Source organism: Nostoc sp. (assembly GCF_036919555.1).
GTDB lineage: Bacteria > Cyanobacteriota > Cyanobacteriia > Cyanobacteriales > Nostocaceae > Nostoc.
Genome location: NZ_JBALCS010000047.1, coordinates 1 through 115,343 on the forward strand (window position 1 = coordinate 1; position 115,343 = coordinate 115,343).

Consider the following 115,343-nt stretch of genomic DNA (forward strand, 5'->3'; position numbering starts at 1 on the left):
CAGATTTACCACTTGTTGCACCCGAATACAACGGCGTAGATCGCAATGCATTTCTGTTTGGTTTGACTCCCCAAGCCGAAATTTGGAATGGTCGCTTGGCAGCTATTGGCTTCCTTGCCTATTTACTTTGGGATTTGGCAGGTTATAGCGTCCTGCGCGACGTTTTACATCTGATTGGCTAGTAGAAACTAAACACCTCAAAAGCTACGCTACTAAATTTTGGAGAAAAAATGGCTACTAAAGAAACTCGTTCTTCTACAGATTTACCACTTGTTGCACCCGAATACAACGGCGTAGATCGCAATGCATTTCTGTTTGGTTTGACTCCCCAAGCCGAAATTTGGAATGGTCGCCTAGCAGCAGTTGGTTTTCTTGCCTATTTACTTTGGGATTTAGCTGGTTATAGCGTCCTGCGCGACGTTTTACATCTGATTGGCTACTAGTACTCTGCCACAAGTATTATGACAGCTTAAGCAAGTTAGTAGTAAGTACTTTAGTGCTTAGATAAAGGCTAAAGTACTTACTACTAACCTGACTTTTCACGGTATCTGGAAAACCTCTCGAAATCTTTCTCCTAAAAGGAGAGAGACTTTTAATTTTCCCCTTTCCCGTGTCGGGAAGGGGGCTAGGGGGTTTGGTTTTTCGTGGGTTTTTACACATCACGTGAAAAGTTAAACTACGAACTTATCAAAAAATCGAAAAACCTACTTCTAACTAGAGCAAAAAGTGAGCAAACACGTACAAAGCCGAAGCTACAAGTTGTAACAGCATCACTGGAATACCGTAGTGAAGGAAAGTTTTAAACCAGATTCGGCGAAAAAAGCCACCTAGTTTTTAAGCTATCTGAGGGATTTTTTAGACTTCAAATGATTGTCAATAATCTGACTTATTCAATTTTTTAAAACTTCAATATCCCTTATTTCTATTTTTCCTCTGCCTAGAGTGACAAAAGAGGGTTAAATTACTCAATCCCTGCATCCACGACAACTATCAACTTTTTTCTTCCCTTGCTCCCCTAGGCTTCTTTTTCGACCAGTGTCGAATTAATAAGTCCAGTTTTGTTTAGTCTGCAAGCTATAGGTTCCATCTTTCACATTCACCCGCTCAGGAATCAGATTTTGATCCCTAAACACATTCGCCTGATGCTGTAGAGCAGTAAGCGATTGATCGTCAATGGGGATGATGGCACGTTCGGCACTACGTTGCTGTAAAGTTTCTAGAATAGATGGATCGATTTCATGGTTTTGTGCCATTCGTCGAACCGCTTCCAATTCCTGTTTCTTAGCCCAAGCTCCAGCTTCGTTTACCTCTTCTAAAATCACCTTGATCAGGTCGGGATAGTTGCGTACCAGTTCTGGAATCGCGTAGTAATAGGTCGGAACTTCTATGGAGGCTTTGTCACCAAATATGCTCTCTAGATCGGCAATCGATCGCCCTGGGTAAGCGCTTCGGGTCTGAGTTGTTGTGTAGGGAACCCAAATCACCCAAGCATCGACCTCACTACGGCGGAATCGGGGTAGCGCCTCCGGCTGTGTCAGATAAACTGGCTCAATGTCGCTAAAATCGAGACCTACTTTTGCCAGCGATCGCACAAGTATATAATGTGCGCTTGAGCCTTTGTCAAAAGCTATCTTTTTACCCTTCAGGTCTGCTAGGGTCTGAATCGGTGAATCTTCCGGTACCAAAATCGCTTGACCTTTGGGAGCGGTATATTTTTCTTTTGCTACCCGCACAAAGACATGATCTGCTGCTTGAGAGAAGATGCTGGCCGTGCCGCCACCGCCGCAGAAGTCAATCGTCCCATTGCTTAGTGCTTCTATCAAAGAAGAGGCTGATAAAAAGCTTGTCCAGGTGACACTCAGCCCAAATGGTCGCAAACGCGTTTCGAGCAAGCCTTGAGTTCGGAGAACTTCCAGATTTGTCATTCCCTCTGGATAACCCATTTTGAGTTGCTTGAGCCGCCCCGCTTGTTCAGCTAAGGGGGTGTTGCTAGACCCAGCAGAACGGCTAGAAAACCAGCGATCCAAAACTATACAAAAAATTATACCACCCACAAATAGTCCCACGGTTTCTAGTAACCGAGTTGTCGAATTTTTGGGTATTTTGAACTGATTTAGTAGAGAGGAGAGTGTATTGAGAGATTCAGAAGCGGCAACAGCAAGACCGTCAAAAGCCAGAGTCAAGAACAAACTCGCAGCAAGTCCGATGGAAAATAGGACTGCAAACCTGTAGGTAGCCGATCTACGAATGGCTGCTCTGAGCGACTGTAAGATGTTTTGACCTGTGCCTCTAGGCAGAAGGTTAATCAAACGGCTAATCATATAAGTCCTTGGTTGAAATAAGCATCTATTTGGTTAGGCGGCTGATTTTTACCGATTTGGGCTGAAACCCTCCACTGATTGATACTGGGAATGAATGGCGCGTTACATACGAGAATGCAGCCAGAGTGTTATACTTTTTTGGGCTGTTTATATATTATTACTGAGGCTTACCTCATTTTTTTTTAAGTTAGAAAAATTGGTAAATAAATTAGGAATAAGGTTTTGGGAGAAATTAGATTTTTGGATGATGGCGAGTGGAACCAATATCCAAGATTAATTCCCTCTGCTAGCGATCGCTTACGGTGGGGCATAGCTGATCACAATTTGCGACAAACGCTATTTTTCGATATTGCGGGGCTGATTGCTCAGGTTGAGCGATCAGTAGTTTCGGTCATCAAACAGGTGTTGAGCGAGGGATAGTGATGGTTTGGTTAATTGCAACAATTAAGATCGGGCTAGCTACTGCTGTAGCAACAACCTTTGACGACAATATTTATCTAACTGCTTTTTTTAGCGCAGTTAATCGGACTTTTCGGCCTCAGCACGTTGTGGTTGGTGAGCTTCTAGGGTTCACGGCATTAGTAATAGTAAGTTTGGTTGGTTTCTTAGTGGGTCTAGTAATTCCGTCAACTTGGATTGGTCTATTGGGGGTTCTGCCGATACTCATTGGTTTGAACAATTTACGCAACCTTAATCAGGATGACTCAAATGAAGATAAGTCAGCCAATCTCAAAATCAACTCTAAATTTCGAGGATTTGATTCCAGAAAGCGATCGCTCTGGGAGGTAATCCGCGATCCACAAACCTATCGCGTGTCTGCGGTCACGCTTGCTAACGGTGGTAACAATCTAGGGATCTATATTCCCCTATTTGCCACTAGCTCAATCCAAAATCTGTCCGTAATCATACCAGTTTGCTATTTCATTATTTTATGTTGGCTGTTAATGTCCTATAACCTGACTCGCCTACCTGGTATTGCTTTAGTCCTCAGCCGCTATGCTAGTAAGATATTTCCTTTCGTACTAATGTGGCTGGGCTACAGAATTTTGATGGACAGCGAATCCTATCGTCTTTTTCTACCGAAGAATTGACATTGAAACTGTTAAAAGTCTCCGGCTCCGCTCCTGAATTCAGAATAGCTGAATTCTTCTTCAACATCTCTTTCTAAACTAGTAAATAAGTTCTAACTTAAGCATGACGTTTTTTGTCAATAGAGGCATTAGATTTAGCCAAAGGAGAAATATATGCAGATTTTCAAAATTGTTCTTGTCGCTCTTGTATTTATCGTTAATTTAATGATTGCTCAACCTTCTTGGGCAGGTAAGGATTTCACAAAAGGGGCTGACTATATTGAGGTAACTCAGGCACTCAATCAACTTCTAACTGCGAAGGATACACCAGAACAAGCTGGCTACACACCTGAGGAATTTCAGCAGCGACTAGCACAATTACAATTTCAAAAGAATATTATAGAAACTGCTAAGAAGCGGGCGCAATGTCTTAATGAAACTGAAAAGACATTGGCAGTCTATGCTAATAAACCGAAAAAATCTCCAACCCAACTCTATTACTTAGCAGCAGGACAAATCACGGATGATGATTGGGATTGTGATGGGATCTACTTACCCGCAGGTACTCAGGTAGTTCTCAGTCCAAATACTCCAGCACAAGAGCTAACTGAAGCAATTACCGTTAAGTTTGTTGATGGTACACAGTCGGTTGCTAGAGTTAATCCGGCAACTGGTGCGATCGAATTGAATGTTGAACCTGCTAAAGTCTTCAAGGCTGGTGCAAGCGAATGGTTACTTCCAGTATTATCTCAAGCAGAGATTGACACACAAGTTCCTACTCCACAACTCATTGACTAAAATTCTCTGGTTAAGAGGCAATAGGTAATAAAAAAATCCCCATTAAGATTAGGGGATTTTTCTTTGTCATTTCAAAGCATAGGCAGCAGGAAATGTTTTTGCTTGCTTCGTTTTTGCATAGACGTGCTGACCTTCTTATAGCTCAATACGCTTGGGTTAAAGTCAAAAACCAAAACCAGCGTAGGTTGGGTTGAGGGACGAAACCTAACATTTTCGGTACTTTGTTGGGTTTCACTACGTTCAACCTAACCGACAATTATCCTTAACCCAAGCGTATTGTCTTATAGCTGGAGTTGGCGGAACTGTTCTGTGGTAAGTAGGTAGGCGTAATTAAATATAAGATAAAACCTCACCCTCAATCCCTCTCCTTGAGTTCGGAGAGGGAAGCCGGAGGCAGGGTGAGGTTTTATTGGCTCAATTGATGACACGCCCTAAAATTCTTTCTGAACAGCGATTATTCATCAATACAACTGGGAATCCCCAAAACGGCACAGGGAAAATTAGAACCTAATGCCTCAATCATCGGATGATTGACAGAGTTGCAACCTAAAAACAAAATATCGGCAGCTTCTGATTCAACAACTTTATTAAGTTCTGTGGAAATGCAGCCAAAACGCAAATGAGATTTGAAGGAACCCTGCCATTCTTCAGCTAGACTTCGGGCTTGCCAGAGAATTATATCTGCTTGTTGCAGGGGAGTTACCACTGTCTGCAATTTGGGTTGAGTTAATACCAATGTCACAGACTTTGATACTTCACTGACTTGACATTCCAATGAAGGCTGTTGTTCTGGAAAGCTCAAGATGTTTGAATGCTGGCTGCTTTGATTATCTTCTACCACATAAACGGCTTGAACTGTGACTTGTGCATTAGTGGCTAAACGCGTTTGATGGGCAATCCAAAAGGCAATATCTAGTGCCGTATGACTGTTAGGAGATGCGTCATAGGCAACAATTAAATTAACTGCTTTTGAGCTTTGAGGTTTTTTAGAAAAAGGTTTTTTTGGCTCTGGTAGCAGTACCATTTGTTCAATTAAGTCATCTCGGCCTGTGGCACTTTGCAGACGTGCTAACATTGGCTTAATTTGCACAGCTTTACTTCTCCTAATGAAATGAATTAGCAATGAGAAGCAGGGGGACAGATTTTAGATTTTGGATTTTAGATTGAGTGACGATAAGCAAAATCTCAAATCTGAAATAAGTCAAGGAAACCCCAATAATAACTGTATTACAGCCAAAGTCTTGGGGGTTCCTTCCATTGCCTACGGAGTTAGCTGACGGGCTAAGACTGGAAGGTGTCTCTCTCTTAGGAGTGCTGAGTGGTGAGTTGTGAGTGCTGAGTTCAAGATTAATTATTCTTCACTTTTGACTCTTAAATTGCCGCTCTCTGCAAGATACGCCCCATAATATGGTTCCTCCGTTCCAAATTCAGCTTTCATGAATTTGAATTAGGCTACCCACTAAAAAAAATGATAATCTAATTTACTCGTCTTGGGCAAAATATCGATCAAGGAAATTTAGAGCGTGATTGCGAAGTTCAAAATATTCTTTTGAGTTTCGCATGGCGGCGCGATCGCGTGGATGTTCAAAAGGAACTTCTAATATCTCTCCTATACTAGCAGATGGTCCGTTGGTCATCAAGACGATGCGATCGGACATATAAATTGCTTCGTCTACATCGTGGGTAATCATCATCACTGCCTGACGATTATTTTCCCAAATATCCAATACCTGGCGCTGCAATTTACCACGAGTTAGTGCATCTAGCGCCCCAAAAGGTTCATCCATCAGTAACATTTTAGGACGAATTGCTAAAGCTCTGGCAATACCTACTCGTTGTTTCATACCTCCAGAGATTTCATCAGGATATTTGTCAGCCGCCGCCGTCAAGTTTACCATTGCCAAGTGTTGATTTACAATGCTAATTTTCTCGGCACGATTAGCATCTTTTAGCACTTCATCCACAGCTAAACGGATATTTTCTCGCACTGTTAACCAAGGTAACAGCGAATAGTTCTGAAATACCATCATCCTTTCGGCTCCTGGCTGACGAATTTCTTTTCCATCTAGCCGGACTGAGCCAGAAGTGGCTTTTTCTAAACCAGCTACTATCTTTAATAGGGTTGATTTACCACAACCAGAGTGGCCAATTACAGAAATATATTCATCTTCACCAATCGTCAGATTAACCCCATCTAAAACGACAAAGTTATCTTTATCAGGTGTCGGATAAGACTTGACTAAATTTTCAATTTCTAAAAATCCAGGGCGGGGCAGAACTTCGCTCTGGGTATTAATAGGTAATGAGGTATATTCCATCATCAAAATGCTCCGAAGATAATTTAATCAATCAATTTTGGATTTTGAATTTTAGATTGATTCTGACCAAAAGTATGCTGGGCTACTGAGGATTTTAGATTTATTCCACCCAAGAGGGGCAGGGGATAAACCAAAGAACCACAATCCAAAATTGGCAGGGATTTAAGACATGAAAAAGTTAGTGGGAGCGTTAGCCCTGATGGCAAAACTATTCAGATAACCTACAGGATCGCTAGGGTCGAAGCCTTTCTTATCTATAAATACTTCTGGTGGTTCGACCTTGTAATCATTCTTGGGACACTTGATGCCCATTTCAGATGCTATCTCCCGATATAAGTCTGTTCTCCAACCAAGTTCTGCTAGTTTCTCGGCATTTTTGGGGAATTCCTTAATTTGTCCCCACCGCGCTGCTTGTGTCATCAACCAGATACTTCTCGATCTCCATAAGAATGTCGAGTGTTCTGCTGGCTGTTTGGGAAGGTTGTCAGGAATATCGAAGAAAATCGTGGTGTCAGCTGCTTTGATGGTGCGGTCTTTGCCGTCAAAGCCGCCATAGTTGTAGTTGCCGAGAATTCCCGGACTTGTAAACTTGGCGATTGGGGCATTTTTCTTTTTAGGTCTAGCACCTGTAAAGGAACGGTCTGTTATCAGTTCGGCTACTTCTTGGCGGTTTTCTATTTTGCTGCAATACTGACAAGCTTCAATCATCGCCTTGACGAGAGAACGATAGGTTTTGGGATATTGGTCGATGAAAGATTCCATCACCCCCAAAAGTCGATCTGGGTGTCCTAGCCAGACTTCTTTACCTTGTGCGAAGGTAAAGCCGATGTTTTCGTTACCTGTTATTGCTCGCGTATTCCAGGGTTCTGCAACCATGTAAGCTTGCATTGCACCAATCCGCACATTTGTCAGCATTTGGGGGGGCGGAACGATGATGATCCGAAACTCTTTAAGCGGATCAACTCCGGCGGCGGCGGATATGTAGCGGACAAAGTATTCGTAAATGGCGGAACTTAATACTACCGCCCAAACTCTGTTTTCTGGTGGCTGCTTGTCAAAGTAACCTCGGAAATCGCGCCCAAAGGCTTCTAGCGCCCCATCGCCATATTTCTCTTGATACTCGTACCACGGACGCAGCCCAAAATCCCACATGGCTTTGTTCATAGTCATGGCGTTACCGTGACGATGGATAGTCATGGCTGCACACAATGGGGCGTGGCGTGCGCCTTCAGCACCAATTCTGGCGTTGGTAACAGCACCAGATACTACGGGTGAAGCATCCAGGCGACCAAAAATTAAACCGTCGCGGGAGGTAGCCCAACTGGCTTCGCGGTTGAGTGTGACGTTCAAACCATATTTGCGGAAGAAGCCTTTTTTCCAGGCGATCGCAAATGGCGCACAATCATTAACGGGAACGTAACCAACGGTGAGATCAGATTTTTCTAGGTCTTGGGATCTAATTACTGGTTGTACAGCTAAAGCTTCTTCAGTCAATCCTTTAGCTGATCTGTCTCCTGAAATTCCACAGGAGGACAGCGCTATTCCGGTTGTGGTTGCTCCTATTCCTTTGATAAAATCTCGTCGAGTCCAGTTTATATCACCCATTTTTGTAGCTCCATTGGTGATTAATTGCTCACGCTTCAGGTGCAGAGTCTCGTTACATCTTGCTGTTTTGATAGCAACCAAATTTTGTTAGTTGAAAGTTTTAGGGCGATGGGTTACTAATTCTTGAATTTTGCCCACGGCGTAATCTAGGATTAACCCAGTTAAGCCAATTATGAACACAGCTAAAAAGACTGAACTCAGGTTTAAGCGACTCCATTCATCCCAAACAAAAAAGCCGATACCAACACCGCCTGTGAGCATTTCCACGGCGACGATTACCAGCCAAGCTATTCCTAAACTAATTCGTAAACCTGTAAAAATGTACGGCAAACTTGCAGGCCAAATTATTTTTGTAATCCGTCGCCAACGCGGCATTTCCAGCACTCGTGCCACATCTAAATAATCTTGGGGAACACTAGAAACTCCTAATGCGGTATTAATAATTGTCGGCCACAAGGAGGTAATAAAGATGACAAAAATGGCGGAAGGTTCTGCTAAATTGAAAATTGCTAAGGCAATGGGTAGCCAAGCTAGGGGCGATACGGGTTTAAAAATTTGAATGATCGGATTGAGCGCTAACATTGCCGGTCTTGACATCCCTATTAGAAACCCCAGAGGAATCGCTACTACTGCACCTAACAAAAAGCCTAGTAATACCCGGCGCAGACTTGCGATCAACAACCAACTAATTCCCAAGTTGCCGGGGCCTCGTTGATAGAAGGGATTTAAGATGTAGTCTAGATTAGCGATTAGCGCTTCTGGTGGGGTGGGCATCAATTCATGGTTGGCAAGTGCAACAATCCACCACAGCACAATTATTCCCAAGAAGCCCAATACAGGTAGAATGAAGACATCTCTGAGGATGACAGGTTTTGTCTTTTTCCAAGCAGCTTGTCCAGCGATCGCAGCGATCGCAGCCAAATTTAGTTGAAATATCATTTACGACCTCAACAGATTTAAGTGCAGGTACAAAAAATCCGAGCAGTACCAGCCTTGGACACCGATGAGATCGGAACATTATAAAAATGCCGTCTCTTCAGTCTCCTCTCAATGCCTACGAAGTTAGCTGACGGGCTAGGGCTGAGAGATGCCCTTCTGAAGAAAGTTATGAGAGACGCGATTAATCACGTCTGTACAGGAGTTATGAGTTAAATATTAGTAACTTCTAACTCCTCACTCTCAACTCCTCACTTTCTCTGAGATACGCCCCACAATTTGGTTCCTCCGCTCCAACTTCACGTACTGTGATGTGATGGATTAGGCTGACTTACTCTAATGGATATTAATTATCGACAATATAACATCAATGCTCAGTAAAAGCCAACTGCATTATGATAAATGTTGTTTATTTCAATACCAAAATCAAGTTTGTCTCCTTGCTTTTCGGTAATTAACAAAATTTATAATTTTTTATAATTTTAGTTGTGTTGTGAGTGAACTCATTGGACAAACAGCTAAACAACAATAGTTGAATCAATCATCAAGTTTGTTACCTCCTTGATTAACATTTGTTAACAAGAATTAGATTATACTTCACAAATTTTATATACGTATAGTTAATCCAGCAAATAAAATAACATATAAAATCTATTTCTTTTGGTAGGTTAATTAAATCGCTAATTTTGGTACAAGACCACTGCACTAGCTAAACTGTTTGCATATGGAAGTTTACTCATCTATCTCCTAGCTGAATTTAACATAATGGATTTTAGTCAAGTACTGGCTGAAAAAAGGGAAAGCATCCTTGATAAATGGATAGTAGCAGTTCGCAAGGATAGACAAATTGAAAGTGCTGATGGCCTATCTTACACAGCGATCAAAAATCATATCCCTGATGTGTTGAAAGCTATGGTGACAGTACTTTCAAAATCCCAGGATAATAATATTCAGTCGATAGTTATTGCCAGTTTCGAGCATGGAGCTATTCGAGCTGAACAAGGCTTTGACCCAGCAGAAATTGCCAGAGAATATCATCTGCTGCGAACAATAATATTGGATGCCCTACAAGCAGACTTATTGAGTGGAACCCCGTCAGAAATAATTCGTTCCATGCGTTTGATAGACGCGATTGTAGATGAAGCGATCGCTCAGTGTTTCAAGAGTTATGTTGAGGAGAGGTTCCGAGAATTACAGCAGTTGCAGTCATCATTAACACTCCATAATGAGGAACTCACACGCTTAATTAGCGCTAATCAAGAGTATCTTTCCCAACTAGCCCACGAATTGAAACATCCTCTAACTTCCATTATTGGTTACTCGGATCTGTTTTTACGCCAACAACGACGAAAGACTAAGGTGAAAGACACTTCTGCCAATTTAGAACACATTGAGCGCGTGCTACGCAATGGTAGACAATTACTACACCTGATTAACAATATATTAGAACTTTCGCGGTATGATGCGGGGCAGATAAAACTCCAACTAGCGCCTACCGATGTGCGTGAATTAATTAATAATGTATGTGAAATGTTGGAACCTTTAGCAGCTGGGAAAAATTTAAAAATCGTAGTAGATTGCGATCGCGCTGCCAAAGAATTAATTACAGATTATTTTCAATTCCAACAGATTGTCACAAATCTTATTAGTAATGCAATTCGTTATACAGAGTCGGGGACTATTATGATAATGTGTCAGATGTTGGAGAACCAGAGATGGGCGATCGCAATTTCTGACACTGGAATTGGCATTGCACCCGAAAACCAAGCCCAGATATTTGAACCCTATTTTCGCGTCAGTTCTAGCGATCGTTCCTATCTCCCTGACAGTACTGGATTGGGGTTAGCGATCGTCTCGCGGTTAGTAAAACTACTACAAGGTCAAATTAACTTAGTTTCTGAGGTAGGCGTTGGTTCTACTTTTACGATAATTTTGCCCTTAGAAGCGAAGATTTGAGATAGTTTAAAGTATATTTTGAAACTTATAAAATAACATATCCCGTGTGTTACCTGACATTTTGCGGGTAAAATCGTCACGAATAACCAGTAAGCTGTCGCACATCTAAATTGTACTTTTTGGAGTCTGAAAGCCTTGCTGTAATGTTTTCAGGTTGAAAAATTAAATGTGTCTCAGCTTATCTGCTGCTTTGTCGATGTACCTCACTTACATCAACTTGTTCGTCTTTATTTTGCGGTTGCTAATTTCCATAAATGGTCGCAACTAATTGTCTGTAGGCAATAACAAAAGTAAAGTTTTATAAAGTAAAAACCGTGGTTAAATTTTCAGCAATCACGGTTTTTTCATGGTTTTAATAGTAAAATATGTAGACGTAAGTTATCAACCTCAAGTGAGCAAAACTATGCTGGAACTCTCAAATATCAAAATTGAAGTAGAAAAGTTGTCTAATATCTTGGGTAAGGCTGAGGACTGTCTTTGACCTCCAATATTTGACTGCAACAATTCAATACTTTTATCTAGTAATTGCTCAACCGGATTTTTGGAAGAATCCAACCCCTGCTTATGATACACTTCAAGAAATTGAATACTCGATATTCTACAGGCATCAGCAATATCAGCGTTGGTGTTCGATTCTAGAAGATATTAAGGCTGCACTGGAATTGTTGGAATTGTCGGCCGATGAGCAATTGTTGCAAGAAGCGCAAACCAACCTTACCCAACTCCAAAAAGAACTCGAAACAGCAGAAATACGACAGTTATTATCTGACCCCCACGACGAAAAGGGGGCATTCTTGACAATTAATGCTGAGGTAGGTGGCATAGATGCTGAAGATTGGTTATCTATGTTATTGCGGATGTACCATCGTTGGGCAGTAAATCATAATCATAAAGTATATTTAGTGGAAGAGTCACAGGGTGATTTAATAGGGTTAAGATATGCCACCTTAGAAATTATCGGTCGCTACGCCTATGGTTTTTTTAAATCAGAACAAGGAACGCATCGCGTAATAAGAATTTCTCCCTTTAGCAGCAACCGCCGCAAGCAGCACACTTGCTTTGCCAGTGTAGAAGTCAGCCCGATTTTAGATGAGTCTGTTGATTTTGAGATTCCAGAGAAGGATTTGGAAATTACCTCATTCAGATATTGTGGCTATGGTGGTCAAAACGCAAACAAAACAGAAACAGCAACACGGGTAGTTCATATTCCTACTGGAATTGCTGTGATTTCTAATAATGAACGCAGTCAGATGCAAAACAAAGAGAAAGCCTTAGCTATTCTCAAGAGTAAACTGTTTGCGATCGCACTAGCCCAAGGTGTCCAGCAAGTTGACGAAATTCAACCTCGGCTGATAAAATCTCTATCCAACAAGCTGATCCGAGAATATGTCTTGCATCCTGACACCAAGGTGAAAGATTTACGTACCAATGTAGAAATCCCTGCTGCGACAGAAGTCTTAGACGGTAAAATTGATTTGTTTATCAAAGCCTATCTGCAACAGCCAAATCAAACCACTTCAGTGACAAAAGAAGCGCTTGATAATTTCAAGTAATTTTTGTAACTAAATATGATTAGTGTAGAGAGAATTTGCCCAACTAAAGCTAAAATTAATAAATGTAAGTAGAATAAAGAGCAATTTCCCAATCAAAGCGCTCTATCTATCATTCAGCAAGCACTATGGAAGTCTTAGAACTCAAACGCGAAATCGAAACGTTGTCTGGCCGCCTGGGTAAAACCCAGGACTATCTTTGACGTACCTGCACTGACAGCTAAAATTCAAGACCTCGAAAAAATATCCGCACAGCCAGAATTTTGGAATGACCAAACCCAAGCCCAAGAAACGCTGCAAGAACTCAATGACCTGAAAGCTCACCTCCAGCAATACGATCAGTGGCACGCCAATCTGGAAGATACTAGAGCAGTTGTTGAGTTGTTGGAGTTAGAAACCGATGAGGCACTACTCCAAGAAGCGGAATCTACTATTACTAAACTCAATCGTGACCTGGATCAGTGGGAGTTACAACAATTACTTTCTGGCCCCTATGATGCTGAAGGTGCTGTACTGACAATTAGTGCTGGTGCTGGTGGCACAGATGCTCAAGACTGGGCATTTATGCTAATGCGGATGTACACCCGTTGGGGCGAAGCTCACGGCTATAAGGTAACTTTAGCTGAAGAGTCGGAGGGTGATGAAGCCGGAATTAAATCGGCAACCCTAGAAATTACTGGTCGCTATGCCTATGGTTACTTGCGTTCAGAAATGGGTACACACCGCTTAGTGCGGATTTCACCTTTTAATGCCAACGGCAAGCGACAAACCAGTTTTGCGGGGGTGGAAGTGATGCCACAGATAGATAACTCTGTGCAGTTGGACATTCCCGACAAGGATTTGGAAATCACCACAACTCGCTCTGGTGGGAAAGGTGGGCAGAACGTCAACAAAGTAGAAACGGCGGTACGGGTTGTTCACCTTCCCACGGGTCTTGCCGTGCGCTGTACAGAAGAGCGATCGCAGCTGCAAAATAAAGAAAAAGCCCTAAATCGCCTCAAAGCAAAGCTGTTGGTCATAGCCAAGGAGCAACGTGCCCAAGAAATTGCCGAAATTCGTGGCGATATGGTGGAAGCCTCCTGGGGAAACCAAATCCGTAACTATGTATTTCACCCTTACCAGATGGTGAAAGATTTACGTACAAATACTGAAACAACCGCGATTGGCGATGTGATGAATGGCGAACTTGATACATTTATCCAAGCTTATCTGCGCCAAGAAAATAAACTGGTAGAAAGCACTCTAGCATAATTGGGGATTAGTCAACTTAGAGCAATGGCGAAGGTCACGTCGCTTCTCTAACGAGACGCTGCGCGAACGCTCCGAATTCAAAATTCAAAATTCAAAATTAATAATCCCCATAAATAAATTTAGGGGCTTGTATCATCAGTCTTTGTCGGTCATTCGCGGCTACACAAACAAGAGCCACACCGACCTGGGTTTTGCCTCGTGTAGATGCGGTTTCTAACCGCCTTTTTACTATTATTTAGTACCGATGATTTATTTTCTCGCATTTGAGATGAGCGCGACGCCGAATAGCCCGTTGTAGACATCGCATCGCATCCCATATCATTGGTGCTTTTTTAAAGAAATTCCATAGCAACTACAGGCGATCGCAATTCTGTCCCAGACCAACTGTTACAGTTATAAAAGAGTCTGTGGACAAATAACTATGAGCAATTCTCCTTCAACAGAACCTCAACCTAGCTATGTAAAACTGGCCATGCGAAACATGGTGCGGAAGGGTGGAACTTCCCTTAAACATTTTGCGTTGACTGCCGTAGGGCTTCTAGCTCTCCTTGTTGGTCTTGCTTACCTAACTCACTAACGACAAACCGTAAACCTCAGACTAGGAGACTATGTGCCCCTGAGAGTTGAACTATATGTGGAGGAGTATTTTTACGAGTTGTCCCCGACAGCACCTGTAAAGATTGGGGACACTCATCCCCGAATTACTCCTGAAACTTGGGAAAAGTGGTTTAATCGCTGGTTGGAAATACTTCACCCTCAGATTCCGCCAGCGCCAAGTTATGAAATCGGGCTGCGTTTGACAGATGACTCGCAAATTCAAGAACTGAATGCCCAGTATCGTCAACAAAATAAGCCCACAGACGTTTTAGCCTTTGCTGCTTTGGAGGTAGATTTTCCTCAAAGCCAAGAAATGCTTGCTTCTGCACCATTATATTTAGGTGATATTATTGTGTCTGTAGATACAGCACAACGTCAAGCTCAACAACAAGAACATAGCTTACCAACTGAGCTAGCCTGGTTGGCTACTCACGGTTTATTACACCTATTGGGCTGGGATCATCCTGATGAAGAAAGTTTGGGGCGAATGTTAGAACAGCAAGTGAGATTGCTGAACGCAATAGGTATTGCTATTGACATGGAATAGCAGTATGTATATCTCTTAGTGCCAATTTTGAGCAATACTTTTATAATACTTTTGGGGAAAATTGCTTAAATATTGCCTCAAAGTTAATTCCGCTATTAAGATCGGCAATATTCCCACTGTAGCAACTCTGTTCTTGTGTTTTTAAGTCTATGTCCCAAAAAATTTCTCCATCACCAACGCCCACCTCGTTACAAACACTCGTGTCTAACGAACGCGAATTCTCTTGGAAAGTAGCCTCTAATTTATTTGTTAGTTTTAAATATGCCTGGGCTGGAATCAGCTATAGTTTTCAAACTCAACGTAATTTTCGCATTCACGTAAGTGTTTGCGCTTTAGCGATCGGTTTAAGCGTTTTTTTGCATTTGCAAGCGGTGGAAATAGCGGTAATTGGTGTAACTAGTGGTTTAGTTTTGGCATTAGAGTTACTAAATACAGCGATCGAGTCCCTTGTGGACTTAACCGTTAAGCAGACATACCATGATTTGGCAAAAATTGCTAAAGATTGTGCGGCTGGTGCAGTCCTTGTCTCTGCTTTGGTAGCAGTGTTAGTAGCTGGTACGCTATTACTCCCTCCTCTAGTAAAGTTAATTATATCGGCTTTATAGATGTGATTTGCGACGCCGAATAGCCCACCGCAGGCATCAACAAGTGACTCGGTAAGAGGATCACACTCTGTCCGATGCCTTTTGGAGAACACATTATCAGCAATTCCAAATTTAAGTAATGCGATCGCGCTAAGCATCCTGGCTAAAGTGTTACTTGGTAATCTTTAGGAAGTTGCTTATCGTAGAGTAGCCGCTTTATATTTACGCATCCACGTTAGTGTTATTTTTACCCTAGCGAACAAATAGCATAAGAGATTAGTCTATGCTCTTTGCAACTGATGAGTGGTAAAAACCAGGAGTGATGAGCTTTGATTATAGTTATCGACAATTACGACAGTTTTACATATAATTTAGTGCAGTATCTGGGAGAATTGGCAGCAGAATTCCCAGTGGCAGATGATATTAAAGTTTTTCGTAACGACAAGATATCCATAGATGAGATTCGGGCATTAAAGCCGGAAGCCGTGGTTATTTCTCCTGGGCCAGGTCGCCCGGAAGATGCTGGCATTTCTTTAGAATTGATTGAACAGCTAGGACAAGAGTTGCCAATCTTGGGTGTCTGTTTGGGACATCAAAGCATCGGTCAAGTATTCGGTGGTAAAATAATTCCGGCTCCAGAGTTGATGCATGGTAAAACCTCTCAGGTGTCTCACACTGGGGTGGGGGTGTTCCGGGGATTAGAAAATCCTCTAACCGCCACCAGATATCATAGTTTGGTGATCGAACGTGAGACTTGCCCAGATGTGTTAGAAATCACCGCTTGGGTTGAAGATAACACCATTATGGGAGTCCGACACCGGAACTATCCTCACATTCAGGGCGTCCAGTTTCACCCAGAGAGTGTCCTGACATCTTCAGGAAAACAGTTATTGCGAAATTTTCTGGAACAGTTACAGTCGAGAGCATAATTAATGAAACGACGACAGTTGATGGGCTATGCTGGGGCGGGGTTGGTAACAGCTTTAGTTACTAACTTGGGTTCTGAATCTCAAGCTGACGCACAATCTAGCGGTTTATCAGTTCAGTGGTTGGGTCATACTTGCTTTCTTTTTACTGGTGGCGGTGTGAAAATTCTCGTTAATCCATTTCGGGCGGTCGGTTGTACTGCTGGATATCGTGTACCAAAAGTTGCAGCAGATTTAGTACTGATTAGCAGCCAACTGCTAGATGAAGGTGCAGTGGACGTACTACCGGGAAATGCAAAACTCATCTACGAACCAGGAGTTTACGAGTTCAAAGGGATTAAGTTCCAAGGAATTGCCATAGACCACGATCGCAAAGGTGGTAGGCAGTTTGGCTCAAATACTGCTTGGAGTTGGAAGCAAGGCGGAATTAATATTTTACATTTAGGAGGAGCTGCTGCACCCATTTCCATTGAGCAAAAAATCCTGATGGGGCGTCCTGATGTGGCATTCATTCCAGTGGGAGGCAGTGCAAAAGCCTACAATGCTGAGGAAGCAAAGCAGGCTGTTCAAATATTAAATCCCAAGTTGGTGATCCCGACCCATTACCGGACACAGGCGGCTGATGCTGCTACATGCAATCTTTCGCCACTCGATGATTTTCTCACCTTGATGAAAGGTATGACCGTGCGGCGTAGCAATGGAGATAGTATTTCCATTAACTCTAAAGATTTACCGGAAAATAGCGTGATTCAGGTTTTGAGTTACAAATTTTAAGAATTGGTGTCAACTTAAGCTCAAACTCCTTTAAAACCTCGTTTCCAGCCAGAGGCTATTTGTCACAACTTAATGTTATGGTTCATTTATCAATAAGCAATCATACTTGAAATATTGCCCAAATCTGGGTAAAAAACATAATTTTTAGCTTGGCGATCGCTAGCCTTTAAACCTATCATGATGTTTTTGCGCTGAAAAGTCAGTATGGAAGTGAATTTAATACCTTATTTTCCACTACTGTTCAAGGATAATTACGAATTGACAAAAGAAATTATGTCTTAAGTTGTCACCAATGGCCAGAGGCTGGAAATGCTCCTCAAAAGCAGCTCTGCCGCAAGTCTTGAGGCGGCAGCCCCCCCATTAGGCATTCCCAGTCGGAGACTGGGAACGAGATTAACTCCTAACTCCTGTACAGATGCGATTAATCGCGTCTCTACTCCTAACTCCTCTACAGACGCGATTAATCGCGTCTCCAGCTTTTAGAACGTATACCACTCTGGGGTAAGCTTATCGGCATCGCTAATCGGATTCTGAGTAGCTGTCGTTCCATCTATAGTCCAAATGCTGTCTGCACCTGCTGTCTGATCGCGCCAGTAGATGTCGGTTTTACCATCGCCGTTGAAATCGCCAAGGGATGGTGTCAAGGCCGCATTATTAGTTGGTAAGAAAGCTTGAGTAGCAACTGTTGTACCATCCATCAACCAAGCGGTGTTCTCACCAGTTGTACTATTGTGCCAGAAAATATCGGTCTTGCCATCACCGTTGAAATCGCCAATTTTAGAAGTCCAGGCTGGGTCAAGTGTCCCCAGAGCACCCTCTGTGACTATGATCCCATTCATCGTCCAAACCTTGTTCTCACCTGTCTGAGCGTTTCTCCACAGAATGTCAGTCTTATAGTCGCCGTTGAAATCACCAAGGGTAGGAGTCCAGGCGGCATCTTGTGATTGCAGAGCTAATTCAGTCTTTTGCGTACCATCCATAAACCAAGCGGTGTTATCGCCAGTTGTCGCATTACGCCAGAAAATATCACTCTTGCCATTGCCATCGAAATCAACAATGGTAGGAGTTAGTGCTGGGTCTGTTTTATCCAAAACAGTTGCATTCAGGACTGTGGTGCCATCCATCTCCCAAATAGCGTTCTCCCCAGTTGTGGCGTTATGCCAGAAGATATCGGTTTTGCGATCGCCATTGAAATCGCCAATCTCAGGAGTCCAGGCTGGATCAACGGTGCTTAGAGCAGCCGTATTAGCAACTTTGGTTCCATCCATCAGCACAATGCTATTCTCACCGGTTTTCTTATTGCGTAATAAGAAGTCGGTTTTGCCATCAGCATTGAAGTCACCAATTTTGTAATCATAGGCGGATAGGTCGAATTTACCTAGAGAACCCTGTTCGAGAACTTTTGTTCCATCCATCAACCGAATGATAATCTCACCGGTTGTAGAATTGACCCAAACTTTGTCCGTTTTGCCATCACCATTAAAGTCAGGAGTAATCGCCGCACTAGTTAAGTAAGGATTAGGATTGGGATTTGCTGACGTTTTGACAGGCGTGGTCAACGGTTCATCTTGTAGTTTATATGAGGAACTCTTACTCCCAAGTCCAAAATCATAATTTAAATTCTCAAAAGAATTTGTCAAGATTTTTGATTTTGCAAAAGAGTCTGATGCCCATCCAGATGTATTCAAAGTTAAGGGTAAGGAATTTGTATTTACAGGCATGGGGTATTTTTATGATTGGTTGTTATATTTTTTTAACTTTTTTTGATAATCTCTTTCTGTAACTAAATAACATTTACTAGCTTTTCAACATTTCTTTATAAATATTTTTTCTTTCTTAATCTCATTATTTGAAGTTAAATATCTGTTTAGTTTAAACGATTATTATGAAATTTTCAAGTTCTATATAAGCAATTGTAAAATATTTCTTGTGCTTTATCTATGTGATAATTTAGAGATAAAAGCAGAAAAGTTGATTTCTCTTATTTGACATTTAAAATATTGAATTAAAACATACAGATTTATATAATTGTTACTCGGTTACAGAAAAATCTTTCCATTATGTAATTACATCAGGATTAGATAAAACATCTCCGAAAAAATCTAGAGATGTAAAATTTAGCATCTCTACAAGGATTTCAGGTATCGTATAATTAATTTATGGAGATGTCTAAGGGTTATGGATAATGCATATTTAATTTCACCAGATGTCTAATAATTTATGACTTGAGTTGAAACAAATATTAGATAGAATAACTTAGATTAGCAACTACGGAGAAGCATGATCTGTGCATCCTTTAGTTGTCAAAAGTGTAAAATAAGACAATACTTTCATATATACATCAGCTATGCAAGCAGAATATCGGCAGCGTCGTGAGCAGTTAATGGCAAAAATTGGTGATGGCACAGCCATTTTTCGCAGTGCGCCAATGGCAGTGATGCATAACGATGTCGAGCATGTTTATCGCCAAGATAGTGATTTCTTTTACCTGACTGGTTTTAATGAACCACAGGCAGTAGCAGTGTTAGCGCCGCATCATTCAGAACATCGGTTTGTGCTATTTGTCCAACCGAAGGATCGTGAAAAGGAAGTATGGACTGGTTATCTTTCTGGGGTAGATGCAGCCAAGGAAATTTATGGCGCTGATGAAGCATACCCGATTAGTGAGTTAGATCAAAAGTTGCCGCAGTATTTGGAAAAAGCTAGTCGGATTTACTATCACTTCGGACGCGATCGCACCTTCAATGACCAAATCCTCACACATTACCAAAGTTTGCTGCGGACTTATCCTAAGCGCGGTACAGGACCGATCGCCATTGAAGATAGTGGGACTGTCCTCAACAGCATGAGACTAATTAAAAGTGAAGCTGAGTTGGAATTGATGCGTCAAGCAGTTGCGATCGCAGTTGAAGCACACAATTACGCCCAAGAAATCGCCGCACCCGGACGTTATGAGTACGAAATACAGGCGGAGATGGAACGCATCTTTCGAGTACGAGGTGGGTTAGGCCCGGCTTATCCTTCGATTGTAGCTTCCGGCGTGAATGCTTGCGTACTCCACTACATTGAAAATAATCGTCAAATGCAGGATGGAGAATTACTGCTAATTGATGCCGGTTGTACTTACGGTTATTACAACTCCGATATTACCCGGACATTTCCTGTCGGGGGCAAATTTACACCAGAACAAAAGACACTGTATGAGATTGTTTTGGAGGCGCAAAAACAAGCGATCGCTCAAGTAAAACCAGGTAATCCTTTCAAATTAATTCATGATACAGCAGTGCGCGTCCTCACGGAAGGTTTAGTCGAACTTGGCATCCTCAAAGGCGAAATTGATAAGTTAATTGAAGAAGAAAAATACAAACCATATTATATGCACCGCACCAGTCATTGGTTAGGTTTGGATGTCCATGATGTGGGAGTTTACCAGCACGGTGAAGATAAACCGCAGATTTTACAACCAGGTCAGATTTTGACAGTAGAACCGGGACTATATATTGTACCTGATACCAAACTAGCAGAAGATCAACCAGAGACTGATCCTCGATGGATTGGTATTGGCATTCGTATTGAGGATGATCTGTTAGTTACACCTGATGGAAATGAGGTATTAACTGCGGGAGTTCCCAAAGCAGTAAATGAAGTGGAACGATAAAAAATAGGGCGCATCTCAGTTTTGCAAATATACCAGATGAGAAACAAGATTCTTGCTCCCTCTCCTTGGTAAGGAGAAGGTTGGGGTGAGGTTTTACAAGGCTTTTTACACTCATTGAGATGCTCCCAAAAATGGAGATGGTACACACGATCCCCAAACTAAAATTGCGGACAAGCCATCAGAGTTGTTGTCAAAATTCCTAAGATTTTATCTATTTCTTTAATAAAGTAATCGTTCTGATCGATAAAGATGGTATTGTCACAAAGTTTGAGAAATTTCCAACCTGTTCCTGTGGTGACTACACCATAAATTTCATTTATAATATTTCCTTGTTGCTGGTTAAACAATTGAGATGCAATCATTGTCGCAATGCATTGTCCTAAGCCAGATTTAATACTTTCATTTTTAGCTTCCACAATAGTTACGATAGGGCTAGTAATATCATATTGTTCTGGTGAACAACTGAGAATAAAATCACAGCGCCCTTCTAAGCCTTTAGAAGCATCTACATTAAACTCTGAACCAGAAAATATACTAATTTGGTATTTAAAGAAGCGTTTAACTTCAATTAAAACAGGCATAATAATTAGTTCAGAACGAGCTTTTTCTGTATTTATTGCTGTTACCAATGGTAGATGCTCAGAGAAAATCAAATTTAGATATTCACTAGGAGAAACTGTCTGTATATCCGCAAATAAATCTTGATTTTCAACAAAGATTAATTTAAAGTCTGTTTTGACTTTACTAAGATTAAAAGCGCTGTACGGCATTAGACCATCTTGGGAATAAAGTGCTGCGATCGCTATCCCACCCCACCCTACTAAGATTTGAGGGTGGGGACTCCCGCGTTCCGTTGATGATATCTCAGATCAAGAACAGCCCTCAACAAATTTAACTTCCGGTAATTTACCTGACCGAAACAGAGTAACACGCTTACCGTCAGTCTCGAAAACTATACGATAGTTCTGGTTAGATTTGTCTTTCGGGATAAATGTCAAATAGTGTCCGCCTTGGACGTATTTATGAGGTGTGACTTGAATTTGTCCTGGATAAAGAGACTTGATTTGCGCTTCTGTGTCGCCAATTTTTGCACCTTTGAGGGTAGTAATCTGCGTATTCTGCCGTACATCTACTCTAGAAATACGATCTTTTGTAACCATGAACAAAAGATTTTTGGGTTCGTTTTGTGGCTTAACGTAGTAGCAACTGTTATTCGGCGAATCGCCAATTAGCTTAATACCAGCAGCTTTTGCCGCTTGGGAAACAGTCATCCCAACTCGTACTCCGCCGATTCCATTGATAAACAGTTTTGACTGGTTTGTTAGTTTCGCCTGTGCTATGACTGTGCTGACAGTTAGAGAAGAAACTGCCAACGTTAAGGAAGCAAGAGTCAATAATTTGGCTTTAGTATTCATAATTTGTGCGAATAAAAGTAGGTAGATTTTTGTATACAGTACCATTCGCGATCGCCACTTTCCTTAATCAAAGCCAGTTCTTTTGGGTCTTGTGCAAAGGTTCTCGTGCTTGCAGCCATGTCGTGGGAATACCTTCCACACCTGTAGATATCACCACAATACCACCCGCGATCGCACAAGTAGTATCTCTATCTCCCAAGCCACTTACAGTTAACCACAGTGCTTCTTCGTAGTTATCAAGGTGCTGGCCAGCACACCAGAGTGCAAAGGGGACTGTACCTTGTGCTGAGATATGAGTACCATTTCCCAGCAGAGTAGCTGCTGATTGCACTGGTGTTGTCTCCGGCAAATCATAAGCACGGCGGATTTTTGAACTTACCTCACTTTCTGGAATATAAGGTAAGACAAGGTTAAGAAATTCTTGTTTACTGGGTATAGAAGCTTGTAATTTCGCCGCCCATGCAGCAACAACTGCTACGGCAACTGCACCAGCGATCGCTTCGCTTCTGGATGGCTGTGAGTTACTTCGGCACTAGAACGAGCTTGACTGACAACCAAATCCAGATCCTTAGCGAAGAACGCCCTTATGGGTGCAACCCGCATCGCCGCTCCATTCCCATAGGAACCCTGTCCGCCAAACAGACTACTGGCCACCTTCTGCCAAGGTTCGCCATCCCGTATCCGCGTTAGCAGCCCGTGCATTGCTGCACCATAACCCCGTTCGCGATCGTATAGTTTCGCAAAGCTTTCTGCCAGACCGTCTTGGTAAATTTCCCCATATTCTTGAAGAATTGTCATAATCGAAAGCGCCATTTGAGTGTCGTCGGTATAGTACCAAGGTGATGCTGGGATGGCACGGGCGACAATCAGACTTTTTGCCACATCTGGATGGAGAAAAAATCGCTCTCCAAAAGCATCACCCACCGATAGATCCTCAAGGGAGTGTTGAGCGCGAATTAGGCAAAGATCGTTAGTTGTTAACATAAGTTATTAATAAATCGTTTATCCAAATTAATGTATTACCAAGTGTAATTTATAAGATTTTATGACCTCCTAAGATTCTACGCAAAAAAAAAGGATGGTATGCACTATCCCCAAGTTACTGTGATATTGATAATAAGATTGACATTATACACAAGCCATCTTCATTCGTTGTCATTCAAAATTGATTCCCAAATCAATGCCTAATACCCCATTTGCATTTGTAATATCAAAGTCTGTTGTGTTAGTTTTTATCAACTATGATCTTCCTCATCCATAGCTTTAAAAAGAGTATTTCCAGTTTGTTCATCTGCGATCACTCCTTGATTATCTCCCAAATGACGACGAATTTAGTTACGCAATATATATGCTTCTGCTTCTTTAGGATTTAGCTGAATTACATAGTTAGCATCTGCGATCGCACCTTTGTAATCTTGGAGTTTTTGACGAGTATATCCACGAGAGATATAAGTGTAGGTATCTTTGGTATTCAATTTAATAATTTCGTTGTAATCAGCGATCGCTCCTTTATAGTCTTCCAGAAGATTAAGAACTTGCGCTCGCTGGTAATAGACACCACTGACATTTTTGGAGTTAAGGCGCAAAATCTCGTTATAATCTTGAATCTCGCCTTTATAATCTTTTAATCTATTACGAAAGTTGGCACGAGTCATACGAGATTCAATATCGTGAGGTTTTAAGCGCACAATTTGGTCATAATCTGCTAGTGCGCCTTTATAGTCATACAGTCCCAAACGCGCCCGCGATCGCTTTATATAAGCATTAACATCATTGGGATTTGTACGTAAAGCAGCAGTTGTAAACTCAATTTGTTGTTGTCTATTTTTTCTGCTCTGCTCAAGTATTTGCTGAGAATTTTTAGAATAGTTAGTTAATAACCTTACCCAACTAGGAGTAATAGCTTGCAGAGTACCTACCATTCCACCTAACAAAGTTACACAGTATATAACTAATAGAAAAACTCTAGTTTTCCATTTACTACGGGATTCGTACTGCTGTTGAATCAATCCCTTTACTAAGGCGTATCTTTTACTGAAAGGCAAGTTTCCATATCCGAGTTGCTTCAGATACTTGAATATGAAATGCAGAAGATTATCCTGATATATGGGTGGATTTAGTCGCAGTTCTTTTTGAAATTTCTGATTAATTTTAGCGCTGCGAAAGCTATTAGGTATTGCATAGGAATATCAAATTTTTAACTATGCTTAGTATTCCCTGACACTAAATAAAATAACTTAGTATTGCAAATACCTAAAATAAAAATGGGTATAGCCTTTTGACCATACCCATTTCAGTGATTTTAGAACAGTGGTTACAGTTGCGGTACGTACTGCTGCTTCTCAGGGAGTTCAGCGTATTCAGCTACAATCTGGCGGAATTCTTCGCCGTCAATGGTTTCTTTTTCGATCAGCAAATCGACTAAGCGATCGGTGACAGTGCGATGATCGCGGATCAGCTTCTTAGCATTGTCGTAGCACTCTTCAACAATTTCCCTGACTTGGCCATCAATGCGCGAGGCAATGGATTCGGAATACTCAGATCGGGTTGTCCAGTCACGACCCAAAAATACTTCTCCCTGTTGGCTTTCTAAGGAAAGTGGGCCTAAGTTTGACATCCCAAACCGCGTCACCATCTGCCGTGCCATTCCCGACAACTGTTGTAAGTCTCCACCTGCACCAGTTGTAACTTCCGCAGCCCCAAAAATTACCTCTTCAGCAGCGCGACCGCCTAAAGCACCAGTAATTCTGGCTTTGAGTTGAGAACGGGAAATTAACCCCTGTTCTTCGTTGGGAGTAAACCAAGTCAAACCCTGTGCTTGTCCTCGTGGAATGAGGGTAACTTTCTGCACTGGGTCATGGTCTTTCAACAAAGTCCCAACTAAGGCGTGTCCAATTTCGTGGTAGGCAATTAAGCGCTTGCTCTTGCTATCCACCAAAGGAGTACCTTCCATCCCTGCAACTACCCGATCCACCGCATCATCAATTTCGCGGAGGGTGATCGCTTCTTTGCGTCTTCTAGCAGTGAGAATTGCCGCTTCGTTGAGTAAATTGGCTAAATCAGCACCAGTGAATCCAGGAGTGCGCCGAGCGATCGCATCCAAAGATACGCTAGTGTCTAGTTTCTTGTTCCGTGCGTGGACTTGCAAGATTTCCAAACGCCCTTTGATATCGGGTGGATCGACTGTTACTTGGCGGTCAAAGCGACCCGGACGCAATAAGGCTGAGTCTAGTACGTCGGGACGGTTGGTGGCAGCAATAATAATGATGCCTGTGTTACCTTCAAACCCGTCCATTTCGGTGAGGAGTTGGTTGAGGGTTTGCTCTCTCTCATCGTTACCGCCACCGATACCAGCACCCCGTTGCCGTCCTACGGCGTCGATTTCATCGATGAAGATGATACAGGGGGCGTTATCTTTAGCTTTCTTGAACAAATCGCGGACGCGGGATGCACCCACACCAACGAACATTTCCACAAATTCCGAACCGGAAATACTGAAGAAAGGTACACCTGCCTCGCCAGCGATCGCTTTTGCTAGTAAAGTTTTACCAGTTCCAGGAGGTCCAACTAACAGAACTCCCTTGGGAATGCGTGCGCCTACTGCGGTAAATCTTTCTGGCTGTTTGAGGAAGGTGACGACTTCTTGCAATTCTTCCTTAGCTTCTTCGATCCCGGCTACGTCGTCAAATTTCACCCCAGTTTTCGCCTCCATTTGGAAACGCGCTTTGGATTTGCCGAAGTTCATCGCTTGACCTGGGCCGCCGGGGAGGTTACTAGAACGCCGGAACAAAAAGAACAGCCCAGTAATCAATAAAACTGGAAATATGAGATTACCCAACAATCCCCAAATTGCGCCATCATTCCGCATGGGGTGAGCATCAAAACTGATGTCTTTTTCTTTGAGCTTGCTGATTAACTCAGGAGCGTTAATAGGCAAATCCACCCGCCACCTTTGGACGCGGTTTTCGATGTCTGGATCGCGGGCTTCTATAATTGCTGTCCTACCGCCCTCGTACAGATCCACACTGCTAACGCGATCGCCGTCCAAGTATTCTAGAAAGCGGCCATAAGTCATGCGGGTATTGGCTGTATTCTTACTCATGTCAGCAGGAGCGCCTGCAAAGGCTCCTTGCCAGAAGAAAAAGCCAATTACCAAAGCAGGCAATGTCCAGAGTACTAGGACTTTCCAGGAGAATTTCATGTTAATTTGCCTCTAAGTGCCTATACAACTCATCTGCCTTAGCAACCGAATGTTGATCACTCTGTCACTTTCAGCTGTTAAACGGATGTTTATAAATCCATTTTTCCATTTTGTTTAATTTGATCTCTTATATGCATTCCCATAGAGCGATCGGCGCATTATGGCGATGGCAACAAGAATCTTAATCAAAGTTAACTTAATTTTAATACAATATCGCACGAGAAAAGGGAGAGCAATGGAATGCAAAGACACGGAGAATTTCTCCAGAATGCTCCTCGTATCGTTCAAGCCCCTGTCAATCATCATTCTGGGGGAGTGGAGAAGTGAGGGAGACAAGGTAGATGAGGAAGACAAGGGAATTTTGAGTGCTCAGTTGGGAATCTCACTTGTTTACTGGTAACTCAGAACTGTTTTACCCAATGCCCCATGCCCAATGCCCCATTCCCAATACCCTAGTTAACTTCTGTAATTTGTAGAGTGTAAGGAAGATATTTGCCTTTTTCGTAGGAACCAACCCAAATTTGGTAAGTTCCAGCCAGCCATTCACCAACCATACCGGCATTTTTGCCATTAAAATCGTCATTGCACCAAGTACCACCGGGTCCCTTGATAATCATGGTGGTGTCTTCAGGACTTTGCACTTGCAACTTCAGGTAGTCAAATTTACTTGTTAGCGCTAATGTGTGGTCTGGTGTTTCATCAACAAATCCGGTACAAGGACCAGTGGCTGTTTCGCTCCTGGCGGCTACTTGACTGCCAGATATTGAACCACCACTCATCCCGCGAACTGTTAGGGGGTCTGGCGAAAACTGGGGGTCAATGGTGACATCTCCAAATATCGTTGGCGCTTCCTGAGCATCAGTCACAGCATTAACTGTTGATGTGATGAAGACCGTAACTATCATGAACGATAATCTCATCCCTCTATTGAGCGCTTTTGTCGGCATTGTAATTACGTTCGCTTCTAAGTGTTTTTGAAGACATTAATTTTACACACCAAGTTCCCAACGTGAGGATAATTGACTACTAAGCAATTCAAAATTCACGCATTCAAAATTCAAAATTAAGAAATTCAATCACAGTAGGGTTTTTGTCCACTAGTTGTACGCAATTTAAATGCTCGTCAGCTTATTTTAGATTTGAAATTGGGGAGAATTCATTAGTAATTAGTCAATGGTTTCTTGTTCCTATAGTTGCTCTACCTTATGGATAGGGGCGCACGTTTGCGCGCCCCTAAAATCTAAAATATTTCTAAAATCTGGAAGTAATCACTAATTACCTTCCGTTAATGCCCGACTTAAGCGCGACTTATCTAAACCAATCTGATTTAGTAGTAACCAAGATTGAATTAGGTCGGGGCCATGAACATCTCCAGTTAAGGCTGCTCTGAGCGATCGCATGACTAAGCCTTTTTTGACTTTTTGCTCTTTCACCACTTGTTTAATAATATCTTGGGCGACGGCTTCCGACAGTTGCGGCTGGTTTTCCAAAGCTGTGACAATCCCCTCAAGGACAGCAGGAGAACCTTCTTGCTTCAGTTGTGTACTAGCTTCTTCGGTAAATTCAACTGTATCGCTAAAAAACAGTTGGCTTTGAGCTACTGCATCTACTAAACGAGTCAAACTCTGGCTAATTAAAGTTACTAGCTGTTCTAACCAGAGGCGTTCTCTTCCACCATCAAATTTATACCCAGCTGCTTGCCAATAGGGTATGAGTAAATCTGTAAGTTTATCTACTGGCGTATGGTGGATATACTGACTGTTCAACCAGTCCAGCTTGTCCCAGTCAAACTTTGCACCTGCTTTATTGACGCGCTCAAAGCCAAATTCTTTCGCTGCTGTATCCAAGGTAAATATCTCTTGCGTCGAGTCTGGTGGCGACCAACCCAGCAATGTCATGTAATTCACCAAGCCTTCAGCAGTAAAGCCCATTTGATGAAACTCAGAAATGGAAGTGACGCCATCTCGCTTAGAAAGCTTGCGCCCTTCAGTGTTCAAAATTAGCGGCGTGTGGGAAAACTCTGGAATTTTTGCCCCCAAAGCTTCATACAGTAAAATTTGCTTGGCGGTGTTGGCGATGTGGTCTTCTCCCCGGATGACATGGGTGATTTGCATATCAATGTCATCCACTACAACTACAAAGTTGTATAAAGGTTGACCACTACCCTCTTCTGAGGCGCGGGCGATGACCATATCACCACCTAAATCGCTACCTCGCCAAGACACCTTCCCTCTTACTAGGTCATTCCAGACAATTTCCCGCCCATCTTCGATTTTGAAGCGAATCACAGAGGAACGACCTTCTGCTTCAAATGCGGCGCGTTGTTCTGGCGTGAGGTTACGATGACGGTTGTCATAGCGAGGAGCTTCGCCTCTAGCTTTTTGGGCAACTCTTAGAGCCTCTAGTTCTTCGGAAGTGGTGTAACAGCGATAGGCTAATCCTTGATTTAGCAGTTTTTCTACTGCTTCTTTATAAAGATCCAGGCGTTGGGATTGGAAAAATGGCCCTTCATCCCAGTTAAGTCCTAGCCAGCGCAGTCCTTCAAGAATATTGTCGGTGTATTCGGGACGCGATCGCTCTAAATCTGTGTCTTCAATTCGCAGTATAAATTTACCGCCGTGGTGGCGGGCAAATAACCAGTTAAATACAGCCGTTCTAGCTGTACCAATATGTAAATTTCCGGTTGGACTCGGCGCAATTCGGACTCTAACAGTCACAGTTAATTCTCTCTTTCGCAAAGCATGATAAATGTAGCTTATATTCAAATCCTAAATTCTGAGTCAAGAGACCTCTTGCATAAATCAAAAATAAAGAACCCCACCCCGCATTTGAGTAAAGCAAACGCTCCACTCCCGAAGAGCGGGGAGGGTTTGGGGGTGGGGTGTTAGAGACTTTTGCAAGAGGTCTAAGGAAATGCAGACTGACAAGCTGCCAAAGAACCAATGCCCAATTCCGATATTATTTAAGACTCAGCTAGAAATTGGAAAGGCAGTTTCCGCAGTTAGCGTAGCAGTAGCGAGTGTCTCTGAATTTGTAGGACTGACTACTCATAAATTTAGAACGGGACTGACGGGGCTCGAACCCGCAACTTCCGCCGTGACAGGGCGGTGCTCTAACCAATTGAACTACAGTCCCTTGTTTGGCAACTTTGCTATTATCACTATTTTTTTTATCTTTGTCAAGTGTTTTGGAGTTGGGAATTAGAAATTATTTTTGTCCCGTCTACTCTAAGCTGAAGGTGCGAATTTTTCGTTAAATAGACTCTGATAATACAACTAGTGGCTTTGATTCCAGATGCTGCAATATCCGGGATTGCATTTGTTTATACTGCTGCTTTAATAGCTGTTTGCTCAACTGGAGTTGAGAAGCGGGTGGTAGACTCTGACTCTGTTGCACCCAAGTTTTCAACATTTGCCGTTGAGTTTGATCAATGTGACTGGTGAGAACGTTGGTGCAGGAATGTGGTGCTTCTAGGGTAAAAAAAATCAAAGGGTAGCGCTCATTTTCAGCTAGGGAACTTACCAGCCGAAGATTTTGGGGATTTTGCATATCCAAATAGCACGGTAGCCATTTAGGAGCCACTTGCCGGTTGTAGAGTACAGTCACCCACAACAGCATTGGGTGAGGGGATATCATGAAGATAAATTGGTTGTAACGAGTAGAAAGGGCATAGTTTTTGATTTCTTCTTTAGGCAACATCAACCATAGCGCTGTCATAGATCCTTCTGCGGTGTCTAGAAGCTGGGGAAAAACAATTTCTTGAATTGGTTTATTTGGAGGCCACAAAAGTTGCTGACAGCTTTGTTCTACTGTGATTGTTAATCCAGAATATAAGGGACTACTAAGGATGGAACTAGAGCCTAAAATTGTCGGTAAACTGGGAAAACTAGACTGTTCTAAACTGTTTAAAACTTCCAGAATTTGAGCGATATTTTGTGGGCGATCGCTTGCTTTTTTAGCAAGACAAGCCATGATTAGGTTATTTAGCTTCTGAGGTACTTGAAGAGTAGGGCTAACATCTGCGATCGCTTTTGGTTGTTCAAAGTGATGTGCCTTATACCAAGCACCAAAGTAATCAGTTTCTGGTTGCCAAGGTTTTTTGCCTGTGAGCATCTCAAACATCATCACACCCAGGCTATAAATATCAGAGCGACTATCTAATTTTTCCCCATCTAGCTGTTCTGGAGAACAGTAGGGTAAAGTGCCATTAAATCCCCTGCTTGTACTAGCTGTTGATGTGTAATTCAAAAATCTAGCAATACCAAAATCAAGAATTTTAACTAACTGACCTAATATCGGATCGGGAATAACTAATATATTGGCAGGCTTGATATCTCTATGAACTAACGGACAAATTTTGCCATCAATGTTAATGCCTTGATGAGCGCACTGTAAGCCCAAACAAATTTGGCGGGAGAGAGTCAAAAACATAGGCAAGGACAACGGAATTAAATCCTTTAAACTCTTGCCGCTTAGATATTCCATAACGTAGTATGGTTTTCCTTTCTCATTCACACCATAATCATACGCCCGCACTATATGTATGCTTTTTTGGCTCAAAGCTGCACTCATTAAAGCTTCACGAGCAAAGTCTTGTTGCATCTTAGTATCGACAACAGTCTGAGTCAAAAACTTGATAGCAACTGGTATACCTCCTAACAAAATATCATTTGCTAAAAAAACTTCACCCATACCACCACTACCAATTAATTGGTTGAGTTGATAACGATTGGCAAGCAAGCCCGTAGTACTTGGAGATGTAAATGGGCTTTGATTCACTTTGATCACCTTTACTGCTGAGTCGATTTAAAGTTAGTAATACACACATAAAAATATTATTAGGTAATGGTAGCAAGGTTTTGATTTTGAGCGCGGACTTTCAATGACGTGATAAAAGTTTAAAAAAAATCTCAAAAAATTTAGCCATCCAATTTTTCAAACCTTCTTTCTCAGCTTTTTTATCTGTGGCTAAGTTTAGTAAGATATCTAATTTTAGTTTTTCATACTCTGTTTTTAGAAGATTTTTGGCTTGATTAGGCAAAGTTATTTCATTTGACAGTTGACTTATATCTAAGCAATCTATAAGTTGCTGGCGCTGGTTAGCCGTGAGGTTTAAAGTCGTTACATGAGAGCAACGATTTGGATCTTCTAGGGCAAAAAGTAGTAGATGATAGTAGCCTACTTCTGCTAAACTACGTACTATTTTCTGCCCTTTATTATCTTTCAAATCCAAAAAATAAGGTAGCCACTTAGTCAGAGAAGGCTGGGCATTGTGTAGGACTGTAACCCATAATAGCATCGGGTATACATTCATTTGACTAATAAATTCAGTCCCATGTATTTTATCCAAAAAGTTTGTAATCTCTTGTTCGGGCAACATTGCCCAAAAAGTTGGTATAAGTCTTTGGGAAGTATGTAGTAAATGGGGAAATCCAATTGGCGCAATTGGTTTATTTTTAGGCCAACTTTTCTGTAAGCACTCTTGTTCTGATAATAATGTTGCAGGTACTAATTGGATGGGACATGAAAGATTAATAATATCACTGCTATTATTAGGACTAACTTCATTAAGCTGAATATTAACCTTTTCTAAATATTCTAATATTTGGTTGATATTTTGAGGGCGATCGCTTACTTCTTTAGCTAAACAACTCATCAACATTTTCTCTAATATCTGTGGGATTTTGACTTGCGGATTCACTTGCTCAACTGTAGGTGGCATTTGAAAGCGATGAGCTTGATACCAAGTACCAAAAGAGTTGCTTTTTGTCTGAAATGGATGCTTTCCTGTCAACATCTCAAACATTAGTACTCCCAAACTGTAAATATCAGAGCGGACATCTAGCAATTTCCGCCCTTCCATATGTTCTGGAGAACAGTAAGGCAAACTGCCAATAAAAGAATCTGTCAGGGTCATCCCACTGCGCTCTGTTAGAAATTTAGCAATACCAAAATCTAGGATTTTAACAATTTCTCCTTGTTTACTATCTTCACTAATGAATATATTTTCTGGTTTAATATCTCTGTGAACAATTGGATAAATTTCTCCTTTGAGGCTAATACCTTGGTGGGCACATTGTAAGCCTAAACAAATTTGATTACAAATCTCCAAAAACTTCGATAATGTTAAAGGCTGAATTTTGATAATTTGTTTGAGATTTTTTCCTTGGAGGTATTCCATGACATAAAATGGAGTTTTATCATCAGTAACTCCGTAACTTAAAATGCGAACAATATGTTTACTTTTGCGACCCAATTGAGCGCCAATAAAAATTTCTCTGGCAAAGCGTTGGGACATTTGCTGATTTACCAAACTGAGTGATAACATTTTAATTGCGATCGCCATACCACCTTTAGCAGTATCTTCTGCTAAATAAACTCTACCCATCCCTCCTTTACCAATCAAATCTTTGATTAAATAGCGATTATTTAAAAATTGTCCAATGTAATGGTCTACCTCTGCTTTTTGCCCTACCATATTATCAATTTTAGTTTGTGACATTAGAATGATTTATAAAAAATATTGTTGGTAAAATGCTTTAATAAGTCTAGCTAATTATTAAATGTAAATCTCAAAAATATCCTAAATTTTAGAAAATTAATTATATACTGTAATCATAGTTAATCTCTCTGCAAAATTTCCTAAACATTCTATAACATATTTATTAATGAATAAGGTTGAGAAATTACACGTAAACTACAAAAAGACTAGAAAAAGTTGTCTAGTAGATTCCGTGAATACACAGGAATAAGCTTCAAATAAGTAAGTAGCGGTAAAGGCGCGATGTCTACGACGGGCTACGCCTACGCGTCTTATTCTCCGTACAACTAATGGTTTTAATTCGGTAGTAAACCGCGTAATAATCTGATTAGTGGTGTTTCAATTTTAATTTTAAAGGCTAGTATCTGGGTGCGTTGCAGGGAGTTGAAATTGTTGTCACTGACGAGAATTAATGATTGCTGTCCATCGGGTAGTTTAGCTCCAAGAGTTAAGCCTTCGATGTTATCTAGTAGTACATCTAGGGTACTCAAATCTAACAGCAATTTTTTCTTAACTGGTTTAATATTTTTGGAGTTAACTGCTAAAAGGCTATCAATCTGATGAATATCATCAGCTCCTTCTAAAGAAACCTGAAACAGAGAAATAGCAAATCCTAAACCAGTAAAAGACCGTTCTAAACTTAGGAAGTGTCCTTGATTATCGAGAGCAAGTAAATCAGGTAATCCACTAGCGAATTTGCCAATCAGATTCAAAAATGGTGCAACTGGTTCAGTTTGATAAAGAAATTCCTTTTCTGGCTGGTTGTTGAGCAAGTTGTATTCCAAAATCCGGCAAGGACTACCGATGTTAGGTTTAGCTGCGACACCATCTTGAATTAGAGCATTTTCGGTGGCTGTGAATAGATGCTTTTTATCGGGTGTGATTGTGAGGCTTTCAAAAGCCAAATTGTTGCGGATACCTTTTTTACTACTTTTATCGGGCAAAAATTTATTTGGGATAGGAAGTGTTTTTATTTCCCTTTCAGAAGATAGAGAGAACTCTTTAATAAAAGGATTAATTAATTTTGTAGCATCGCCTTCAGAAGAAATAAACACACTTGCTTTATTATTTAAGGCAATACCTTCTGTATCAGTTTCACCAGGGCGGAATTTTTGACCATTTTCATTTAATAATGTAGTAATACCGACGGGAATAACTCCACCTTTTTGTAGAGAACCTTTGCCCAAGTCGATTTTCATGGTGTAGAAACGAGCGGCAGCTTTTTGTCCACGGTCATCGGAAATAGCATAATAAAGGTTGTTTTTTGGATCATAGGTAATTCCAGATAAACCTCCAACTTCAGTTTTCTGAAATATTAAACCTTTCGGTAAAGTGGCTTCCCCGATAAACTTTATGCTACTCACTTCAACAGCATTTGAAAGAAAGTTTATGAATAAGCAAATGATAATTACAATCGGGATAAAGAAGTAAATAATTCGCGGGAATACGAAAATTTTTTTAATTAGCTGCATAGAATTTTTTTGTGACATCAAAACACGGTAGGGAGGCACAACTATATTTAACTTGCATATAGCCATTTTCAATCCGATGAGGTATGGGTATGCAAACAGACCTAACCCCCTTCCCGAAGCGGGAAGGAGGAAAAATTCAAAGCCTCTCTCCTAAAAGGAGAGAGGTACAAGAACCCCACCCCCAACCCCCTCCCCGCAAGCGAAGAGGGGGCGATGATGTACCTCATGTGATTAGGAAACGCTATATATGTATTCCAACCAATTGATAACCTTTAGAAAATACGAAATTACTTAAGCTAGTCGCAAATCATATTCATCCTGAAAAAAATTAACAAGCCAATCTTTGACTCTGCGGGTAGCGCGGCAATCATCTTCGTTGTAGCTTTGGATAATTTCTAGTAAGGTGCGATCGCCTGTTTCTAGCCACTGATCATACCAATAAATACACTTGGCACCACTAGCTTCTTTTTCCCGCCACTCAAATCCTAACCAACGAGCGATCGCTTTCAGGGCATAACTTTCTACGGGCAATGCTACACTTTGGGTTAATTGTTCATACACATCCACAAATCGACTCAATACAGGACGGACTGAGGCGTAGGGAGTGTTGTAAAGCTTTGCCAACCGTTTGACTGTATCAAACTCGTAGACACAAAAATGATAAATTGGCGCTTCGGGATATTGCCAAACCAAATCCAAAAATTGCTGCCAAACTAATTCTTCGTCTTCTGGTTTATCTGCTAAAAATGAATAAAACTGTTCTGTATTGGCAAGTCTATCAACGACCAAAACCCCTAAGAGATAATCTAAATCTAAGTCTGGCTGCGCCTCAATATCAAAGTAAAGCTCTATGGGTGCTGTGAAGGTAATATCTTTTATTGGTAGCGGGTAGGGTAAAATAAGCGGTCGTTTTTCCAATGCAGATTGAGCTTGCACTACTAGCTTAGGCGCTACTTCACTGTCAAAACCAAGCAGGTTTTCTAAGGTACTGGGACTGGTGTCAGCGAGAGATTCCAGTGTGGTGATGGCTAAGGCTTGCAGTTGAGTGTAGCGAATGGGTGTTACGCCTGGTAACAGTGAGAGATGTTTTTCAGATTGAGCAACAGCATAACATTGACTATACCAATGGCACAGATTGCACTTTTGCCGAGCAATAAACACCTCTGGCGGATTTGGTAAGTCTAAAACTTGAATAAACTCCTCTAGAATCTGCTGCATCCGTGGTATCCATTTGAGCAAATCCACAGGATAATTTCTATCTTTGGTACGCAATATCAGCCAAGCTGTTTCTGGTGCAAAGTCCTGTACTGTTGCCAATACTTGGGTGTGAAATGCGGCAACAACTTGATATTCTTGCTTAGGGCGCTTACCTAGTTCAATACTAGCCGCAACGTACATCCAATCTCCAAAGCAGGATTTTCCTGGCCGTTTCACGAGTAAATTTGGACGACTCAGTAAGGTGTATGCTTCAGAATAAGTTGCTAACAGTACTCCTTTATATATGTACTCAACCCCACGCTGCATCAATTCTAAAGTTGCCTTCTCTGCGTTTTCCCAGTTTCCGTATGAATAATCTGGTTGATCATAAGTCACCTGTGCCAAAGCACTCATCTGATGGGCGATTTTGTCCTGTTGTAGTTTCCGTAGCAACTCATTGGGAGCATCGCGCTGACTTTTGTCACCGTGGATATCTAGAAAAGGCCGGCGTTTACAGCGTTGGTATTGCAGTAGGAGTTCAGCATTAATTAGCATTCTTTTAAGTTAACAAGAATTAGTACACTCTGCGAGTAACTCAGACAACTAAAGTTTTGAAGTGGCGAAACCTTCGGTGGGCTACGCCAACGCCTCTACACCTGATTTGCCGTTTATTCTATACTGTCAACAGCTAGCTATTGGCGTAAACAGATAGGCGTTTGCGTTTCTCCTAAGTGACAGATGCTACGGTGTACACACAAGTCGAAAAATGCTCTACCCACATTTTTGTCAGAGTGAAACTCTCACACAGACAGGCAATCCCGCTCAGAACTGAAGTTCAGGGCTGATAGCTGAAGTCCACGCTTAGTGGACTTCAGCTATCAGACTCGGAATTCATTCCGAGACGGGATAGAAAGGCAGTGCGAGATTTATTAATAAAGATTGGCATCTCTTCCCCCGTTACGAGTCTGATCGAGATCGCAAGGCTAATCCGTGGCATCATGCTTCAGAGTTCAAACACCATCTGATTACTTCTCAAACAGCTCAGAATCTAGCACAAAAAGTCACACAGCATTTATCGTTACTGATTACGAGATGAAATTTGGCAGCGAGGGCTTACAGCAGAATTCAAGTATTTGAACCACATCTGTCGTCAGGGCACAGCATTGCTGTGCCCCTACCGCGTGGTCTATTTACTGAAAATAGCTGTAAATTAATCTCATCCGTATTTTTAGCCTTGCTCCTAGCACAAAGTACAAATACCTCTTATTAACCTGCAAACAGCAGATATTCCTTGTGAATTATGACTAGTATTTCTGTCGCACAAACCAAGTTGCATACCCATCGAGAGCAATTTCCCGCTTTAGCAAATAAGATTTATTTCAATTATGGGGGACAAGGACCCATGCCCCAAAGAGCAATGGATGCTATGACCCAAACTCAAGCTCATGTTCAGCAGATAGGCCCCTTTGGCAATGAGGCGTATAGCTGGATAGCACCTCAGACTCAAGCCGCAAGAGAAGCGATCGCTTCGGAGTTATATGCACCATCTGAAACAATTACTCTCACCCAGAACGTTACAGTTGGCTGTAATATCGCCATGTGGGGCATTGAGTGGCAAGCTGGCGACCATATGCTGCTCTCAGACTGTGAACACCCAGGCGTGATTGCCACAGCCCACGAAATCGCGCGGAGATTCGCTGTGGAAGTTACCACCTGTCCTCTAAAGGTGACTTTAAATGAGGGCGACCCCGTAAAACTTATTACCCAGCACTTACGCCCCAATACCCGCCTAGTGATATTGAGTCATGTTTTCTGGAATACTGGTCAAGTTTTACCTCTTAATAAAATTGCCGAAGTATGCAGAAATAATCATTCTTTATTATTGATAGATGCTGCCCAATCTGTTGGTTTGTTGCCTTTAAACTTGACTGAATTAGGAGTAGATTTTTATGCTTTCACTGGTCACAAATGGTTATGTGGCCCTGCGGGTGCTGGTGGTTTGTATGTTCGACCAGAAGCACGAGAAAACCTGAAACCTACATTTATTGGCTTAAATGGGATTGTTGTGAATAGTCAATCTCAGCCTGTGGGTTGGCTTCCAGATGGGCGACGATACGAAGTGTCTACATTAGCTTATCCGTTGTATGTTGGGTTACGGGAGGCGATCGCAATCCATCAGCAATGGGGAACCTCACAGGAACGTTACGAGCAAATTTGCCATAACAGTGACTACCTCTGGCGGCGGTTAGTGGCGTTACCTGATGTCAAGTGTCTGCGAACTTCTCCACCCGAAAGCGGTATAGTCTCGTTCCAACTCATAAATACTCAGCCCCAAGCTAATCTGAAGTTAGTGCAATTTTTAGATTCACAAAGAATATTAACTCGGACAATTGCCGATCCTAGCTGTATACGCGCCAGCGTTCATTACTTTACTTTAGAATCGGAAATTGACCAATTGCTTGAGGCAATTCAAAGTTTTCACAAATTAGTTAAAAATTAGGAGTTATGAGTTATCAGTCTGGGAATTATGCAGGGCTATTTAGTGCTAGACATAAACCGCCCAGAACTTAAGTTCCGGGCTAATAGCTAAAGTCCGTTAAAACGGACTATAACCTTTTCTCAGTCGTCTAAAGACGACTTTCGCTATTAGACTCAGAATTCATTCTGAGGCGGGCTATAGGACTCCGATTTGATTTTGGAAAACATACTGAGACTGAAAAGCCTATTTGATCAGGGTTCTATCTGAAATCTTGTTCAGAAATCAGATATGAGTCATATAGATGAGAATGAAATAGCCTTGAGCAATTATGATTTTAACTCCAAACTCCTAACTTCTAACTCCTAACTCCTAACTCCTAACCCCTAACTTTAAAATGGAACGCCCAATCTTATACTTAGCCATAACTAACCACGGCTTTGGTCATGCTGCTCGCACGGCTTCTGTAGCTACGACAATTCAAAAGTTGTGCCCAGAAGTTCTGCTAATTCTAGCGACTACTGCCCCACGCTGGTTGCTAGAATGCTATATAGAAGGCGATTTTATCTATCGTCCCCGTGCATTTGATTTGGGTGTGTTGCAAACCGATAGTTTGACAATGGATAAAGTAGCGACTTTAGAAAAGTTGCTCGATATTAAGAAGCATCAAAATTCCCTGATTGCCTCAGAAGTGAATTTTATCCGCCAAAATCGCGTTAATCTCATCTTGGCAGATATTCCCTTTCTTGCTCCTGGGTTTGCCAAAGCTGCAAATATTCCCTGCTGGATGATGAGTAACTTTGGTTGGGACTTTATCTACCGGGATTGGGGAGGTGAATTTACCGCAATTGCTGATTGGATTAGTGATTGGTACTCAAAGTGCGATCGCCTGTTTCGTCTCCCTTTCCATGAACCAATGCAAGCCTTTAACAATATCACAGATGTCGGCTTAACAGGCGGTTCTCCCCGTCACTCTGCTGATGATTTACGCTCTCTTTGGGGAATAACTGCACCAGTAGAAAGAACTATTTTGTTGACCTTTGGCGGCTTGGGTTTGCAGCAAATACCATATTATAACCTACGGCAATTTCCAGATTGGCAATTCATCGTCTTTGATCAATCTGCCCCTGATTTACCTAATTTGGTGAAAATTAGCGATCGTCAATATCGCCCTGTAGATTTTATGCCTATTTGTGGGCGAGTCGTTTCTAAACCCGGTTACAGCACTTTTTCTGAAGCCACACTACTAGGAGTACCTATCGTTACCATGCCGCGTGATGACTTTGCCGAAGCAAGTTTTATACTAGAAGGCATAACTAATTATAACCAGCATCAAATTATCACCTCATCTGAGTTTTTTCAAGGCACTTGGGATTTTCTACATGAGTTACTCCAACCACCGAAAAAATCTCAACCAATTGCTAAGGATGGTAATGAAGCGATCGCTCATGCTGTTCTCAATTATTTACAGACAAAATAAAGCTATTCAAAACAACGTCAATTAATAATGTAATCTCCAATAGTAGATAAAGAAACTTTAGAATTAGCCAGTCAAGATGTGCGTCGAGTGATTGAAAGGCAAAAGGAAGAACGGCAAATTTTAATCACCAAGATGAATATTCTATTTGTCACAAACAGCGCCATACTAACTTTTCTAACAATATCGAGATTGATTACTATATTTAGTATCTTCAGTGCGTTAGAGATATTATTATTTTCCATCAACTTTCTGTTACTAATCTGCGCTTTATAGCCACATAAGTTTTTTGTTAGTCCCAATCTAGAAAAAAAGGAAGAAAACGAAGGAAATAAAGAAAAGCTAAAATTTCCAGAAGATTATTTGATGTTTATACCTCAAGAATACAATTTACAGATGTTAGCTGACTTCAGAGAGACTTATAATAATAATCAGAAGCAAGTAGACGATATTTCCCTAGCCTTGAAATATGCTACTGGTGTGACTGCCGGAATCGCTGTCTTTGCCTTGTTACATCAAGTAACAGTTTATTTCATTCCTGAACTATAAAAACCATGAATACCAACCAAAATGATACAAAATATTCTAAAAAGGGTTTAAAACTCCCAGAGCCGAACCTAGATAACATTACAGCTTTGTCTTCACAATCTACCTAGTACACCTATAATCCCCGATATACTAAGAAATTCTGTAAATGCGGTGTTGAGCCTCTTTAGGAGAAGACATACTCAGTCTAGCAATCAACCAACGGCAGAAGAACAACCAAATCAAGCAGATTCAACTGCTAATTAGCTTTTACTTTCATCAATAATTACTGTTTGAAATGAGTCACTACCAAAAGTTACTAAAAATTTCCACCACTGGTAAATCTTTTTACAACATCACTGCAAAAATTAAAGCCATAGTTGCAGAATCAGGAGTTGAAACTGGTCTTTGTACTCTATTTTTACGCCACACTTCAGCCAGTTTAGTGATCCAAGAAAATGCCGATCCTGATGTTCTTGTGGATTTAGCTAACTTTATGGCGAAACTCGTCCCAGAATCGGGAAAATACATCCACGATGCAGAAGGTGCTGATGATATGCCAGCGCATATTCGTACCGCACTTACCCACACTTCGGAACATATCCCGATTAATTGTGGTCATTTGGTGCTGGGAACTTGGCAGGGAATTTATATTTGGGAACATCGCCAGCGTAGTTATTTAAGAGAATTGGTTGTCCACATTTCTGGATAGCGAATTATCAAGTTTTATTTATTTAAGGTGTAGTTTTGTAGAGTTTAAATACCCTGGTTATACTGCGTACCCTTTGGGTAGAATTTCGTAATTTTCACGGTGATAGCTTTTTCATAAAAATTATTGCTCCAAAATTAACCAGATATACACTAAATAATTCTTGTCAATTTGTAAATTTAAAGGTTAAGTTTATTTGTGACTATTTAAGAATATAGTTATTCCAATGTACACTAATATTTAGTGTAAGCTGCCTGGGCTATTTCAATTACTATGAAGCAAAAACTGACACCAACTCATACTTTCCAATTTATTGACGAAATCCTTGCCCAGCAGTCTGTAAACCTATTCTCACTTAATCCCCAAAAAACATTAATTACCAGCTTTGCCGAATTGGGAAATTTGATTGCTGAACAAAATACCGATATTAAACTCCTCACAACCCTTCAGGCAACTCTCGAATCTATAGTGTATACTCAGTTACGAAATTTTCCAGAAAATATCTTCTGGGATTTTGATTTTCTCGTAAGTAGTATGCTTAGACAAGCTTTAATCGCAGATGAGGGCGCTGTTCCTTTCTTAACAGTTTTTGGTGAAAAGATGGTTTGCCTGACGGAGATGTTCGGAAATAAAACGGAAATGCGCTTCCGTTATGTTCACGATTTTATATATGGATTTGACTGGGCAAGATGGGTACAAAAAGAGCCACAAAAACGCGCACATATAGAGCCTTTTAGTCTGGTTTTTTTAGATTATTTGCTCGTCAAAGGTAAAGAACTTTTACAACGTATTAGTCAGGGTCAAATCACATCTTATAAACTGTGTGATACTGGCTACCGCAATCCCTTCACTTTTTCTCGTGAACCAGAAGATGAATATCGTCTGCTAACTTATCTTGCTGAAGAACAACTTATCCCAGTAGCAGCGTGGAACTGGAATGCTAGCCCTGTATGGAACAAACCTTTCCAGGAAATGCGCCAGCAATTAGCATTAAAATTAGATATTCAGCCACAGAGACACTGATAATAAATTCAAAATTCAAAATTCAAAAATGGAACGCTTTAAAAGGCAAGCTTGCTGCATACAAAATAATTGCCTGGAAATATAGTATGAAAATTCCTGATTTAATTACTTGGTTTGAAGCATGGGCAAATCCCGCTTGGTGTGAAAGCTGGGATAATTGTGGCTGGCAGATTGAACCTGGAGCTTTGCAGGAAAAAGCACGGGTTTTGGTGTGTTTGACACCGACTTTGGCAGTAATGCAGGAAGCGATCGCTCTGAATGCTAATCTGATATTTGCCCATCATCCATTAATTTTTACTCCTCCCAAATCTTTACGCACTGGTGAAGCGATCGCCGAAATGGTACGGTTAGCTTTTACTCACAATATTGGTATTTACACTGCTCACACTAATTTTGACCAAGTGCAGGATGGTACTGCTGACGTTTTGGCTCAGATATTAGAACTCAAAGAAGTTACTCCCATAGTACCTACACAAGCCGGATTAGGATATGGGCGTGTTGGTTTGCTAGAGCCATTTCTGACATTACAGGAATTACTCATAGCCATTAAAACCCGACTTGCTTCCCCTAATTTGATTTTTTCCCCAACTGCTGATTTACAGCAAACAATTTCACGAGTTGCCGTTTTGGGTGGTTCAGGGGCTAGTTACATTGGGGCCGTAGCTAAAACTGGCGCTCAAGCTTATCTGACTTCTGACTGTAAGTTTCATCAGTTTCAAGAAAGCCGCGATTGCAATCTTATTTTAATCGATGCCGGACATTATGCTACCGAACGTCCTGCTTGCGATCGCTTGGTGCAAAAATTCCAGTCCTTAAACCTAGACTGGGTGCAATTAAGTCAAAAAGATGAAGACTTCCGCCAGTTTTTTGCTTGATTGCTTATGTTTCACTATATTTTTTGGATACTTGGGTGACATACTCCTACACTGACTGCAAGCAGTACAGTCTGGGCATTTCAACCAGTCCAGCTATTGCTTCTCTGGCGTTGAGCTTTCTTTTAAGTCCACGGAATGCCCTACCGCATACTATGAATCCCGTATATTAATAGATAGACGCACCGAGAGCTAATATTCTGACCCATTATTGTGATCAAAATCACCACTTATGTGTAACTATAATCACATAATACTTATGTTCCATATCAACTAGTAGCAGAAGAAAATGTTCCACACTTGAGGTAACAAATTGTTCACTCTGCCCTAATCAAGATGATTCGCACACTTGTTGAATCTGCCTTCCAAACTGGATATCTTAGTGTTGAATCTGAGGGTTTACTCCAGCAAGTGCTGGCCACTAAATGCTGGAATGAGCAGGATTTGTCAGCCCTGGCAACCCTATACAATGCAGTTAGGGCAGGTCAAATTAAACGAGAAGCTTCCTCGTCGAATGTGCTTATGGAATTTCCCCTACCAGATAAATGTTGTTGATACTCCCACAGAAGATGGTTTTCTCATTGTCTTTCCCCTCTGCCCCTATTTCCTTTGCCTTTCTGTCTCTTCCTTATACTCCGTTGCTTTTTTCTTAGTTATGATCAGGCAAAAACCTTAAAAACTCAAAACTCATTGGGTCTTGTTGTTGAAAACCATCAAGGTCAGCAAGAGAATGAGTTAAGATCAGATACAAGTGGGTAAAAGTAAAATCAAGTCCCCGGACTTCCCAGTAATGCCAATGATTAAAAGTAGGCAAGTTAAACAACCGCAATCAACGATTGTTTTGGAGTATTCTTTATTACATAATGGTAATAATGACTCACCAACAAATATAAACCTGGTTAGGACAGGTACCGAATTGTTTGACTTTTATTAAGCAGACATTCCCTAGAACGAGCCAGAGGGAGATTAAGTTCATTGCTAGAGCAACCATTGATTGATGACCCAACATTTCCCGATATTTTGACAACTACAAGCAAATCTTGGGATTGGTTCATGAAGCATACTTGTTCGGAACGGTGAAATTAACCTCTTAAAGGTGTAATGTAATGGGGTAGAACCCAGATTTTGACAGGTTTAACTACGTTGTTTAAAAAGGCAGAAACAATACATGCTACACCGCAAGATTTATCAACTGTGTTGCGATGGGCGCGAGGTATGTGTTTTCTTGCGGGACCAGCAACGCTGGATTGAACGCGCCCGCATCATCGACATAGAGGGAGATTTAGTGACCCTACGCTATGAAACAGAAGAAGAAGACGAAGTTTGTTCTTGGGAAGAAATGGTTCGCCTCGAGAGCATTGGTGCTGTAACGCAAAAATTGGCTTCAGTACCACGTGGTAATGTGGAACCTCTAATGACTGAAGATTGTCCTGAAGCTGAACGCATCCACAACCGTTACACTGACTCGAATCCAGAATAATTCAGTCATTAGTCATTAGTCATTAGTCATTAGTCATTAATTAAAAATGACAACGGACATCGGATTAATGACTATTGGCTCTCATTCAAACCTTCAAAGGCAGGACAGTAACCTTCTAGAGTTACCTTAAAGTTATACAACGGGGAAGCTGGGTTCCAACATTTCTGCCCCCTTTGATGTCGGCAAGTACCGCAACAGTCTATATCTGTCCATGTATAGCGATCGCTATTTTGGTTGAGTAGTTCTCGTTGAGACAATCCCCTTAATACTAGTTCTTCCCCTTGCCAACGAGCTTCGATTAAACCAGTATCGGCAAATTGCCGCCAACGCGGATCGGCAGTAATCACGTTGGGTATGGTGATGGTGATTACTGTTCCTACCTCTGTCAGTTCGCCTTCGTAGTTAGTTTCTGGTGCTGCTGGTTGTAAAAAGGTATCGCCGATGGGTAGTTCTACTAAGGTGTTAGCTGCTGGGGAATGTACATGGTAGCGGTTTTGTAACTCCTCTAAGCTAGTCAGGTCTGCCAAGTAGGCAGGAGAACCATGGACAAAAATGACGTGCTGGGGTCGCAAATTATGAATTAGCTGCGTAGTACCAGGACCATCACTATGTTGAGCCAAAAGATAGGTTTCGACATTGGTAGGCGCTAAATATTCTTTGTTAACTTTTATATCAATTGTTTCTGGTAGGAGGATCAGCCAAGGGCCGGTGTCTAGTTGGCAGTGCTTACCCAAATCATCTTTAGAGTCGGTAAGGACTATACAAGGTGACTTGCCCACAGTGGGACGATGTTCTGGTTGTAAACGACGCACGCGGGGACGCACCCGTTCATCCCAAAATAAGGGTTGATGGCGGGCGAAGTTCTGTACGGACGGAGGGAGGTGTGGTAGCAGTTCTAGGTAGGCATCACACCCAGTGGCCACAGCCCCATCTACCCAGATATCTAAATCTCGTCCGGTGAAGTGGTGATGAGATCGTAAGAGCATTAGCAATTCTTGACCTAATCCTAAAGCCGGGGTGGGAAGGATTATAGAACAATGGTCAGCGATCGCCCGATTAATTCGCTCTGCTAGTTGATTTTCTTGGTTGCGGCGATGAGGATGACGGGATGTGCCATAACTGCCTTCAATAATTAGTACATCTAAGTCTAAGCCCCGCAATTCCTCTAAACGCAAACCTTCTACCAACCGGGAGTTTGACAGGAAAAAGTCACCTGTATACAGTAACTTGTAAGTACGCTGCTTGGTGGTGTAGGTAAGGAGAATTGCCACTGCCCCTGGTAGATGCCCTGCGGGAAATAATTCTGCCACCAGACCCTCTTGTAATTCCACAGGCGATCGCAACGGCAAAGCGTGACAAAATTGGGAAATTTCCTCAGCGTCTTGGTCTAGCCAATTCAGCGGCAGTAATTTGCTAGTCACCTCACTACCATAAATAGGTAACTTAGGAAAAGCTTTATGCAGTTCCAGTAAGCCTCTGGCGTGATCTGGGTGGGCGTGACTAATCAAAACTAAATCTGCTGGTAGGGGCGAACTAGTTTCACTTACCGAGTTAGTAAGTCCTTTAGCCAGCGATGAAATATCCTCCAAACCACAGTCCAACAAGATGCGGTGTGGTCCCATTTTCACCAATAAACACAAGCCCTCATTGTCATGCTGGACACTATAGGGCAAACATTCTAATTCACTACCCGCTTCCGCAGCATCTACGCGAGAAGATGCCGACAGATTATCCCTCATGCTTCCTCCCCTCAAACCTCATCATCATGGACATATCCCAAAAGCCAAAAGTTACACAAATTTTGGTTTTGTGACTTAGGGGTAAGTTTTATCGTGCGCCCCTACACCCTGAGAATACGGATTTTTGATTGGGGAGGACGCCTCCACCGAACCCGCACTGGTTCGGAAAGGTGGGCTAACAAGAAGCCATCAATATTAGGAGCTAAAGGAGTTTGGCTCTTGTTTATTTTCCCTTTGTAAGTTCTGAGCTATCTTAGCCAATTCACCCTACGGTAAGTCGCCCAAGCATCTACAGATTTATCTCAATGTGCGGAGCCATTGCCGTGATAGTTATCTGAATCATAGAATCCATTTTTCGTGCCAAAAAATAAGCACGAAAGCGTAAATATAACTGTTAATCCAGCTAGAATCAGCTTTACGTCCATTTGTTTGCTGTCCCTTAACTCAAAGACTTTCCTATATTAATTTAGTACTTCCGCAATAAAACGCAATCACTAGAAAATCTTTACTATGCTTATGTGGATTGGGCAATAGGTAAATTTACCGCAATCAGTCAAATTGTAGAACCTTTCGGTCAACCTGTCCATCAATCTAGATGCAAACCAATATGAGTGCGATGTCTACGACGGGCTACGCCTACGCAATTCTCTACAGTCCGTAAAAATCTCCATCTAGAATCTGCTCAATCGAAAAAGGACAAACGGCGGGATACTCACTTTCCTGGGATATCCTAACCCTAAACTTGCTCTGGTTTAAAGTTGCTCACCCGAGCATAGCCATCCATCAAAGCGATCGCGCATTCAACTTGGAGAGACAAACGAGAAAAACCAATGCTCAATGCCCCATTTATCTAGTTCGCAACAACCGCCTAAAAATTAAAGTTATATCTTGCACCTGCCCCATATCCCGCCAGAGAATAAATTCTCAGGCTAATAGCGCAAGTCCACTCAAATGGACTACAAACCTTACTCAGTCTTCTAAAGAACGACTTTAGCTATGAGCTTCAGAATTCATTCTGAGGCGTTTGTGGGGACTGGTCTAAGTTCTGAGTAAACAAATTTGATATTAATACTTGCCCATGAGTATCAAAGACTCTCCCGCGAGTAGTAAGGACTTTAGTTCTGATAAACCTTGCTATGAGCGATGAATCGCTCACTAGGAACATTGGGCATTATGGGCGGAATGGTTTTTTACCAAAGCCATAGCGCAATCTATCGATAATCCAATTCTGAAAGTTGTCAATGTAACTAAATCTCACTGGCACTACCACCAGTGTCAACAGGGTGGAAGTTGTAAAACCGCCCATAATAATGGCAATTCCCATTGGTTGGCGAACTTCATAACCCGCGCCGATTCGTAATCATAAGGGCAGAATACCAGCGATCGTTACCAGAGAAGTGATTAGAATCTGGCAAATTCTTTTTTCTACGCAACCCATAATTCCTCTAAAGCCTTTGTGTTGCCAGAAAGCCTGGCCATACCATGCAATCCAAGCATAGGTAAAGCTAGCGTCCACAGCTACAAATGAGTTACAAAGGAGCAAACTCCATTACCCTAGATTCCAGCAAGGGTAGCCCTGATTATGGAATTTTGAAATCAATCAAATCAATAAATAATTGGTATTTACCAGAGTAACCAGATATGTTCAATGCCACTGAAATTTTAATTGATGCCTTTGTAGATGAAATTCGAGAAGGCTACCGTCGCACCTATGGCTGCTTCAAAAATGATTATCAGGACATTATCGCTTGGGCTGGTAACATGGCTTTGGAAAATATTGCCAATAGCGACGCTCTTTATCACAATGTTGAACACACCGTCCTTGTAACCCTAGTGGGACAAGAAATCTTACGTGGCAAACACATTAGAGAAGGCGGTGTTTCCAGTGAAGACTGGTTGCATTGTATTATTTCCTTAGTGTGTCATGATATTGGCTACGTTAAGGGAGTTTGCCGACAAGACCGAGAAGCAATAGACTTATATTCCACAGGTAAAAATGGCAGAATGATTTCTGTAGTGTCTGGCGCTTCTGATGCCAGTCTCACACCGTATCATGTTGATAGAGCCAAGCTTTTTATTGATGAGCGCTTTGGAGGTCACAAGTTAATAGATGCTGAGGCAATTAAGAGCAATATTGAATTGACTCGATTTCCTGTGCCTGCGGCAGAAGATCAGCAAGATACAAAGTGCTTTGCAGGAATAGTACGTGCTGCTGATTTGATTGGGCAACTAAGTGACCCGCGTTACTTGAAGAAAATTACTTCTTTATTTTACGAGTTTGAAGAAACTGGTGTAAATAAAGTTTTGGGCTATAAAACCCCTGCCGATTTACGTAATAACTACGCTAAGTTTTACTGGAATGGTGTCTTTCCTTATATTCAAGAGGGACTGCATTATCTATCACTGACACAGCAGGGAAAACAAATTCTGGCTAATCTCTACTCAAATGTGTTTGTTGTAGAACACGAAAAACAACAGCAAGAACAGCAGCAGTATTTAGAGAAGTTAGAGGTTGGCAGTTAGGAGTTAGGAGTTAGGAATGGGGAGTGGGGAGTTAAGAATTATTAATCATGAATGAGTTATGAATTAAGATAAAACTTTGATAACTCATAACTTATAACTCCTAACTACTATGGATTGGTGGGGACGACTGAAGAAAAATCCTTTGGCACGATTTGGGGCAATTTTGCTGTTAGTTTTCTACATAGCAGTAATTGCAGCTGATTTGGTAGCTCCTTATGACCCCTATGCTTCACAGCCTAATGGTTCACTGCTGCCACCAACTAAGATACATTGGGTTTCTCAGTCAGGGCAGTTTATCGGGCCCCATGTTTATCCGACGACTCAGGGGGACACAAATTTAGAAACAGGCGATCGCCAAATCATTGTAGACTTCAAAAAGCCCTCACCCCTGCATCTATTTGTCTCCGGGCCAGAATACCGATTGTTGCAGATGAGTTTGCCATTACCCCCGAAGTGGGATGAAGTCACAATCTTTGCTGGTATTCCCTTAAATTGGCATTTATTTGGTACAACAACTGGCGCAAAATTCAATATCTTCGGCACTGATGACCAAGGGCGCGACCAATTTAGTCGCCTCCTGCATGGCGGTCGCATCAGTATGTTTATCGGGATTTTTGGCATTATCATTACCTATCCCCTCGGTTTGCTCATCGGTGGAATTTCTGGTTATTTGGGCGGTGTGACTGATAGCGTGATTATGCGCTTGGCAGAAGTGTTAATGACTTTCCCTAGTATTTATCTTTTGGTAACTTTGGGAGCAGTCTTACCAGCTGGTTTAAGCAGCACCCAGCGCTTTTTGCTGATTGTGGTGATTACTTCGGTTATTAGCTGGGCTGGTTTAGCACGGGTCATTCGCGGACAGGTATTATCAATTAAAGAGCGAGAATTTGTCCAAGCGGCACGCGCAATGGGCGGGAATCCACTTTATATCATCCTCCGCCACGTTTTGCCGCAAACGGCTAGTTATATAGTTATCTCTGCTACTCTTGCAATTCCCAGCTTTATTGGTGCAGAAGCGATACTGAGTCTGATCGGCTTGGGAATTCAACAACCAGACCCCTCTTGGGGCAATATGCTTTCTCTGGCTAGCAATGCTTCAATTTTGGTACTGCAACCTTGGTTAATTTGGCCGCCGGCTGTGCTGATTATCCTCACAGTGTTAGCATTCAATTTACTCGGTGATGGATTAAGAGATGCCCTCGACCCCCGTAGTTTAAGAAGATAAGCTCTTAGAATAGCAAATGCGATCGCCGATGTAGCAAATGCTGTCGCTGAAAGAACAAATGCGATCGCCGATATAGTAAATGCGATCGCTAAAGTAGCAAATGCGATCGCCGAAATAACAAATGCGATCGCTGAAATAACAAATGCGATCGCTGAAATAACAAATGCGATCGCTGAAATAACAAATGCGATCGCTGAAATAACAAATGCGATCGCTGAAGTAGCAAATGCGATCGCCGAAGTAACAAATGCGATCGCCAAAGTAGCAAATGAGGTCGCCGAAATAACAAATGCGATCGCCGAAGTAACAAATGCGCTCGCCGATGTAGCAAATGCGATCGCTGAAGTAGCAAATGCGATCGCTGAAGTAGCAAATGCTGTCGCTGAAGTAGCAAATGCGATCGCTGAAGTAGCAAATGCGATCGCTGAAGTAACAAATGCGATCGCTGATGTAGCAAATGCGATCGCCGAAGTAGCAAATGCGATCGCTAAGATTAGTCCGCCTTCGCGGACTTTGCCTGTGTAGCCGCGAATTCCATTCGCCTTCTATTCGCTACTGCAGCAAAACCCAACGGCGAAACAGTTCCACCATAATCCGCCAGCTTCCCTGATTTTCCTCAACGACATCATGACGCTTCAGAGTATTCAGCGCTTCCTCTAAATTGGCATAGTTCATACCTGTAGACTGAGCCAAGACATCCAGACTTAACCCCTCTGGGTGAGGTGCAAGTAGTTGTACAATTACCTGCTGACCATTTGCACCCCGCGCCGCCTGACCCCAAACCCCATCAAAGTAGTAGCGTCCCCGCTTGAAAAACTCAGGGTCATTGATAACCGCTTCCACGTCTTCCACTGTGAAAACTGGCTCACGGGGTCGTCCTTGCTCAAAAACAAAGTCATTGTAGCGGCGCACTAGTTGAAAACCCAGCAGTTGCACTAAATATGGTTGACCATGTGTCAAAACATAAATTTCATCTAAAGCTTCCGGGATGTAGTCGAGGGAGAAGTCTTCATTACCTGGGTTAGCGAGAATTTGGCGGGTAGCTGCACGTTCTTGAAAGCCTACATGAATAGGAATGACGCTAGCAAAGAAAGGTTGGAAGTAATCTGCTGTCATCTCCTCTAAAGTGTGCAAACCAGCAAAGGCAAAGCCAACTTTAGAACTCATTTGCACCAACCCCCGCAGAAAACCCATAAAATCTATAGGGATTTTGTTCGCTTCAATTAAATCTTCAATTTTCTCAAACTCGTCTAAGGCGATGATTAACCCACCATCTAGCTTTGCTTCCACCTGTTTTAAATAACGTTCAAAAGTCCGGTAAGGGAGATTTAGTAAATCAGCGTCAGCTGGTGGTGGAAGTTTCACAGCTTGAGAAATTTCATCACAAATTGCCATTAGCACTTCACCCACACCTTGGGGACTATCTCCCAAACGTAGCAAGTTGACATAAGCTAACTGTATTTGTGAGCCTAGACAGTTAGCAGCGTTAACCAGAATGGAAGTTTTGCCCATGCGCCTGTGACCATAGAGAACTACAGACTGGAGTTGATTACCCATCACCCAGAATTCTTCTAACTGTCTGATGATATCTTCTCGCCCAACGAAGAGATGACCTTGAACGGGGTCGCCTACAACATAGGGATTAACCACAGACTTGGTGATGGAAATTTCCCCCACTTCACCAGTAATTTTTAAAAGGTTTTCTCTCCAAGTTTGAGCGATATCTATAATTAACCCTTGCTCTGCTTGCGGCAAGGTATCAGCTTGATTTAGGATTTTTGTCAGTTCGCCTAATGCTCGATTGAGAGCTAAAGACTTGGCTGAACGTGAGACGCTGCGCTCTACAAACTGGACATCCTCAACAACTCGACGCAGATTAGCTAGAACTTTCCAGGTAACTGGACGTAAAAGAGGTTCCTGTGGAAAAGGAGGAACTTGGATAGCAGCAATAGAGGCTGGTTTTTGAGCTTTATCAAACGCCGTTAGAGTTTGAGCAAGGGTATACATTTCCTCGCCATAGAGTAGAGAACGCAATACAGCAAAAGCCTCTATTGCTCTCGCTAGTTCTTTTTCATGCAAATGCCAGAAACCAGCAGCAGCAGCACGAGCAGGAGTATCTAAGCGAATGTCTGTGTTAAAACGAGCCTGTAAACCTTCTCGCCAAGAAGGAGAGAAGAAAAAGAACCCGCGCAAAGAGAAGAAAGTTTTGACAAAGGTTGACTTTAGGGTTTCATCTAGAGAAGCTGAAGCAAAACGTACTATATTCCAATCAAAAGGATTTGCCGCCAGTTGAGAGACAGCCCAAATAAGTTGCTCTGAGCGGATTTTGGCAAGAACTCTATTGACTGCTTGGACAACAGGAATGAATTGTAGGGTATATGCCAGCAGTTCATTAGTATTATGTAAACCTGTTTCCCAATCATTTTGCAACCAATTTTCCAAGCGCCAAACAAGATTAGGAAGGGGAAGCGGAGTGATACGGAGGAGTCGCCAACTACCGTTTTGGATGATTCGCAAGTTTAAAGGTGAGCCAATAAGCCAGGTTTCTGGACGCAGTACCGCCACGCCGAACGTCACGCCGAACGCCACGCCTCCCGTCACGCCGAACGCCACGCCTCCCGTCACGCCTCCCGTCACGCCGAACGCCACGCCGAACGCCACTCCGAACGTCACGCCTATCGCCACGCCTCTCGCCACGCCTCCCGCCACGCCTCCCGCCACGCCTCCCGCCACGCCTCTCGCCACGCCTCTCGCCACGCCTCCCGCCACGCCTCCCGCCACGCCTCTCGCCACGCCTTCCGCCACGCCTCCCGCCACGCCGAACGCCACGCCTCCCGCCACGCCTACCGCCACGGCTCTCGCCACGCCTACCGCCACGCCTACCGCCACGCCTACCGCCACGCCTACCGCCACGCCTATCGCCACGGGTACCGCGCCTCCCGCCACGCCTATCGCCACGCCTACCGCCACGCCTACCGCCACGCCTACCGCCACGCCGAACGCCACGGCTGTTGCCACGGCTCCCGCCACGCTGGATCAGTCAACGGGAATGTTTACTACCTGAAAAATTAGACCTACAGCTAGAGGTGTAACTACTGTCAAAACTAATCCTTGGAAAAGTAACTGACGTTGAATAGGATTTTGACGCAATAACTCCCATCCCTTGCGCCAATTCATTTCTCCTTCAGGAATATACCCACCCCCGAATCTATCCACATACCAGCGCAAAGCCTGGGGAAAGAAAAACACCCAGTACAAAAGTCGCAGATAATCTAAGGGGTTCCACAACGAGAGGGGACGCCTCAACTTGGGCGCTAAGTCTAGGCGGGGTACAGGGGTCATTATTCAACCTCCATCATCACCTGTGAAGAACCTAACCCCCCAGCCCCCTTCCCTATGAGGGAAGGGGGAGTAGGAGTAATCTTGCTCCCCTCCCCTACGAGGGGAGGGGTTGGGGGAGAGGTCAAAGTGGTGTCATTCATTGCAAACTCTCCAAATACCGCGAATAAGTTCGATAACATAATTGCATCAGTTTGCGAGGATGTCCGCCACTTTCTTGGATGAGTTGGATGATTTCCTCCTCAGTAAAACTCACAGAAGTTCTGGCTAGACGGCTGATAATAAAAGCACGAACGCTGATTTCATCCCAAGGTTTTATATTTTCCTCTTGGCAAATGCCTGCAAGTGGCGATGTTTTACCGTTATCCTGACTATCATTAAATAGCTTGTTCAGAGGTTCGCTAGCAGCTAAAATCAACCGTAAAGAAGCATCACGTCCTTCAGCTAAACCGCGCAATTGATCTCGAACTTGGCGAGTAAACCCTTCCCAGGTAAACTTTCCTAAATTGTCTATAGCCAATAGCACTCTTTTCTCTCGCAAATTACGAGTTAGCTTATAGCCTTTACTCTCAGGTATACCTACCTTGTCGCACAAAGCGATATAGAATTCATCTTCATTATGAACTCCATCATTTAAGTCTAGAAAAACTGGTTGACGTGCTGATTGTAGGTGATTGTTCGCTTGTTGGTAAATCACCCATAACAAAGAGGACTTACCCATTCCCTCTTCTCCTATAAGAGCCACACTGCTACCACTGTTAAGGACTTAAAATACCCACTGGATTTCGCGTTTCCGTCCAAAAAACTGTTGCAGGTTTTCTATTCTGCCGTTTTGGGGCATGAAGGGATTATGATTTTGCTGTGATAGATAAAGTGACTGTGATTCATCCCGTTCTGCTGGATTGGTTAGTTCTGCAATTGGTTCTTGAAAAGGTGAAACTTGTACCGAATACTGTTGATATCGATATTTTATTGGATTTGTAAAATTTTTCTTACTAACTCTTATTCCTAAATCTTCTGTGATTTTTTTACATAAATCCGCGCCGGCTTCTCTCACATATTGATAGGCGTGATGAGTTTGAGCAACAATTTGTGAGTAAGTTTGATCTGCCCAGATCCCTAAAAATAGCTTTTCTTCCAATTGATTTAAAACTTGCTTTCTCTTTTCCGCAAGCAGTCTATTGATGAATGCTAACGCTTCTTGTGAGTCCATTAGGCGTAATTGAATTGGCAGAGTAAATTTTAAAATTAGCCATTAGTGTAATACTTTACCCTACAAACCTACATTTGCCTACTTCCCCCTACAAAAATTTAATCACTCAAACTCCCTACTAACGCCTACCTATAGAGCCTGTGTCTCAAGTGATTATGGTGTTACAGCAGAAAAGTTAAGGAGTTTGAGAAATGACAACAACTTTTAGACAACAGCTTATACTTGCTCTGATCGCTGCCACTGCCACCATAGCAACTGTCGGAGTGCCTGCCATAATGGGGCGTGACAACAAGCCTTCTCCAGAACCAAAGCCCTCTCCTACTCTCACTTCTACAACATGTGACAAAGTTATTGCCGCTAAAGTATGCGTTGATAATCTTACGGTGCAGGTTAATAGTGATGAACCTAAAGAAGTGAAAAATGGCGATCGCATACCTCTAAAAGCTAAAGATACTCTAAGATTATCAACCTCAGTTATTGCATACCATCTCAAGCTCTAGTCAATCGAGTAGAAGTCAAAGCGTATCTGTTTAAAAATGGAGTTGAGAGTTATGAAAATGGTCTTTTTACTTCTAGTAACTTCCCGATTAATGCTAGTTGTCATAATATTGGGAACTTCCAAAAAAGCTGGAAGCTTGAACCAGGACAGCACCGAGTCAACATACCTATTGTTAAATATATTGGCAGCAACAGAATTGTTGACAATACTTTCTACTTTATCTTGGATGTTGGGCAGTAATTTCAGTTGCCTGTACACACAAGTCATCACATTAACCAAAACAAAACCTCAGCCTGTCTTAACGGACATCCCTCTCCTTACTAAGGAGAGGGACAGGTTTTGCGTAGCATAACTAGGGTGAGGTTTTTGATTACTAAATCGATGCTCTAATATCGAATTCGCGGATCTACATAAGCATTTAAAATATCAATTAAAATGCTGGCACTCACAACGATCGCACCAAAAAATACTAGCACTCCCTGGACTGTGGGATAATCGCGATCGGCGATCGCTTGATACAGTCGATTGGCTAACCCAGGCCAAGAAAATGTCACCTCTGTCAAAATCGCGCCACCCAACAGAGACGCAAAGGTTAATCCCAAGACTGTAATTACTGGAATTAAAGCATTTTTTAAGGCATGGGAGACTAAAATCTTATTTTCACCAATACCTCTGGCTCTAGCCGCTTCTACATAATCTGCTTGCAAGGTTTGCTTTAAATTCACTCGCACAATTCGCTCAAAAATCCCACTGAGCAAAATTCCTAGCGTGAGACTCGGTAGGGCAAGATGGTGCAAAGATGTGAAAAACTGAGTGAAGTTTCCACCCAGTAAGCTATCAATTGTATACAATCCAGTCACAGTAGTGGGAGCCGGAAGATTGGGCGGAAAGCGGTTGGAATTAGGAAACCAACCCAGTTGGACTGAGAAAATCAACTGCAAAAGCATTCCCGCCCAAAACATGGGGAGTGCGTAGGTGATGATCCCAAACAAGCGCCCACCGACATCAAAATATGTTCCAGGACGGGAAGCCGAAAGAGTCCCAACCGTAATCCCAACGATGAGTGCAACCGCCATACTACATACTGCTAACTCCACCGTCGCCGGGAAATATTGCCCAATTATGTCCCAAACATTCTCTCCCCGACTCATTAAAGATGTTCCCAAGTCAAAGCGCAGTATGCTTCCCAAATAGTTTAGATACTGTAGCCACAGAGGAAGGTTTAAACCTAGTTGTTTTCGCAATTCTTCTTTAGCAGCTTCTGGCGCACGTCCACCGAGAATTGCATCTGCTGGATCTCCTGGTGTTGCTCTTAGTAAGAGAAATACAATAGTGATGATCGTTAATAGCTGAAGTGGCGCGAGAAGCAACCGAGAAACAATGTAATACTGTAAAGCTTTAGAACGAGACATATTTTTATTTAGTTAGGAGTTAGAAGTTGATAATTTGGAGTTAGGAGTTAGAAATTAAGATAGATAGGTAGCTTGAATAAATTATTTAATGGCTGTATACAGTGAAGTGCAATTCTCTGTTTTAATCAGAATCACATTCGTGATTTTGTGACTTTTGCAAGAAGTCTAATTGAAAATTCCTAACTCTTAACTCCTAACTCCTAACTCCTAACTCTCAACTTACTTTTTAATTGTCTGGTAAACCAAAATTTGGGTGGGGTTAAGTTGTACGCTACTAACACCTTTTTGGGCAAATACATAGTCTTTGTTTTGCCATAAGGGAACGTAAGGTACATCAGTAGTTACTTGCGTTTGAATTTCTGTAAAAATTTTCTGACGCGCTTCGGGATTTAGCTCTTTGCGTTGCTGATCAATCAGTTTATTTATAGCTTCGTTATAGTAAAACGAACCCTGAGTTTGACTGCCTCCATCTTCACATCCCTTAGCAACTGAACCTTTGTCACAAGATAAAAACGGCTGGACGTAATTATCCGGATCTAAAAAGTCTGGATACCAATCAAGTAAAGCTGCTGGATATAAACCTTTGGAAATGTCTTTAAAGAAGGTTGGCCCTTCGGCGGGGGTGACTTCAAATTGCAGGATTCCATCCATTTTGGCATCAACAAGAGATTTGAGTGTCTGTGCTGCCAAACTACGAGTAGGCGAACTAGAAGGATACCAAACTTGAACTTTTGCGGGATTTTCTTTGGAGAAACCAGCAGTAGTTAACAATTTTTTAGCTTGCTCAAAGTTAGCATTGCCATATTTATCTTTGAATAATGGCACAGAAACATTAAACGTTGTGGGAATCATGCTATAAAGCGGATCTGCTTGACCAAGTAACACTCGCTCGTTTAAAAGTGGACGGTCAATTATTGACGCGATCGCTTGTCTTACCTCTAATTTATCTAAAGGCTTTTGATTCCGGTTTAATACCAAATAACTTACTACACTACCCTGAGCAATAATCGCTTGCCAATCCCCTTTTTTAGCACCTTCTTCCAAGCTGCGAGTTTGATCTGGTTGCAGCGATAGATAAGCTACATCGACTGCGCCTGTACGGAAAGCATTAAACAAATTAACCGGACTTGTTTGAATTTGGACGTTAACACCCTTGTTAGCTGGTTTTTCTCCCCAATACTTATCAAACGCATCAAATCGCAGTGAATCAGTGCCATACTGCGCTAACTTGTAAGGGCCAGTTCCCACAAAAATATTCGGCTTAAATTTACCAACACCTACTTCGTAAGCTTTTGGCGAAACTGCACACACCCCAGGAAACGCCAGCAGTGAAGGAAACGCTGCAAAAGGCTTTTTCAGCTTAATGGTTAACTCATACTCGCCTGTAGTTTTTACCGAATCTACATCTGCTAGTAAGAATGAGGGTTTTCCTTTATTTTCAATAAATCGCTGGATGGTAAATGCCATTGCTTGGGCGTTGAAGGGAGTCCCATCGTGAAAAATCACTCCCTGACGTAAGGGAATGGTATAAGTTAAGCCATCTTGACTGACTTTGGGTAATGCTGTAGCTAGCTGGGGCTTAATTTCTGTGCTTCCTAATTCGTAGGTGTAGAGGCGATCGCTCATATTAAACACCAAACCTAAAGATGCTAACTCATAAGCATCAGCCGGATCAAGGGTTCTTGGCTTTGCTGTTGTACCTATAGTAATACGACCATCACCTGTAGGGCTATTTACAGAACCGGATGGTGGCGTAGAAGGCTGAGGACGAGGAGCGCAACTAACAACTAATAATAAACATAGACAGAACAAAGATAGGAATTGTGTAATCCGACCCCACCGTTTCACGGACAAGGAAAACCAGGTCATACAGTTAAATTTTATGTAATGATCGGTCAGCGATTATACTATATCTTCGCTAGTCTTATAGCATTTATTACAATTAATTACTAATTTACCCACTTTTGATACAGGATTTTGCTCCAACAAGTAGATATGATCTGACGGGGGGACAAAAAAGGCTAGGATACAAATAAAATAAGCTCCATAGCCCTAAGACCCCGTTGATAATACTTGCACTTATTGCGACTTAATTTCATTAAATCCGTGACTAAATCTTGACAAAACTAGACCGATCTTTTTCTAGCATAAATTGCTGCATTCTTTGTCTCGTAAGCTTTTTAGCTTATTTTGTCGCCCCGTCAGCTTGCACAATTGCCATTCCTGATGTTATGATTCTTCTGTTCGCGCTATTGAACCTTGAAAACCAAATAACACATGGCTTTCAGACGCGTGCGATCGCAATTAACTAAAATCCCTATTAGGGATTGAAACAGTCCTATTCTCCGCTCCTACTCTAGAAGAAAAAATCGTAATTAACTAAAATCCCTATTAGGGATTGAAACATCAGCTTCTTTGACTACGCTTGCTTTATTATTCTTCAATTGATGTTTTTTGGGTCGAGAAACTTGCTAACTCGGATGCTAAAGTCTCTTCTAATACATCTATAATTGCGTGCGGGTCAGTTGGGGATTTCATCATTTCAGCCTCCGGGTCAGACCGATTTTTGACATTAGGAATATCCTGGCGTAATTCCTCAACCAAACTGATGAGTTTAGCGATTTTCTGCTCAGAGAGCAGGTTGAGTTGAAGACTAAGCTGCGCCCGTTGCTCTGCTAACTTTTCTTGTCGCTCTTGTTTAATCAATACTCCTGTTGTCACCAACAATGAACCCGCAGTCAGTGAAAATTGTAACCAAGGAAATGGAAAAGGATCAAATCTTAGTATGGCTAAACGTCGTGGTAAAACATTGGGTGTTACCCAGAGGATAATCCCAAGCAGAATGCTATACAGGAATACAGGACGACCAAAAAAGACGGTTATTGTTTCTACAAGGCGCTGGTGTTGTGGGACATTTTTTTCGGAACGTCTGTGTAATGCGATGATAGTCTCAATATTTTTACTAATAGATTCTGGTAATGGGGCAGTGGGAAGAATGTTTTGACGATGTGTTTGACACGATACTTGCGGTAAATCGCTTGGATTTGATTTATTGTTGGTTTGCATTGGTAGTCTGACTTGATGAATGGGGTAGAACTTCCGATTTCAAATCCTTAATAGCGAAGCTTCCCTGATGGGAAACACTATTATGACTGTTGGGGATGGTGCTAATGATTTAGGGTAACTTAAGTAAATTATCTTTGCAAATTGTAAAATTAACTACTAAATCATCGCGTTGCCGTATACGTCCAGTTATACTCCCGATTTAGCAATTAGCGATCGCGTGGATTGCAATCAACTAAAATTCCTATTAGAGATTGAAACAAGGGATAAAATGCATACATAAATATAGATAGCGGATTGCAAATTAGTGAAATACAGTCTTTTGGTCTATAAGCCAGACAAAAAGCCTTTTTGACTCCTGAATTCTGCTGTAATTGGGGAATTTATGGCGATTTCGTTAAACTATAAAAACTGTCAGAACGAATCTTACTGTCATTTCGCCAAACTTCCACTTTTTCACGGCTGACTAAATAATAAAAACTACCATTATCTGCTCGATATCTGCCTTTACCAATATTCAAAGCTGCTATTTTTATCGGCTTACTTAGGTCTTGCTTTAACTGCCCAATATAAAATAACTGACCATTTTCTTCACAGACTTTTACACGAATACTTGCAGTCTCACCCTCAATAATGGTAATTCCATTGCATTTAATATCAGTGCTAACAGGTGCAAAATCTATTGCAATTGGCTGTGAAGGTGAAACTTGCTTTACTACTGGGGGTGGCGAGACTGGGCGGTTCGGGTTATCCACTTGTTGAACTTTAGAATCAGAAGTAACACTTGCGGTTAAGGATGTCAATACACGAAGGGGGTCAACTGCGATTAGACCATTTGCATGAACTTCAAAGTGTAGATGAGGTGCTGTACTATTGCCTGTAGATCCCATCTCGGCAATAATTTGACCTTGAATGACCTGTTGACCTTTGCTCACCAACAAACGGCGATTGTGACCATAAACAGTAAGGCTGCCGTCGAGATGTTTAATAGTTATGGCATTGCCTAATCCCCAATCATCCCAACCTGCTTTTACAACTATACCGGATGCAGCAGCAAGAATCGGAGTTCCAGCTGCCCCTGCAATATCAATTCCTTCATGTTGATATTTGCGGAAGCCTTGAGAAATAAACCCTTGAGTCGGCCAGATTAACTTAGAAGCAGGGATAGGAGTTTGCCCAATTGGGGAATCGCCTGCTAACTGTGTCAGGGCAGATGTAGTTGTACTTAATATGCTGGTTAAGGATATTAACCCAATTAGTGCATAAGTACGGTATCGATAAACGGTAACTTTTTTCATAAGTTGTAAGCCGATTAAAACAATAATTCAGATAGTTTCTGATTATTTGTTATTTCAAACTTACTCGGTATATATCAGGAAATTACAGCAGTTTTCATGTATTTGAACCACATCTGTCGTGGGGGCACGGCAATGCCATGCCCTTACTGCGTGGTCTATTTACCTGAAAATAGCTGTAAATTGATAAGTCTTTAACCGGACACGATATAATTTCTGCCCCGTATGCCAGCCACCGATGCATCGAACGGCGGCATACGTTTATTATAATTTTTCCCTTCTGGCTCAGATACTGGTGTAATTACTGATTATTTTTGCCAACTCTGGCACTGCTTCTTCTACGTGCTTTTTGGCGGAACCGCGAAGTTTTTCATAGGTTCCTCGGACGATTTGGCGCTTTGCGTTCTTAACTCTCGCATCGGTGACACCCAGTAGCGCATCTGCCGTATGAGTGCGATTCGCATTCAGGTGTTCAATTGGATCGCCTTTCTCTACGCCTTGATTCCAGATGGGATCAAGTGCTGTGAAGCACTGCGGCAGGATTTGCTCAACCACGTAGGGGATATACCCTGGCTTGACCCCCTTTAGGGCGGCGAAGGCAGTTTTCAAAGCGATGCCGCTCATACCTGACTTGGATGCAAGCTGTCCTTCTATCATGTTGCAACAGTCATTTATGACTATAGCCTTTTTGGTCGGGTTCAAAAGTCCGTCGCTAAGTCCCATTTGACTTTTCCTTATCTAAGTACTTAATTTCTATTCGACTGATTTTTTTAGTAAGCAGGAAATTACAGAAAATGGTATCAGACTTAGAGGATGTTATGAACATAAGGCGATCGCCCAAGCAATCTCAAAAAGACTACCTCGCCCGTGCGCTGCAAGCTCTGAGATTACTTCAGGACTTACCACGCAATTTGCGATCGCTCCTGGACAACTCGCTGATAAACTTCTTCGGTTTGCTTGGCTAATTTCGGCCAGCTAAAGCGCCGCTCTAAATCCTCATAAGCATTATCCACCAGCCATTGCCGATAACCTGGATTTTTCAACACTTCCAAAATTCCCCAAGCTAAAGAATCGGGATTGTTCACCCAAGTAACAACGCCTGTTTTGGTATGTTGCACCACTTCCGGAAAACCACCTGTATCAGAAACTACTACAGGAACACGAGAAGCAAAGCTTTCTAAAGCCACAATCCCAAAGGGTTCGTAAAGACTAGGAAAAACTGCACAGTCAGCGACAGTTTGGAATTTATCTAAGTATTCATCGGAGACAAAACCTGTAAAATAACAATGATGCCAAATTCCCAAATTCCAGGCTTGGCGCTTGAGATGGTCAGTATTGCCGCCACCAACGATTACAAATTTAACATTACTTCCCATTTGAGACAGGATCTTGGGTGCGGCATTGAGCAATATAGGTATACCCTTTTCGTAGGTCATCCGACCGAGGTAGTAAACGATTTTCTCATTGTCTGTGGCAAATTGGCGGCGAAAATCCAGAGGATGAAAATCTACGTGATGCCGTTTCTTTTCAGCTCGGATACCGTTATAAATGACATCGATTTTGTCCCAAGGACTGTGTAGTGATCGTTCTACTTCTTGGCGCATATAGTCGCTACAAACGATAATCCGCCAAGCGTTGTAAGCTAGCAAGATTTCTTTGCCATTTATATAGCCTTGGATGTCTGTGTGAATACCGTTATAGCGTCCGTATTCTGTGGCGTGAATTGTGGCAATTAGCGGTATTTTAAAATTATGCTTGAGAGCGATCGCGGCATCTCCGACTAACCAATCATGGGCATGAATTAAATCAAAAGACCCTTCCTCTAAAATCAACTTACCACCATGATCTCCCATACTCAGGTTGAGATTGACTACCCAGTGGAAAAAGTCGTTACTATGTCCGACTGGCACCCGATGCACCTTTATTCCTTCAACTACCTCATACATCGATGCCTGACCAAACTCCGCCGTAATCAGGTGAACTTCATGCCCTAGCTTTACCAGTTCCGGGTATAACTCCGCTACATGCCGTGCAATTCCCCCAACAATCCTTGGCGGAAACTCCCAACTCAGTACCAATATCTTCATCTACTAGACTCCCCGACACTTTGCAAATATCTAAAAAACTACATTTATCTAAAATTTTTAGATTTTTTAACAGTGATTTTGTTAAAGTTTATCAAAGGTTATCAACTGTTGGATAAGTTGCGGACTAATATAAGCTTCTTTTCCAGTGGCATTAATCGGTGAGATTTGAAGAAGAATTCAGAAGTCAGAATCAGGAGCAGAGCTTGGGATTGCTCCGCCGAGGCGTTAGAATCAAGAGCGTGGGGTTTAAAAGCCTTTCAGGAGTGAAAGAGAGCAATGGAAGCGGGATTTTTAGCTAGATATGCATTCATCTCATACCCCTAAGAATGGGTGTGAGATGAATGCGAGGGAGTGGAGAAACATAGTAATTAATGTATTTGGAGCGTAGCATAAACAGGGAAAAAGCTTTCTTCGTGCCATGACCCATATTCATTATATTTCTTAACTTTATTACCACGATCAATGGTATTATAAATAAGTACAGACAAAGCCGTTCGCGTAGCGTGGCGTAGGCATAAATGCTGGTCGTACACTGAATCTAGACAATCTAGAATATGGGGTTCCATTCAAGAATAGATATTTTTGTGTCGTCTCTGTGAATGGGTAAAATTCTAGCGGTACTGAGGTAGAACATACTTTTTGGTACTTGTTCAACTGTATGGTGGGGCATCGCGTGCAGTCTAAACAAAGCTCAGTTAATGTCCGACGGGATACCGGGAGTCACTGAGAAGCCTACACTTTACTGTACTCAGTCAGTGTTAGGAGTATGTCACTATACTTTACTACTTTCCAAACAACCTTTTAAGGGCTTGCTCACTCTGCTTTCATCTTCAACCAGCCAAATACCTGTTCAACTGTCAAATCTAAATCAATACCATTTAGAACAGTCAAACTATCTTCTCTATGACAAAATTCTGGTTGTTGATCTGGTTTAAATACAAGAACTGAGCGGTCATCAGGATCAATTAACCATCCCAACTGACAACCATATTTTAAGCAGTGCAAAATATTGCTTGTAACTCGATTGGAACTCTGATTTGGAGACAGAATCTCAATTGTCCAGTTCGGCGCAATTAGCACATCATCTACAGGTTCTCCGTTATGGTCAAACTCAATTTGTTGCCAACGAATAACCGCCACATCTGGAACAATTGAACGACCACCAAAAGTACAACGCAACTCTGGAAAAGCATAAGCGATTTGCCTTTTCTCTGTGACTTCATTAATCCCATTAATCAACTTAGCCTGAAGTCGGGAGTGACGGGTTTTCGGCATTGGTTTCTGGATAATCTCACCATCAATATAAATACTTGCAGGCTTTGTTTCTGGTAACTTGAGAAACTCCTCTAAGCTTAGGAATGCAGATTTTGCAACACTCATGACTTCTGCCACTCCGAAAGTACTAGATCCAGTTTATCAAGGTTTGGCACTGGCTGGATACAACAAGGCGATGCGTATTTGAGATTGGTGTCGTCTACTCACAGGGTTCGGACAATAAGTTGCGCTCATTTTTCCATTAATGGATGATAAGCAGTATCAGCAAATAAACTACCCTCGGATATGACACCTCCTACAAATTCTTCGAGCGAACCCCCAAAGCTGCAACGCAATACGCTGCAATTGCGCCATGCGGTCGTCATGGCAGTCGCTGCGATGTCTCCGGTGGGTGCCATCTTTTTTAATACCATTCCACAAGCGGGACTCGTCGGTGCAGCAATGCCGTTGTGCTACATCATTGGTTTTGGGGTGGCTCTGCTGGTTGCTCATCAAATCAGCATACTTGCAGCCAAGTTCCCCACGAGTGGCTCGTTATATACCTTTGTGACTCAAGGATTAGGAGTGCGCTGGGGCTTTCTCGCTGGCTGGTTGAGTTTAATTTCCTTTGGTGTAGCTATTCCCATTGTCCTTCTAATAATGAGTGCGAATTTTCAAGACCTCTTGCTGCACTGGTTTGGCGTACACCTAGACTGGACAGTATGGTATTGTTTGTTCACTTTGATCGTCGGGGCAGTGTGTTATCGCGGCATTCGCTTCTCGCTGCAATTGGATCTGACACTATTGATGTTTGAACTCGGGGTTTGTCTGTTGCTCGCGCTCATCGTGTTCATACAAGCTGGCAAAACCGGACAACTGACGCTCGTACCCTTCACGCTAACGGGATTACCACAGCAGAGCAACCTGGTTGCCGGTGTGATTTTGTCCATCCTCAGTTTCGTCGGGTTTGAATCCGCAACCACGTTGGGTGAAGAAGTTCAAAACCCCCGACAGTCAATTCCAAAAGCGACGGTGATCACCCTAGTTTTAGTTGGCGTGTTCTATGTGCTGATGTCATATGTGGCAACGGTGGGATATGGCATCCATAACATGGCAGCCTTTGCCCAAGATACTGCCCCCTTCGATACGATTGCGCGTCACGTTTGGGGCAATGGGTTCGCCTTATTGATTGATTTTGCCGGAATTATGGCTGGATATGCCTGTGCCGTTGCCTTTCTCAATGGTGCTGCTCGGATTGTCTATGCTATAAGTCGAGAAGAACTATTTCCCCGTTGGTTGGCGCACATTCATCCCACCTATCGCACACCGACAAATGCCATTATCGGGTTGTGTGGCAGTTCTGCGTTTGTGGGGCTGGGGTTGGGAATGCTGTGGACACCGATTCAGGCGTTTGCCTTTCTGGGTACAGTCTTAACGCTGGCTGCCCTAGCAATCTATGGATTGACTAGTTTGGCGTGTTTTCGATATTTCTCGACAAAACGCCGCGCTGGGTTGGAGCGAAACTCTACGAATCGCTTTGGTTGGTTGCGTCATACTCTGCTACCTTGGCTCTCGATAATCGTGATTAGTGGTGTTCTAGTTGGCACTCTTTATCCCCCTCCACCAGCACCGCTTCACTTAGCACCAGTTATCGTCTTGATTTGGATATTCCTGGGGATCGGAGTGTTAAGCTTCCTGCAAATTCACAAACCCGAAGCTATTCGTCAGGCAGGTAGACTATTTGTCATTGATGAAACTGAAACCCTCAGTTAGAACAATGTAGTACAGCCCCTTAATAGAAAGTAGGGACTTAGCCGCATGATCGACTTTTTGTCAATGCGTAAGTCCTATATCAATAGCTCCCTTGTTAATGAAAATAGCTAACCGAAAAATCAGGGATTGGGAAACCCCTAAAATGAGCTTTTCCATATGCCGTGAAAAGTTAGATCAAATACTAAGTAGTTATTTTTGCCGCTATGCACTAGCACAAGAGGTGGGCTTGAATACACATAGTCGAATTCCTGTAAATGCGTAAGTTCTGTGATAATTAAGCTGTGGAAAAAGCCACGTTTTTTCGAGGCTTGAGGACTTCCCGTGAAAAGTCAGGGTTGCGATCGCCATCCAACAATCAGAACTTTACAAACAGCTACAAACACTCAACGCTGAATTAGAACACTGCCTTCAACAGCAAACTCAAGAGTTTGTTTTTAATGTTAGCAGACGCATTGGCATTGTCAACAGACGCATTGGCATTGGAGGGTATTGCCAAATTTAATTCGCTACAAATTTAACGAAATGCTGTACCAAGTAGTAGTGTTGAAGATTACTCAAACCAGCTTTTGGTAAAGAATTGTAATCTAAAATCCCAAATCTAAAACCCAAAATTCGTATGTGTCCCTGACTACGGTAGTCTAGATGAAAGTGAATTCTCGCTTGCGATACGATATATTGTTTTATGACTTCAGTTGTTTCTAGTCCTCCACGCACTATTCGGATTGGTTCACGCAAAAGCCAACTTGCTCTGGTTCAAACCTACTGGGTACAAGAGCAGCTCCAGAAAAGCTTTCCTGATATCACTTTTGAAGTCCACACCATGTCTACCCAAGGCGACAAAATCCTGGATGTAGCATTAGCTAAGATTGGTGATAAAGGACTTTTTACTAAAGAACTTGAAGTCGGAATGCTCAATCAGGAGATTGATTTTGCCGTTCATTCCCTCAAGGATCTGCCGACTCACTTACCAGAAGGGTTAACACTGGCAGCAATTACTGAACGGGAAAACCCAGCAGATGCATTAGTGGTGCATGAAAAGCACAAAGATAAACAAATCGATACTTTACCAGAGGGTGCGGTAATCGGTACATCTTCGCTGCGGCGATTAGCACAGTTACGCCACCACTTCCCCCACTTTACATTTAAAGATGTGCGGGGAAACTTGATTACACGGTTGGCAAAACTGGATGCAGGCGAATACGATGCTTTGATTTTAGCAGCAGCAGGGTTGGAGAGATTGGAAATGAGCGATCGCATTCATCAACTTCTCCCCAAAGAAATCTCCCTCCACGCCGTTGGACAAGGAGCCTTGGGTATAGAATGTCGCGCTGATGATAGTGAATTGCTATCTGTACTCAAAGCGATCGAACATCCCCAAACACGCGATCGCTGTCTCGCCGAACGATCTTTTCTACGCTCTCTAGAGGGCGGATGTCAAGTACCTATTGGTGTAAATACAGAAATATCTGGTGAAAATTTGACTTTAACAGGGATAGTCGCCAGTGTAGATGGTCAAAAGTTCGTAAAAGATACCGTCACTGGAATTGCCAATAATGCCGAAGCATTAGGCATAGAACTAGCAGAACTGTTGCGGCAACAGGGAGCGCAAGAAATTTTGTCAGAAATTTTTGCGGTGATTCAGCGCGGTTCCTAAGCAATTGGGCAAGCCGATGTGATTAGATAATAATTGATCGCCGTTGCATCAAAGATGTGCCAGACGCGACAAATTGCGTTGGTCGGGATCATAGACTGAATTTGACAATCTCAGGGAAGCAAAAATTACCATGCGGATTCTATTTGTTGCAGCAGAGGCAGCACCCATTGCCAAAGTAGGAGGAATGGGTGATGTTGTCGGGGCATTACCCAAATTCTTGAGAGAAATGGGGCATGATGTGCGGATATTCTTGCCTTACTATGGCTTCCTGCCAGACAAAATGGAAATTCCCAAAGAACCCATCTGGCGGGGATCTGCGATGTTCCAGGAATTTGCTGTTTATGAAAGCGTTCTGCCTGGTACTGATGTTCCCTTATACTTATTTGGACATCCCGCTTTCTTACCCCGCCACATTTATTCTGGAGATGGTGAAGACTGGCGGTTCACCTTGTTTGCCAATGGTGCAGCCGAGTTTGCCTGGAATTACTGGAAACCGGAAATTATGCACTGTCACGATTGGCATACGGGGATGATCCCCGTGTGGATGCACCAAGATCCTGATATCACCACATTGTTTACCATTCATAATCTGGCTTATCAAGGACCGTGGCGTTGGTATTTGGAGAGAATTACTTGGTGTCCCTGGTATATGCAAGGACACAACGTAATGGCGGCGGCGGTGCAATTTGCTAATAAAGTAAATACAGTTTCGCCCACCTATGCCGAGCAAATCAAGACACCGACTTACGGTGAAACATTAGAAGGTTTGCTGTCCTTTATTAGTGGTAAATTATCTGGGATTATCAACGGTATTGATACTGAGGTTTATAATCCCGAAAATGACAAATACATTGCTCAAACTTTTACTGCTGATACTTTAGATAAACGCAAGGCAAACAAAATTGCTTTGCAAGAAGAACTAGGGTTAGAAGTCAACTCCAAAGCCTTTTTAATTGGGATTGTAACCCGATTAGTGGAACAAAAAGGTATTGATTTGATATTGCAAATCCTCGATCGCTTCCTATCTTATACAGATGCACAGTTTGTGTTGTTAGGGACAGGCGATCGCTACTATGAAACTCAGATGTGGCAATTAGCATCCCGCTTTCCCGGACGCATGGCAACTTACTTACTGTATAACGATGCCCTGTCTCGCCGGATCTACGCTGGTACTGATGCCTTCTTAATGCCTAGTCGTTTTGAACCTTGCGGTATTAGTCAAATGATGGCTTTGCGCTATGGTTCTGTACCCATTGTCCGCCGCACAGGTGGATTAGTTGACACCGTAACCCATCACGATCCCGAAAATGCGGCAGGTACAGGTTATTGCTTTGACCGCTATGAAGCGCTAGACCTTTTTACCTGTATGATCCGGGCTTGGGAAGGCTTCCGTTTCAAACCGCAATGGCAAGAACTACAAAAACGCGGCATGAGTCAAGATTTTAGTTGGTATCAATCTGCCAAGCAATACGTGAAGTTGTATCGGTCAATTTACGGTTTGCCAGAAGAAGAAGAGAAGACAGCAGAACCAGAGTTAGTTTTAAACGAAGCAGTTACCAGCAGCAAGCCCTGAGCCGCCTAAATAACTACTTTTTGTGACTCGTGAGAGCATTGTTCAGATTAGCCTGAAGATGCTACTCATGAGTTTTTTTGTTTCAGAAACTTGTCAATTTGACAATACCTCCACAATCCTCCGCGTGAGTATAGAAGTTGAGCAACAGATTTATAACTGCTGCAAAATATCAGCTTGTCCACTAATTATATTAAATGGTGTGCAAATGGCTTTTGCCTGTCCCTGAAATTTTAAAGTGGCGCCTCCTTGACTAATAATATTACCGTCTAACAAGTTAGATACCGGATTGAGAAAACCTGAGGCATTTTCTAAGCCGCTCACTCCAAAATTCTGAGTTCTTGAGACAGCTTGCCACCTAAATTCATTTCTATTAGTCTTATTCGGTGTTCTAGGAGCAAAGGTGAAGAGAATCGCATTTCCACCCTGCTCTGTAACGGTCAGAGTGTTAACATTATCGAACTGAAAACAGGCTTGCTCTGTATCGCCTGTACTCAGTAAAGTAATTGTGACATCGTAGCTTTTACCAGCTACCTCTGCTCTTGCCGACGCGGCAAAAATCATCAGTCCACCAAACAACAAGCTTAATGTAAAGCTGCTGCGTAATAAATAAGTGTGTAATTTTGAAGCATTCATCTTTTATCTCCTAAATTTTTGATTCAAATTACAACTTTTCCTTTAAGGGAGCTATCCAATACTTCTCGGTTAAATCTCTTTTGGGCATTATAGACAAGGATATTTCAAGGGTTTCAGCCTACTTTTTTCCTTAACCGAGCAGTATTGTGACCTATTCTACTTATTGAGGGTATGAGTAATTTGATTGTCAAAGTAGTTACATATCTAATAATATTAGATATATAAATATTATGTACAACTAATATCTACTATCTAGTTGGGGTTTTAATAAAAGTCTAAAATAATTAATCTAAGTATATATCTAGTACCTAGTTGGGGTTTTAATAAAAGTCTAAAATAATTATCGCCAAAAAGAATGCTGAGGATGATTTGCGGGAACTGCTAGAAAACCGTTCAAACTGAGAATCCACCTCGCCACAATCGCACCAATAGCCCCTATAATGCGTCATAACTCGCTACACGTCCAATTCTGCTAATCTAAACTCCAGTAATTATGCTGCCGAGCGATACCTACGGTAAGCTCCGCTAAGGCAACGAGGTCATTTCAGCAATAAAATCCCTAATTCCCAATCTCTAGTCTCCAGTCCCCAGTCCCCAGAATTAAACTCGACTTCGGAGAAACTGCGCCATTTCGTTAGTTGAATTTTTAATTTTAGATTAATGACTCCTAACTCCTAATACCAATTCTGTATGAAGATGCGCTAAACCATATTTAAGGACAAGAAAGAAAAACGAACCGCAAAGGACGCAAAGGGCACAAAGTAAAGAAAGAAACAAAGAAGTTAAAGGGGTTTGGCGCAGCCTCACAAAAAAATGGTATAACTTCTAACTCCTAACTATTGAGTACTCGTCGCTTTCGCCCTAATTAACCAGTCAGCATCGCGATCGCAAATTTCCCGACCAGACGAGTCTCCTAAGCAGTCTAGCGCTAATAAACAAGCATATTTCAAATCCCAAATCGGCGTATTTAGGCAAATTTTGAGTTCAGGAATTGCTCGTGAATCACCCAATTCACCAAGAGCGATCGCACAAGCCGCACGGGATTTCTGAAACTGAGGTTCGCGGTTGTGCAGGTTTTCTACTAACAAATCGTAGGCGGGAGCATATTTCAGCCAGCCGAAAAGTTTCATCACATGATAATGAGCGCCATAATCGTTATATCCCTTGTCCGAATAAGTTGCTAGGAGTGCTGCTGGTGCTTCTTGTGGATAGATATCGAGTAAGGTTTTTGTCGCTAAATAACAGCGTCCAAAATCGGTTTCGTAGAGTTCGTTAATCACAAAATCTAGTACAGGAGTAAGGTCATACTCATGTACTAAATCAAGGTCGTTGGGATGATCGTATAGTACTTGTTCTAAGTAAGGTTGAATTTCTGTAAAGGTAATTTCACCACTGGGAACGCCTGCATCCAAAAGCATCCGCAATCCTCGCAACCGAAACACCAGAGATACAGGACAACGAGCGATCTCTGGGATGGCTTTGTAGTAGCGTGAATCAATCAGGTCTTGAATGGAACTGCGCCGTGCATTGACGCTGGAACTTTGTAGCAGCGCCATCACCTCAGTTATTTGGGAGTAGTCATCTGTGAAACGACAAACTGTAGCGATCGCAGCACTACGGGTAGGTTCATCCTCAGCTTGGGTAAATTTCCGTACACGTTCTAGGGACGGACGATAGTCTGCGTTAGCTAAGGTGTGAATAATCACCCGATAGATTTGACCTGGTTTATCGAGCAGTTGCGCCACTTCTTCGAGAATTTCTGGATCTTTAGTGCCGATTTCCCCGATCGCCCACACAGTATTTTCAACAGTATAAATATCATCATCTTTGAGGCACTGCCGAATTACAGGTAAAGTTGATTCAGCCTGCAATCGCCCCAGACTTTCCACAGCCTTGCGTCTGACAATACGGTGGTCTAACTCATCAGGGTTACTAGTTTCAATCGCCCGTACCAAAGCCGCGATCGATTGCTCAGTCGGGAAGTTAATTAAATGGGAAACAGCAATATACTTATCAGAAGCGTCTTCAAGTTGTTCTAATGGTGTATCAATAATTGCGATCGCTTGTTCTTCTGTTAGCCCAAACATTTTAAAAAAACGTTTATCCATTGATCTGTAAATGGCTCTTGGATAATTGTCACGTTTACTATCGTACTAGGAGTGGGGATTGGGAAATAGCAAAGCATTCGTCAAACTTAGACGATAGCTTGCTAGGTTCTAGAAACTTTATCTTATTAGCCCATGCCTCAATCTTTACCAAGAAGGTACTTAAGTCCTGCTGCACTTTGCTCAGTTCTGTTTCAAAGGTGGATTGCTCAAAGTCGAGGTGAAATGCACTGGCTGTTGAATCCATTCCTCTATCTGACCATACACGAACAAAACCATCCACCATTTCAATCCAGGGGCTATGGATCGTGATCAAGCCAAGGTGATCGCGATGTCTACGACGGGCTATGACGCTCGAATACTCGCTATCGGCATCGCACTTGCAATCAAAAAAGCCTAGAAGACTGATCGGAACTTGGATTGAAGGTTGTAATTGAGTTCGACTTTTGAAGATTTGCGTCAAAAAGCTTTACCAGTGGTAACGCGATCTGAGAAGATCGGAATATATACATTTGTCAGCTATTTAGTTAGTTGCCTCTTGCCAATTGTGCAGTTGTATGCAACAGCTAAGTACTGGTCTTTAGCGAGTAACCAAATACAAACATTCTTTGGATTAATAACCACACATTATTCATATAAACACGCATTTAGGAAACAAAAGTTATGGATGAAACCTCAAAACTCACAACAAGCGATAACATAACCGCTCAAGATGTAGCAGAAATTATTGCAGAACTTGAGCAATATCGGCAACGTCTAGTTCAAGAAACTACAGAAACAGCAAAACGGGCTAAGTTGATGAGGGTAAATGTTACAGCAAAACTGGAGCCTGAGCTTGCCAAGATCGATTCTGCCCTTGAAGAACTCCGAAATCAGCAAGCCTCTCTAAGTCTCAGCAACTAATCATTTATCTTGATAATTTAGCTATAAGTTATATGCTCAACTCCAAAACTCAATCCGGGGCGGATTTGTTAAATCTGTCCCATGTAGAAACTGATGCTTTATTTGCAGCAGTCAGTGAGCAATTAAGCTTAAACACCTTCAACCCGGATGACCAAGAGCTACTCAAGCGCATGGTTGAGAGTATGGGAGACTCACGGGGAATGGTTCGGTTGAGTTTTGCAGAGGCGTTGGGTAAAATCGGGAAACCAGCGACCCATTTGTTAATGGAAGCTGTGACAAATCACCCAAACCCAGTTGTACGCAGAGCTAGCGCTAAAACTCTCACACTCATCGCTGACCCGATCGCAGTTCCAACCTTGGTCAACGCCCTCTTAAATGATGAAGATACGGTGGTGAAAGGCTCGTCGGTGGGAGCGCTGGCCAAAATAGGTGAGGCGGCTGTGCCAGCATTGCTGAAAATCTTAGCGTCAACTGAGTATCCAGAAAGCGCCAAAGGACACGCGGTATGGGCGTTGGGATTTATTGGGGCAGGGGCGAAGGAGCATTTATATCAAGAGATTAACTCAGACTCACCTGAAGTTCGGGCTGCGGTGGTGGGTGCGATCGCTAAAATTGCTGAAGAAGGAACCCAAGAAGGAGCATTTAATATTTTAGTTAACGCCCTTACCGATCCATCTGAAATTGTGCGGTGTGAAGCAGCAGCAGCATTAGGCAGCCTCACCTATCAACCAGCAATTCCTAACCTCGTCGAGTTACTGCATCATGACGATTGTGAAACTCGAAAAGCGGCGGCTCTGGCATTAATGAAGATTGGCGATGGTGCTGCTTTAGAACCTCTGCAAGTCGCATTAACTAAAGAAGGGGAAGCAGTGGTTCAGGCAGTATTCAAGTTGGCAATTTCTCAAATTGAGAGACAGTTGGAGGAGGATGCTTGGGAATAGGACAATGGACATTTATAAAAGTAGTTCGATTTAAGAGCGATCGCTATCCTCTGTTATACTTAATCACCTGATCTAATCGAGGCAAAGCACTCACTGCTGACTCTCGAACATATGGATCGACAGATTCATCATTTGTCAATGCCGTCAGCACTTCCACTCCTCGGATATCACCCATTGAACCGAGTGCATTGACGATCGCCACAGCCAGCGCAACATTATCTATTGTTTTCAAAGCTTCAGTCAAAATCTCAAAGGCAGGAGAACCAATCTCACCCAGCGCCATGACTGATGCAATATAAACAACGGCATTTGGATCATTGAGCGCTGTTTTCAATCCCTGTAAGCCCTCATCTGGGAAAGGAACATCGTGATGGTTCGCAGCAACTTGTGCCAGGGCATTAGCACAACTACCCCGAATAGTTGCATTATCGCTATTTACTAATGACTCTACTAGTAGCGGTACAGCATCTGTACCAATAGCACCCAGCGCCTTTACCGCAGTTCGACGATAGGTGACATCTTCCTCATCCAAAATACCCATCAGGCGAGGAATAGTATTTTGATCACGGACATCAGCCAGTTCCCACATGGCTCGTTCCCGTAGATTGGGGTTGGGATGTTTCAACTGTTCAAATAGAGAATCTATTGTCATAAAATTAAATTTTCTTATTTCAATCCCCCAATGGCATTGTCAGCTAATGCAATGGCATTGTTAGCCGATGCAATGGCATTGTCAACCGATGCAATGGCATTGTCAGCCGATGCAATGGCATTGTCAGGCGATGCAATGGCATTGTCAGCCGATGCAATGGCATTACAAGAGATTTGTTTTTACACTGTAGCTTTTTAGGAGAAAAACTTTGAATTTTATTCTCCAAGGCTAGCAGGGAAGGAGCTGTTCTTGTTAGCTTTGTATTTCACTAGACCTCTTGCAAAAGTCCCTAAGACCCCACCCCCAACCCCTCCCCGCTCTTCGGGAGGGGAGCGTTTGCTTTACTCAAATGCGGGGTGGGGTTCTTAATTTTTGATTTATGCAAGAAGTCTACTCAACCGACAAGCACTATATAACTCAATACGCTTGGCTTAAGCAAAGCGCAACCCAACAAAGCTCGCGAAATGTTGGGTTTTGTTCCTCAAACGCCACTTGCTTCAAGTCGGGAAACCGCAAGGGCGCAGTAGCTCTCCAACCTACGCAGTTTAAGCTTTTTGGCGCTAACCCAAGCGTATTGCTATATAACTGTTGACTGTTAATCACAACTGAGGGACTCTTAATATGTCACTCAACCAGATACAGGCAAAGCAACAAACTGAGAGTCCCTGAGTTTCAGAGTATGACGATCGCTCGTCTACGTCTAATCAATCCCTATTATTATGAAAGGGAGTTGATTACGTAGTCGAGAAGAGAGCGGAACTCAACCAACGCTTGAGGAGACAAGTCGCGAGGAGAGCAAGCGCGATCGCGAGTGAAAGTCAACGCGGTAACATAAGGAGCTGTGGGCAGACCCAAAGAGCGATAAACTTCACGAGCACCTGCAATACCCCATTCATCCAGAGGGCCAGTACCGCCTACAACTAAGCTGTAGTTGATCAAGCGTAGGTAGTGCTTGATGTCGCGGAAGCACTTGTCTTTCTTAACTTGAGTGTCGCCAGCTTCACCTTCTTGGGTTAGGTAAGGATATTTCTTGAAGGCAGCATCGTAAGCTTCTTTAGCTACGGCATCGATACCAGAAGCCAACTTTTCAGCAGCTTCTAGACGAGCAGTAGCACGCTGAATGCTACCTTGAACAGATTCTAAATCAGAGGTGCTTGGAAAACGACCTGCTGCATCGGCAGATCCAATAACCGTAGTGATAACTGATTTCATTGCTTTTTATACTCCAGATTAGATTTGATCGGGTTTTAATTTCAGTTTGCTTGGCTAATAGCCTTTAGCCATGAGCAATTAGCTCAGAGCAGAAATAACGCGATCGAAGTAGCTAGCAGCTTCAGCAGCTAGAGCAGAGCAGTCGCCTTGAACAACTTCCTGTTTGCGGAACTTTTTACCACCGTTAGCTTCAGTGTTGGTATTGGTGATGTGAGCGACGCTGATCGCTTTCAGGATTTGGAAAGCCCGTACAGAAGAGCCAGTAGGTACGCCCAAAGCTGTGTAGGTTTCTTTCAGACCGTTCAAAGCCCGATCATCCAATACGGAAGAATCACCAGCCAACAGCGCATAGGTAACATAGCGCAGAACTATTTCAGCATCACGTAGGCAAGCTGCCATCCGGCGAGTGGGGTACAAGTTACCACCAGCTTGAAGCAAACCTGTGTTTTCAGCAGCAATACCAGCGATCGCATCAGAAACTGCACAGCTAGCGTTGCTGGCGATCGCATTCACTGCATCAAGACGTTTGTTGCCTTCAGCAATGAAAGACTTAAGGGCTGCTAAGTCAGTACCACCGATAGGAGCGGTTTTGGCATCAGCCGCAATTACAGCTCTAGAAAAAGCATCAAGAACCATGAGTTCTCCTTAATATTCACAAATGGCGGATATTATTTCTGGCATCTCTCAATCAGATTAACTGTGAGTAGCCAAACAAAAACATAGGGGATTAATAGTACCCTAGTCTTTACTATGAGAGACAAAGTAATAATCTGTAATATTTATCTTGGGCATTGGGCATTGCATTAGTTATTCTCCTTCCCCTACTCCCCTGCTCCCTGCTCCCTGCTCCCTACTCCCCTGCTCCCTGCTGCCTGCTGCCTGCTGCCTGCTGCCTGCTGCCTGCTGCCTGCTGCCTGCTGCCTGCTGCCTGCTGCCTGCTGCCTGCTCCCTGCCCCCTGCCCCTCTGCCTCTTGTTCCCAATGCCCAAAAGATTAAGACTTACGCACTTCAATGGAACTCTGTCACTGCGTAAGTCTTAAGGAAAGAATATTCTGTTTTTACTTTATCAAGCTTGTTTTAGCAGATGTTTGACCAAATTATCTTTCACCATCATCTGCCGTAAAACTTCTAACAAAAATTCCTGAGCCTCTTCTTGACTCAAATTCTGTACCTGGTCTTTCAAGTTCTTTAAGCGAAACTGTTGCTCTAAGGTTAGTTCGATTGGGAAATCCATTATTGACTCCTCGGATTGATTGAATCGAAGGGTATTTATTGTTACTGCTAGTGCGAAGGCGTAGTCTGTCATATACATCGCTTCTTACCAGTATAACACTGAGATATTAAACTGTCTACATTGTCAAGCTCTATGAGATCCTTACAATAAAAGTTTACAATTTACTAAAAATACATTTACCTAACCCTTTGTAGGGAATTTATTGAAGCTGGCCGCTAATGGTTGTAATGTTTAGAATGTATATATACCAATAACTCTAAAAATAAAAAACAAGGTAAACATCATCCGCAGGAGTCATAAATAGGAGTCAGAAGATTGATAGACGCAATGGAATTTTTTCAACTAAGTGCAGGTAAGTGGCGATCACAACGTGCAACTCATCATCTGGCGTTCAAGCGCTCAGAGACGGGAGAATCGGATATACAGGTAGAAACTCTGGATGCCGATCATCCAGAAATCATTGAACTGTGCCAGTATCATCAGATTGACCCCAGCCTTTCAGTCGGAGGGTCGCGTGTGCGTTGGCTAGGCACAATGGCTTGGGATAGAGAAGGTGAGGATAACCATCAGGGGAAAACCATATTTGCGATCGTGCCTGATGGCGATAACCCCAGGGCTGGCAAATTACTCCGCGAAAGAGGCTACGCCGAAATTATGCCTGTAGTCGGTCTTTTTCACATGGATGATGAAGATGGACTAGTGTTGACAACCGAATACGAAACAATGAGTTCCATTGAGCGATTCTGGTTCGCCAGCCCAAATATGCGACTGCGAACCAGTACAGTCAAACGGTTTGGCGGCTTCAGCACGGCATCATTTTGTACAGAAAGCCGCATTGAAACTTCTGTTGAGGTTGTCAGCACAGAAGAAGTAACAGAAAGACTTGGGGAGGATGTTCGGGAAAAAACACAGTTTTATTCTGTTTTAGGCTGGTGAATGATCTCAAGCAGACCGATGCTTTTACTCGTGGGCGAGATTATCTTTATCTGGTACAGGGGCTGGCCCTAGAACCGGGTATGGTGGATGTGTTTGATAACTCGCGCGATCGCATCCCCATTTGCACTTGGATCGGCGAGAATATTAACACCGTAAACGCTCAGATCAACACCTATCTAGAAGTTTGTCATCAGTGCTTTCATCCCCAAGAGCGTCGTCACATCCAAATTTTTGCAGTACCCATAGCTCAATCCTTCGGGATAGATGGTCTGTGCAACATTCTCACAAACCCAATCACGATTTTGGTAGATGTCGGTCGAATTGCACCTAGAGACTGGTTTGGTGTAGTCGTCCATGAATACGCCCATGCCCATCTAGGAGACTTTGGTCACAATCAGCAGTTTGCTAGCATTCTATCTCATCTATGTTTAGGACTGGGATTGGAACCACCCTATTGGGAGGGAGGGATGGAAGCAACTTTGCGTAGTTGGCCTCACTGTAAGTCAACCATAGATCCCCTGGAATTTTGGATAGGTCGCTGATAGGGCAGGGGGCAGGAAGCAGGGGAAGCAGGGGAAGCAGGGGAAGCAGGGGAAGATGAGGGAGAAGAATTAATAACCTATGCCCAATGCCCAATGCCCAATGCCCAATGCCCAATGCCCAATGCCCAATGCCCAATGCCCAATGCCCAATGCCCAATGCCCAATGCCCAATGCCCCATTTCTCATTAATTTCTTTTGTTAAATGTTAAAAATTATTGCTTCAGTTAAAAAAAGTGAAACTCAATCTCCTAATCTGAAATATGTGAACAAAGTTTTTTAGTTATTTTCGTAGCCATTAATCTGGAAGCTCCACTCCCTTTATTGATTAGCTATAGGTTAAATCCAGCAGGCTAATATTTCTTTCTACGAATACTTCAATCACTCTTAGTTAAGTTTCGTGAAATTTTATCAGAATCTGAAGTTATGATACAACTACTCCCTTAATATGTGATTTAAAGTTGTTAACTTTAATTAAGAACATGGAGGCTTTAGAGTGACAATTCCTCTGTTAACGTATGACCCTTCAAGTCAAAATCAGCGTGTAGCTGGATATGAAGTACCGGGTGATGAACAGCCCAGGATTTTTACTACAGACAATGTACTTTCTCCGTCAGATTTAGGTGATCTGATCGAAGCAGCATATCGTCAACTTTTCTTTTATGCTTTTGCGGCCGATCGCGAAACATATTTAGAGTCCCAACTCCGTAATGGACAAATTACAGTGCGGGACTTTATTCGTGGGTTGGTTCTTTCCAATACCTTTAAGAAAAGCTTCTACGACCTCAACAATAATTATCGCTTTGTTGAGCAAGTAATTCAGCGCGTTCTAGGACGTGACCCATACAACGAGCGGGAAAAAATCGCCTGGTCAATTGTAGTCGCTACCAAGGGTATTGTAGGCTTTATTGATGAAGTTCTCAACACTGAAGAGTACCTGAGCAATTTTGGATACTCTACAGTGCCCTATCAACGCCGTCGGATACTGCCATCCCAATCTGAAGGTGAGTTGCCATTCAACATCAAATCTCCGCGATACGAAGATTACCACCGTACCAAACTGGGCTTCCCCCAAATCATTTGGCAGGTAGAAGTACGCAGATTCCTCCCACAAGAGCAAAAGCCCAAAGCTGGCGATCCATCTCTATTCTTGTCTATGGCACAAAGTGTCAATGCAACTGGCAATCCGCCACAAAGGATCTCGTCATTCAACATTGATATCGAAAAGTCTGTACCTTATCGGCAACTTGCTGGAATTAAGTAACGATTTTTGGTCGGCGGCGGCTACTACATCGCTTTAATCATTTTTATAGCGTGCATAAGTCTTGGGTTATGTAGGAGTTTCATTTAGGTATGACTAGTGAAACAGACTCTATCCCATGTCTGATGCACGCTAGTTGTTAATGGGCATTGGGCATGGTTTTTTTCTAAATTGCTCAATTTCTGTGAAATGGGGCTGGTTTCAGGCCTGGGATGAGCTTAAAGTGTAGTTCGTCTTTCTAACATTTCCAAAAGTTTTGTAAAGTGGATGGGAGGAGTAGCTGTCACCTCAATCAACTCCCCAGATAGGGGATGCTGCAATTTTAGTCGCCAAGCGTGTAGTGCTTGACCAGGCAAATTTACCCCCACTGAATGACCAGAACTATAAACAGGGTCGCCGACAATTGGATGACCCATTTTGGCGCTGTGGACGCGAATTTGATGGGTGCGTCCCGTTTCTAATTGAAAGTGAATTAACGTGAAGTTACCAAGCCGTTCTAGTACTTGCCAATGAGTGACGGCAGATCGTCCGCCTTCTTCAACGGGTATAATCGCCATTTTCTTGCGGTCTTGAGGATGGCGACCAATCGGCAAGTCTATAGTACCACTTTCAGTTTTTGGCGCACCGTAAACTACGCCCAAGTATTCTCGCCGTGCAGTTTTTGCTTTGAGTTGCGCTTGTAGGTGACGATGGGCAATATCTGTTTTAGCGATCGCGATCGCCCCCGTAGTATCCTTATCCAATCGATGGACGATTCCCGGACGTTGGACTCCGCCAATTCCTGGTAAATTGGGACAGTGAGCCAATAGGGCATTTACCAAAGTGCCATCTGGATGACCGGGCGCAGGATGGACAACTAAACCTGCGGGTTTGTTGAGAATAAGTAACTGGTTGTCTTCGTAGAGGATATCTAAGGGAATATCTTCTGCTAGCAGTTCTAAGGGTTGCGCTTCTGGTATTTCGAGAGTGATGCGATCGCCTACCTTGACATTGATCTTCTTAGATGTGCAAACTTTGTCGTTAAGTTGGACGTTACCCTGTTCGATTAATTGTTGGATGCGGGAACGGGATAAATCTGGTAATTCTTGGGAAAGGTAACGGTCAAGGCGATCGCCTTTAGTGTTGACGCAGTGTATCATACTCCCAAGGGGAAGCAAGCTAGATGCAGCATCCTCCATAGGGAAAGACAAGCGATCGCTATTTTCTGGGATTTGTAAATTAAATTCGGTCACAATTGCTCTAGATAATTCCCCGTTCTTTAAGTAAAGCGCGGAATGCTTTAAAAGGGCAGTTAGAAACCGCGTCTACACCGGACAATTCAGGTCATCTGGAAAAGTCTACGAAAAACCTAACCCCCTAACCCCCTTCCCGACACGAGAAGGGGGAAAATTCAAAGTCTCTCTCCTTTTAGGAGAGAGAAATAGAAGTGAGGTTTTCCAGATACCCACCCGCGAATTCTATTCGCCTTAGCTGCCTTGTATTTGTTCTTTTACCAAATTGGATGTAGCAAACGCCCTAGCCATTGGCTATAAACCCAACAATAAGGCCATTCTATCAATAACCCACATCAAACCCTTGACTTTTCATCTCTCTTCTTCCCGTCCTTTGCGTCCTTTGCGGTTCGTTATTCTAAATTTATAACTTCTTGCGGTAACTCAAAAAACCCATCTTCCCCAGCTTTCAAATCAATCACCTGATACACAGCATCAATATTTAACTCACCATAAACGTGAGGAAATAATTCGCCTATTTCAGCAGGTTCATAGCGAATTTCAGCTTCGACTTTATCATAATTAATAAAAAGCACTACCAATTCTTTTTGATTATCAAAAAATGTATTTGCAACTTTGATGATTTGCGTTAACTTTGAACAGTGGATAAAGCCTTCAGAGTCGAGTGAATCAGCGCGATAGTTGCCCAAATATTTTGCTTTTTCCCATTCTTGGCGTTTAGTGATGTGGAGGATAGTGTTCATCTTACTTCTATAATTTTGCGAATATCATCTAAAGGCGATTCGGGCTTAACGGGTTCATCAGAACAAAATTCCAGATATAATGTATATTTATTTGTGGTGACATTTGAGATATATATTTGCATTTTCAATTTTCCTTTCTGCCAGCCTTTACCGCTAATTTTAAGTATCTGGCAATCTATAATCAAATTCAATTTAATTTCATCTATTTTGATAATCTCTTAACTAAGAGATATTTCCTTTAAAAATTCAGAAATTTGAGTGGTAGTCTTTTGAGTCATGTGATCAAAAGCACTATGACGTTCCCACTTGCTGCAAATCTGTTCCCGAACTAATTCCTTTAATCTGCTGACTTTAAAAGTGTCTTTCTGGAAGAGTACAACATCATCGTCACAGTCTAGAGTAATGAATTGATTATTCATATGAATATAGTTAATTCAGAGTGGACAATACCTACTTGATAATTTCAGCTTATTCTGCAATTTTGTTGACATCAATATGACTTACGCTCTGTACAAATTAACCATAATATATATTAGGTAAAATCAACGTTTCAGGCACCTAACACAACCCTGATTTGTTCGCATATTGACTGTGTTTGGTGTTCAATATGGTTTAAAAGTCCAAACTTTGTATAGTACATATGTATCACATATAAGTCCTAATCAAGTTAGTGAATGTTAATCCTAGTAGTTAATGTAATTTAGTAACTATTCGCATGATAGTTTAAACTAATCAACTATTCTACTCCGCAATTATTCAAATTATTTCAGTGATAACACTTATATTTAAGCTACTAAAGATCATCAATTTATAACATTATTGTTAAAGATATTACGTAGGCAGGCAGAGTTTTTCTCAGTGCCTTTGCATGATTTTATAATTTCTTAATATTGGTTAATTTTGCGTCTTTGCGTGAGGTGATCATTTTATAGATTCGGCGGAATACAAACATCTGGCGCACATAACCCCAGAAACTCTAGCGTTGTCACCTCAAGAGTATTTAAATCTACGCGGCGGATGGCATGATTATTAGTATCGGCAATATATAAAAAAGAAGCGATAGCGAAGCGCTGCTGCGTTCGCGGAGCGTCTCGCAGAGAAGCGCAGATCGCACTCAATCCCGAAGGTTCAAAAAAGCGGCTATTCTTACCTTGGGCATCTTGTAAACCAACAGTACCATCTCCCAAAACTGTTTGACAATTGCCACTAGGACTAACTAATTTAATTTTGTGATTATAGGTATCTGCTACCCACAGATAATTCTGAGCGTATTCCACTCCTAAACAGTGTTGTAAACGGACATCTTCACCTTGTCCATCTACATCGCCAAAACCAAATAAATCCCCACTACCGCAAACGGTTCGCACTTGGTACGGTTCTACAATTCCCACACCGCGAATTGAACTAACTTCACTGTCAGCAATATATAATTCTTGCCCATTATTAGTAATACCACTAGGTTGAGCAAAGGCAGATTCGGTGAGTGAAGCATCAATACACGCTTCTGCACCAGTACCAGCATAGGTTTTGATGATGCCAGTTTCTAAATCCATTTGCCAAATTTGATGCGGTCCAGCCATTGCAATAAACAGGGTATTTCCTACCTTCACTAAATCCCAAGGAGAATTTAACGCAGTTTCTAAACCAGCACCGCCATGAGGACGAATATTGCGACTTTGTTCACCAGTTCCTGCGATCGCTTCCACTACTTGACGCTTTAAATCAACTCGCCGCAGGGTATGATTGTCTGTATCAGCAACATAAAGAATCTGATTTTCGGCATCAAATGCCATTCCCTGTGGTGCTAAAAATTGCGCTTCGTGAAAAACACCATCAGTTAAACCTGATTTTCCAGTACCAATTAAGTGCAGAATTTCTCCATCAAAGCTACTCACAACCAGGCGGTGATGTCCAGAGTCAGCAATGAATAAACCTACTGGAGTAGCTAGAACTTTACCAGGAAAAGCTAGGGGTGTGATTAATGGTTGGCGCTGTTTTTCTAAAGTCAAACTGAACTCTTGGAAATTGATTGTGCCTTTGTCTTGGTGTTGCTGAATTAACTTTTGAATCAACTCGTCTAAAGAGTCACGGTTTCCTTCACCAGAAATCTGGCCAATCACGTAACCTTCTGGATCAATAATTATTAACGTAGGCCAAGCACGCACTGCATACTCTTCCCAAATCCGAAAACCGCTATCAACTACAACTGGATGTTCAATGTCGTAGCGCAGGATAGCTTGGCGGATGTTTTCTGTTTCCTTTTCGTTGTCAAATTTGGCAGAATGGACGCCGATAACGGTAAGGCTATCTTTATATTTATGTTCTAAATATTTCAGGTTTGGCAGAATATGCAGACAATTGATACAGCAGTATGTCCAAAAGTCTAAAATTACCACTCTACCCTTAAGTTGTTTAACAGACAAAGGTTTATCGGTGTTGAACCAAGAGTAATCTTGTGGTAATTCTGGCGCTCTGACAGGGGGAATCATAAAGTATCCTTTGCTCTTAGAGGATGTTTATACTAATTTTATGAAATAGGCCGATGAAAAATAATGATATATTACCGTGTGTTGCTACTAGAGACTTAGACAAAACCAAATCTAAGTTTAATTGCAGGAGAGTTAGATATTTAACCAGTAAATATGAAGTCAGAAACCCGCAATGTTTTATTACAAGCTTACGCACAATTACAAGAAATCATTGATGAGTTGTACGAAGCTCATGACAGAGCAATAGCAAACAATGATTTTGATGATGCTAGCTTGCTGGCTAGTAGAGCAGATATACTTTATGAAGAAGCCGAAAATTTGGAAATTGTGATTTCAGAACAGGAGCAAAGATGAAAACAATTGAAGAATTAAAGACTCGTATTCAGGAACTGAGTAAACAAGCTGTTGAACTCAGGCAAAAAGCATCTGAAGTATATTTAACTAACCAAGAGCAAGCTAAACAGTTCAGGCAACAGGCAAGAGAAGCCAGTAAGCGCTGCCAAGTATTGATACAAGAGTTAAAACGCCAACAAGTTTAAAGCTAAAAACTGGCTAGTCTTGAGAACTACCAGTTTCTAACTTTCAGGAACCGTATAAATTAGAAATGTTTTTAGCGTTGCACCCCATCCATTAATCCCTTAAAAACTTGCTTGCCATCGCCACCTCTGATGTGTGCTATTACCAGAACCGTTAAATCCAGATAGTTCCCAATCAAAAAGTTGCAATGGCGTACCATTAAGTGTGCCAGAATCTCCAGCTACATCAATGCATTTATCGGATTAAGCAAGGCAGCTTATCTGTTGGTACCCGTTGACCATACAGGAGTATTATCACTTCTATAAATTACTAAGTTTCCATCATCTTGAACTTCCAGACGACAATAAGAACCAAGCCCATATGTATTAGTTGCCCACACAGCGGTTCCATCATATGTATAACTGACTAAATTGCAGTCGCTTTGCATGACGGTGTAGTAAACTGATGTGTTAAGAATGTTTGATGCCCACAGAGCAGTGTTGTTATCATTATCATAAAGAACAAAGTTTCCATCAGATTGCTGTATAGCTTCAAATTCCCCATCAGGTGAAATCAAGTATTGACCAGCGAATAATTCTTCGCCTGAATAAAGGATAGATGTACCAGTACCCGCTAGAGCCTTGTTTTGTTGAACAAGCAACGTAGCTTGTGATGAAATTGCAAATGCTGTTGTTAAACCTAGAATTTTTGAGAATTTAGATAATTTCACAAACCTACCTCCAATAAAGTTCTTTTTTCTGTAAACACTGCTGAAATGCGATAGCGGTAAAATCGCGCAATTAAGTAGTCCTTACAAAACAGTGCAGGGACGAAAAATATTGCGCTTTGAGGTTCAAAACAAAAAACAACGACCAAGAGAACATTACAGGTTATAGATGTTAACCTTGGTGTTTTGACGGTATTATTAAAGTCTTAATCAACTTCCAAGTACAATATGGTTCAGTTAAGGCATCATGTAAAAATAAGTTGTACAAAATTTATTTGAAATAGCCTGCTAAATCTAGCTTTCACATAAAAATTGTTCAGGTTATTTTTACACAAATCCTAAGGCTAAGACTCTTTGTCAAAGTCAATTTTTTTAACGTAGACTCGGAGCGGCTTGCCGCAGGCTACCGCCATCTCTACAAGAGGCTTCCGCCAACTCGCAGCGTCTTGCAGAGAAGGACGCAAAGAACGTAAAGAGAAAGAGGAAATACTTAACTGAACTGTATTATTTGCTAGTATACTGTTAATTGCTGTTTAAGAAATGAACTTATAGAAAAGTTACACTTTGAAAGGACTTGAAAAACTAACTACTACGAAGTTATCAGCTTGGATACAACTAGTCAAAATCCAAGCTGAACGAGGACAAATTACCGATCGCATTCCGCAATTAGCTAAAGCTAATCCTGGTTGGTTTGCAGTTCACATCTGCTGTGAATCCGGACAAACTATCAGCTATGGGGATACATATTGCACCCCACCTCTTAATCTCTTAAAAACTTGGTTCCAATCGCCACCTCTGATCAGAGGACTCACCAGTATTGCTAACTCCAGATAGTTCGCAATCATAAAGTTGCAATGTAGCACCATTCACTGTACCAGGATTTCCTTCTACATCAATGCATTTGTTGGATAATTGATTTCTAATAAATCCTCCATCAATGTATTCCCACTTCTGATTTGTAGGGCTACCAGTATTGGTAAATCCAGATAGTTCGCAATCAAAAAGTTGCAATGGCGCACCATTCGCTGTACCAGGATCTCCAGCTACATCAAGGCATTTATCGGATTAACCAAGGCAACTTATCTGTTGGTACCCGTTGACCATACAGGAGTATTATCACTTCTATAAATTACCAAGTTTCCATTATCTTGAACTTCCAGACGACAATAAGAAGCACGCCCATTTGTATTAGTTGCCCACACAGGGATTCCACTATATGTATAATTGCCTAAATTGCAGTCGGTTTTCATGATAATGTAGTAAATATATCTGTTAAAAATGTTTGATGCCCACAGAGGAGAAGGAGGACTCTTACTATTATCATAAAGAACAAAGTTTCCATCATATTGCTGTATAGCTTTATATTTCCTATTATGTGAAATCAAGTATTGATTAGCGAATAATTCTTCGCCTGGATAAAGGATAGATGTACCAGCACTCGCTAGAGCCTTGTTTTGTTGAACAAGCAACGTAGCTTGTGATGAAATTGCAAATGCTGTTGTTAAACCTAGAATTTTTGAGAATTTAGATAATTTCACAAACCTACCTCCAATAAAGTTCTTTTTTCTGTAAACACTGCTGAAATGCGATAGCGGTAAAATCGCGTAATTAAGTAGTCCTTATAAAACAGTGCAGGGACGAAAAATATTCCGCTTTGAGGTTCAAAACAAAAAATAACGACCAAGAGAACATTACAGATTATAGATGTTAATCTTGGTGTTTTGATAATACTATAAATATAAAGTCTTAATCAACTTCCAAGTACAATATGGTTCAGTTAAGCCGCCATGTAAAAATAAGTTATACAAAATTTATTTGAAATAGCCTGCTAAATCGAGCTTTCACATAAAAATTGTTCAGGTTATTTTTACATAAATCCTGATGCTAAAACTCTTTGTGAAAGTCAGTTTCTTAACCTATACGCGGAGCGGCTTGCCGCAGGCTACCGCCATCTCTACGAGAGGCTTCCGCCAAGGCGCAGCGTCTCGCAGGGAAGGAAGCAAAGAACTTAAAGAGAAAGAAGAAATACTTAACTGAACTGTATTATTTGCTAGTATACTGTTAATTGCTATTTAAGAAATGAACTTATAGAAAAGTTACACTTTGAAAGGACTTGAAAAACTAACTACTACGAAGTTATCAGCTTGGATACAACTAGCCAAAATCCAAGCTAAACAGGGACAAATTACCGATCGCATTCCGCAATTAGCTAAAGCTAATCCTGATTGGTTTGCAGTTCATATCTGCTGTGAATCGGGGAAAACTATCAGCTTTGGGGATACAGCTTGTGTCTTCCCGCTAATGAGCGTGATTAAGACATTTTCTCTACTTTATTTACTAGAACATTTAGGAGCAGAAACAGTTTTTGCGTGGGTTGGGGTGGAACCATCGGATGCACCCTTCAATTCTTTAGAACAATTAGTTAGCGATCGCGGACGCCCCCGCAACCCGATGATTAATAGTGGAGCAATTACCCTCGCTGATAAATTACCAGGAAACGACGCAAGCGATCGCACTTTATTATTTTGTCAATGGCTCAACCAATTAGCAGGTTGTGAACTAAGCTTAGATGAAGTCATGCTGGCTTCGGTGCGATTAACCCGCTCAAAAGCCAATGAAGCGATCGCTAATTATCTCACCGAAATTAGCCATCTAGAAAATATTGAAACAGCACTTGACACCTATGAGCAAATATGCTGTATATCTGGGCGAGTTGAAGATTTAGCCCTGCTAGGAAAACTCCTAGCTTGTGAAAATGGTTATTTGTCAGCACAAAACCGCCGGATTGTCAACGCTGTAATGTTAACTTGTGGACTGTACGAAGCTTCTGCCGAGTTTGCAGTCAGAATTGGTTTACCGATGAAATCAGGGATTGGTGGTGGACTTGTAGCAATAGTACCAAGTGAGGGAGCGATCGCTTGTTACAGTCCTGGGTTGGATAATATCGGAAATCCTGTAGGTGCGATCGCATTTGTTGAGGCTTTAGCGCAAGAGTTGCAGTTGAGTATTTTTGGTTAATTCTGGTTTTTCTGGATCGCGATCTGTTGTTTTAGGTAAAGGTGTTGATTCAGGAGTTGGCGTAATTATTTCTGGCGCTGGAGACTCAATAATCTCTGGCAGCGTCGGTGGCAAACTAGGAGATGGTGCAATTGTTACTTTTGGAGTAGGTGTCTTGCCCGTCTGACGGTTAAAAAATCCGCCAAATCTAGGTTTTGTTGGCTGAGGCGCAACTTTTTCCGGTAACGGCGTTGATTCAGGAGTCGGCGTTATCTCTGGCTCTGGTTCTAGTGCTGGCGTAATTATTTCTGGTGTCGGAGACTCAATAATCTCTGGCAGCGTCGGTGGCAAACTAGGAGATGGTGCAATTGGTGCTTCTGGAGTGGGGACTTTACCCGCCCGACGGTTAAAAAATCCGCCAAATCTAGGTTTTGTTGGCTGAGGTATAACTTTTTCAGGTAACCGCGTTGATTCAGGAGTTGGCGTTACCTCTGGCTGTGGTTCTGGTGGTGTCGGTGACAAACTGGGAGATGGTACAGCAGTTGGAACTTCTAATTTTGGTTGTTCTGGCTGTGTTTTGGATTCTTTTGGAATTTCAGTTTCAGGAATGGGCTGTTTTTCTACCTTTGGTTGTATTTGGGGTGTTTTTTCAGCAGATGGCGTGGGTGCAAGTTTATAATTTGGGTCTACAATGCCCCGCACCTCATCTGCTGTGAGTTCTCCTCTGGTAATTCTCGACAGAGTATCTTTACCATTTGGCTGGTAGTCAATCAATCTAACTGTGGTATTAAAGGCATTTTTGAGAGGATTTCCCTGGTTATCGAGAAATTCCAGTTTTACCCAGTTTTTACCTGGACGGAAGCCTTTAAGATAAACTGCTTGCCAGCGATCGAAAATAAAGCTTTCACCATTAATTGTGGAGCGGATGCGCCAATCACTGAATTTGTCGTTAGGGTTTTCCTTGCCAACCAGGTGCAGGGGCGCGTTAGTTAGATAAAAGTCTAGTAAGATTGGTTCCGCTCCGTAGCTGCTTTCAGGACGGCTATAAGTTAGCAGAGGTAATTTGGGATCTGGGTTGTTGTCGTCGGTTTTGGTGAAAACGTGAAATGTTGTCTGGGCATAAGCGCCTTCATTCTTAAAGCTTTCATGCCAAGGACGGGAGGCAAAGACGCGCAGGGTATGAGTACCTGGAGACAAGTCTGGCAAACCCAAGGGCTGACTCAGGTCGTAAACCGGTATATAAGGTTGATTATCCAGAATTACGTGTAAATAGGGACCAAGTTGTAATTGTGGATCTTTAAATATTGGTAGATCTTTAACCTGAAAACTGGCTGTGACTTTGTTATCTGGGAAAACTTCATCAGGTTGTGGAGTCACAATTGTCACTTGTGGCTGATAAACTTCCAAGATCGGACGCAGTTCTTGGATCACAGATGGTGGGGAAATTTCCGAAAATTGCTTTGAAATTTGAGAAATCTGTGGAGAATTTTCTCTATAGCCAGTAGATACTTCCTGGCTATCGGCTTTCTCGCCACAACTGATCAAGCTTAATATCAGCACCAATGTCATTACCAACCTAAGAATCGGGAACCTCTCAGGGAGGAGCTTCTCTAATACCCTTTTCTGCCACGAGTTCATGTGTTGCACCCAGTGATAGTCTTCGACAATTGACTAGATTATTTTGGCTCAAACTGTCCATAGGGAACTATAGCCCAAAAGGTGAAATCTGCCTCACATCCCAGAAGTTTTGCTGTAGATTTCAGCAAATGTACGACTTATTCTTAAAATCCCGCTTCCATTCCTCTCCCCGTTTCGGGGAGAGGTTTTGATTCTTGCTCCCCAACGCTAGTACTACGATTACCCAAAATCCTCCAAAACCTCACCCTGTCCTATCTTTAATCCCTCTCCTTACTAAGGAGAGGGACAGGTTTTACGTAGTAAAACCAGGGTGAGGTATCTTAGAGGCTATGAGACTTAACCGTAAATGGCCTCACCAAAGACTTGTGTGTACACCGTAGCCAACGCTAGTAGGGGAGCCAGTGCCTTGGGCGGCGAGCCACTCTTGTTGCACCTGGCGTAAGAGGCTGGGGGTTAGGTTTGAGAGAAAGTTGCACACGGCGTGGATCTGAGGAAATTTTAAAAAATCATATTATTTACAGCTTTTTACTTATAACAATTGAAATATGACATAAATATTCACGAGTAACAGCAGTAAAAGCTGGAACATCGGCTACATTCAGCCAAACCATAAATTTTGCGATTTGTTACCCTTTGTAAATTAAATGGATAATCTATTGACTTTTGGACAAAAAGTTTGAAGGTAAAAGCCAGATCAGGCAGGAATTCCAGCCAGATTTGAGCAAGTTTGAATTATTGTTAAAATATCTCCAACAAAGTACAAGTTAAGACCCTATAATTCAACGAGAAACAACTATCCACATCGGGTCTTGATCGCGGCTTCAGTAAAATTCTGGAACATGTGATAATGGTTCATTTTGTGGTATTCATGATTCCTCATTCCTTATCAAGAGAGGAGGTCGAATGACAATAAGTCCTCCGGAGCGAGAGGAAAAAAAGGCAAGAGTAATCGTCGATAATGATCCAGTTCCAACCTCATTCGAGAGATGGGCGCAACCTGGACACTTTGACAGAACCTTAGCTAGAGGTCCCAAAACCACCACATGGATTTGGAACCTGCACGCACTCGCCCATGATTTTGATACACATACAAGCGATTTAGAAGACATCTCCCGCAAGATATTCTCAGCCCATTTCGGCCACTTAGCCGTAGTGACAATCTGGTTGAGCGGGATGATTTTCCACGGCGCGAAGTTTTCCAACTACGAAGCTTGGCTAACCGACCCGTTGAACGTTAAGCCTAGCGCCCAAGTCGTTTGGCCCATTGTGGGACAAGACATTTTAAACGGTGATGTTGGCGGTGGTTTCCACGGTATTCAAATCACCTCCGGTTTGTTCCAAGTATGGCGTGGTTGGGGGATTACAAACTCCTTCCAGCTTTACTGCACAGCGATCGGTGGCTTGGTATTAGCAGGCTTATTCCTATTTGCCGGCTGGTTCCACTACCACAAACGCGCTCCCAAACTGGAATGGTTCCAGAATGTGGAGTCGATGCTGAATCACCACTTGCAAGTATTGCTAGGTTGTGGTTCCTTGGGATGGGCAGGTCACTTAATCCACGTGTCCAATCCGACCAACAAGCTTTTGGATGCAGGCGTTGCTCTCAAAGACATACCCTTGCCCCACGAGTTCATCTTGAACAAAGACTTGTTGACCGAACTGTACCCTGGCTTTGCTGGTGGTTTAGCACCTTTCTTCACCTTGAACTGGGGTCAGTATGCTGACATCCTCACCTTCAAGGGCGGTCTGAACCCGGTAACAGGCGGCTTGTGGATGACTGATATTGCTCATCACCACTTAGCGATCGCAGTTCTGTTCATCATTGCTGGTCATCAGTACCGTACCAACTGGGGTATTGGTCACAGCATTAAAGAGATCCTAGAAAACCATAAAGGTCCTTTCACCGGTGAAGGTCACAAAGGTCTCTACGAAAACCTGACCACATCTTGGCACGCTCAGTTGGCTACTAACCTAGCCTTCTTGGGTTCGCTGACCATCATCATCGCGCATCACATGTACGCGATGCCCCCCTATCCATACTTGGCAACTGACTACGCTACCCAGTTGTGCATATTCACTCACCATATGTGGATCGGTGGCTTCTTGATTGTTGGTGGAGCGGCTCACGCTGCAATATTCATGGTGCGCGATTACGATCCAGTTGTGAACCAAAACAACGTGCTGGATCGGGTAATTCGTCACCGTGACGCGATTATTTCTCACCTGAACTGGGTGTGTATTTTCCTCGGCTTCCATAGCTTTGGACTTTACATCCACAACGACACAATGCGGGCATTGGGTCGTCCTCAAGACTTGTTCTCTGATACAGGGATTCAATTGCAGCCAGTATTTGCCCAGTGGATACAAAATATCCACACATTGGCTCCTGGTACAACTGCACCCAACGCCCTAGAACCAGTTAGCTATGCCTTTGGCGGCGGTATCTTGGCTGTTGGCGGTAAAGTGGCGATGATGCCCATTGCTTTGGGTACAGCGGACTTCCTAATTCACCACATTCACGCCTTCACCATTCACGTCACCGTCCTAATTCTGCTCAAAGGTGTGCTATACGCCCGTAGCTCTCGTCTGATTCCAGACAAAGCTAACCTGGGCTTCCGCTTCCCCTGCGACGGTCCTGGTCGTGGCGGTACCTGTCAAGTCTCTGGTTGGGATCACGTATTCCTCGGACTTTTCTGGATGTACAACTCCATATCGATTGTAATTTTCCACTTCAGTTGGAAGATGCAATCAGATGTCTGGGGAACCGTAGATGCAGCCGGGAATGTGACTCACATAACTGGTGGTAACTTTGCCCAAAGCGCCATCACCATCAACGGTTGGTTGCGAGACTTCTTGTGGGCACAAGCTACACAAGTCATCAATTCCTATGGCAGCGCGCTATCTGCCTATGGTCTACTCTTCTTAGGCGCTCACTTTGTCTGGGCATTCAGCTTGATGTTCCTGTTCAGTGGTCGCGGCTACTGGCAAGAACTGATTGAGTCCATTGTTTGGGCGCATAACAAACTGAAGGTAGCTCCAGCAATTCAGCCTCGCGCTCTGAGCATTATTCAGGGTCGGGCTGTAGGGGTAGCTCACTACCTCTTGGGAGGAATTGCCACTACTTGGGCGTTCTTCCATGCACATATCCTTTCAGTAGGGTAGAAATCAGTTATTGAGTGCTGAGTGCTGAGTGCTGAGTCAAAACTCAGAACTCAGGACTCAGACTTCAGGACTCTAGACGCTGATACTTGATGGCTAAAGGTCAGAGGATTTGTTAAACCTATGGCGACAAAATTTCCAAAATTTAGCCAGGATCTCGCACAGGACCCGACGACTCGTCGGATATGGTATGCGATCGCTACAGGCAACGATTTTGAAACCCATGATGGCATGACGGAAGAAAATCTTTACCAAAAGATTTTCGCAACTCACTTCGGTCACTTGGCAATCATCTTCCTGTGGGCATCCAGCCTCCTGTTCCACGTAGCCTGGCAAGGTAACTTTGAACAGTGGATTAAAGATCCCCTTCATATCCGTCCCATCGCCCACGCGATTTGGGACCCCCACTTCGGTAAACCAGCGATCGAAGCTTTTACCCAAGCTGGCGCTAGCAATCCGGTAAACATTACCTACTCTGGTCTCTACCATTGGTGGTATACCATCGGAATGCGGACGAACGGTGAACTGTACAACGGTTCAGTGTTCTTGCTGTTATTCGCGGCGATATTCTTGTTCGCTGGTTGGCTGCACTTGCAACCCAAGTACCGTCCCAGCTTGGCATGGTTTAAGAGCGCTGAACATCGTCTAAACCACCACTTAGCAGGTTTGTTTGGTGTTAGTTCTTTGGCGTGGGCTGGTCACTTAATTCACGTTGCTATCCCCGAAGCTCGCGGACAGCACGTAGGTTGGGATAACTTCTTGAGTACCCCACCCCACCCAGCCGGTTTGACACCATTCTTTACAGGCAACTGGGCTGTTTATGCTCAAAACCCTGACACTCATGGACATGTGTTCAGCACATCCGAAGGTGCAGGAACTGCAATTCTGACTTTCTTGGGTGGCTTCCATCCTCAGACAGAAGCTTTGTGGCTGACTGACATAGCTCACCACCACCTAGCGATCGCAGTTCTATTTATTGTCGCTGGTCATATGTACCGGACAAACTTTGGGATTGGTCACAGTCTCAAGGAAGCCTTGAATGCTAAGAGTTTCTTTGGCATTCCTGTTGAAGGTCCGTTCAACCTACCTCACCAAGGTATCTACGACACCTACAACAACTCCCTGCACTTCCAGTTGGGATGGCACTTAGCAGCGTTAGGTGTTGTCACTTCCTGGGTAGCGCAGCATATGTACTCCATGCCTTCCTACGCATTTATTGCGAAGGACTACACAACCCAGGCAGCGTTGTACACGCATCACCAGTATATTGCTGGATTCCTGATGCTTGGTGCTTTTGCTCACGGAGCAATATTCTGGGTACGTGATTACGACCCAGAGCAAAACAAGGGTAACGTCCTTGAGCGTGTGTTGCAGCACAAAGAAGCGATTATTTCCCACCTCAGCTGGGTATCCCTTTTCTTGGGCTTCCACACCCTTGGTCTGTACGTACACAACGACGTAGTAGTTGCTTTCGGCACTCCTGAAAAGCAAATCTTGATTGAGCCGGTGTTTGCTCAATTCGTCCAAGCTGCTAACGGTAAAGTACTGTACGGTTTAGATACTTTGCTATCTAACCCCGATAGTATTGCTTACACAGCATGGCCCAACTACGCTAACGTTTGGCTACCAGGCTGGTTAGATGCGATCAATGCTGGTACTAACTCCCTGTTCTTGACAATTGGCCCTGGTGACTTCTTGGTACACCATGCGATCGCTTTAGGTCTGCACACCACCACCTTGATCTTGGTCAAAGGTGCTTTGGATGCCCGTGGTTCTAAGCTGATGCCCGATAAAAAGGACTTCGGCTATGCCTTCCCTTGCGACGGCCCCGGTCGTGGCGGTACTTGCGACATCTCAGCTTGGGATTCCTTCTACCTCGCTACATTCTGGATGCTGAACACCCTTGGTTGGGTTACGTTCTACTGGCATTGGAAGCATCTAGGTATTTGGCAAGGCAACGTAGCTCAGTTCAATGAGAACTCTACATATCTCATGGGCTGGTTCCGCGATTACCTCTGGGCTAACTCTGCTCAGTTGATTAACGGTTACAACCCCTACGGCGTGAATAACCTGTCTGTCTGGGCTTGGATGTTCCTGTTTGGACACCTAGTTTGGGCTACTGGCTTCATGTTCTTAATCTCCTGGAGAGGTTACTGGCAAGAGTTGATTGAAACCCTTGTCTGGGCACACGAACGCACTCCTCTAGCTAACCTAGTTCGCTGGAAAGACAAGCCCGTGGCTCTGTCTATTGTTCAAGCTCGTGTAGTTGGTCTAGCTCACTTCACTGTTGGCTACATCGTGACTTACGCCGCGTTCTTGATTGCTTCTACTGCTGGTAAGTTCGGTTAATTCGGCTGCTAGTTTTGTAGTTAAGTAATAAAAATCCCCTGCCGCAAGGTGGGGGATTTTTTGTGGGTTTTGGGTGGGGAAGATGGGAAAAATAAAGAAAGGGGCGAGCAAGATGCCTAAAAAAGAATTGTGGTTAGAGGCTATCAATCAAGCTTACGGCGATTGAGATTATTTTTGGAGTATCGCTTATGTCAACAATAAGTATCAGCTAAATTTAAAATGAATATATTTATACAACGCATAGAACAGGGTATTTTGACAATTCCTTCTCCTAAAGCTTGGCTATACTCGGCAATATTATTATTATTATTTGCAGTAATTTCATTGCCTATAGGCTTCTATTTCAAATTTTTCCAGCTGGAATTTTTTCAAAAATCATTATTTACAGCGTCTCAAATCATAATGTTTTCTATTTTTACCCCTGCAATAACAGAAGAATTATTTTTTCGTGTTTTACTACTTCCTCATTTGACAGAAAAGGCTTCAATCAGTGACCAGTGGCTATGGGGGTGCTTCAGTTTAGGAATTTTTATTATTTATCATCCTCTTGAAGGCATTACAGTATTTCCAGCAGGGTTTTCTACATTCATTAATCCAGTTTTTCTGTTGTTAGCAGCACTCTTAGGAAGTTTATGCACAATTATATATTTTCAAACAGGTTCTTTATGGACATCAGTTATTGTTCATTGGATAGTTGTAATAGTTTGGCTACTTTTCTTGGGGGGATATAGGAAACTAAATATTCAATAAATATATGGAAAAATTTTAGTGAAAATTAATCTATTTAGGAGAGTGTTGATTAATTGTCTGAATAGCTTTTGTCAAGTCATCAATATGTTTAACGATAAAAGGAATGATTAAAATAAAATTGTTAATAGCAAATAATTTTCCCGTTTTCAGCGCTAGTGGCCAAGTAGGCATCTTCTCATATACCTGATGCCTTTCGTTTAAATCAGATATTTTAGATTTTATTAAATTATATTCTTGCTCGTTCTTTGCATTTAAAAGCTGCTCCTTCATAATTAAAATATCTTTGCTTATTCCATCTGCATTTTTTAATAACTCAGCTTTGAATTCACACATAGCTGTATTAAAACTTCGCATCGGTAAAATGAAAACAAGAATTTCAAATATGATAGCTAATATCAAGAGTAATATTGCTTTTTGTTTCCAAACTAAAGCACTTTGAGGTAGATCACCATTCTTTGACCATAAAGTTAATAAGATTGACCAAGTACCAATAAAAAAAGCAGGGACTGATGCTATAATAGCTTGAAAAAAATAAAAATCACCTATAGGTTTTAGTCCAGCAGCACCATCAATATGATCTGGCTTTAAACTGAGTACAATATTTTCCTTTTTCAGGAGAGATCCTAAAGTACCATAGGCTACCATAATCCCAAAAATCCGACCTGTTAAATATGCCAGAAAAGTTTCAAAAATAATTAAAAATATGTTCCAAGCTTTCAGTTCTAATCCTATCATCCAACCTGAAAATACTCCTATTCCCAGCAAAAAACCCCAGATTTTCGCAAAACTACTTGCTTTTTTTTCTAATTTTATTTTTAGATGATCCTCAGAATTAATAATTCCTCTATCTAAAAGTCTTTTAATAGTAAGATCCATTTTATTAGGAATATCTAATGACAGCTTAAATGTAATTCCGAATACTGCTACAGCCGTGAAAAACAAGAAATCCCATTGCTTGTAATCTGTCCGGTATTTATACAAATTAAATAAAAAATAAGATATAAATATAGTCGTCAGCAACCAGTCTAAATATGTCTGATTATTTACAATTTTTTGTAATCGATTACTTCTGAAAATTTTCATGATAATAAACTTCCTTTGTTGTGCTTTATCTCGTAACAAAATTTCCGATTAGCTCCCGAAGGGATCGCCTTTCTCCGGTATCGGGATCTAATGATATCAATGCCCTCGAAAGATATCTATGAAAGCGGGGCTTTTATTATGGACTGCAATCAGCGCTTAATAACCGCAAGTGGTCATCGCGCTGCAAACATAAACAGGTTTAATCAGTCAACGGAATAATGAGGGTTGTAGCGTTCGTGCTTGCTTCGCTTTAAATCCTGTCCCACCGTAATAACATATCTCCGGTCATACCTGCTCGTGGTACTGGGCGACGTTATTATCCCAGCGTTAACACCCTAGACGGCATATCCACCACCAACCGTCGATTTTTTAACCACTGGCGACCAAATAAAACTTCTGATAATCCTTCACCCACATAAACAGGAATATCAAAAGTTTGCCCATCGATTTTTACTTTACCAGCATAGATATTAAAATCTGCCTCCCCCCGTGCAGTTCGCAGCGCTCGTGTCTGCACGTAAATCCAATCCAGTCCCTGTAAGTCTTGTTCGTCAATAGCCAACCAGCCAGAAAATCCTGTATCTAAAATTACATCAACTGGTAGTTCTAATCCATCTGCACCAATAAGCTCAATCTCAAAAACCAGCTCATCGTCATTGCTGAACAACCCAAGTATCATATAGTTCCAGAAACCCCTGTTTCATTAATTCGGAAGAGAAACAATGGTACAGTACCGGGGTGCTTAATACGTGCTATCTGCATAGCTACTTCTTCATCACGATCAATAAAATAGTTTCCACTTTCTGGTTCAACAACCATATACCAGTTGTAGTGAGTTTGAATGTATTCTGGCTTAACGCGCTCAAAAATCACTTGGCTACGTTGATGAAACGTATCGCGTTCTGCTCGACGTTTGGCTTTCTGTTCTTCTGTCCACTGGATTTCGGGGAAAATTCTTCCTCGGCGGACTGTACGAGTAGACTTGGCTTCAGTCATGGTTGTTTTTTTATTTGGAAGTCCCTGATTGAATCTCTAGTTAAAGTAATATTATCTCTCTCTGATCAGGAGCGATCGCTATTGGAAGAAAAACTGTTTTTCGATTCATCAGAGCCTTCAACTCGTGATCTAATGCTACTTTCCCAGACTGGAGGAGCCTTTAACTTTCTTGAAAATAACCAGACATATACTCACTTGACGACGAAGAACCTATCTAATTGTTCATCACTGCATCCAATAGCACATTGGCATCAAAGCGCACGACATCAGTGCAAGGTAGCCCAGTTTCTGCTATGGTTTGAGCGATCGCTTCTTCAGCCGCAGATTCCTCTAGATGGGCTGTGTTAAGGGCTATACCCACTACAGGAACACTTGCAAAGGCACCACCAGCACTAGCGACAGTTTCATAAAGCCGAATCACTTCTGGTAAAGGTGGAATTAGTACATGGGGATGATTACGTACATGAACTTGTCCCGCCCGATGTACCAACACCAGTTGGGTTGGTTGCGAACCACGGATTAGGGGTAGAGTTGCTGTTGAACCAGGGTGTAGCAGTGAACCTTGTCCTTCAATGTGCAAGATGTCGTAGTTTTTGCCGTAGCGCATGATTATTTGTTCCACAGCACCGGCAGCAAAGTCTACCCGCACGGCATCTAAAGCCACGCCGTCCCCTTCTAACATCACCCCAGTTTGACCTGTAGCCAGGAATTTAGAACGCCAGCCCCGCAGTTTTGATGCCCAATGTAACTCTAGGCTAGTTGACATTTTACCGATCGCCATGTCGGTTCCCACTGTCAACACCCGCCGACAAGGAAGGGTGCGTGCTATCCCACTAGCAACACTTATATTAGCTGGCTCTTTCCGTACATCCCAAATTAATTGTCCTGGTTTGAGCAGTGCATTTAACTCTGGTATGTTTGCCATTGGTGTGTGCAAACCATTTACCAGCGACATCCCAGCCTCTAGAGCGTCTTTGATTTCATGCCAGTAATCATCTGGGATAGCGCCACCTCCTGGGGCAATGCCTATTACCAAAACTTCTGGCTTATATTCCAGCGCTGCGGCTACCGATGCCATAATTGGCACATCACGCTTGATACCTGTTAATTCTGGTAGGGATTTGCCAGCAGACTCGCGATCGATTACGGCTACGATTGGGGCTTCACTGTAGCGTAAAATTGCTAGCCCTGTTTTGCCGTGAGTCCCAGTAGTTCCTTCATGCAGCAAGATAGCTACTCGTTGATTAAGTGGTAGACGCACTGTGTTGTACCCCCAAACCTGGTAAATCGTTTGGTAAAACTCTCCCTTCTTTTAGCAATGCACCCGTAAAAGGATCATCAATTAAGTTAAGGTGACTGTCTAAATCTAAATAATCAGCTAATGGTGCTAGCTGTAATGCTGCTGTATTAGCTAGCGAACTGTCAGAATAGCAACCGAACATTACTTGCAACCGATATGCTCGCGCTGTATGTACCATTCGCATTGCCTCGGTTAGTCCCCCTGATTTCATCAGTTTGATATTAATGCCATCCACGTAGTTTGCCAAATCAGGTATATCGGAGCTTGTGAAACAACTTTCATCAACAAAGATGGGCAGGGGAGAGTGTTCTTTTAGTTTTGCTAAACTTTTTTCCTGCCCCCGTGGCAATGGCTGTTCTACATACTTTATACCTAAATCAGCCAGCCAATTGCACATGGCGATCGCATCTTCTAAACTCCAACCCCCGTTGGCATCAACAAAAAACTCTGGTTCCGGTGCTTCTTCTCGCACTGCTAATAGCATTTTTTTATCTGCATCTATGCCATCTGGACTACCTAGCTTGACTTTGAAAAGGCGGACATCCGTAAATTGTAACCAGTCCCGCGCTCTAGCCCTGGCATTTTCAGGGGAATTAATCCCAATTGTGACAGAAGTCGGGACTATTTGATTGCGATCGAGTCCCCAAATTTGCCACAAGGGTAATCCGACGCGCTTACCAAGCCAGTCGTGCATTGCCATATCCAACGCTGCTCTAGCAGCAGAAGAAACCTGAGTTTGTATTAAAACTTGCTCAATTTGCTGTCGTTGTAAGGGGCTGAATGTTTGCAATAGTGGCACAATTTGCTCTAAAGCGTCTTTGATCGTATCAGTTGATTGTCGATGATTGCCTACACCGAATGGCGATGCTTCCCCCCAGCCTTCGATGCCATCATCTGAGATCCGCACCCATACATTCGTTGTCTGTGCCGTTGTACCCCGACTAATGGTTAACGGAAATCTCTTGTTTACTGTAAATAAATTTATATTTATTTGCATACTTATTCCCCATATTATGTTATTGCAAAAGCCAGTGTAAGTTCAAAATTTAGATTATCGGATGTATCTGTTATACTTTTTTACATTCATTGCTTGACTCCTAAACTTTTTATAGAAAATTTTATTTTTTACTTAATTTATGACTAACTTAAAAAAATGGAAAACTTTAAAATCAAAAATGGTCTTAGATCATTACTGGTGTAAGGTAAGGCAAGATGAAATAGAATTGCCCAACGGTAAAATTATCGATGATTATTTTGTCAGTATTAAGCCTGACGTTGCGATGGTTTTACCTATTACTAGTAATAGAGAAATTATTTTCGTCCGGCAATATAGACACGCTGTAGGTGAGTTTTTATTGGAATTGCCAGCAGGGAATTTTGATTCCACAAAAGAGAGTGCCGAAGTAGCAGCAATCAGAGAACTGACAGAAGAGACTGGTTATATTCCCCAAGAATTTAGAAAAATCGGAATTCTATACGATAAGCCGAGTAAAGATACTAATCAAATACATTTATTTTTAGCAGAAAATGTCAGCAAAGTTGGAGAGCAACAACTAGATATTACAGAAGAGATTGAAGTTGTATTAATTCCCGTTGAATCAGTTTTAAAGAAAATTATTCAAGGAGAAATTTATGTTGCAGGAACTGTAGCGGCTCTTTTTTTAGGTTTAAATTTTCTAACTTGTTAAGAATCTAAGAGTTAATTATTATGTTTGTCTTTACAGTGACTGCTGATACTTTCCTGAAAGTTCGCCCAAGTGAGTTAGCGGAACTAGCTGAAGATGAAAAACTTCTCATTCAAGTCAAAAGTGTCTTGGAGGTTATTTCTTATATTGAGGAGGAGGAATATTACCGAATTATCTTGAAAAACTCTATCAAGGGCAAAGATACATGGTTTGTCCGTAAGAAGTATATTGAGATATCAGCTTGGAAGAAGAAACTGCAACCACCGCCAAATATACAAATTTAGAACCTGGCGATCGCTGGGAGAAAAAACTTTATCGCAACATTGATCAGTGTGATCTCTTCCTACTATTTTGGTCTACTGCTGCTAAAGAATCGCCGTGGGTGCTTAAAGAAGTATTATATGCCCTTGAGCGACAAGGATCTGATGGATTGCGTTCACCCGAAATTATTCCTGTAATCATTGAAGGCCCACCGCTTGTTCCTCCACCTTCTGAATTGCAGAATCTCCATTTTAATGACAAACTTCTTTACTTAATGGCGATACCTAAATAGCAGACCTGACTTTTCACAGTATCTGGAAAACCTCACTTTTATTTCTCTCTCCTTTTAGGCTACGGTGTACACACAAGTCTTTCTGAACACAATTTACGGTTAAGTTTCATAGCCCCTGAAATACCTCACCCTGGTTTTACGTAGTAAAACCTGTCCCTCTCCTTAGTAAGGAGAGGGATTAAAGATAGGACAGGGTGAGGTTTTATATCATGTCCGCCAGATTACCCATAATAAAAGAATCCCACCCCTAACCCCTAAGAGCTCTTCGGGAGGGGAGACAAAGCATAGCTTTGGCGGGGTGGGGTTCTTCGGGTTTAATAGCAATCAAGCGGACATGATATTAGAGGACTTTTGGGTAATCGGATAACTTGTGTGTACACCGTAGCCTTTTAGGAGAGAGACTTTGAATAACCCTTTCCCCATTTTCCCTAAAAGGGGAGAATAGGGTTAGAGGAGATAACTCAGGGGAATTTCTAGCTTTCTGAAGTTTCCTGGGAGAACTTCTTATGGATAGTTCTAGTGGATTCCCCATCAGCAGCTACCGTTATCAGATAGTCCATTAAACCATCTGAAAAGGGGAGACGTAAGTGGAAAGTACCATCGGGTTTGATTTTGATCGTATGACCACCAATGTTTACGGTTGTGTTTGGTTGGGTTGCTCCGTGAATAATTAACTCAGCATCTGCCACAAACCAAAAATCTCCCTGAGCATGATTGAAAATCCGAACATTAGGTGAACGGGCGATGAGTAACCAACGATCGCCATCAGCAATATAGCCAATTTCAACCATGTAGTCGCGATCGCTGACGGGAATAGCCACAAAGCGATCGCGTGCTACCTCTTCACATTCATACTGCTGGACAAGCTGGGGACTTTGATAACTCAAGTCAATCCCAGTTACATCGTATAGCCGCACTACCAATTGGGAGCCGCCCTGTTGTTGCAGCGCTTCGTTCTGAGCTTTGGAAATGTACCAAGAGACATAAGCCCACTTGGGAGTACGGGGTGTTACCACAATACTGCTCTCTTCTTCACTACTACTTTCTTGGGCATTTACCAAGCCAATAGCTGTTTCGCTTGTTAACGCTACATTTTCAACTGTGGGATCGGGATGGACAGGACTGAAGACACGAACGATCGCGGAACGGGCGATAAGTAACCAACGATCGCCATCAGCGACATAGCCAATTTCAGCCATGTAATCCCGATCGCTGACGGGAATAGCCACAAAGCGATCGTGTGCTGTCTCCTCACATTCATACTGCTGTGCAAGTTGTGGACTTTGATAACTCAAATCTATCCCAGTTACATCGTAGAGCCGCACTAGCAATTTAGAGCCGCCCTGTTGTTGCAGCGCTGCTTTCTTAGTTTCGGAAATCTCCCAAGAGACATCAGCCCATTCGGGAGTGCGGGATGTTAGCAGAATACGGCTCTCTTCTTCAACTGTGGGATCGGCATGAACAGGACTGAAGACACGAACGATCGCGGAACGGGCGATGAATAACCAGCGATCGCCATCAGCGACATAGCCAATTTCAGCCATGTAATCGCGATCGCTGACGGGAATAGCCACAGAGCGATCGTGTGCTATCTCCTCACATTCATACTGCTGTGCAAGTTGGGGACTTTGATAACTCAAATCTATCCCAGTTACATCGTAGAGACGCAGTACCAATTGAGAGCCGCCTTGTTGGTGCAGCGTTGCTTTCTTGGTTTCGGAAATCTGCCAAGAGACATCAGCCGATGTATCAGTATGCGGTGTGAGCATAATACTGCTCTCTTCTTCTCCATCCCCCCAATCAATATCTGTTTCATCCGCAAGCGGCACATCTTCAATTATCGGATCTGGATGAACAGAACTGAAGACACGAACGATCGCGGAACGGGCGATGAATAACCAGTGTTCGCCATAAGCTAGATAGCCAATTTCAGCCATGTAATCGTGATCGCTGCTCGGAATTTCTACAGAGCGATCGTGTGCTGTCTCCTCAGATTCATACTGCTGGACAAGCTGGGGACTTTGATAACTTAAATCTATCCCAGTTACATCGTAGAGACGCACTACCAATTGAGAGCCGCCTTGTTGGTGCAGCGTTGCTTTCTTGGTTTCGGAAATCTCCCAAGAGACATCAGCCGATGTATCAGTATGTGGTGTGAGCATAATACTGCTCTCTTCTTCTGCATCCCCCCAATCAATATCTGTTTCATCCGCAAGCGGCACATCTTCAACTGTGGGATCGGCATGAACAGGACTGAAGACACGAACGATCGCGGAACGGGCGATGAATAACCAGTGTTCGCCATAAGCGACATAGCCAATTTCAGCCATGTAATCGCGATCGCTGCTCGGAATTTCTACAGAGCGATCGTGTGCTGTCTCTTCACATTCATACTGCTGTGCAAGTTGGGGACTTTGATAACTCAAATCTATCCCAGTTACATCGTAGAGGCGCACTACCAATTGAGAGCCGCCTTGTTGGTGCAGCGTTGCTTTCTTGGTTTCGGAAATCTCCCAAGAGACATTAGCCGATGTATCAGTATGCGGTGTGAGCATAATACTGCTCTCTTCATCTGCATCTCCCCAATCAATCTCTGTTTCATCCCCAATCGGCAGATCATCAACTATCGGATCTTGGGACTCTGATGGCAAAGTGGTAGCCCAGGCTCCAATCCCTGCGCCTGCTGCTAAAGCCGCAGCAGCAGCAAAATTTATGGAGTCAGCTTCAGCAACACCTTCCCCAACAGTCGGCTCTGCTTGTGATTCCTCCTCTAGCAAAAAATTGAGAGTGGGTTCGGCCTCGTCCGCGATCACATTCAATGCATCTTCTGGGAATTCTGGCAAATCGAGCAGTGAGGCTGTTTCTGCCTCTGACGATTCCACATCGGCTGCCAGTTCGCCAGACTCTGATAAACGTAATTCATCTACTGAGGCTGTATCTTCAGTTGAGGTGATGCTCTCTAGCCAGTTCAATTCTGCCTGAAGTTCCTCATCTATCTGATTTTCACTAACTTCTGTGTCCCAATATCCAAAATCAGATGTTATTTCTGGCACATCTGGTAATTCCGGGAGTGGGGCTGTCACGTCATCTGAAGGCAGTTCCACATCAGATGTCTCTTCTGGAAGATTACCCAGGTGAGGATATGAAGTATTTACTACAGCCGCCGGGGCTTCTATCTCCCATGCAACTTGATCAGACTCAGGAGGGTTTGTCTCCATATAATTATTTAGCCCGACTGTATCATCAATCGTGTCTATTTCTGTTTCTTTGTTGCTAAAAGCAGACCAGGTAGTTGCCCCGATGCCCGTTGCTAGAGCCGCACCACCCGTTAAAGCTGCGGCTCCCAAGTTGTTATTTTCTGATCCATTATTAGCTACGCCTGATGTTGTGCCTTCATAGAAGTTAGAGGCGCCATTAGTTGCGTCTTGTACGAGATTTGATGTCCCCTGAGTAGCGTTCTCGGTCAGATCAGATTGTGTTTGAGCATAGATGTTAAAAGGAGTGCGATCGGGGGTTTCTTGCTCTTGAAAGTGCGATACTGGCTGCTCCTCAAGCATTGCTCCGTTACCATAGTGAGCTGTGCTGGCATTGAGTACCGCCGTTTCTCCATCTTCTGTACTGGGTGGATGAGGATTTGATTCTGGTAAGTTATCTGTTTTCTCAATAGGCAATGGGCGTTTTACCACAACCCACCATAGTAACCCTCCAGCTAAAGGAATAAAAAACAAAGGTAGCAGCAACCACAATGGTGTTTTCTTGTCTACAATTGGACTTTTTTGTGCAGGAGCAGCCACAAAGGGCTGTTGGCCAAATACAGAAGTAGTCGCACTAGGGGAAGGCGTAGCAGCAGGTGTCGTTTGGGCACTAGGGGAAGGCGTGAAAGCAGGTTGTAATACACTGGCGGCGATCACCTCTGCTTCAGTAGTTCTAGCTCGTTCTATAGCTTGCTGTCCTGGGGGTGCAAGGGTAAAGCCGAGAAAATCGACTATGCTTAAGCTGGGATTTTTTTTGTAAACATAAACCAAAGGTTGCGAGAAGGGATATTTCGCATCATCTGGCAAGGCTTGATGTAATTGCAGAACTCGTACACCTTTCAGCTTCGACACCTGATTAGCTAATACATAGCTGATGCCGTCTTTGCCCAGTTGTTTGATGATTTCTGCGGTATTATCCTCAGTTAGCTGGGTAGCATTGGGACCTGTAGCAAATTCACCAGTCTTGAAGGCTGGATAAGTGCGAAAAGTATTGCGAGTCTCACTCGTGTTCGGGTGATCGATTAACCGAATCTTCCCTGGAGGCCCGCCCAGTTGTGACCAATTTGTAATTTGTCCCCGGAAAATCCGGGCGAATTGCTTACTGGTCAAGCTTTGCTTGAAAGGATTATCTGCACCAACCACGATCGCAATCTTCTCACGGCGCAAGCGAACTTGCTCTAGTCCTTGGGCTTTTTCTGCTGGTGTCAACCCACGCCCAATTGCTGCTATGTCAATTTTGCCTTCTAGCAAATCTTTCAGTGCCGTACCAGTGCCGTTAGCAGCAATTTCAACCTTTGTGCCGGAAAACTGTTTTTCAAAACTTTCTTTCAGGCTTTGGTTGATTGCAGCCAATCCACTTGAACCGTCAATCCGCACTGTCGCCCCATTCTGTACCGTTTGCGGCGGTGGAAAAGAGCGAGCTTCAGGTGTAGATTGTCCCAGCATCGGTGCAGATACCACCAGAGTTGCTGCGATCGGGGTCGTAGCTAAGGCAACCCATAATACTAGTCTGACTATTGAAGTATCTTTTTTTTCTTGTTGCCACATATGCCCTTGATTAAAGTAAAAAATAGAAAGCCTGCCAATCCTAAATCGCAATCTTTTTAGAGATAATGGAGGAGACGCGCTAATTATACATCTGAGTTATCTTTACTTCTAATTCTTTCAGCGCACTTATACTGATTTATACTTCCCCGTAGTTCGTATAGCATGATAATTTATACTCTAAATTGCCAAAGTCTGTTTACTATAAATTTTTCTAATTTATATTGCAACTTATACCAAGTTGGTAGCTTATGGCCACAATTATGAATTATGGAATTACTAAAACTGGTAAAGTGTACCAAATTCAATATTATTTAACAATATTATTTTCCGAGACGTAGCACTGCTACGTTTCTACAAGGGTTCTACATCTTTGAGATAACAATGACAATCTGGCTTATCAATTAGTGATTCCACCAAGGCATTTAGGGCAGTTGCAGCTAAAGCGCCACCTCCCAAAGTCCCTTCAACTGTAATAAAAGGTATCCCTTGTTGCATCAGTTGTCGCTTGGCTGCGGGAGCATGGCTAAAGCCAATGGGCATTGCAATAACTAGTGCAGGCTGAATTTTCTGGTTAGACATCGCCTCACAAGCTTCCAGAAGTACTGAGGGAGCATAACCAACTACCAGCACACAACCCTTACTTACTTGCAGCAATTTTTCTCGCCATTCTCGATGCTGCCAAAAGGCAAGTTCCGCCTCTGTGGCGGTGGTAATATGGGGATTATCAATCAAGGTTTCGATGTGGCATCCCAAGTGAAGTAATCGGGTTTGATCCAAAGCAGCCGCAACCGTTTGGGTATCGACTACAATTTGACAGCTTGAAGAGAGGGCTTCTCGACTAGCGGCGATCGCATCTCGACTCAATTTGATAAAGGACACCAAACTGACATCGCCAGAAGCCAAAACCAACTGAGAAATTAAGTGTTGTTCAATTTCCGAACGGTGAGACAAATCAGGTAATAAACGTTGTAGCGATTCTGTAAAAGCTTCCGAATGTGTATGAATTTCGGCATCCAAGCCACTCCACAGGTTTTCCAATCCCCCTAATCCAGCTTGAGTTTCGACATCGAGTAACTTGAGTTGCGCCAAGACTTCCGCCTGGATAATTTGACAATGGCGATCGCGCCCCAATAATCCTTCTAATGCTGATGCAGTTTGCCGTAGTTGAGAAATTTGTTGCATCACCGCCCGATATTGTTGCTGGAGTTGTCCCATCAGGTTAACAGTTGTGTCGGCTTCTGGTTCCACCTCCAAAATTTGACGGATGTGGTTTAGCTGAAACCCTTGCTGCTTGAGTGCTACAATCCGTTGCAACCGGAGGACATCTTTTTTGGTGTAGAGACGGTAATTGCTACGCGATCGCACTGGTTGCGGTAGCAGTCCCAATTGATGATAATGCCGTACCATGCGTGGAGTTAAACCGCCGCCAACTGCATCCGTAAGTTCTTTAATAGTTAAGCAACTAGCATTCATAAGTTATTTAATAATGGTAAAATTCTTTGTAACTCTTCACAAGCCGCCTGGAGAGATGGCGGTGCATTTTCATCTAAACTCCCTTGAGAACACTGGTTTGCTAATTGCTCAACACCAGGTTTACAAATTGCCTCATTTTTAGGGAATTTTGCATATTTTGATTTTTTTGCTTCTTCTTCAACAACTTCTCCTGTTCGTAAATAATGTATCCAAGTTTCAATATTTCTTTTTGGCACGAAAATTGCTATTTTCTCATCAGGCTTACGAAGTTCCTGTGAATCTTCTATCAGTGCATCATCTAATTCTTTTAGTGTTGCCTTTACTGTCTTAGTATCTGCATCAATCAACACTACTAGCATTCCTGAAAGATAGTTTTTGCTGCGATATGCTTTTACCTCTGCGGGATAACGCTTTCTAACAAACTGCTCTCCTGCACCTTTACCTTTTGGAGAAGTCCTTATTGTGAGGTTTTTTGGATTTATATTAAAGCCTAGCTTTTTCAAAAAATGATATGCAAAAACTTGCTGTTGTAGATCCTCACACAAAATTACTATCTGTACTCTATTCTGGGTCATAAAGCCATCCCCGCGCAATCAGTTCTGAAATTGGTAATCCAGAATTTTCAGCTTCTTGATTACTAATTGATTTTACTCGTACAGGTGCATTACTTTGACGCTCAAACCAATAGCCTATCGGTGAAGCTAGAAGATAATTAATTAATACAGGATGATGAGAGATTAGTAAAGCTTGTATTTTTCCGTCTATACAGAAATCATAAAGTTGAATTACCCAAGGCTGAATTTCTGGCAGGGCTAAAAAGTTTTCTGGTTCATCTATACATAATGTATAGTCTTCAGATTGAGTACAATAAAGAAGTGTATACAGAGCAATTAGTACTTTTTGTCCATCCGATAATTCACTAAAGCGATAATCAATAATATTTCTTCTATCTTCACCTGTTGTAAATCGTAATTTCAGAGTTCGATATTTTTCACTGAACTGTTCAAACTTAAAACTTACAAAACCATCTAATACATTTTTTAGAATGTTCATAAGTTCAGAAACTTTACCTTGATCTTGTGAAATATAGCGATACCAAGAAACAAAATTCTCCATCCTAAAATCTAGGCTTATTTCTTCTTTTCCACTGCCATCAACCATCAGACTAGGAATAATTTGTACAATAATGAATCGCTGCATTCGTTTGCTGAACCAAGCTAGCTTGGTACCATTAGTCTCTACCGAAAATAAGATTAGTAGAGAACTTAATTTTGACAATTGCAAAGAAATTAAAATTTTTTTTACTTCAGAAGTATCTTCTCTAAAAAGTTGAACTTCATCTCCTTCAAATTTTAGTAAAATTTGGTTATTAAACCAAAGACGTTCATATTCAACATGATTTTTGTCTTGATTATGTCTAATGGCAAATTCATATTTATAATGACCACCATTGCCAGTAATTTCTAGCTCAAAACGCTGAATTGGTAAAGTCTGCCAGCGAGTACAGTCAGTATATTCAAAAATTTCTTCTAGGTTTTTGCTACCACTTACAAAAGTTTGAATTTTTCGTAAAACTTCAAAAACAGTTGATTTACCTGTCCCATTCCCACCAAGAAACAGATTAATCGAGTCGAAGTTCATCTCAAAATTTACTAAGCCGCGAAAGTTATCAATATATATTCGCTTTAGCATAGATTTTTTCCTCTTAGGTGCAATTATTTTAAAGCTAACAGTTAAATCGTTGCATTTACCCACATCCCGCTTTTGAAAAACGCTCCAATAACGCAGATAAAAATTTGACTTTGCGTACCTATGCGCTTCCCTCAGCGCCCTGGAGCGTTTCAAAATTATTATAAACCTTGACATTAACATTAATGTCAAGGTTTAGCCTGAGAGAGTCCCTGTTAATTCACCTCTCATGCTCTACCCCCAGCGTTTCACCCAATTCACCAGAGAACACGCAGATACCGTAGCCGCCCTTTTGTGTGGCTTACTGCTATTTCTCGGATGGTTCGCCTTACATCTTGGCGCTTTGGGATTAGCATTGCTGCTGCTACCTGCTGCTTACGTGATTGGTGGTTACGAAAGTGCGCGGGAGGGATTGACTACTCTCTTCAAAGAAAAAGAACTCGATGTAGATTTGCTGATGATTGTGGCGGCTATAGGTGCTGCTAGCCTCGGCTTATGGCGAAGAGAATATCATCTAATTATTGATGGGGCAATTTTGATTCTGATTTTTGCCATCAGTGGCGCATTAGAAGGCTATGCAATGCAGCGAACTGAGCGGAGTATCCGCAGTTTGATGAGTTTGACACCAGATACAGCAAGGGTTTTGCATCAGGGAAGGGAAGCGGAAGTTTCCATTAGTCAGCTAAAAGTGGGTGATGAGATTGTCGTCAAACCCGGAGAACTAATTCCTACTGATGGGATAATTTTATCTGGTTACAGCACCCTGAATCAAGCTGCGATTACAGGCGAGTCTTTACCTGTAGAGAAAACAGTGGGCGAAGAAGTATTTGCTGGCACCCTCAACGGCTATGGTGCATTGCAAATTAAGGTACACAAACCAGCCCAAAGCAGTTTGATTGTGCGTGTGATTCGCTTGGTAGAACAAGCAAAGACTCAAGCACCTCCTTCGCAAGAGTTTATCGATCGCTTTGAGAAAGGATATGCCAAAGTCATTGTAGTAGCCGGGATATTACTGGCAACTTTACCGCCATTTCTTTGGGGTTGGGATTGGGAAACGACAATTTATCGCGCCCTTACTTTCCTGGTGGTGGCTTCTCCCTGTGCGCTGATGGCTGCAATTATGCCCACCCTGCTTTCGGGAATTGCCAATGGTGCTAGACAGGGGATTTTGTTTAAAAATGGGGCGCAGTTGCAGAAGATTGGCAAAGTCCGAGCGATCGCATTAGATAAAACTGGTACTCTAACAACAGGACAGGTACAGGTATACAAGGTAATTCCAGCTAGTGAATACACTCAAATAGATGTATTAAAAGCCGCAGCTAGTGTGGAATCTTCTTCAGAACATCCCATCGGTAAGGCAATTGTACAAGCGGCTGGTGATTTGGATTGGGTTGGTGCAATCCAAGTGCAAGCTATGCCTGGACAGGGAATTGTCGGAATCGCCCAAGAACAACAGGTATTTGTAGGGAATGCCGTTTTTGTGCAACAGTATGTCACAAATTTACCTGAAGAATTGCGAGAAATGGCTCAATCTTTGGAGGAAGAAGGTAAAACTGTAGTTTGGGTAGCGAAGAACCCCAACCCACAAGCGAGGAGGGGGGCAGAGGTGATCGGTGTAATTGCGATCGCAGATGAAGTAAGATCGCAAGCAGCCGCAACCATTAGCCGGTTAAAGAAGCTGGGAATTGAGCAAATTGTCATGTTAACTGGGGATAATCAGGAAACTGCTCACAGTGTCGCCAAAGCAGTCGGAATTGATCGGGTGTATGCTCAACTTCTACCAGAAGATAAGCTGGATGTGATCCGCCGTCTACAGCAACAATATCAAACTGTGGCAATGGTAGGCGATGGGATCAATGATGCACCAGCCCTAGCGCAAGCATCTGTAGGGATAGCAATGGGAATATCTGGGAGTGATGTGGCATTGGAAACCGCAGATATAGTACTGATGGCAGACAGGTTAGAAAAAATTGTCGTGGCGATGCATTTGGGTAGGCGATCGCAAGCCATAGTCAAACAGAATATAGTCGTAGCATTGGGTTTCATAATGTTGCTTTTGGTGGGCAACTTTCTGGGAAATATTAACCTACCCATTGGCGTTATTGGGCATGAAGGTTCCACAGTGTTAGTTACCCTCAGTGGTTTAAGATTGCTCAAATAAACCACTCACCGAATTTTAGATTTTAAATTTTAGATTTTGGTGAAGCAGCGCGGTCTTGGGGGTTTCCCCCATGAGTGACTGCACCAAGCCGTAGGGATTGAAGATTCAAACATACGTTTAATATGAATTAAGTCTTGAAACCCTTGTAATTTGGTTGATAGTCACAAAACTATAATTTTGGACTAGTTTTGAAACACTTATAAAATAGTAACCGTTCTGGGGGGTACGAAGTTAATAGGGTTTGAGCCACTATCAAGCCCTTGAGTTGGAGGAAGCGAGGCTAAATCATCCGACTAATTTGCCTGCAACCCTCATTCTCTCGTTACCCCTGTGAACAGTTACTATAAAATAAGAGGTGTTTCTAATTGGGAGCATCTCAGTTTTGCAAATACACCATAGGAAAAACAAGATTCCTGCTCCCTCTCCTTAATAAGGAGAGGGCTGGGGTGAGGTTTAGGCTTTCTACGAAAGTGAGATGCTCCCTTTCTAATTTACATAAGGCGTAACATCGTAAATTTAATGCATATCTGAGAAAAAGCGAATTGAAACGCGAGAATAATTCTATTATCCAAACATCATAAATTACTTAACAGAGCTAATGACTTAATTGCTGGGGTCAATCTAAAATTTAAAATCCAAAATTGATTGACGGGATCTGGAAAGTCAGAAAGTATCACAGACGACAAAACTTTTCTCAATCACCGCACCCAAAAAAACTTTTCGAGTTACTCAACACTGATAAGATTGATTCAAAGACTTGTGGAATCTGCTTTTCCTAAACAGACTAGACTTGCATAAATTACTATCAACAACTTGCGACTCACATCATGAAGCGCTTTACCTCAATTTTTCTGGCCGGCTTGATAGCATCTGCTTCAGCTTTGGCTATTTCTCTAAAAGCTGATGCGAAAGCACCAGTGTCTTATCTTGCTGAGTTAGATAACTACAGCTATGATTATCATCGCAACGATGATGGTAACTACGAACGTGAGAGTCGTTACCACAGAGATCGTGATTATAACCGCGAGAATAACCTTCGCAACATTCGTGACAATAACTATCGCTATGAGCGCGAGAATAACCGCCGCTATGAGCGCGAGAATTATCGCCGCTATGAGCGCGAGCATTATCGCCGCAATGACCGCAACAATAACCTTCGCAACATTCGTGAGAATAACCTTCGTTATCAACGCGAGCGCGACGGGGGTCTTGGCTAATCCCTCCGCCTTCATTTAGCCCCTGAAATACCTCACCCTGGTTATGCTACGCAAAACCTGTCCCTCTCCTTATTAAGGAGAGGGATTAAAGATAGGACAGGGTGAGGTTCTTTTATAGCAACCGTCTAGTCTATCAGGACATAGACTAGACGGTTGCTATAACTGTAAATATAGGACTCATATTTTATTTTTGAAATACACGTAGTAGCGTGCCAAGGCTAAATTGATGCAATAGAAAAATTTAGTTATGTTTCTAAAATCTGAATATTTCCAATATTTGTAATGCACTATTTTAGCCTTGACACGCTACTACATATACTTAGATTTTTTCAAACATTAAATCGGATTGCTATAGCTGTAACTATTGCCAAACTTAGCATTGGCGGATAGATTGTATTTCTTTAAGTCGTTATTACCGCACTTTAATTTATGTTCTTTAAACCCAAAATACTTTTATCATGGCTTGCATTATTACTCAGTTTTGCAAGTCTATTTCTTAGCTCTTGGATTATTCTTCTGGCTCCAAATATGTTTTTACTCACGCTAGCAGTGGGAGCGCCAGAAGTCAGTCCTTGGTTATTGTTATTAAATTTGCTCTCTTTATTACTTTCTTTTTTCTGCATTCGTGGCCGTCAACTACAACGCCTAGCTTGTATTTTCAGTTTGATAGGATTGCTAATTTGTGGATGGGTGCTAGTGAATATCCCACTAACTCAAATACAGATGGCTAAAGCGATGAAACAAGGATTGGGAGCAAATTATTTAGAACAAATTCCAGCCCAAGTAAGCGCTAAGATGCAAACCCATCCCTTTAACTTAGTTAATTTCTTTCGGGGTATTCCATTAGGTAAAACGCGTCATCAAAAAGATATTCTCTTTGCTTCTCCTGCGGGAGTGCCTTTAAAAATGGAAGTTTACCAACCCTCAGAGGTAGGGAAATATCCAGCAGTGGTAGTAATTTATGGTGGAGCTTGGCAATATGGCAATCCTCATGCCAATTCCGAGTTTAATCAATATCTTGCTAATCATGGATATACAGTATTTGCGATCGACTATCGACACGCACCGAGATATCGGTTTCCATCTCAGTTAGATGACGTGCGTACAGCCCTAAATTTTATTCGCAAACATGCAGCCGAATATGAAGCCGATCCAGAACATATGGTGCTTTTAGGACGTTCTGCGGGAGCGCATCTAGCAATGTTAGCAGCTTATCAACCGGATGCACCACCCATTCGGGGTGTGGTGAACTATTACGGGCCTGTTAACTTAACTGAAGGATACAAAACACCGCCAGTTCCTGATCCTATCAACACCCGCGCTGTTTTAAAAGCATTTATTGGTGGTTCTTTAGAAGAATTGCCTAATCAGTATAAAATTGGTTCACCGATAAATTACCTGACGCACCCTTTACCGCCAACTTTATTAATTTACGGCAGTCGTGACAATTTGGTAGAAGCGCGATTTGGCAGAGAAATGTATGAACATTTACATGACTCTGGTAATACTGCGGTTTTTCTCGAAATTCCTTGGGCAGAACACGCTTTTGATGCCGTTTTTAACGGTGTGAGCAATCAATTAGCGTTGTATCATACCGAGAGGTTTTTGGCTTGGGCGTTGTTCAGGCAATAATTTGATTAAACTATAGCAGCAGTCAGAGCATAAAAACTCATTAACGGAGTTCAAAGACTCATTAATCAGTATCAAAGGTGGATGAATGGAGTTCTGAGCCTCATTAATGAGTATCAAAGGTAGATGAACGAGTATCAAAGGTGGATGAACGGAGTTCTGAGCCTCATTAATGAGTATCAAAGACTCATTCACGAGTATTAAAAACTCAGCACTCCCCACTCCCCATTCCCTTTCAAGGGTAGGTGTTTAAAAATTAGGCAGTATTGTATTGAGGGTGATTTGGGAAACATTGAGTTGTGGAATGAAGGTAGGCCACGGTTCAGGAAAAAAACTACCCTGTGGTCAGGTCAAATGATTGAGGAATGCAGCTTTAATAACTAAATAGCCGCGTCGAAAACAACTCAGGGCAAACGCATCTTATTTATTAATAAAAACTAAGAAAGATTTCAAAATGACATAGATAATTGTAAAAATTGATGGAATGATAAGCAAAGTAAATTAAATATTTTCTCCAAATGTGGATGAGCTTATTTTCAATTGAATGACTATTTATTAATAGTAAAATAATTCAATTATCAAATACATAAAAGTGTATTTATCTAGAGAATAAACCTTTCATATAAAATCTGAAACTCTAGTTTTAATATACTATTTTAAGCTCGTGTTAAAACTCTTAGTAAATAGTTGTTATCCATCGCCACGAGGAACTGTTTATTTTCGATTCCTCGTTTCACACGCTTCTCTTTACCTAAAAGATTGACTGCAATTTGCCGCAATCCGGCAAAGTTATGTGGAGCATTTATATTGA

The 115,343-nt window shown here is 42.4% G+C and carries 104 protein-coding genes, 1 tRNA gene, 1 pseudogene and 2 riboswitches; of the genes and pseudogenes, 48 read left to right on the plus strand and 58 right to left on the minus strand.

The genetic code is table 11. The features are described 5' to 3' along the window. Both V7K36_RS13685 and V7K36_RS13690 read left to right on the plus strand, forming a co-directional pair. The coding region (locus V7K36_RS13685; RefSeq protein ID WP_335116490.1) for a high light inducible protein at nucleotides 1-182 on the plus strand (182 nt) is incomplete at its 5' end. Between the two features lie 48 nt (nucleotides 183-230). After that, the gene (locus tag V7K36_RS13690) at nucleotides 231-443 is read left to right on the plus strand and encodes a high light inducible protein (RefSeq protein WP_335116492.1); all 213 of its coding nucleotides are present in this window, start codon (nucleotides 231-233) and stop codon (nucleotides 441-443) included. Nucleotides 444-1,043: 600 nt separating this feature from the next. Here V7K36_RS13690 and V7K36_RS13695 read toward each other — a convergent pair. Next, nucleotides 1,044-2,321 carry an aliphatic sulfonate ABC transporter substrate-binding protein gene (locus tag V7K36_RS13695; RefSeq protein WP_335116494.1) on the minus strand — a complete coding sequence of 426 codons (1,278 nt, stop codon included), beginning with the start codon at nucleotides 2,319-2,321 and terminating at the stop codon, nucleotides 1,044-1,046. Between the two features lie 222 nt (nucleotides 2,322-2,543). Between V7K36_RS13695 and V7K36_RS13700 the strand changes: the two genes are divergently transcribed. From V7K36_RS13700 to V7K36_RS13710, 3 genes are all read left to right on the plus strand, one after another. Beyond that, entirely contained in the window at nucleotides 2,544-2,741 is a 198-nt protein-coding gene (locus V7K36_RS13700) for a hypothetical protein (protein ID WP_334823842.1), read from the plus strand. A gap of 2 nt (nucleotides 2,742-2,743) precedes the next feature. Further along, nucleotides 2,744-3,412, plus strand: coding sequence for a cadmium resistance transporter (locus tag V7K36_RS13705; RefSeq protein WP_335116496.1), 669 nt, complete (start codon nucleotides 2,744-2,746; stop codon nucleotides 3,410-3,412). 153 nt (nucleotides 3,413-3,565) lie between these two features. Then, complete coding sequence (locus tag V7K36_RS13710) at nucleotides 3,566-4,189, plus strand: hypothetical protein (RefSeq protein WP_335116498.1); 624 nt, start codon at nucleotides 3,566-3,568, stop codon at nucleotides 4,187-4,189. A gap of 454 nt (nucleotides 4,190-4,643) precedes the next feature. On the opposite strand, the gene V7K36_RS13715 is transcribed toward V7K36_RS13710, so the two are convergent. From V7K36_RS13715 to ntrB, 4 genes are all read right to left on the minus strand, one after another. Beyond that, on the minus strand, nucleotides 4,644-5,264 hold the full coding sequence (locus V7K36_RS13715; protein WP_335116726.1) for a universal stress protein: 621 nt from the start codon (nucleotides 5,262-5,264) through the stop codon (nucleotides 4,644-4,646). Nucleotides 5,265-5,432: 168 nt separating this feature from the next. Continuing rightward, a riboswitch (cyclic di-AMP (ydaO/yuaA leader) is annotated at nucleotides 5,433-5,632 on the minus strand. 38 nt (nucleotides 5,633-5,670) lie between these two features. Continuing rightward, entirely contained in the window at nucleotides 5,671-6,507 is an 837-nt protein-coding gene (locus V7K36_RS13720) for an ABC transporter ATP-binding protein (protein ID WP_335116728.1), read from the minus strand. A gap of 162 nt (nucleotides 6,508-6,669) precedes the next feature. Then, nucleotides 6,670-8,112, minus strand: coding sequence for an ABC transporter substrate-binding protein (locus V7K36_RS13725; protein WP_335116500.1), 1,443 nt, complete (start codon nucleotides 8,110-8,112; stop codon nucleotides 6,670-6,672). Nucleotides 8,113-8,199: 87 nt separating this feature from the next. Further along, complete coding sequence (gene ntrB / locus V7K36_RS13730; RefSeq protein ID WP_335116502.1) at nucleotides 8,200-9,051, minus strand: nitrate ABC transporter permease; 852 nt, start codon at nucleotides 9,049-9,051, stop codon at nucleotides 8,200-8,202. A 97-nt stretch (nucleotides 9,052-9,148) separates the two neighbouring features. Beyond that, a riboswitch (cyclic di-AMP (ydaO/yuaA leader) is annotated at nucleotides 9,149-9,386 on the minus strand. Between the two features lie 427 nt (nucleotides 9,387-9,813). On the opposite strand from ntrB, the gene V7K36_RS13735 reads away from it, so the two are divergent. From V7K36_RS13735 to V7K36_RS13775, 9 genes are all read left to right on the plus strand, one after another. Continuing rightward, nucleotides 9,814-11,004: a sensor histidine kinase gene (locus tag V7K36_RS13735; RefSeq protein ID WP_335116504.1), complete on the plus strand. Its 1,191-nt coding sequence runs from the start codon at nucleotides 9,814-9,816 to the stop codon at nucleotides 11,002-11,004. 406 nt (nucleotides 11,005-11,410) lie between these two features. Continuing rightward, nucleotides 11,411-12,557, plus strand: a protein-coding gene (locus V7K36_RS13740; protein WP_335116730.1) for a PCRF domain-containing protein whose coding sequence is annotated in 2 segments (ribosomal slippage) — nucleotides 11,411-11,482 and nucleotides 11,484-12,557 — 1,146 coding nt in all. Because the reading frame shifts where the segments join, the coding sequence is not laid out codon by codon here. A 125-nt stretch (nucleotides 12,558-12,682) separates the two neighbouring features. Next, a protein-coding gene (prfB, locus tag V7K36_RS13745; RefSeq protein WP_334834053.1) for a peptide chain release factor 2 occupies nucleotides 12,683-13,805 on the plus strand; the annotation gives its coding sequence in 2 pieces (ribosomal slippage) (nucleotides 12,683-12,754 and nucleotides 12,756-13,805; 1,122 coding nt in all). A 421-nt stretch (nucleotides 13,806-14,226) separates the two neighbouring features. Next, the gene (locus tag V7K36_RS13750; RefSeq protein WP_104904774.1) at nucleotides 14,227-14,382 is read left to right on the plus strand and encodes a DUF3285 domain-containing protein; all 156 of its coding nucleotides are present in this window, start codon (nucleotides 14,227-14,229) and stop codon (nucleotides 14,380-14,382) included. A 39-nt stretch (nucleotides 14,383-14,421) separates the two neighbouring features. Continuing rightward, a complete protein-coding gene (gene ybeY, locus V7K36_RS13755) occupies nucleotides 14,422-14,949 on the plus strand; it encodes an rRNA maturation RNase YbeY (RefSeq protein ID WP_334834098.1) in 528 nt (175 codons plus the stop codon). 149 nt (nucleotides 14,950-15,098) lie between these two features. Next, nucleotides 15,099-15,554, plus strand: a complete 456-nt coding sequence (locus V7K36_RS13760; protein ID WP_334834051.1) for a diacylglycerol kinase family protein — start codon at nucleotides 15,099-15,101, stop codon at nucleotides 15,552-15,554. A 308-nt stretch (nucleotides 15,555-15,862) separates the two neighbouring features. Then, nucleotides 15,863-16,462, plus strand: coding sequence for an anthranilate synthase component II (locus V7K36_RS13765; protein ID WP_196512248.1), 600 nt, complete (start codon nucleotides 15,863-15,865; stop codon nucleotides 16,460-16,462). Nucleotides 16,463-16,465: 3 nt separating this feature from the next. Further along, nucleotides 16,466-17,233 carry an MBL fold metallo-hydrolase gene (locus tag V7K36_RS13770; RefSeq protein ID WP_335116506.1) on the plus strand — a complete coding sequence of 256 codons (768 nt, stop codon included), beginning with the start codon at nucleotides 16,466-16,468 and terminating at the stop codon, nucleotides 17,231-17,233. Nucleotides 17,234-17,542: 309 nt separating this feature from the next. After that, nucleotides 17,543-17,716, plus strand: coding sequence for a hypothetical protein (locus V7K36_RS13775; protein WP_335116508.1), 174 nt, complete (start codon nucleotides 17,543-17,545; stop codon nucleotides 17,714-17,716). Here V7K36_RS13775 and V7K36_RS13780 read toward each other — a convergent pair. Further along, complete coding sequence (locus V7K36_RS13780; protein WP_335116510.1) at nucleotides 17,713-18,954, minus strand: FG-GAP repeat domain-containing protein; 1,242 nt, start codon at nucleotides 18,952-18,954, stop codon at nucleotides 17,713-17,715. The genes V7K36_RS13775 and V7K36_RS13780 overlap by 4 nt on opposite strands. Before the next feature lie 626 nt (nucleotides 18,955-19,580). Here V7K36_RS13780 and V7K36_RS13785 point away from each other — a divergent pair. Further along, entirely contained in the window at nucleotides 19,581-20,891 is a 1,311-nt protein-coding gene (locus V7K36_RS13785) for an aminopeptidase P N-terminal domain-containing protein (RefSeq protein ID WP_335116512.1), read from the plus strand. A gap of 158 nt (nucleotides 20,892-21,049) precedes the next feature. On the opposite strand, the gene V7K36_RS13790 is transcribed toward V7K36_RS13785, so the two are convergent. The 13 genes from V7K36_RS13790 to V7K36_RS13850 form a co-directional block, all read right to left on the minus strand. Beyond that, on the minus strand, nucleotides 21,050-21,661 hold the full coding sequence (locus tag V7K36_RS13790) for a hypothetical protein (RefSeq protein WP_335116514.1): 612 nt from the start codon (nucleotides 21,659-21,661) through the stop codon (nucleotides 21,050-21,052). Between the two features lie 99 nt (nucleotides 21,662-21,760). Continuing rightward, nucleotides 21,761-22,306 (minus strand): hypothetical protein, encoded by a 546-nt coding sequence (locus V7K36_RS13795; RefSeq protein ID WP_335116516.1) that lies wholly within the window; start codon nucleotides 22,304-22,306, stop codon nucleotides 21,761-21,763. A 67-nt stretch (nucleotides 22,307-22,373) separates the two neighbouring features. After that, on the minus strand, nucleotides 22,374-22,802 hold the full coding sequence (locus V7K36_RS13800) for an ADP-ribosylglycohydrolase family protein (RefSeq protein ID WP_335116732.1): 429 nt from the start codon (nucleotides 22,800-22,802) through the stop codon (nucleotides 22,374-22,376). Next, complete coding sequence (locus V7K36_RS13805; RefSeq protein WP_335116518.1) at nucleotides 22,781-23,290, minus strand: ADP-ribosylglycohydrolase family protein; 510 nt, start codon at nucleotides 23,288-23,290, stop codon at nucleotides 22,781-22,783. The genes V7K36_RS13800 and V7K36_RS13805 overlap by 22 nt, the downstream gene beginning before the upstream one ends. 347 nt (nucleotides 23,291-23,637) lie before the next feature. Then, on the minus strand, nucleotides 23,638-24,351 hold the full coding sequence (locus V7K36_RS13810) for a tetratricopeptide repeat protein (RefSeq protein ID WP_335116520.1): 714 nt from the start codon (nucleotides 24,349-24,351) through the stop codon (nucleotides 23,638-23,640). A 269-nt stretch (nucleotides 24,352-24,620) separates the two neighbouring features. Next, nucleotides 24,621-26,507 carry an ATP-dependent zinc metalloprotease FtsH2 gene (gene ftsH2, locus V7K36_RS13815; RefSeq protein ID WP_335116522.1) on the minus strand — a complete coding sequence of 629 codons (1,887 nt, stop codon included), beginning with the start codon at nucleotides 26,505-26,507 and terminating at the stop codon, nucleotides 24,621-24,623. Between the two features lie 452 nt (nucleotides 26,508-26,959). Then, nucleotides 26,960-27,454 (minus strand): hypothetical protein, encoded by a 495-nt coding sequence (locus tag V7K36_RS13820; protein ID WP_335116525.1) that lies wholly within the window; start codon nucleotides 27,452-27,454, stop codon nucleotides 26,960-26,962. A gap of 324 nt (nucleotides 27,455-27,778) precedes the next feature. Next, nucleotides 27,779-29,224, minus strand: coding sequence for a glutamate--tRNA ligase (gene gltX, locus V7K36_RS13825; protein WP_335116527.1), 1,446 nt, complete (start codon nucleotides 29,222-29,224; stop codon nucleotides 27,779-27,781). 344 nt (nucleotides 29,225-29,568) lie between these two features. Beyond that, a tRNA-Asp gene (locus V7K36_RS13830) sits at nucleotides 29,569-29,642 on the minus strand. 117 nt (nucleotides 29,643-29,759) lie between these two features. Beyond that, on the minus strand, nucleotides 29,760-31,286 hold the full coding sequence (locus tag V7K36_RS13835) for a serine/threonine protein kinase (RefSeq protein ID WP_335116529.1): 1,527 nt from the start codon (nucleotides 31,284-31,286) through the stop codon (nucleotides 29,760-29,762). 100 nt (nucleotides 31,287-31,386) lie between these two features. After that, nucleotides 31,387-33,009 (minus strand): serine/threonine protein kinase, encoded by a 1,623-nt coding sequence (locus V7K36_RS13840; protein WP_335116531.1) that lies wholly within the window; start codon nucleotides 33,007-33,009, stop codon nucleotides 31,387-31,389. A gap of 335 nt (nucleotides 33,010-33,344) precedes the next feature. Beyond that, nucleotides 33,345-34,520: an esterase-like activity of phytase family protein gene (locus tag V7K36_RS13845; protein ID WP_335116532.1), complete on the minus strand. Its 1,176-nt coding sequence runs from the start codon at nucleotides 34,518-34,520 to the stop codon at nucleotides 33,345-33,347. Between the two features lie 291 nt (nucleotides 34,521-34,811). Further along, a complete protein-coding gene (locus V7K36_RS13850) occupies nucleotides 34,812-36,272 on the minus strand; it encodes a TM0106 family RecB-like putative nuclease (protein WP_335116535.1) in 1,461 nt (486 codons plus the stop codon). Nucleotides 36,273-37,017: 745 nt separating this feature from the next. Between V7K36_RS13850 and V7K36_RS13855 the strand changes: the two genes are divergently transcribed. From V7K36_RS13855 to V7K36_RS13890, 8 genes are all read left to right on the plus strand, one after another. Next, nucleotides 37,018-38,217, plus strand: a complete 1,200-nt coding sequence (locus tag V7K36_RS13855) for an aminotransferase class V-fold PLP-dependent enzyme (protein ID WP_335116537.1) — start codon at nucleotides 37,018-37,020, stop codon at nucleotides 38,215-38,217. A gap of 373 nt (nucleotides 38,218-38,590) precedes the next feature. Beyond that, the gene (locus V7K36_RS13860; RefSeq protein ID WP_335116539.1) at nucleotides 38,591-39,673 is read left to right on the plus strand and encodes a glycosyl transferase; all 1,083 of its coding nucleotides are present in this window, start codon (nucleotides 38,591-38,593) and stop codon (nucleotides 39,671-39,673) included. Nucleotides 39,674-40,036: 363 nt separating this feature from the next. Beyond that, nucleotides 40,037-40,219 carry a hypothetical protein gene (locus V7K36_RS13865; protein ID WP_335116541.1) on the plus strand — a complete coding sequence of 61 codons (183 nt, stop codon included), beginning with the start codon at nucleotides 40,037-40,039 and terminating at the stop codon, nucleotides 40,217-40,219. Between the two features lie 274 nt (nucleotides 40,220-40,493). Then, nucleotides 40,494-40,907: a secondary thiamine-phosphate synthase enzyme YjbQ gene (locus V7K36_RS13870; protein WP_335116543.1), complete on the plus strand. Its 414-nt coding sequence runs from the start codon at nucleotides 40,494-40,496 to the stop codon at nucleotides 40,905-40,907. 270 nt (nucleotides 40,908-41,177) lie between these two features. Then, nucleotides 41,178-41,927 carry a hypothetical protein gene (locus V7K36_RS13875; RefSeq protein WP_335116545.1) on the plus strand — a complete coding sequence of 250 codons (750 nt, stop codon included), beginning with the start codon at nucleotides 41,178-41,180 and terminating at the stop codon, nucleotides 41,925-41,927. Between the two features lie 86 nt (nucleotides 41,928-42,013). Beyond that, entirely contained in the window at nucleotides 42,014-42,802 is a 789-nt protein-coding gene (locus V7K36_RS13880; RefSeq protein ID WP_335116547.1) for a Nif3-like dinuclear metal center hexameric protein, read from the plus strand. Between the two features lie 333 nt (nucleotides 42,803-43,135). Beyond that, nucleotides 43,136-43,354 (plus strand): hypothetical protein, encoded by a 219-nt coding sequence (locus V7K36_RS13885; protein ID WP_335116549.1) that lies wholly within the window; start codon nucleotides 43,136-43,138, stop codon nucleotides 43,352-43,354. 613 nt (nucleotides 43,355-43,967) lie between these two features. Beyond that, entirely contained in the window at nucleotides 43,968-44,279 is a 312-nt protein-coding gene (locus V7K36_RS13890) for a DUF6679 family protein (protein WP_012408115.1), read from the plus strand. A 71-nt stretch (nucleotides 44,280-44,350) separates the two neighbouring features. Here the strand turns inward: V7K36_RS13890 and V7K36_RS13895 are convergent, their stop codons facing one another. Further along, nucleotides 44,351-46,018: an MBL fold metallo-hydrolase gene (locus V7K36_RS13895; RefSeq protein WP_335116551.1), complete on the minus strand. Its 1,668-nt coding sequence runs from the start codon at nucleotides 46,016-46,018 to the stop codon at nucleotides 44,351-44,353. Nucleotides 46,019-47,189: 1,171 nt separating this feature from the next. Continuing rightward, nucleotides 47,190-47,426, minus strand: a pseudogene (locus V7K36_RS13900) (efflux RND transporter permease subunit); the annotation flags it as partial. 233 nt (nucleotides 47,427-47,659) lie between these two features. Here V7K36_RS13900 and V7K36_RS13905 point away from each other — a divergent pair. Both V7K36_RS13905 and V7K36_RS13910 read left to right on the plus strand, forming a co-directional pair. Beyond that, nucleotides 47,660-48,541: an Npun_R2479 family HD domain-containing metalloprotein gene (locus V7K36_RS13905; RefSeq protein ID WP_335116553.1), complete on the plus strand. Its 882-nt coding sequence runs from the start codon at nucleotides 47,660-47,662 to the stop codon at nucleotides 48,539-48,541. 109 nt (nucleotides 48,542-48,650) lie between these two features. After that, nucleotides 48,651-49,766 (plus strand): ABC transporter permease, encoded by a 1,116-nt coding sequence (locus V7K36_RS13910; protein WP_335116555.1) that lies wholly within the window; start codon nucleotides 48,651-48,653, stop codon nucleotides 49,764-49,766. Nucleotides 49,767-49,854: 88 nt separating this feature from the next. Here V7K36_RS13910 and V7K36_RS13915 read toward each other — a convergent pair whose 3' ends face one another. The 5 genes from V7K36_RS13915 to V7K36_RS13935 form a co-directional block, all read right to left on the minus strand. Further along, entirely contained in the window at nucleotides 49,855-50,244 is a 390-nt protein-coding gene (locus tag V7K36_RS13915) for a hypothetical protein (RefSeq protein ID WP_335116557.1), read from the minus strand. A 74-nt stretch (nucleotides 50,245-50,318) separates the two neighbouring features. After that, the gene (locus tag V7K36_RS13920; RefSeq protein WP_335116559.1) at nucleotides 50,319-52,784 is read right to left on the minus strand and encodes an ATP-binding protein; all 2,466 of its coding nucleotides are present in this window, start codon (nucleotides 52,782-52,784) and stop codon (nucleotides 50,319-50,321) included. An 18-nt stretch (nucleotides 52,785-52,802) separates the two neighbouring features. Continuing rightward, nucleotides 52,803-53,108, minus strand: a complete 306-nt coding sequence (locus V7K36_RS13925; RefSeq protein WP_335116561.1) for a hypothetical protein — start codon at nucleotides 53,106-53,108, stop codon at nucleotides 52,803-52,805. Nucleotides 53,109-53,244: 136 nt separating this feature from the next. Next, complete coding sequence (locus V7K36_RS13930; RefSeq protein ID WP_335116563.1) at nucleotides 53,245-53,850, minus strand: AAA family ATPase; 606 nt, start codon at nucleotides 53,848-53,850, stop codon at nucleotides 53,245-53,247. A 21-nt stretch (nucleotides 53,851-53,871) separates the two neighbouring features. Further along, entirely contained in the window at nucleotides 53,872-54,318 is a 447-nt protein-coding gene (locus tag V7K36_RS13935) for a hypothetical protein (RefSeq protein ID WP_335116565.1), read from the minus strand. 191 nt (nucleotides 54,319-54,509) lie between these two features. Between V7K36_RS13935 and V7K36_RS13940 the strand changes: the two genes are divergently transcribed. Beyond that, nucleotides 54,510-54,818 carry a hypothetical protein gene (locus V7K36_RS13940; RefSeq protein WP_335116567.1) on the plus strand — a complete coding sequence of 103 codons (309 nt, stop codon included), beginning with the start codon at nucleotides 54,510-54,512 and terminating at the stop codon, nucleotides 54,816-54,818. 385 nt (nucleotides 54,819-55,203) lie between these two features. Here V7K36_RS13940 and V7K36_RS13945 read toward each other — a convergent pair whose 3' ends face one another. The 7 genes from V7K36_RS13945 to V7K36_RS13975 form a co-directional block, all read right to left on the minus strand. Beyond that, entirely contained in the window at nucleotides 55,204-56,229 is a 1,026-nt protein-coding gene (locus V7K36_RS13945; RefSeq protein WP_334833955.1) for an ABC transporter permease, read from the minus strand. Nucleotides 56,230-56,448: 219 nt separating this feature from the next. Then, nucleotides 56,449-58,098 carry an ABC transporter substrate-binding protein gene (locus tag V7K36_RS13950; RefSeq protein WP_335116569.1) on the minus strand — a complete coding sequence of 550 codons (1,650 nt, stop codon included), beginning with the start codon at nucleotides 58,096-58,098 and terminating at the stop codon, nucleotides 56,449-56,451. 564 nt (nucleotides 58,099-58,662) lie between these two features. Continuing rightward, on the minus strand, nucleotides 58,663-59,295 hold the full coding sequence (locus tag V7K36_RS13955; RefSeq protein WP_335116571.1) for a DUF1003 domain-containing protein: 633 nt from the start codon (nucleotides 59,293-59,295) through the stop codon (nucleotides 58,663-58,665). Nucleotides 59,296-59,675: 380 nt separating this feature from the next. After that, on the minus strand, nucleotides 59,676-60,590 hold the full coding sequence (locus V7K36_RS13960) for a M23 family metallopeptidase (protein ID WP_335116573.1): 915 nt from the start codon (nucleotides 60,588-60,590) through the stop codon (nucleotides 59,676-59,678). 282 nt (nucleotides 60,591-60,872) lie between these two features. Further along, a complete protein-coding gene (locus V7K36_RS13965; protein WP_335116575.1) occupies nucleotides 60,873-61,310 on the minus strand; it encodes a DUF6918 family protein in 438 nt (145 codons plus the stop codon). Nucleotides 61,311-61,486: 176 nt separating this feature from the next. Continuing rightward, entirely contained in the window at nucleotides 61,487-62,674 is a 1,188-nt protein-coding gene (locus V7K36_RS13970; RefSeq protein ID WP_335116577.1) for a glycosyltransferase family 4 protein, read from the minus strand. Nucleotides 62,675-63,487: 813 nt separating this feature from the next. Then, nucleotides 63,488-64,054: a Uma2 family endonuclease gene (locus V7K36_RS13975; RefSeq protein ID WP_335116579.1), complete on the minus strand. Its 567-nt coding sequence runs from the start codon at nucleotides 64,052-64,054 to the stop codon at nucleotides 63,488-63,490. A 180-nt stretch (nucleotides 64,055-64,234) separates the two neighbouring features. Here V7K36_RS13975 and V7K36_RS13980 point away from each other — a divergent pair, with 180 nt between their 5' ends. The 3 genes from V7K36_RS13980 to glgA all read left to right on the plus strand — a co-directional run bounded on the left by V7K36_RS13980 (nucleotide 64,235) and on the right by glgA (nucleotide 68,928). Next, nucleotides 64,235-65,701: an APC family permease gene (locus V7K36_RS13980; RefSeq protein ID WP_335116581.1), complete on the plus strand. Its 1,467-nt coding sequence runs from the start codon at nucleotides 64,235-64,237 to the stop codon at nucleotides 65,699-65,701. A 682-nt stretch (nucleotides 65,702-66,383) separates the two neighbouring features. Beyond that, on the plus strand, nucleotides 66,384-67,355 hold the full coding sequence (gene hemC, locus V7K36_RS13985; RefSeq protein WP_335116583.1) for a hydroxymethylbilane synthase: 972 nt from the start codon (nucleotides 66,384-66,386) through the stop codon (nucleotides 67,353-67,355). Nucleotides 67,356-67,485: 130 nt separating this feature from the next. Then, a complete protein-coding gene (gene glgA / locus V7K36_RS13990; RefSeq protein ID WP_335116585.1) occupies nucleotides 67,486-68,928 on the plus strand; it encodes a glycogen synthase GlgA in 1,443 nt (480 codons plus the stop codon). Nucleotides 68,929-69,078: 150 nt separating this feature from the next. On the opposite strand, the gene V7K36_RS13995 is transcribed toward glgA, so the two are convergent. From V7K36_RS13995 to V7K36_RS14005, 3 genes are all read right to left on the minus strand, one after another. Next, a complete protein-coding gene (locus V7K36_RS13995; RefSeq protein ID WP_335116587.1) occupies nucleotides 69,079-69,561 on the minus strand; it encodes a hypothetical protein in 483 nt (160 codons plus the stop codon). Between the two features lie 836 nt (nucleotides 69,562-70,397). After that, nucleotides 70,398-71,669 (minus strand): HEAT repeat domain-containing protein, encoded by a 1,272-nt coding sequence (locus V7K36_RS14000; RefSeq protein ID WP_335116589.1) that lies wholly within the window; start codon nucleotides 71,667-71,669, stop codon nucleotides 70,398-70,400. Between the two features lie 37 nt (nucleotides 71,670-71,706). Continuing rightward, nucleotides 71,707-72,129: a hypothetical protein gene (locus V7K36_RS14005; protein ID WP_335116591.1), complete on the minus strand. Its 423-nt coding sequence runs from the start codon at nucleotides 72,127-72,129 to the stop codon at nucleotides 71,707-71,709. A 200-nt stretch (nucleotides 72,130-72,329) separates the two neighbouring features. On the opposite strand from V7K36_RS14005, the gene V7K36_RS14010 reads away from it, so the two are divergent. Together V7K36_RS14010 and V7K36_RS14015 are read left to right on the plus strand one after the other, a co-directional pair. Continuing rightward, nucleotides 72,330-72,569 (plus strand): hypothetical protein, encoded by a 240-nt coding sequence (locus V7K36_RS14010; protein ID WP_335116593.1) that lies wholly within the window; start codon nucleotides 72,330-72,332, stop codon nucleotides 72,567-72,569. Nucleotides 72,570-72,601: 32 nt separating this feature from the next. Next, the gene (locus V7K36_RS14015; protein WP_335116595.1) at nucleotides 72,602-73,510 is read left to right on the plus strand and encodes a HEAT repeat domain-containing protein; all 909 of its coding nucleotides are present in this window, start codon (nucleotides 72,602-72,604) and stop codon (nucleotides 73,508-73,510) included. A 43-nt stretch (nucleotides 73,511-73,553) separates the two neighbouring features. Here the strand turns inward: V7K36_RS14015 and V7K36_RS14020 are convergent, their stop codons facing one another. Then, on the minus strand, nucleotides 73,554-74,162 hold the full coding sequence (locus tag V7K36_RS14020; protein WP_334826128.1) for a HEAT repeat domain-containing protein: 609 nt from the start codon (nucleotides 74,160-74,162) through the stop codon (nucleotides 73,554-73,556). A 30-nt stretch (nucleotides 74,163-74,192) separates the two neighbouring features. Here V7K36_RS14020 and V7K36_RS14025 point away from each other — a divergent pair, with 30 nt between their 5' ends. Beyond that, nucleotides 74,193-74,360, plus strand: a complete 168-nt coding sequence (locus V7K36_RS14025; RefSeq protein WP_335116597.1) for a hypothetical protein — start codon at nucleotides 74,193-74,195, stop codon at nucleotides 74,358-74,360. Nucleotides 74,361-74,879: 519 nt separating this feature from the next. On the opposite strand, the gene V7K36_RS14030 is transcribed toward V7K36_RS14025, so the two are convergent. The 3 genes from V7K36_RS14030 to V7K36_RS14040 all read right to left on the minus strand — a co-directional run bounded on the left by V7K36_RS14030 (nucleotide 74,880) and on the right by V7K36_RS14040 (nucleotide 76,608). Continuing rightward, complete coding sequence (locus V7K36_RS14030) at nucleotides 74,880-75,374, minus strand: bleomycin hydrolase (protein ID WP_334949556.1); 495 nt, start codon at nucleotides 75,372-75,374, stop codon at nucleotides 74,880-74,882. Between the two features lie 78 nt (nucleotides 75,375-75,452). Continuing rightward, the gene (locus tag V7K36_RS14035; RefSeq protein ID WP_335116599.1) at nucleotides 75,453-76,010 is read right to left on the minus strand and encodes a bleomycin hydrolase; all 558 of its coding nucleotides are present in this window, start codon (nucleotides 76,008-76,010) and stop codon (nucleotides 75,453-75,455) included. A gap of 430 nt (nucleotides 76,011-76,440) precedes the next feature. After that, nucleotides 76,441-76,608, minus strand: a complete 168-nt coding sequence (locus tag V7K36_RS14040) for an NblA/ycf18 family protein (protein WP_334826122.1) — start codon at nucleotides 76,606-76,608, stop codon at nucleotides 76,441-76,443. Nucleotides 76,609-76,926: 318 nt separating this feature from the next. On the opposite strand from V7K36_RS14040, the gene V7K36_RS14045 reads away from it, so the two are divergent. The 3 genes from V7K36_RS14045 to V7K36_RS14055 all read left to right on the plus strand — a co-directional run bounded on the left by V7K36_RS14045 (nucleotide 76,927) and on the right by V7K36_RS14055 (nucleotide 79,347). Further along, the gene (locus V7K36_RS14045; RefSeq protein WP_334826423.1) at nucleotides 76,927-77,544 is read left to right on the plus strand and encodes a phycobiliprotein lyase; all 618 of its coding nucleotides are present in this window, start codon (nucleotides 76,927-76,929) and stop codon (nucleotides 77,542-77,544) included. Beyond that, entirely contained in the window at nucleotides 77,541-78,086 is a 546-nt protein-coding gene (locus V7K36_RS14050; protein WP_335116601.1) for a hypothetical protein, read from the plus strand. Before V7K36_RS14045 ends, V7K36_RS14050 begins: the two co-directional genes overlap by 4 nt. A 493-nt stretch (nucleotides 78,087-78,579) precedes the next feature. Further along, entirely contained in the window at nucleotides 78,580-79,347 is a 768-nt protein-coding gene (locus V7K36_RS14055) for a phycobilisome rod-core linker polypeptide (protein ID WP_335116603.1), read from the plus strand. Between the two features lie 215 nt (nucleotides 79,348-79,562). Here V7K36_RS14055 and V7K36_RS14060 read toward each other — a convergent pair whose 3' ends face one another. From V7K36_RS14060 to V7K36_RS14070, 4 genes are all read right to left on the minus strand, one after another. Beyond that, nucleotides 79,563-80,483: an RluA family pseudouridine synthase gene (locus V7K36_RS14060; RefSeq protein WP_335116734.1), complete on the minus strand. Its 921-nt coding sequence runs from the start codon at nucleotides 80,481-80,483 to the stop codon at nucleotides 79,563-79,565. A 485-nt stretch (nucleotides 80,484-80,968) separates the two neighbouring features. Next, complete coding sequence (locus V7K36_RS14065; RefSeq protein WP_335116605.1) at nucleotides 80,969-81,319, minus strand: DUF952 domain-containing protein; 351 nt, start codon at nucleotides 81,317-81,319, stop codon at nucleotides 80,969-80,971. Next, the gene (locus tag V7K36_RS34115) at nucleotides 81,316-81,510 is read right to left on the minus strand and encodes a KGK domain-containing protein (RefSeq protein WP_442948463.1); all 195 of its coding nucleotides are present in this window, start codon (nucleotides 81,508-81,510) and stop codon (nucleotides 81,316-81,318) included. Before V7K36_RS34115 ends, V7K36_RS14065 begins: the two co-directional genes overlap by 4 nt. A 735-nt stretch (nucleotides 81,511-82,245) precedes the next feature. Further along, the gene (locus V7K36_RS14070) at nucleotides 82,246-83,808 is read right to left on the minus strand and encodes a thioredoxin-like domain-containing protein (protein WP_335116608.1); all 1,563 of its coding nucleotides are present in this window, start codon (nucleotides 83,806-83,808) and stop codon (nucleotides 82,246-82,248) included. Nucleotides 83,809-83,961: 153 nt separating this feature from the next. Between V7K36_RS14070 and V7K36_RS14075 the strand changes: the two genes are divergently transcribed. Next, the gene (locus V7K36_RS14075) at nucleotides 83,962-84,162 is read left to right on the plus strand and encodes a hypothetical protein (RefSeq protein ID WP_335116611.1); all 201 of its coding nucleotides are present in this window, start codon (nucleotides 83,962-83,964) and stop codon (nucleotides 84,160-84,162) included. Then, the gene (locus V7K36_RS14080) at nucleotides 84,159-84,347 is read left to right on the plus strand and encodes a hypothetical protein (protein ID WP_322672015.1); all 189 of its coding nucleotides are present in this window, start codon (nucleotides 84,159-84,161) and stop codon (nucleotides 84,345-84,347) included. The genes V7K36_RS14075 and V7K36_RS14080 overlap by 4 nt, the downstream gene beginning before the upstream one ends. Before the next feature lie 71 nt (nucleotides 84,348-84,418). On the opposite strand, the gene V7K36_RS14085 is transcribed toward V7K36_RS14080, so the two are convergent. Next, on the minus strand, nucleotides 84,419-84,544 hold the full coding sequence (locus tag V7K36_RS14085) for a hypothetical protein (RefSeq protein WP_335116613.1): 126 nt from the start codon (nucleotides 84,542-84,544) through the stop codon (nucleotides 84,419-84,421). A 57-nt stretch (nucleotides 84,545-84,601) separates the two neighbouring features. Then, nucleotides 84,602-85,054: a hypothetical protein gene (locus tag V7K36_RS14090; protein WP_335116616.1), complete on the minus strand. Its 453-nt coding sequence runs from the start codon at nucleotides 85,052-85,054 to the stop codon at nucleotides 84,602-84,604. A gap of 561 nt (nucleotides 85,055-85,615) precedes the next feature. Here V7K36_RS14090 and V7K36_RS14095 point away from each other — a divergent pair. Then, nucleotides 85,616-85,885: a hypothetical protein gene (locus V7K36_RS14095; RefSeq protein WP_335116618.1), complete on the plus strand. Its 270-nt coding sequence runs from the start codon at nucleotides 85,616-85,618 to the stop codon at nucleotides 85,883-85,885. Here V7K36_RS14095 and V7K36_RS34120 read toward each other — a convergent pair. Both V7K36_RS34120 and V7K36_RS14100 read right to left on the minus strand, forming a co-directional pair. After that, nucleotides 85,820-86,062, minus strand: coding sequence for a ricin-type beta-trefoil lectin domain protein (locus V7K36_RS34120; RefSeq protein WP_442948464.1), 243 nt, complete (start codon nucleotides 86,060-86,062; stop codon nucleotides 85,820-85,822). The two genes, V7K36_RS14095 and V7K36_RS34120, sit on opposite strands and share 66 nt — an antisense overlap. Nucleotides 86,063-86,130: 68 nt before the next feature. Continuing rightward, nucleotides 86,131-86,589 (minus strand): hypothetical protein, encoded by a 459-nt coding sequence (locus V7K36_RS14100; protein ID WP_335116620.1) that lies wholly within the window; start codon nucleotides 86,587-86,589, stop codon nucleotides 86,131-86,133. Nucleotides 86,590-87,154: 565 nt separating this feature from the next. Between V7K36_RS14100 and glsA the strand changes: the two genes are divergently transcribed. After that, nucleotides 87,155-88,069, plus strand: a complete 915-nt coding sequence (gene glsA / locus V7K36_RS14105; protein ID WP_335116623.1) for a glutaminase A — start codon at nucleotides 87,155-87,157, stop codon at nucleotides 88,067-88,069. Here glsA and V7K36_RS14110 read toward each other — a convergent pair. Further along, nucleotides 88,034-89,686: a hypothetical protein gene (locus V7K36_RS14110; RefSeq protein WP_335116625.1), complete on the minus strand. Its 1,653-nt coding sequence runs from the start codon at nucleotides 89,684-89,686 to the stop codon at nucleotides 88,034-88,036. The genes glsA and V7K36_RS14110 overlap by 36 nt on opposite strands. A 903-nt stretch (nucleotides 89,687-90,589) precedes the next feature. On the opposite strand from V7K36_RS14110, the gene psaA reads away from it, so the two are divergent. The 3 genes from psaA to V7K36_RS14125 all read left to right on the plus strand — a co-directional run bounded on the left by psaA (nucleotide 90,590) and on the right by V7K36_RS14125 (nucleotide 95,944). Then, nucleotides 90,590-92,848 (plus strand): photosystem I core protein PsaA, encoded by a 2,259-nt coding sequence (gene psaA, locus V7K36_RS14115; protein WP_335116628.1) that lies wholly within the window; start codon nucleotides 90,590-90,592, stop codon nucleotides 92,846-92,848. A 120-nt stretch (nucleotides 92,849-92,968) separates the two neighbouring features. Continuing rightward, complete coding sequence (gene psaB, locus V7K36_RS14120) at nucleotides 92,969-95,194, plus strand: photosystem I core protein PsaB (RefSeq protein WP_335116630.1); 2,226 nt, start codon at nucleotides 92,969-92,971, stop codon at nucleotides 95,192-95,194. A 219-nt stretch (nucleotides 95,195-95,413) separates the two neighbouring features. Continuing rightward, entirely contained in the window at nucleotides 95,414-95,944 is a 531-nt protein-coding gene (locus V7K36_RS14125; protein WP_335116632.1) for a CPBP family glutamic-type intramembrane protease, read from the plus strand. Between the two features lie 30 nt (nucleotides 95,945-95,974). Here V7K36_RS14125 and V7K36_RS14130 read toward each other — a convergent pair whose 3' ends face one another. The 5 genes from V7K36_RS14130 to V7K36_RS14150 form a co-directional block, all read right to left on the minus strand. Then, nucleotides 95,975-97,027 (minus strand): hypothetical protein, encoded by a 1,053-nt coding sequence (locus V7K36_RS14130; RefSeq protein WP_335116634.1) that lies wholly within the window; start codon nucleotides 97,025-97,027, stop codon nucleotides 95,975-95,977. A 316-nt stretch (nucleotides 97,028-97,343) separates the two neighbouring features. Next, nucleotides 97,344-97,706 carry an aspartyl protease gene (locus V7K36_RS14135; protein ID WP_335116636.1) on the minus strand — a complete coding sequence of 121 codons (363 nt, stop codon included), beginning with the start codon at nucleotides 97,704-97,706 and terminating at the stop codon, nucleotides 97,344-97,346. After that, entirely contained in the window at nucleotides 97,703-98,023 is a 321-nt protein-coding gene (locus V7K36_RS14140) for a hypothetical protein (RefSeq protein ID WP_335116638.1), read from the minus strand. Before V7K36_RS14140 ends, V7K36_RS14135 begins: the two co-directional genes overlap by 4 nt. A 214-nt stretch (nucleotides 98,024-98,237) precedes the next feature. Then, nucleotides 98,238-99,284, minus strand: a complete 1,047-nt coding sequence (locus tag V7K36_RS14145) for a DUF1611 domain-containing protein (RefSeq protein WP_335116640.1) — start codon at nucleotides 99,282-99,284, stop codon at nucleotides 98,238-98,240. Next, nucleotides 99,268-100,320, minus strand: a complete 1,053-nt coding sequence (locus V7K36_RS14150; RefSeq protein WP_335116642.1) for a dipeptide epimerase — start codon at nucleotides 100,318-100,320, stop codon at nucleotides 99,268-99,270. The genes V7K36_RS14145 and V7K36_RS14150 overlap by 17 nt, the downstream gene beginning before the upstream one ends. 139 nt (nucleotides 100,321-100,459) lie before the next feature. Here V7K36_RS14150 and V7K36_RS14155 point away from each other — a divergent pair, with 139 nt between their 5' ends. From V7K36_RS14155 to V7K36_RS14165, 3 genes are read left to right on the plus strand one after another with little or no spacing between them, the layout of a single operon-like run. After that, nucleotides 100,460-101,011 (plus strand): NUDIX hydrolase, encoded by a 552-nt coding sequence (locus V7K36_RS14155; RefSeq protein ID WP_335116644.1) that lies wholly within the window; start codon nucleotides 100,460-100,462, stop codon nucleotides 101,009-101,011. Nucleotides 101,012-101,031: 20 nt separating this feature from the next. Further along, complete coding sequence (locus V7K36_RS14160) at nucleotides 101,032-101,292, plus strand: hypothetical protein (protein ID WP_335116646.1); 261 nt, start codon at nucleotides 101,032-101,034, stop codon at nucleotides 101,290-101,292. Next, on the plus strand, nucleotides 101,250-101,561 hold the full coding sequence (locus tag V7K36_RS14165; RefSeq protein ID WP_335116647.1) for a toll/interleukin-1 receptor domain-containing protein: 312 nt from the start codon (nucleotides 101,250-101,252) through the stop codon (nucleotides 101,559-101,561). Before V7K36_RS14160 ends, V7K36_RS14165 begins: the two co-directional genes overlap by 43 nt. A gap of 473 nt (nucleotides 101,562-102,034) precedes the next feature. Here the strand turns inward: V7K36_RS14165 and V7K36_RS14170 are convergent, their stop codons facing one another. The 4 genes from V7K36_RS14170 to V7K36_RS14185 all read right to left on the minus strand — a co-directional run bounded on the left by V7K36_RS14170 (nucleotide 102,035) and on the right by V7K36_RS14185 (nucleotide 109,708). Then, a complete protein-coding gene (locus V7K36_RS14170; RefSeq protein ID WP_335116649.1) occupies nucleotides 102,035-106,363 on the minus strand; it encodes a DUF4912 domain-containing protein in 4,329 nt (1,442 codons plus the stop codon). 351 nt (nucleotides 106,364-106,714) lie between these two features. Next, the gene (locus tag V7K36_RS14175) at nucleotides 106,715-107,836 is read right to left on the minus strand and encodes a precorrin-8X methylmutase (protein ID WP_335116651.1); all 1,122 of its coding nucleotides are present in this window, start codon (nucleotides 107,834-107,836) and stop codon (nucleotides 106,715-106,717) included. Then, nucleotides 107,833-108,411 (minus strand): hypothetical protein, encoded by a 579-nt coding sequence (locus tag V7K36_RS14180; protein WP_335116653.1) that lies wholly within the window; start codon nucleotides 108,409-108,411, stop codon nucleotides 107,833-107,835. Before V7K36_RS14180 ends, V7K36_RS14175 begins: the two co-directional genes overlap by 4 nt. After that, on the minus strand, nucleotides 108,398-109,708 hold the full coding sequence (locus V7K36_RS14185; RefSeq protein ID WP_335116736.1) for an AAA family ATPase: 1,311 nt from the start codon (nucleotides 109,706-109,708) through the stop codon (nucleotides 108,398-108,400). The genes V7K36_RS14180 and V7K36_RS14185 overlap by 14 nt, the downstream gene beginning before the upstream one ends. Nucleotides 109,709-109,754: 46 nt before the next feature. Between V7K36_RS14185 and V7K36_RS14190 the strand changes: the two genes are divergently transcribed. The 3 genes from V7K36_RS14190 (at nucleotide 109,755) to V7K36_RS14200 (ending at nucleotide 114,535) form a co-directional block, all read left to right on the plus strand. Continuing rightward, entirely contained in the window at nucleotides 109,755-111,686 is a 1,932-nt protein-coding gene (locus V7K36_RS14190) for a heavy metal translocating P-type ATPase (protein WP_335116655.1), read from the plus strand. Between the two features lie 827 nt (nucleotides 111,687-112,513). Further along, nucleotides 112,514-112,903 carry a hypothetical protein gene (locus V7K36_RS14195; protein WP_335116657.1) on the plus strand — a complete coding sequence of 130 codons (390 nt, stop codon included), beginning with the start codon at nucleotides 112,514-112,516 and terminating at the stop codon, nucleotides 112,901-112,903. A gap of 429 nt (nucleotides 112,904-113,332) precedes the next feature. Next, nucleotides 113,333-114,535 (plus strand): alpha/beta hydrolase, encoded by a 1,203-nt coding sequence (locus tag V7K36_RS14200; protein WP_335116659.1) that lies wholly within the window; start codon nucleotides 113,333-113,335, stop codon nucleotides 114,533-114,535. Nucleotides 114,536-115,343 lie beyond the last annotated feature (808 nt).

Excerpts from the sequence above, each read along its gene's own strand:
- V7K36_RS13690 (WP_335116492.1), top strand. The coding sequence starts at position 231 with ATGGCTACTAAAGAAACTCGTTCTTCTACAGATTTACCACTTGTTGCA.
- V7K36_RS13695 (WP_335116494.1), bottom strand. The coding sequence starts at position 2,321 with ATGATTAGCCGTTTGATTAACCTTCTGCCTAGAGGCACAGGTCAAAAC.
- V7K36_RS13705 (WP_335116496.1), top strand. The coding sequence starts at position 2,744 with ATGGTTTGGTTAATTGCAACAATTAAGATCGGGCTAGCTACTGCTGTA.
- V7K36_RS13710 (WP_335116498.1), top strand. The coding sequence starts at position 3,566 with ATGCAGATTTTCAAAATTGTTCTTGTCGCTCTTGTATTTATCGTTAAT.
- V7K36_RS13715 (WP_335116726.1), bottom strand. The coding sequence starts at position 5,264 with ATGTTAGCACGTCTGCAAAGTGCCACAGGCCGAGATGACTTAATTGAA.
- V7K36_RS13720 (WP_335116728.1), bottom strand. The coding sequence starts at position 6,507 with ATGGAATATACCTCATTACCTATTAATACCCAGAGCGAAGTTCTGCCC.
- V7K36_RS13725 (WP_335116500.1), bottom strand. The coding sequence starts at position 8,112 with ATGGGTGATATAAACTGGACTCGACGAGATTTTATCAAAGGAATAGGA.
- ntrB (WP_335116502.1), bottom strand. The coding sequence starts at position 9,051 with ATGATATTTCAACTAAATTTGGCTGCGATCGCTGCGATCGCTGGACAA.
- V7K36_RS13735 (WP_335116504.1), top strand. The coding sequence starts at position 9,814 with ATGGATTTTAGTCAAGTACTGGCTGAAAAAAGGGAAAGCATCCTTGAT.
- V7K36_RS13750 (WP_104904774.1), top strand. The coding sequence starts at position 14,227 with ATGAGCAATTCTCCTTCAACAGAACCTCAACCTAGCTATGTAAAACTG.
- V7K36_RS13760 (WP_334834051.1), top strand. The coding sequence starts at position 15,099 with ATGTCCCAAAAAATTTCTCCATCACCAACGCCCACCTCGTTACAAACA.
- V7K36_RS13770 (WP_335116506.1), top strand. The coding sequence starts at position 16,466 with ATGAAACGACGACAGTTGATGGGCTATGCTGGGGCGGGGTTGGTAACA.
- V7K36_RS13775 (WP_335116508.1), top strand. The coding sequence starts at position 17,543 with ATGCTCCTCAAAAGCAGCTCTGCCGCAAGTCTTGAGGCGGCAGCCCCC.
- V7K36_RS13780 (WP_335116510.1), bottom strand. The coding sequence starts at position 18,954 with ATGCCTGTAAATACAAATTCCTTACCCTTAACTTTGAATACATCTGGA.
- V7K36_RS13785 (WP_335116512.1), top strand. The coding sequence starts at position 19,581 with ATGCAAGCAGAATATCGGCAGCGTCGTGAGCAGTTAATGGCAAAAATT.
- V7K36_RS13790 (WP_335116514.1), bottom strand. The coding sequence starts at position 21,661 with ATGCCGTACAGCGCTTTTAATCTTAGTAAAGTCAAAACAGACTTTAAA.
- V7K36_RS13795 (WP_335116516.1), bottom strand. The coding sequence starts at position 22,306 with ATGAATACTAAAGCCAAATTATTGACTCTTGCTTCCTTAACGTTGGCA.
- V7K36_RS13805 (WP_335116518.1), bottom strand. The coding sequence starts at position 23,290 with ATGTTAACAACTAACGATCTTTGCCTAATTCGCGCTCAACACTCCCTT.
- ftsH2 (WP_335116522.1), bottom strand. The coding sequence starts at position 26,507 with ATGAAATTCTCCTGGAAAGTCCTAGTACTCTGGACATTGCCTGCTTTG.
- V7K36_RS13820 (WP_335116525.1), bottom strand. The coding sequence starts at position 27,454 with ATGCCGACAAAAGCGCTCAATAGAGGGATGAGATTATCGTTCATGATA.
- V7K36_RS13840 (WP_335116531.1), bottom strand. The coding sequence starts at position 33,009 with ATGTCACAAACTAAAATTGATAATATGGTAGGGCAAAAAGCAGAGGTA.
- V7K36_RS13845 (WP_335116532.1), bottom strand. The coding sequence starts at position 34,520 with ATGCAGCTAATTAAAAAAATTTTCGTATTCCCGCGAATTATTTACTTC.
- V7K36_RS13850 (WP_335116535.1), bottom strand. The coding sequence starts at position 36,272 with ATGCTAATTAATGCTGAACTCCTACTGCAATACCAACGCTGTAAACGC.
- V7K36_RS13855 (WP_335116537.1), top strand. The coding sequence starts at position 37,018 with ATGACTAGTATTTCTGTCGCACAAACCAAGTTGCATACCCATCGAGAG.
- V7K36_RS13860 (WP_335116539.1), top strand. The coding sequence starts at position 38,591 with ATGGAACGCCCAATCTTATACTTAGCCATAACTAACCACGGCTTTGGT.
- V7K36_RS13865 (WP_335116541.1), top strand. The coding sequence starts at position 40,037 with ATGTTTATACCTCAAGAATACAATTTACAGATGTTAGCTGACTTCAGA.
- V7K36_RS13870 (WP_335116543.1), top strand. The coding sequence starts at position 40,494 with ATGAGTCACTACCAAAAGTTACTAAAAATTTCCACCACTGGTAAATCT.
- V7K36_RS13875 (WP_335116545.1), top strand. The coding sequence starts at position 41,178 with ATGAAGCAAAAACTGACACCAACTCATACTTTCCAATTTATTGACGAA.
- V7K36_RS13880 (WP_335116547.1), top strand. The coding sequence starts at position 42,014 with ATGAAAATTCCTGATTTAATTACTTGGTTTGAAGCATGGGCAAATCCC.
- V7K36_RS13885 (WP_335116549.1), top strand. The coding sequence starts at position 43,136 with ATGATTCGCACACTTGTTGAATCTGCCTTCCAAACTGGATATCTTAGT.
- V7K36_RS13890 (WP_012408115.1), top strand. The coding sequence starts at position 43,968 with ATGCTACACCGCAAGATTTATCAACTGTGTTGCGATGGGCGCGAGGTA.
- V7K36_RS13895 (WP_335116551.1), bottom strand. The coding sequence starts at position 46,018 with ATGAGGGATAATCTGTCGGCATCTTCTCGCGTAGATGCTGCGGAAGCG.
- V7K36_RS13905 (WP_335116553.1), top strand. The coding sequence starts at position 47,660 with ATGTTCAATGCCACTGAAATTTTAATTGATGCCTTTGTAGATGAAATT.
- V7K36_RS13910 (WP_335116555.1), top strand. The coding sequence starts at position 48,651 with ATGGATTGGTGGGGACGACTGAAGAAAAATCCTTTGGCACGATTTGGG.
- V7K36_RS13925 (WP_335116561.1), bottom strand. The coding sequence starts at position 53,108 with ATGACCCCTGTACCCCGCCTAGACTTAGCGCCCAAGTTGAGGCGTCCC.
- V7K36_RS13935 (WP_335116565.1), bottom strand. The coding sequence starts at position 54,318 with ATGGACTCACAAGAAGCGTTAGCATTCATCAATAGACTGCTTGCGGAA.
- V7K36_RS13940 (WP_335116567.1), top strand. The coding sequence starts at position 54,510 with ATGACAACAACTTTTAGACAACAGCTTATACTTGCTCTGATCGCTGCC.
- V7K36_RS13945 (WP_334833955.1), bottom strand. The coding sequence starts at position 56,229 with ATGTCTCGTTCTAAAGCTTTACAGTATTACATTGTTTCTCGGTTGCTT.
- V7K36_RS13950 (WP_335116569.1), bottom strand. The coding sequence starts at position 58,098 with ATGACCTGGTTTTCCTTGTCCGTGAAACGGTGGGGTCGGATTACACAA.
- V7K36_RS13955 (WP_335116571.1), bottom strand. The coding sequence starts at position 59,295 with ATGCAAACCAACAATAAATCAAATCCAAGCGATTTACCGCAAGTATCG.
- V7K36_RS13960 (WP_335116573.1), bottom strand. The coding sequence starts at position 60,590 with ATGAAAAAAGTTACCGTTTATCGATACCGTACTTATGCACTAATTGGG.
- V7K36_RS13965 (WP_335116575.1), bottom strand. The coding sequence starts at position 61,310 with ATGGGACTTAGCGACGGACTTTTGAACCCGACCAAAAAGGCTATAGTC.
- V7K36_RS13970 (WP_335116577.1), bottom strand. The coding sequence starts at position 62,674 with ATGAAGATATTGGTACTGAGTTGGGAGTTTCCGCCAAGGATTGTTGGG.
- V7K36_RS13975 (WP_335116579.1), bottom strand. The coding sequence starts at position 64,054 with ATGAGTGTTGCAAAATCTGCATTCCTAAGCTTAGAGGAGTTTCTCAAG.
- V7K36_RS13980 (WP_335116581.1), top strand. The coding sequence starts at position 64,235 with ATGACACCTCCTACAAATTCTTCGAGCGAACCCCCAAAGCTGCAACGC.
- hemC (WP_335116583.1), top strand. The coding sequence starts at position 66,384 with ATGACTTCAGTTGTTTCTAGTCCTCCACGCACTATTCGGATTGGTTCA.
- glgA (WP_335116585.1), top strand. The coding sequence starts at position 67,486 with ATGCGGATTCTATTTGTTGCAGCAGAGGCAGCACCCATTGCCAAAGTA.
- V7K36_RS13995 (WP_335116587.1), bottom strand. The coding sequence starts at position 69,561 with ATGAATGCTTCAAAATTACACACTTATTTATTACGCAGCAGCTTTACA.
- V7K36_RS14000 (WP_335116589.1), bottom strand. The coding sequence starts at position 71,669 with ATGGATAAACGTTTTTTTAAAATGTTTGGGCTAACAGAAGAACAAGCG.
- V7K36_RS14010 (WP_335116593.1), top strand. The coding sequence starts at position 72,330 with ATGGATGAAACCTCAAAACTCACAACAAGCGATAACATAACCGCTCAA.
- V7K36_RS14015 (WP_335116595.1), top strand. The coding sequence starts at position 72,602 with ATGCTCAACTCCAAAACTCAATCCGGGGCGGATTTGTTAAATCTGTCC.
- V7K36_RS14020 (WP_334826128.1), bottom strand. The coding sequence starts at position 74,162 with ATGACAATAGATTCTCTATTTGAACAGTTGAAACATCCCAACCCCAAT.
- V7K36_RS14025 (WP_335116597.1), top strand. The coding sequence starts at position 74,193 with ATGGCATTGTCAGCTAATGCAATGGCATTGTTAGCCGATGCAATGGCA.
- V7K36_RS14030 (WP_334949556.1), bottom strand. The coding sequence starts at position 75,374 with ATGAAATCAGTTATCACTACGGTTATTGGATCTGCCGATGCAGCAGGT.
- V7K36_RS14035 (WP_335116599.1), bottom strand. The coding sequence starts at position 76,010 with ATGGTTCTTGATGCTTTTTCTAGAGCTGTAATTGCGGCTGATGCCAAA.
- V7K36_RS14040 (WP_334826122.1), bottom strand. The coding sequence starts at position 76,608 with ATGGATTTCCCAATCGAACTAACCTTAGAGCAACAGTTTCGCTTAAAG.
- V7K36_RS14060 (WP_335116734.1), bottom strand. The coding sequence starts at position 80,483 with ATGATACACTGCGTCAACACTAAAGGCGATCGCCTTGACCGTTACCTT.
- V7K36_RS14065 (WP_335116605.1), bottom strand. The coding sequence starts at position 81,319 with ATGAACACTATCCTCCACATCACTAAACGCCAAGAATGGGAAAAAGCA.
- V7K36_RS14070 (WP_335116608.1), bottom strand. The coding sequence starts at position 83,808 with ATGATTCCCCCTGTCAGAGCGCCAGAATTACCACAAGATTACTCTTGG.
- V7K36_RS14075 (WP_335116611.1), top strand. The coding sequence starts at position 83,962 with ATGAAGTCAGAAACCCGCAATGTTTTATTACAAGCTTACGCACAATTA.
- V7K36_RS14080 (WP_322672015.1), top strand. The coding sequence starts at position 84,159 with ATGAAAACAATTGAAGAATTAAAGACTCGTATTCAGGAACTGAGTAAA.
- V7K36_RS14085 (WP_335116613.1), bottom strand. The coding sequence starts at position 84,544 with ATGGTACGCCATTGCAACTTTTTGATTGGGAACTATCTGGATTTAACG.
- V7K36_RS14110 (WP_335116625.1), bottom strand. The coding sequence starts at position 89,686 with ATGAACTCGTGGCAGAAAAGGGTATTAGAGAAGCTCCTCCCTGAGAGG.
- psaA (WP_335116628.1), top strand. The coding sequence starts at position 90,590 with ATGACAATAAGTCCTCCGGAGCGAGAGGAAAAAAAGGCAAGAGTAATC.
- psaB (WP_335116630.1), top strand. The coding sequence starts at position 92,969 with ATGGCGACAAAATTTCCAAAATTTAGCCAGGATCTCGCACAGGACCCG.
- V7K36_RS14125 (WP_335116632.1), top strand. The coding sequence starts at position 95,414 with ATGAATATATTTATACAACGCATAGAACAGGGTATTTTGACAATTCCT.
- V7K36_RS14130 (WP_335116634.1), bottom strand. The coding sequence starts at position 97,027 with ATGAAAATTTTCAGAAGTAATCGATTACAAAAAATTGTAAATAATCAG.
- V7K36_RS14135 (WP_335116636.1), bottom strand. The coding sequence starts at position 97,706 with ATGATACTTGGGTTGTTCAGCAATGACGATGAGCTGGTTTTTGAGATT.
- V7K36_RS14140 (WP_335116638.1), bottom strand. The coding sequence starts at position 98,023 with ATGACTGAAGCCAAGTCTACTCGTACAGTCCGCCGAGGAAGAATTTTC.
- V7K36_RS14150 (WP_335116642.1), bottom strand. The coding sequence starts at position 100,320 with ATGCAAATAAATATAAATTTATTTACAGTAAACAAGAGATTTCCGTTA.
- V7K36_RS14155 (WP_335116644.1), top strand. The coding sequence starts at position 100,460 with ATGACTAACTTAAAAAAATGGAAAACTTTAAAATCAAAAATGGTCTTA.
- V7K36_RS14160 (WP_335116646.1), top strand. The coding sequence starts at position 101,032 with ATGTTTGTCTTTACAGTGACTGCTGATACTTTCCTGAAAGTTCGCCCA.
- V7K36_RS14170 (WP_335116649.1), bottom strand. The coding sequence starts at position 106,363 with ATGTGGCAACAAGAAAAAAAAGATACTTCAATAGTCAGACTAGTATTA.
- V7K36_RS14175 (WP_335116651.1), bottom strand. The coding sequence starts at position 107,836 with ATGAATGCTAGTTGCTTAACTATTAAAGAACTTACGGATGCAGTTGGC.
- V7K36_RS14180 (WP_335116653.1), bottom strand. The coding sequence starts at position 108,411 with ATGACCCAGAATAGAGTACAGATAGTAATTTTGTGTGAGGATCTACAA.
- V7K36_RS14185 (WP_335116736.1), bottom strand. The coding sequence starts at position 109,708 with ATGTTAATGTCAAGGTTTATAATAATTTTGAAACGCTCCAGGGCGCTG.
- V7K36_RS14190 (WP_335116655.1), top strand. The coding sequence starts at position 109,755 with ATGCTCTACCCCCAGCGTTTCACCCAATTCACCAGAGAACACGCAGAT.
- V7K36_RS14195 (WP_335116657.1), top strand. The coding sequence starts at position 112,514 with ATGAAGCGCTTTACCTCAATTTTTCTGGCCGGCTTGATAGCATCTGCT.
- V7K36_RS14200 (WP_335116659.1), top strand. The coding sequence starts at position 113,333 with ATGTTCTTTAAACCCAAAATACTTTTATCATGGCTTGCATTATTACTC.